Genomic DNA, 115,343 nt, shown 5'->3' with positions numbered 1-115,343 from the left:
TCCAGGCTGTCGTGCAGGATCACCTGTTGTAAGTACGTAAGCCCGCCTTCCATATTGTCGAGCCAGGTGCTGGTGCGCTGCAGACGATCGGCGGTGCGGATATAGAACATCAACACGCGATCGATGGTGCGGATCAGCGCTTCGCTGTCGAGATCGCTGGCGAACAAGTCCGCATGGCGCGGCTTCATGCCGCCATTGCCGCAGACATAGAGGTTCCAGCCTTTATCGGTGGCGATCACGCCAATATCTTTGCCCTGCGCTTCGGCGCATTCGCGGGTACAACCGGAAACGGCCATTTTGATTTTGTGCGGCGAGCGCAGCCCCTTGTAGCGGTTCTCCAGGGTGATCGCCATGCCGGTCGAGTCCTGCACACCGTAGCGGCACCAGGTAGAACCGACGCAGGATTTCACCGTGCGCAGGGATTTGCCGTAAGCATGGCCGGTTTCAAACCCGGCGGCGATCAGCCTCTCCCAGATCGCAGGCAGTTGCTCCAGCCGCGCGCCAAACAGATCCACCCGCTGGCCGCCGGTAATTTTGGTGTAGAGGTTGTAGCGCTGCGCCACTTCGCCAATGGCGATCAAGCCCTGCGGCGTGATTTCGCCAGCCGGAATGCGCGGCACCACCGAGTAAGTGCCATCTTTCTGGATATTGGCGAAGAAACGGTCGTTAGTATCCTGCAACGGCAGATGCTGCGGTTTGAGCAGGTAATCATTCCAGCAGGAAGCCAGCAAAGAGCCGACCAGTGGCTTGCACACTTCACAACCGTGGCCTTTGCCGAAGCGGCTAATCAGTTCATCGAAGCTGCGAATTTCATGCAGGCGGATCAGGTGATACAGCTCCTGGCGCGACCAGGCAAAATGCTCGCAGAGATCTTTTTTCACTTCCACGCCAAGCTGTTGCAGCTCATGCTCCATCACCTGCTTCAGCAACGGCACGCAGCCGCCGCAGCCAGTTCCGGCTTTGGTGCAGCTTTTTATCGCCCCCAGTTCGCTGCAGCCGCTGGCGACCGCTGCGGCAATGTCGCCTTTGCTGACATTGTGACAGGAGCAGATTTGCGCGCTGGCCGCCAGCGCCGCCACGCCGAGGCCTTTCGGCGCATCACCGGAACGGGCGGGTAAAATCAGCGTTTCCGGCTGCGCGGGCAGCGCCATGCCGTTGAGCATCATTTGCAGCAGCATGCTGTAATCAGCGCTGTCGCCAATCAATACTGCGCCGAGCAGTCGTTTGCCGTCGGCGGAGACAACGATTTTCTTGTAGATTTCACGCGGGCCATCGGTCCACTGATAGCTCTGGCAGCCTTCCGTTTTGCCGTGCGCATCGCCGAGCGACGCCACCTCAACGCCGAGCAGCTTCAGTTTGGTGCTCATATCCGCGCCGGTAAACGGCGTGTCGCGCGCCGCCAGTGTGTCCGCCACGCTGCGCGCCATCTGGTAACCAGGCGCCACAAGGCCAAAAATCTGCCCGTTCCACAATGCGCACTCGCCAATGGCGAAAATCGCCGCGTTGGAAGTGCGGCACTGGTCATCAATCACAATGCCGCCGCGCGACCCTTTTTGCAGTTGCGCGCTTTCCGCCAGCTCATCGCGCGGGCGAATACCGGCTGAAAAGAGCAGCAGATCGGTCTCCAGCCAGCTACCGTCGGCAAAGCAGAGGCGATGCAGTGCCTGCTCGCCATCAACGATTTCCCGCGTCTCTTTGCGGGTATGCACCTGCACGCCCAGGGCTTCAATTTTGCGTTGCAGCATCATCGCGCCGCCTTCATCAAGCTGTACCGCCATCAGACGCGGGGCAAACTCCACCACGTGGGTTTCCAGCCCTAACTGACGCAGCGCGTTGGCCGCTTCCAGCCCCAGCAACCCGCCGCCGATCACCACGCCGCGTTTGGCGTTTTTCGCCTGCGCGGCGATAGCGTCCAGATCGTCAAGCGTGCGGTAAACCAGGCACCCAGGGCGGTTATTGCCACTGATCGGCGGCACGAAGGCGTAAGAACCGGTGGCGAGCACCAGTATGTCGTAATGCGTTTCTGTGCCCTGTTCGTCGCGTAAACAGTGACGTTCGCGGTCGATCGCGACAATTTTGCAGCCGCTGCGCAGAGTGATGCCGCTGTCGGCAAAAAAACCATCGCTGACCAGCGAGAGCGATTCGGCGCTGCGCCCGGCGAAGTATTCCGAGAGGTGGACGCGGTCATAAGCGGGCAGACGCTCTTCGCCGAACACCACGATGTCGTAATGCTGGTGCAGCTCGCGTTCCACCAGCTGTTGCAAAAAATAGTGGCTGACCATGCCGTGCCCAATGACGGCTAAAACCGGCTTTTTCATCATCTGAATCCTTATCGAACAAGTGACAGAGACATCAGGCCGCTTTCGGCTGTTTCTCGTACAGAAATTGCAGAACCTGCTGGCGATAGCGCTGATACTGCGCGTCGTCGGCCAGCGCCACGCGCGAACGCGGACGCTCCAGCGACACGTCCATGATTTCGCCAACCGTTGCCGCCGGGCCGTTGGTCATCATCATCACCCGATCGGAGAGCAGTACCGCTTCGTCAACGTCATGGGTGATCAGCACAATGGTGGTGCGCAGGCGCTGCTGGATCTCCATTACTGCATCCTGCAAATGGGCGCGAGTTAAGGCGTCCAGCGCGCCAAAGGGTTCATCCATCAGCAATACGGCGGGTTTCATCGCCAGTGCGCGGGCAATGCCGACGCGCTGCTTCATACCACCGGAAATTTCGTGCGGGCGCTTGTTCCAGGCGTGGCTCATCTGCACCAGATCGAGGTTGTGCATAATCCACTCGTGCATTTCGGCTTTGCTCATTTCGCCGCGAAAAACCTGGCGAACGGCCAGCGCCACGTTGTCATAGGTGGTGAGCCACGGCAGCAGCGAGTGGTTCTGGAACACCACGCCGCGCTCCGGCCCTGGACCGTCGATTTCGCGGTTATTGCACAGCAGGCCGCCGCTGGTCGGCCGCGTCAGACCGGCAATCAGGTTTAACAGCGTTGATTTGCCGCAGCCGGAGTGGCCAATCAGGCTCAGGGTTTCACCGGCGTGGATATCAAAGCTGACGTTATCCAGCGCGAGAAACTCGCCGCTGCGGGTGTTGAAGCGCTGGCTGACCTGCTGAACCTGAATAATCGGATGGGTACGCATCGTGGCCTCCTTAGCGGCTGGTGTAGTTAAAACGGCTGGCAATCCACATCAGCCCCTGCTCCAGCAGCAGGCCGATCACGCCAATCACCACGATGGCGATAATGATGTTTTGCACATTGAGGTTGTTCCATTCATTCCAGATCCAGAAGCCGATACCGATGCCGCCGGTCAGCATTTCTGCCGCCACAATCACCAGCCAGGCAATGCCAATGGATAAGCGCATGCCGGTGAGAATGCCGGGCAGCGCGGCGGGCAGCAGGATTTTGCGCATGATGGCGAATTCCGAAAGCTTCAGCACCCGCGCCACGTTCAGGTAATCCTGCGGGATCTGCCGCACGCCTTCGGCGGTGTTGAGGATCATCGGCCAGATCGAGCAGATAAAAATCGTCCAGCTGGAGGCTGGTTCAGCGCGCTGAAACAGCAGCAAACCAATTGGCAGCCAGGCCAACGGGCTGACCGGGCGCAGCAGCGAGATCAGCGGGTTGAGCATATTGGCGACAAACCGGAAGCGGCCAATCAAAAAGCCCGCCGGAATGCCGACCAGCGCCGCGAGGCCAAAACCGACCGCCACGCGCTGCAACGAGGCCAGCACGTTCCAGCCAATGCCCTGATCGTTCGGCCCGGCGATATAAAACGGGTCGGCAAAGATCTCCAGCGCCGCCTGCCAGGTTTGCCACGGCGTGGGGAAGTTTTTACTGTTGAGCGCCGCTACCTGCCACAGGCAGATCAGCAGGCCAATTCCGAGCAACCCCGGCAGTACGCGCTCCATCAGCGGGCGTAACAGCGGTGAACGACGCGCTACGGGTTTGCTGGGCAGCGTCACAATTTCGGCGGCCATACGCGGCTGCGCCGTCTCTTCGCGAGGAAGGGGGATAATCTGCGCCTGGTTTTTCATAAGCGACCTCCTATTTCTTTACGCTAAAGCCGCTGGCATAGGCGGCAGGGTTGCTGCCATCCCAGCGAATGCCATCGATCAGGACACTGCTGCGCATGTCGCTGCCCGGCAGCGGGACGTTACTGACCGCCGCAGCAGCCTGTTTGTAGATGTCGATGCGGTTAACCTTGCGGGCGACGCCGAGGTAATCCGGATCGCTGGTAAGCAGCCCCCAGCGTTTATGCTGGGTGAGGAACCACATGCCGTCGGAGAGCCACGGATAGTTGACGGAGCCGTCGTGGAAGAAGCGCATCGCGTGCTCATCTTTCCAGCTTTTGCCCAGGCCGTTTTCGTACTGGCCGAGCATGCGCCCGAGAATGGTTTCCTCTTTGGTGTTGAGGTAAGCGCGCCCGGCGATGACCCGCGCCGTTTCGCGGCGGTTATCGTCGGAGGCGTCAATCCAGCGTGAAGCCTCAAGAATGGCGGCAGTCAGCGCACGGGCGCTGTTGGGATTTTTGGCTACCCAGTCTGCGCGGGTGCCGAGCACTTTTTCCGGATGATCCGGCCAGATATCCTGCGTGGTGGTGGCGGTAAAGCCGATGCCATCGCTGATGGCGCGTTGGTTCCACGGTTCGCCCACGCAGTAGCCGACCATGTTGCCGATCTTCATGTTCATCACCATTTGCGGCGGCGGCACCACCACGCTGCGAATGTCAGTGAGCGGGTTGATGCCTGCGCTTGCCAGCCAGTAGTTGAGCCACATGGCGTGCGTGCCGGTGGGAAAGGTCTGGGCAAAGGTATAAGTGCCTGCCGGGCTGGCGGCGATATGTTTTTGCAGCGAGGCTAAGTCATTAACGCCCGCCTCGTGCAACTGGTTCGCCAGCGTGATCCCCTGCCCGTTCTGGTTGATGGTCATCAGCGCCGCCATCTCGGTTTGCGGCCCGGAAAGCCCCATTTGCAGGCCGTAAAGCTGGCCGTAGAGAATGTGCGACGCGTTCAGTTCGCCGGAAACCAGCTTGTCGCGTACCGCGGCCCAACTGGCTTCTTTGCTCGGCACAATGGTGATGCCATATTTTTTGTCGAAGCCTTTAACAGCGGCCATCACCACCGAGGCACAATCCGTCAGCGGGATAAAACCGACGCGGATTTCGCTCAGTTCCGGCGCATCCGAGCCTGCGGCCCATGCGCGATTGATCACCCCAGGCAATAGCAGGCTGCTGCCCAGCGCCGCGCTGCCCAGTAAAAACTGCCGACGGGAAACCGTCATACCTTTGTTGCCATCGCTCATTGCCACCCTCTTGCTCACCGTTGCGGATGCAAAAAAAAACGGCGTCCATAAGCCTGTGCAAAGCTGCACGCTTATGGACGCCGTTGTCCGGTTGACGCGGCACCGACCGCCATTGGCCGATAGTGCGTCTTAATTAGTTTCTCAATGGATAAAGCAAGGACTGTGCCAGAATGCGTGATCACGCTGCAACAGGCGAAATTTCACGCGTTGCGCAAAATTCACCCGTTTGCCGGGCACGTTTTCGCACTGCCGGAGAGCACATTTCGCACCCCGGATGTGCAGCTACTCCTTAGGGGGTAGAGGAAAAACATCCGCGACCGCCAGCATCGCGCCGGCTATCTCCACCAGCTTTTTGTTCTGATTCATCGCCATGCTGCGCAGGGTTTTATAGGCCTCTTCTTCGCTAAGCTGGCGATGCTGCATCAGCAGACTTTTGGCGCGCTCAATCTGTTTGCGCTCGTTGAGCGTTTCCCGCAGCGCCGCCAGTTCGGTATCCAGCGCCTGTAAGCGGCGCGACTGCTGCTGCACCAGCGTTAACAGTGAACGCCCGAGCTGTGGGCGCACGCCGCCGCTCTCCAGCCAGCCGTGATTGTCGATAAACACCGAATAGCGGCTCTCCTCCTCTTCCGGCTGCGGCATCAGGCTTTCGATATCGGCCTGCTGCTGATGGCTGGCCTGTTCAGCGGCGGCAATGCGCGCGCGGCAGTGCGCCATCAGCGTTTGTGCCAGCGCATCTTCCTCGATTTTCATCGCATCAATGCGCTGCGTGGCGAGCGCGAACCAGCGCAAACCGCTGTCCGCCGCAAATCCTTCACGCCCGGTACAGGCAATACGCCGCAGTCGCTCAAACTGGCTGTCGGTCTGCATCTGCTGCCAGCGCAGCCGGTGCGGCTCATCAGCAAAATCGGCAAAGGTGGCGAAGCAGCGCTCCTGTCGCTCAATCAGATCGAGCAGCTTTTGCCGGGTTTCTTCGCTGAATTGCCCGGCGGCAAAGGCGGCAGCGGCAATGGCCCGCTCCTGCCCGGCAAACTCTTTCCCCTGCATAAAGCTGAACATGGCGATCAGCGCACGGGAGATGTCCGGTTCGGCGGCGGTATCGGTGAGTTCAAACACCAGCGACAACAAATGGCGAATGATGTCGTTAAAGAAGCTCATCGCCTGCGGCAGCGGCAGTTTGCGCTGGCGGATTTGCTGGCGCAGCGCGGGCAGCAGGCTGAGCGCGTAAATAACGCTGGCAACGTGGCTGAAGAGGCGGCTGGCCTGCGGGCTGGCGGCAATCTGGCTCTCCAGCGTGTCGAGTTGCGCCAGCAGCGGTGCCTGCGCCCCGGCAACGTCGCGCGCGCGTTGGGATAGCTCATCGGCAAACTGCCCTTCAGCCGCGCAAAGAAACATATTCGAGGTGCCGCGCTCGCGTTGCAGCATATGCACCAGTTGGCTGATTTTGCCTACCAGTTCACCGCGTTGCAGCAGATAACGCAGGCTGTTCAGCTCACACTGGCGTGATGCCAGTAAAAAACGGATGGTGGTTGATGAGTTGGCAATCATGCGCGTGCTCCCCGGAAGTCATGCCAGGTTAATGCAAGCAACGCGCCAGGACGAAAAATCCGCGTTATACGCTGGCCTGCACCATCGCCATAATCACCGCTTTCAGCTCCTCTTTGGCTTGCGCCTCGGTGATGGCGCCCTGCACCGCCGCCCATGACAGCCCTTCCGCCGCGCCGAGCATGGCCCACAAGGCAGCATCACGTAACGGTTTTACGCAAAATGGCGCAAACAATGCGCGGCACTTCTCAATGAAATCGGCGGCATACTCCTGGCGGATTTTTTCCAGCTCCGGCGTGCCCGCCAGCGCCGCCAGTACGCTGGGCATTTCACGCCCTTGCAGCAGTACGCATTCGATATAGGCGGTGGCGATCACCGTCGCCCGCGGCGCCAGTTCGGCTTTGGTAGTGCGCAGCGCATCATCCATTTTTTGGTTCTGCCGCTGATCGTATTCACGATACAGCGCAGCCAGCAGACCGGAGCGGCTGGTGAAATGGTCGTAAACCACGGGTTTGGTGACACCGGCGAGTTCAGCAAGATGGCTGAGCGTCAGCGCTTCCGTGCCTTCATCACGAATGATTTGCCAGGCCACCGCCACCAGTTGAGTAAAACGCGCTTCCCGCGTGAGTCGCTGCCGTGTACCTGTTGCGGTCATCCTCTTTCTCCGTTGACAAGGTTATATACCAAAGGTAACTTACTATTGGTAGGTTACCTTTGGTATATAAGATTACGTCCGTTCATCGCGGATGGCAACTGAGGAGGTTTCACATGCACGCTTTGATCGTAGTATCGCACCCGTTGGAGAGTTCATTAACGCACGCTCTGGTGCAGGCAGTTGCGGAAGGTATTCGCCAGCAGGGGCGGCAACACAGCGCGGAAATCGCCGACCTGGCGCGAGAAGGGTTTGACCCGCGCTTTTCAGCAGCGGATGTCGCCGCCTTCAATCAAACCGCGCCGCTGCCCGCCGATGTGCTCGCCGAACAGGCGCGTATTGCTAACGCCGATGCGCTGGTGCTGGTATTTCCTATTTACTGGTGGACAATGCCGGGGCTGTTAAAGGGCTGGATCGATCGCGTCTTTAGTAACGGCTGGGCCTATGCCGATAGTGGCGAAGGTAAAGTGATTAAAAAGCTCGGCCATTTGCCGGTCCATCTTGTGGCGCTGGGCGGGGCCGATCGCCGCACCTTCGAAAAGCATGGTTATGCGCAATCGTGGAACACACAAATCGCGCACGGGATTTTTGATTACTGCGGCGCGCCGGTGCTGACCAATGCCACGCTGATGCTGCCGGATCTCGGCAGCGCGGAAGCGGCGTTACAACAGGCCGTTGAAATTGGCCGCAACGTCTTTAACCGCTGAGTTTTAGCCGCCGCTCTCCGGCGGCTAAATATTTATTTGGGAGATTTAACAGATCGCTGCGCAATAAACGGGGCTGAATAACTATTTCCCCCGTCCCACCGCGAAACATTTCAGGCAAAAAAAACCGAACATGGCTGTTCGGTAAGATATTTCAAGCGCGTTAGTACTACCAGATCTCATTATTGTCCGCACGTTTTACTCTCTGTCAGCAACAAAACGCTTAACAATCCGTGCCTTTATTATGGGCACATATCATTATTAGCAAAACGAGCTTTTTTTCTTTAAAACGAGAAAAATTACCGCCAGACATGTATTCAGACAAATATAAAAAACAGAAACCAGACGTTACGTTTATATACACTTAAATAAATTAAGCGCACGAATCTCTAATTTTGGAAACAGAACTGTCATATTCGTAAATTACTATGCCCGCGCTAATAGTGAGTAGCATTCCCGAGGAAAAATAAATGAATACTAAATTAAAAATGCTGACAGCCTCGATCGGTGCAGCAGTGGCATTGATGTCTTTCGCAGCGCAGGCAGAAATTACTCTGCTGAAACAGGATCCACAGGCCGACGACCCGCTGAGCCGTCTGAACTTTACCGTCGGGGGGTCTATCCGCCCGCAGTTCGATAACGCGATGGGCAACAGCGACAAAGGCTCGTACAAACGTAACGGCTACGATGGCGGTACCCGTTTTCGTTTCTCCTCCGACTACTATCTGTTTGATGATATTAGCTGGATTAACTATTACGAACTCGGCGTGAACATTCCGGCACTTTTTGACTGGGATAATCACTATGCCGAAGGCACACGAAATACGACCCGCCGTATGCTCTACACCGGGCTGAAAAGTAAAACCTGGGGGACGCTCACCTACGGTCAGCAGAACAGTATTTATTACGATGTCGTGGGTGCGAAAACTGATATCTGGGATTACGACATGAAGGCCCAGGCGCCGGGCAACGGTATCAACGGCGACTACGACGGCTCTTATCGCTCACGTAATATGCTCAAATATAAGAAAACCGTTGGCGACGCGGATATTTATGTCTCTTACCTGTTCAATGATTCCGACTATCTGCCGGGCAACGGCACGCGTTACAAACGTAAAGGCGGCGGTTCACTGGGTGTCGATTATCACCTGACCGATACCCTGACATGGGGTACGGCGTGGAACTACACCCGTGCGGAAATGCGCCTGCCATCAACGGACGACAGCAAAAACTACGATCAGAACATCCTCGGTACCGCGCTGAGCTGGACGCCGGATAACTGGACCTTCTCCTTCGGCGGCGGCTGGTATCAGAACTTCCTGCTGACCAAAAAATCCGACGTGCAAAACTACTTCGCGGGCGATGCGTGGGGGATTGAATACTTTGCCGGTTATAAAATCCCGGTGGGCCAGTACGCGCTTAAATATGTTCAGCCGTACGTGATGGGCGACCGTCTGCAATACACCACTGGTCGCGATTATCAGCGTATTGATAACGGCGTCGGTGTGACTTTCCAGTTGGATTATGGTTTCCGTGTCGATTACGAACACGTGTTTACCTCCAGCAGCGACAACCTGAGCGACATGAATATCGTGCGCCTGCGCTACGACTTCTGATGCACGCCTGCCCCCGGCCTGGGGGCATTTCCTCTCCTGCCACCGCCCCTCTCATCACCAAAGCACAATTTTTAACGATCTATTTACGAAAATGTGAAGATGAACATAGCGCCAGGTCAACCACAGACAATTTTGGCAAGTTGAGAAATATCCTAAGCCGGAAGCGTGCCTTATACTTGTTTCGGACGCAGAAAAAAGTTCTCCCGCTTCGCGGGGCAGCCATTGCAGGAAGCCCTAACGCAGCCTGCATAGGATCTGGCCGACAGAAAATCGCATATTGAGGGACGCATAATGGAAAAAAAACGTATTTATCTGTTTTGTTCAGCGGGTATGTCAACGTCGCTGCTGGTGTCAAAGATGCGTGCGCAGGCGGAAAAATATGAAGTACCGGTCATTATTGAAGCATTTTCTGAGTCTCTGGCCGCAGAAAAGGGGCCGCAGGCGGATGTGGTATTGCTCGGCCCGCAAATTGCGTGGAAGTTAGCGGACATTCAACAATTGCTGCCGAATAAACCAGTCGAAGTGATTGACTCGCTGCTGTACGGCAAAGTTGATGGTCTGGGCGTGCTGAAAGCGGCCGTAGCTGCCATTAAACAGGCCGCCGCCAATAATTAACGTCTCTTATTACTGAGTTATTCCCTCACACTGCGCCGCAATAACCTGTTGCGGTATTTAAGGGTATTTTTCTATGAGTAATGCGATTGCTTCACTTGAAAAGATACTTCTTCCTTTTGCGGTTAAATTAGGAAAACAGCCTCACGTTAATGCGATTAAAAATGGCTTTATTCGTTTAATGCCATTAACGCTCGCGGGTGCGATGTTTGTTTTAATTAATAACGTATTTTTAAGTTTTGGCGAAGGATCGTTTTTCTATTCGTTAGGCATCCGCCTGGATGCCTCGACCATTGAAACGCTCAACGGTTTAAAAGGTATTGGCGGCAACGTCTATAACGGCACGCTGGGCATTATGTCGTTAATGGCGCCGTTCTTTATTGGTATGGCGCTGGCGGAAGAACGCAAAGTTGATGCGCTGGCCGCCGGATTATTATCCATTGCCGCTTTTATGACCGTCACACCTTATAGCGTCGGTGAAGCTTATGCCGTTGGCGCAAACTGGTTAGGCGGGGCGAATATTATTTCCGGGATGATTATTGGCCTGGTGGTCGCCGAATTGTTTACCTTTATCGTGCGGCGCAACTGGGTGATTACGTTGCCGGAGAGCGTGCCCGCTTCGGTGGCGCGTTCGTTTTCCGCGCTGATCCCCGGCTTTATTATTCTGTCGCTGATGGGCATTGTCGCCTGGGCGCTGACGCATTTCGGCACCAACTTCCACCAGCTGATTATGGATACCATCTCCACGCCGCTGGCCTCGCTCGGCAGTATTGTCGGCTGGGTGTACGTGCTGTTTGTGCCGCTGCTGTGGTTCTTTGGTATTCACGGTTCGCTGGCGCTGACCGCGCTGGACAGCGGCATTATGACGCCGTGGGCGCTGGAAAATATCGCCGTTTATCAGCAGTACGGCTCCGTTGATGCGGCGCTGACCGCTGGCAAAACGTTCCATGTCTGGGCCAAGCCGATGCTGGATTCGTACATTTTTCTGGGCGGCAGCGGCGCGACGCTCGGGCTGATTATCGCCATCTTCTTCGCCTCCCGGCGGGCGGATTATCGCCAGGTGGCGAAACTGGCGCTGCCTTCCGGCCTGTTCCAGATTAACGAACCGATTCTGTTCGGCCTGCCGATTATCATGAACCCGGTGATATTTATCCCGTTTATTCTGGTGCAACCGATCCTCGCCGCCATCACCCTGCTGGCCTATTACAGCGGCATTATTCCACCGATCACCAACATCGCACCGTGGACGATGCCAACCGGGCTGGGCGCTTTCTTTAATACCAATGGCAGTATCGCCGCGTTACTGCTCGCACTCTTCAACTTAGTGATTGCCACGCTGGTGTACCTGCCTTTTGTGGTGGTCGCCAACAAAGCGCAGAACGTGATTGATCAGGAAGAGAGCGAAGAAGATATCGCCGCGGCGCTGAAGTTCTGAAGCCAGGGCGGTGGCTTGAGGTAAGTGCGCTTATCCTTAAGCCACCGCCCGATGTAAAACGCGTAAGGAGTTAACCATGCAGCCACAGATCAACACGCAGGGAATTAAAACGGTTCGCGAGCAGCAGCTCTTCAACGGTAAAAATTTCCATGTGTTTATCTACAACAAAACCGAGAGCGCGAGCGGGCTGCATCAGCATGATTACTATGAATTTACACTGGTTCTCACCGGCCGTTACTACCAGGTGATCAACGGAAAACGTGTGCTGCTGGAGCGCGGCGATTTTGTGTTTATCCCGCTCGGCTCGCACCATCAAAGTTTTTACGCGTTCGGCGCGACGCGCATTCTGAATGTCGGCATCAGCAAGCCGTTCTTTGAACAGCACTATCTGGCGCTGCTGCCCTTCTGCTTTGTCGCTTCGCAGGCCTATCGCACCAGCAATGCCTTTATGGCCTATGTCGAAACGGTTATCGCCTCGCTGAATTTCCGCGAAAACGGGCTGGATGAGTTTATCGAAGCCGTCACGTTCTACGTGATTAACCGGCTGCGCCACTACCGTGAAGAGCCGGTTATGGATGACGTTCCGCAATGGCTGAAAATCACCGTCGAAACGATGCACGATAAAACGCAGTTTGGCGAAAATGCGCTGGAAAATATGATCCAGCTGGCGGGCAAATCCCAGGAGTATCTGACCCGCGCCACCCGCCGCTATTACCGCAAAACACCGATGCAGATTATTAATGAAATCCGCATCGATTTTGCGAAAAAGCAGCTGGAAATGACCAACTATTCGGTGACGGATATTGCCTGGGAGGCTGGCTACAGCAGCCCCAGCTTATTTATTAAAACTTTCAAAAAAATGACATCATTTACGCCCAATAACTATCGCAAGCGATTAACGGAAATCAATCAGTAACGGTGACGGGCGCGTTTCACTGCCCGCCGTCATTCATGACCGAATTCAAGGGAGAATTTATGAGCCAGAAATTAAAAGTCGTCACCATTGGCGGCGGGAGCAGCTACACCCCGGAATTACTGGAAGGTTTTATTAAGCGCTACCATGAATTACCGGTTTCTGAATTATGGCTGGTCGATGTCGAAGAGGGGCAAGAGAAGCTGGATATTATTTTTGCGCTCTGCCAGCGCATGGTGGAAAAAGCGGGTGTACCGCTGAAAGTCTATAAAACGCTGAACCGCAGGGAAGCATTGCAGGGCGCAGATTTTGTCACCACACAACTGCGCGTCGGTCAGTTGAAAGCGCGCGAACTCGATGAGCGGATTCCGCTCAGCCACGGTTATCTGGGGCAGGAGACCAACGGCGCGGGCGGTTTGTTTAAAGGGTTGCGCACTATTCCGGTGATTTTCGACATTATTAAAGATGTGGAAGCGATTTGCCCGAACGCGTGGGTTATCAATTTCACCAACCCGGCCGGAATGGTCACCGAAGCCGTTTATCGCCATACCGGTTTTAAGCGTTTTATTGGCGTCTGCAATATTCCCATCGGCATGAAAATGTTTATCCGCGATGTGCTGAACCTTGCCGACAGCGACGAACTGGCGATCGATCTGTTTGGCCTCAACCATATGGTGTTTATCAAAGATGTGCTGGTCAACGGCACGTCGCGCTTTGCCGAACTGCTCGACGGCGTCGCGTCCCGCAGGCTGAAAGCCTCGACGGTGAAAAACATTTTCGACCTGCCGTTTAGCGAAGGGTTAATCCGCGCGCTCAATCTGCTGCCCTGCTCTTACCTGCTCTATTACTTCAAGCAAAAAGAGATGCTGGCGATTGAGATGGGCGAATATTACAAAGGCGGCGCGCGGGCGCAGGTGGTGCAGCAGGTTGAGAAGCAACTGTTTGAGCTTTATAAAGATCCGGCGCTCAAAGAGAAGCCGAAGGAACTGGAGCAGCGCGGTGGCGCGTACTACTCCGATGCCGCCTGCGAAGTGATCAACGCCATCTATAACGATAAGCAGACCGAACACTATGTGAACATCCCGCATCACGGACACGTAGAAAATATCCCGGCGCACTGGGCGGTCGAGATGACCTGCATTCTCGGGCGCAACGGCGCGACGCCCCATCCGCGCGTGACGCAGTTTGACGAAAAAGTGCTTGGGCTGATTCACACCATTAAAGGTTTCGAAGTGGCCGCCAGCAAGGCGGCGCTGAGCGGTGAATTTAACGATGTGCTGCTGGCGCTCAATCTCAGCCCGCTGGTGCATTCGGATCATGATGCGGAACTGCTGGCGCGTGAAATGCTGCTGGCGCATGAAAAGTGGCTGCCCAACTTTGCTGAGTGCATCGGCAAACTGAAAGCGTCACCGCGTTAAGGAACGGCTATGGAACGCTTATTGATTGTTAACGCGGACGATTTTGGTCTCAGCAAAGGGCAAAACTACGGCATCGTCGAGAGCTTTCGTCACGGCGTGGTGACGTCCACGACCGCGCTGGTCAACGGCGCGGCGATTGAGCATGCGGCGCAGCTGAGCCGTGAACTGCCCGCTCTTGCGGTAGGTATGCACTTTGTACTGACGCTGGGCCAGCCTTTAACGCCTATGCCCGGCCTTGCCCGGCACGGCGAACTGGGAAAATGGATCTGGCAAATGGCCGAAGCCGATACATTACCGCACGCAGAAATCGCCGAAGAACTGGCGAGCCAGTACCAGCGCTTTGTTGCGCTTTTTGGCCGCGAACCGACGCATCTGGACAGCCATCATCATGTGCATATGATCCCGCAGATCTTGCCGATTGTGGCGCAGTTTGCCGCCGTGCGCGGGTTGCCGCTGCGCCTCGATCGCCCGGCAGGATTACCCGCCAGCGATTTGCCGGCTGGGCTTCGCAGTACCGAGGGTTTCAGCAGCGGCTTTTATGGCGAGGCGATTTCTGACGCGCTCTTTTTACAGGAGCTGGATGCCTCAGCCGCGCGCGGCGAGGATTCGCTGGAGATGATGTGTCACCCGGCGTTTGTCGATAACACCATCCGCCAGAGCAGCTATTGCTACCCGCGTTTAACCGAGCTGGAGGTGCTGACCTCGATGTCGCTGAAATACGCCATTGCTGAACGCGGCTACCGGCTCGGCAACTTCCGCGATCTGACATAGCGCCTTTTGCGGCGCGCGCTGCGCCGCATTTCCCCGCTGGCCGCGACCTTGGCTCAGCCTTTCATTCGAAATTTCACGCACTCTTTTCATGGATTTAGCACCTTAAACGTATCCGCCTGTAAGCAAATATCCTTTATATCTTCACTTTTCCTCGTATATTTTTTCGCCTTCATTTTGCTATCCTCCCGCATGAGAATGAACGTTCATTACTGAGGTTTGCAAATGGCATTGAAAAGAATAATGGTGGCCGTACTGGCATGTCTGATTGTCGCCTGCGACCAAAAACCGGAAACGAATGCAGGTGCGATGGCAATGCAAGTTGGCGTGGTCACGCTGAAGGCCGAACCGGTAACACTATTCAGTGACCTGACAGGACGTGTCACTGGCACCATGGTTTCTGATGTTCGCCCGCAAGTCGAAGGCATCATCAAGAAACGGTTATTTAAAGAAGGAGACGATGTTGTCGCGGGCCAGGTGCTATACGAAATTGACCCGGCAACGTATCAGGCAAGCTACGATGAAGCCGTCGCCCAGTTGCAGAATGCAGTGGCGATTGTTAACAGCAGCAAACTGAAAGCCGAGCGTTATGCCGCGCTGGTGAAAGAGAATGGCGTATCGCGTCAGGATGCGGACGACGCCATGGCCACCTACAAACAAAACGTGGCTTCCGTCGCGCAGTATCGCGCCGCCGTGGAGAGCGCCAAAATCAACCTCGGTTACACCAAAGTCAGAGCGCCGATTTCCGGTCGCATTGGTATTTCCTCCGTTACGCCTGGCGCGCTGGTCACCGCCAGCCAGACCACGGCGCTGGCAACCATCCGTACCCTTGATCCGATTTACGTCGATTTAACACAATCGAGCACGCAACTGCTGAAACTGAAAAAACAGCAGTTGCAGAACAGCGATAATACGGTTCCCGTTACCGTGACGCTGGATGACGGCAGCCAGTATCAGCATCCTGGTAAACTGGAGCTGACCGAAGTCTCTGTTGATGAGTCCACCGGCAGCGTGACGCTGCGCGCCGTCTTCCCGAACCCGGAACACGATTTGCTGCCGGGCATGTTTGTGCGCGCTACCGTCAGTAACGGCGTGCGCAGCGAAGCGATCCTTGCGCCGCAGCAAGGGATCACGCGCGATGCCAAAGGCAACGGCACTGCGCTGGTGGTGAATAAAGAGAATAAAGTGGAAAGTCGCGAGGTGGTTACCGACCGGGTGATCGGCAATAAATGGCTGATAACTCAAGGGTTACAGAGCGGTGACCGGTTAATTACCGAAGGCACCAGCAAAGTGCAGGCTGGCATGACAGTGAAAGCGGTGGAAGTCGGCGCTACCGAATCCAGTGATGGAAACGGAGGGAAGTAATTATGCTGGCTCAGTTTTTCATCCGTCGCCCGGTCTTTGCCTGGGTTATCTCGATCGTCATTATGCTGCTTGGCATTATCAGCATTAATAATCTGCCGATCGCGCAGTACCCCGATGTTGCACCGCCGCAGGTCAGGATCTCCGCCACCTATACCGGTGCGTCTGCGGAAACCCTGGAAAGCAGCGTAACGCAGGTGATTGAACAGCAGCTGACCGGCCTGGACGGCATGCTCTATTTTTCCTCCTCCAGTACCGCGTCCACGGGCCAGGTCAAAATCACCGTTACCTTCCAGCAGGGTACCGACCCGGATATTGCGCAGGTGCAGGTGCAGAACAAAGTCCAGCAGGCGGAAAGCCGCTTACCGGATGCGGTCACCTCGCAAGGCGTGACCGTGGAGAAAGCGCAAAGCGACTTCCTGCTGGTCATGGCGCTGTATGACAAGACCAACAAAAGTACCTCTTCGGATGTCTCTGACTACCTGGTCAGCAACATGGAAGATGTGCTGGCGCGCGTTAATGGCGTGGGCCGCGTGCAGGTGTTTGGTTCGGAATATGCGATGCGTATCTGGATGGACCCGAACAAGCTGGCCGCTTACTCGCTGATGCCTTCCGATGTGGAAAGCGCGCTGGAAAACCAGAACACCCAGGTCTCATCCGGGCAGTTAGGGGCACAACCGGCCAGCGGCGAGCAGCAACTGGTTGCCACCGTGCGTTCGCGTTCGCGTCTGCAAACGCCGGAACAGTTCCGCAATATTGTGCTGAAAACCAAAACCGATGGTTCCGTTGTCCGCTTAAGCGATGTCGCCCGGGTTGAAATGGGCAGCGAAGATTACAGCGCCAACGTACTGGCCAACGGCCACCCGGCAGCGGGTATCGCCATTCAGTTGGCCTCCGGCGCGAACGCCTTATCCACCGCAGAACGGGTTAAAAACACCGTCGATGAGTTCCGCAGTACCATGCCTGCCGGTTACGCCATTGACTATCCGCTCGACAGCACCGACTTCGTCAAAATTTCCATTGAGGAAGTGGTGAAAACCCTCGCCGAAGCGATCGCCCTTGTGGTGGTGGTGATGTTCCTGTTCCTGCAAAACCTGCGCACCACCTTGATCCCGACGATTGCCGTGCCGGTGGTGCTGCTGGGAACCTTCGGCGTGCTGGCGGCCTTCGGCTACTCCATCAACACCCTGACGATGTTCGGGATAGTGCTCGCCATCGGTTTGCTGGTCGATGACGCCATCGTGGTGGTGGAAAACGTCGAGCGTGTGATGCGGGAAGAAGGGCTGCCGCCACGGCAAGCGACAGAAAAATCGATGAAGGAGATCACCGCAGCGCTGATCGGTATCGCCATGGTGCTTTCCGCCGTGTTCCTGCCGATGACCTTCTTCAGCGGTTCCACGGGGGTGATTTACCGCCAGTTCTCCATCACCATCGTCTCGTCAATGGTGCTGTCGGTGATCATCGCGTTAACACTCACCCCTGCCCTGTGCGCCACGCTGCTGAAGCCGCACGATCATGAAAATGCCGGTAAAGGTTTCTTCGGCTGGTTCAACCGCAGCTACGAGAAAATACAGGAGCGTTACCACCAGCGCGTGGCGAAAGTCCTGCATGGTCCGGGCCGTTATCTGGCGCTGTACAGCGTGCTGTTAATCGGCTGTGCAGTGATGTATATGCGTCTGCCGACCGGCTTCCTGCCGACCGAAGACCAGGGTTACATCATGGTGCAGTACACGCTGGCGCCAGGTGCCACGGAAAACCGCACTCTCGAAGTGCGTAAACAGATCCAGAACTACTTCCAGACCAAAGAGAAAGATAACGTCAACGTCAGCATGCTGGTCGATGGCTTCAGCTTTGCGGGTAGCGGGCAGAACGCCGGGGTGGGATTTATCTCGCTGAAAAACTGGGATCTGCGTAAAGGCGCAGAGAACAGCGCCGATGCGATCGCGAAGCGGGCAATGATGAACCTCTCCTCGATCCGTGATGCGCAGATCTTCGTGCTGACGCCGCCGTCGGTCAGCGGCCTGGGCCAGTCGAACGGCTTCACCTTTGAGTTGCAGGCGCGCGGCGGCACCGACCGCGATACGCTGCTGAAACTGCGTAACCAGTTGTTGGCCGAAGCAGCGAAGGATCCGACGCTCTCCAGCGTGCGCCCGAACTCACTGCCGGACTTACCGCAAGTGCAGGTCGATGTGGATGACGTGAAAGCGCAGTCGCTGGGAGTCTCCGTCAGCGATGTCAACAGTACCCTCAGTTCGGCCATCGGCGGAACGTATGTGAATGACTTCTCGGATCGTGGACGGGTGAAAAAAGTCTACATCCAGGGGGATTCAGCCTTCCGCAGCAAGCCGGAGGATATCGATAGCTGGTTCGTTCGCGGTACCGACAGCGATGGCAACAGCACCATGGTGCCGTTCTCGTCGTTCGCTTCTGCGCACTGGATTTATGGCGCGGATGCGCTCTCCCGCTATAACGGCCTCTCTTCCTATGAGATTCAGGGGCAGTCCGCGCCCGGCAGCAGTTCCGGGGAAGCGATGAACACCATGGAGAAACTGGCAAAAGCCCTGCCTGGTGGAGCCACCACCTATGCGTGGAGCGACCTCTCCTACCAGGAACGCCTGGCCGGGAACCAGGCCATGTCGCTGTATGGTATTTCGCTGATTGTTGTCTTCCTCTGCCTGGCGGCGCTGTATGAAAGCTGGTCAGTGCCCTTCTCGGTCATGATGGTGGTTCCGCTCGGGGTATTTGGTTCCCTGTTAGCCATTACGCTGCGCGGGCTGGAGAACGATGTCTACTTCCAGGTGGCGCTGCTGACCATCATCGGCCTGTCGGCGAAGAACGCGATCCTGATTGTGGAATTCGCCGAGGAAAACTACCGGCGAGGCGAAAACCTGGTGGCGGCGGCGATTCACGCGGCCAGCACGCGTTTACGCCCGATCATCATGACATCGTTGGCGTTCACCGCCGGTGTACTGCCGCTGGCTATCTCAACCGGCGCGGGCGCTAACAGTCGAATCGCCATCGGGACGGGGATTATCGGGGGGACAATCGCCGCCACCTTGTTGGCCATTTTCCTTGTTCCTCTGTTCTTCGTGCTGGTCAGACGCGTATTCCCTTCCGTGCCGGAGGAGTACAAAGCAGTGCGCGAAACGACAGAAAAATCAGGAGAATAAGATGTCAGCAAGACTTTTAGCAGCATGCGTACCGTTTCTGTTAGCGGGCTGTATTTCGCTGGATCCCCACTATGACAGGCCAACCTCGCCGGTCAGTGGCCAGCTTCCTGCCGGGGAGGCCTATGCCTCCCTGAAAGGCACTCAGGGGAATAACTATCGCGATATCGACTGGCAGCAGTACATTCTCGATGACCGCCTGCGCCAGGTAGTGGCGATGGCGCTCGACAGCAGCCGCGACCTGCGGGAAGCAGTCGCCAGCGTGAAATCCGCGCGGGCGCAGTATGGCGAAGAGCGTTCGAACCTCTTCCCGACCATTAACGCGGAGCTGACCGGCACCCGTTCCCGCTCGCTCAACAACACCGGCAGCGGGACGTCTGTCAGTTCCAGCTATGAAGGCGATGCCAGCACCAGCTCGTTTGAGCTGGATCTGTTTGGCAAAAACCAGAGCCTGACGCGCGAGCAGTATGAAACCTGGCTGGGTACCGTCGAAGGGGCGCGCAGTACGCGTCTGACGGTGCTCTACAACACGGTGGATTACTGGCTGACGCTGGCGGCGGATAAAAGCAATCTGACCATTGCGAAAGAGACTGCCGAAAGCGCGCGGCAATCGATGGAAGTCACCCAGGCGCAGCTTCGTCACGGCACTGCGTCAATGGTAGATGTCTCTTCCGCCGCCACAACGTACCATTCGGCGCTCGCCGATGTGGCGAAATACCAGACCAGCGTGGCGCAGGATAAAAACGCCCTCGATCTGGTGGTTGGGCGGGCCGTGCCGGATAACCTGATCCCGGAAAACATTGATGCGGTGGCAAATGCGTTCAAAGAGATCCCGGCGGGCATCTCTTCCGACGTGCTGCTGAATCGTCCGGATGTGCTGGAAGCCGAGCATAATCTGAAATCGGCCAATGCCAGCATTGGGGCAGCGCGGGCGAATTTCTTCCCAAGCATCTCGCTGACCGCCAGCGGCGGCGCGGCAAGCAGCGACCTGTCGTCACTGTTTAAACACGGCGCCGGGGTGTGGTCCTTCTCGCCAAGTATTTCGCTGCCCATCTTCACTGGTGGCTATAACATTTCGCAGTTGAACTACACCAAGGCGCAGAAGGAGTACTACGTAGCGGCCTATGAGAAATCGGTGCAGACGGCCTTCCAGGAAGTGGCCGATGCGCTGGCGCGGCGCGGTACGATTAACGATCAACTCACCGCGCAGAAAAACTATACCAAAGCGGCCGAAGAGTATTACCGGCTGGCGTATCTGCGTTACCGCAATGGTGTGGATACCTGGTTGAACGCGCTTGATGCCCAGCGCACGTTATACACGGCCAGAACCTCGCTGGTCAGCGTGCAGCAGGAGTATTACACCAACCTGATAACGCTGTATAAAGTGATGGGCGGCGGTACAGGGCTGGAAGAGAAAACGGCAGCACTGCAGCAGCGTTAAGACACTGTGTAAGCACCCGGTAGAAGAATGCTCTGCCGGGTGTAAAGAGAGTCTGTTCGATACTTGTGACACACCGGGAAAGGCAACCATGAAAAAACACACCTGCACCTTATTCGTCTTACTGAGTCTTTCATTCAGTACAATAGCGGCACCTTTTGGCGATCCGCACCGCCCAGGCCCCGCGTTGCCGCGCGATAATGCGCCCCTGACCATCTTACCGCCTGCGGCGGAACTGATCGTGATTGGTGGATTAACCTACTACCTGCTGAATGGTCTCTATTATCAAAAACAGGATGGTCGTTATGTGGTGGTCGACAGACCTTCTGGCGGCGCGATGTCGGTGCTGGACTACAACGGCAAACGCTATTACGTAAAAGATGGCCACTATTACCAGCGCAATATCGATGATGAGTACATTGAAGTGCCACGGCCGGCTGGCCTTTAACCTTAATGCTCCTGTGGACAGGCAAAGCGGCCACAGGAGCAATATTTACCCGTCCGCAGGTAACTTATTTTGGCGACAAACAAACAAGAGCAACGCGTAAATGAACGCCGACAAATAATCATTGAAGCGGCAAAAGCCTGTTTCAGCGAGCACGGCTTTCACGGGTGCAGTATGGCCGAGTTATTCAGCCGGTCGGGTTATGGCGCGGGCCAGCTTTATCGTGATTTTCACAGTAAAGAGGCGCTGATTAATGAGGTGGTAAAAAGTGTCGCGGCCCAATGGCGAGCGTTTTTATTTCGCCAGCTACGATCTGATACGACGCTGAGCGATCTTCTGAATAGTGAATCCGCTTTCTGGTCCGGCTGGAGTCAGCGCGAACACGCGTTATTACTGGAAAGTTATTCGGAAGCCTCAAGAAATGAACAGGTGCGCAAAATATTAACTGATGAAGAAGAACGAACCATTAGTTATCTTGCCGGAAACGCCGAACTCCTGAATAGAGAAACGCAGCAACCGTTTAGCCGGGCACAAATTCGTCTGCTACTGACTATTATCGATGGCTTTATTTGTCGGGTGGTTTACGATCAGCAACTCAATGAAAATGAGCTGCTGCGTCTTAATACGTTGATTTTTAGCAACCCGAACGCCTGAAGGAGACTAAATTATTTCGCATGCACCAGATTATGCAAAATCGCATTAATCATCTGGCGTAATTCGTCGTCGATGACATAGCCTTTTCTGCCGCACTGCACAATGACGCCATCCAGCAGCATGGTGATGACATAATGGCGGGTACGAATAATCGACTCATCCATTGCCGGGTGTCGCTGTTTCTCGCGCCGAACGATATCATCCTGCAAGGCGTTGTGCGCCTCCGTCACCAGCTTTTTATAGCGCTCGTTGCGGATCGCAGCGGAGGCGATATCCATCAGCATAAAGATATTATCCTGCAAATCCGCCCAGAAAGCAGATTCCTGGAATATATCTAACGGCTGATTCTCATCATGCCGGGGTTTGTCATTTATGTGACTTCGCATATTATTAACAATGTCGGTCACCAGCGCTTCAATGATGCTGTCTTTATTTGCAAAATAGCGATAGATAAGCCCGGCGCTGACATTAGCGCAGGCCGCGATATTTTTAATGGAGGCATTATGAAAGCCTTTTTCTATCATGCAGGTTCTGGCGGCGCGGAGTATAAGTTCGTGACGATTCATTGTCTGGCTCCGAAAATAAACACCATCATATAATGAAATGTTAATATCACCAAGTCAGCTCAAAACAGAATAAAGAATTTACGACCGTCATCACGCAAATAATCGGAAGCGGGAAAATGTATTAACGAAGCGCAACGCGCTCCGTATCATTATTCAAAATCAGCGTGCCGTTTAAACATGCTGTTGCTGGATTCGCCAAGCTGCGCCATCAGTTCAAGAATAATCGCGTCACAGGTAATAAAACAGAGCTGCTCGAAAGCAGAACCCATCGGCTGGGAAAACGCACCTTCAATGCGCGCATTCTCTGTTTTTGCTGTGCCCGGCAAGACCAGTACGCAGTTTGCCATGCGGCCTATGGAAGAGTCGGCGTTCAGGGTAATCAGCGCCACATCCACCCCGCTTTCCACCGCTTTTTGCGCCAGGCTTTTCAGGCTGCCGGTTTCGCCGCTACCGGAACCGATAATCAATAAATCCCCCGGTTTACTGTGCGGCGAAGACATTTCCCCCACCACGCTGACGGAAAAACCAAGGTGCAAAAGCCGGTTGGCGAAACCACGGATAGCAATGCCGCTCCGCCCGGCGCCCTGCAAAAAGATATGGCCCGCTTTTCTGATATGCGCGATAAGCTGCCCGGCTTGCGCGTTATCAATGCTCTGCGCATTTTGCGCCAGTTCATTTAAAATACTGCGGATGTTTTGCTGCACGCCCATTTTCTTTCCTCCTGAAGCCGTTGCCATACCTCAACCAGACACAAGAGCATAGCGGGATCTGCGCAGAAGATAAGCGACAGAGCGTAAAATCTTCCGCTACCGTGATGCCGCTGCGGTTATCTTTTTGCCTCCGCCCAATGAAACAGAGAGGGAAATATCTTCATTAAAAATAGAAAATACGCTTAATCTTTAAAAAAACACGCATCCACAAATACAAAAAACCTCTTCAAAAAAAGTCACCACCTATATTCCAGTCACCAGACAAGAAAAACATATAATAATTTATCGTGATAACACAAAATTATTTATCAGCGATCCACGCCATTTTTAGGATTCTATCTTCTTAATTCAATCCGGAGATGGTGTAAATTCCAGAGCCGTTAGAAAAATAACCGGGAAATAGAGTACAAACTGGATGATTACTGCGCTTTTTACTACCGGGATGAATAATTATTTCTTAGGGACACCTGCCGCAAGGAATGGAGTCATTATTGATGGATATTAAAAAAACCACCTCGGGATTACTGATACTGACGCAGCTATTACCTGTCTGGCATCCGCTGGCACACGCTGCTCTGCCCACTCCCTCTTTAACCACCGACAGCCAAAACAACACGGAAAACCGTTTTTCTGTTGCCACGATGGCCACTGGCGCAGCACTGCAAGCAGATGACCAGTCCGGGGCATTGAAAAACCTGGCGCTGGGCCATTTTTCCGGCGCAGCTAACAGTGAAGTGCAGGCCTGGCTCTCACAGTTCGGCACCGCTCGCGTACAACTGAACGTTGATACCAAAGGGAACCTGGGCAATAGCGCGTTAGATTTCTTGCTGCCACTTTATGATGGCCCGAAGAATATCCTGTTTGCGCAGCTCGGATATCGTGCGCCAGAGGGGCGGCAGACCGGCAACCTGGGGCTCGGATGGCGAACGCTCTACGGCAGCTGGATGTACGGCGCTAATCTGTTCCTGGATAACGACTTCACCGGCAGCAACCGCCGCGCGGGTTTCGGGGCTGAAGCCTGGACCGACTACCTCAAACTCAGCGCGAACAGCTATTTCGGCCTCACGGGCTGGCATCAGTCCAGGGATTTCGCCAATTACGATGAACGCCCGGCGGACGGCTGGGACATTCGCGCCGAAGCCTGGCTGCCTGATTATCCGCAGTTGGGCGGCCGTCTGGTGTATGAGCAGTATCGGGGAAGTCACGTGGCGCTGGTTGATAAGAACAACCGGCAAAATAACCCGCGGGCGATTACAGCAGGGCTGAGCTGGACGCCCGTTCCACTGCTGACAACGGGGGTGGATTATCAGACTGGCAGCGGCATCAGCGATACCCGCTTCTCGCTGATGTTACGTTATCAGCCGGGCGTTTCGCTGCGCGAGCAGCTTAATCCGGATGCGGTTCGTATCATGCGTAGCCTGGCCGGAAGCCGTCACGATCTGGTCGAACGTAACAATGCGATTGTGCTTGATTACCGTAAGCAGGAGATGATTACGCTGGCGTTACCGGCCAGGCAAAGCGGCAATGCCGGCGAAACGATCGCGCTGGACGCCATCGTCACCGCAAAATACGGGGTGAAACGCGTCGAGTGGGATGCGCCAGAGCTGCTGGCCGCTGGCGGTAAAATTAATGTGACGGGCACGACCACGGCCACCGTTGTTCTCCCACCGTGGCAGAGCGGCAACAACACCTGGCCTATTCGCGCCGTGGCCTGGGATAACCAGGACAACAAATCAAACCGTGCCAGCACAGAGGTGACGGTGAACCCGCCGGTCGCCACCATCCAGGGCAGCGATCTTATCGTTACCCGTGATAATGCGCTGGCCGATGGCGCCGCCGCCAACGCCGTGAAGGCAAAAGTGACCGATGGTAACGGCAACCCGCTTGCCGGGCAGACCGTCAATTTTAGCGCCAGTAACGGGGCGAAAATCGTCACGCGCAGCGGAACAACTGACGCAGACGGGGTTGTAGAGACGACGCTGACCAGTACCCTGCCGGGAAGCGCCATCGTCACCGCTTCGCTGGCCAGTGGTGCAGCAACGTCAGTAAAAACTACCTTCACGTCGTCAACCAGCGCGATGATGAACAACATGATGGTCACGCGCAATAATGCGCTGGCCGATGGTAATTCTGCCAACGCCGTACAGGTGGAAGTGACCGACGGTAACGGCAATGCCCTTGCCGGAGAAAGCGTGACCTTCACCGCCAACAAGGGCGCGCAGGTTACGACGGTGACCGGAACGACGGGGGCAGACGGGCTGGCCTGGGCCACGCTGACCAATACCGCCGCAGGAACCACGACGGTAACGGCGGCGTTAAGCAATGGCACCACAACGTCGGTGGATACCCACTTTACGCCGGTTATCAGCTATATCGTGAGTAGCATGACCGTCACGCGCAATAATGCGCTGGCCGATGGCAGCGACAAAAACAGCGTGCGAATAGTGGTCACCGACAACAACGGTAAGCCACAGGCTGGACAGAACGTTACCATCACGGCGAATAATGGCGCAGTGGCTTCAGCATCAACCGTGACGACAGACAGCAATGGCGCTGTAACGGTCGACCTGACCAATATTCAGGACGGCCCCAGTACGGTAACGGCAACGCTGGACAACGGCACCCGCCGCCAGGTTGATGTGGAGTTCGAATCCCGTGTGGCGCGGGCGCAGGTTAACCTGATGACCACCAAAGACAATGCATTGAGAGACGGCGTGGATCAGGATGAAGTGGAAGCCACCGTGCTGGATATCAAAGGAAATCCAATCGCTGGCGTTAACATCACTTTTAAAACCCAGGATACGCTCAGCCAGGTGCTGGGCACCCAGGCGACGACCAATGCCAATGGTAAAGCCAGAACAGAAGTGGTATCGCTTGCAGCGATAAAAAATACGGTTATCGCTTCTCTGGATAATGGTAACGAAGCGACAAGTCCGGTGAATTTCCTCATGCTGCAAAGCATGTTCAGGATGATCACGGATTATTCTCCGGCTAACGGCGTGGATCAGAACGTCTTCGCGGTGAAGTTGATTCGCCCCGATAACGGGCAACCTGTCGCCGGTCAGACGCTAACCCTGAGCACAACGGATCCGATGACCTTGTCGACAACCCAGACCACGACGGATGCTAACGGAACGGCAACCATCAGCGCGACCAGTACGGTTGCTTCCGGTACAGCGGGCTTCAGCGTCCGGGTCAGCAATGTTGCCTGTTGCAGCATCACTTATGACGGTATTCACTTCAACTAACCGCAGCGCATCCGATAAGGGCGGAAATCGCCTTACCGGTTAACGCTCCTCCTGGTGACGGACAACATGGCGTTTGTCCGTCACTTTTTTGCGCCTGATACTGTCATTTTGACCGGATATGGACGCCAATTGACTGGATATGTTGCTGTCTGAAATCCGCCACGGGGTAACATATCGCTTTCCCGCGACGTGAGATAAGGATGCAGAGATGAAACTGTTCAGCCAGAACTTCAGTAATGGTGATGTTATTCCCGGAAAAAACGCCTTCGCCGTGCCCGCCAGCGAGGGGCATATTACGTTGTCGCAGAATGCCAGCCCGCATCTTGCCTGGGATCAGATCCCACCAGGGACGAAATCACTGGCATTGCTATGCCACGATCCGGATGTTCCTTCCCGCGGCGATGATGTTAATCAGGAGGGGCGCGTGGTTTCCAGCACGCTGCCACGCATCGATTTTTATCACTGGGTTTTGCTGGATATTCCCGTCACGCAGCAGGAACTGGCAGAATCGGCTTTCTCTTCCGGCGTGACGCCAAAAGGAAAAACGCTCGCCAGCTTGCCAACAGGTTATCGCCACGGCATAAACGACTATTCGCTGTGGTTTGCCAGCGATGCGCAGATGAGCGGCGACTATTATGGCTACGATGGCCCGTGCCCGCCGTGGAATGATGAAATCGTCCATCGTTACGTGTTTACGCTGTATGCGCTGGATGTGGCCAGCCTGCCGGTTGATGGCGCATTGACAGGACAAAATGTCCGTAAAGCCATAGAATCGGTGAATGTCCTGGCGCAAGCTGAATTGACCGGACTCTACTCGCTTAACCCGACGGTTCGTTAATCAAGGTTCCATTATGCTTCAGCCCCCGATGGTAGAAAAAGAATCACATGAGCTGCTGAATATCCAGCCAGCCGGGGGCAGCCTCTTTTCCGCACCGCGTTTAATCCATCGGGATAATCTCTGTTCACTCTCCCGACCGCTGCTGCGCAATAGCCAGAGCACAAAGGATTTTTATTTTCCGCAGGCCACCCTGATTATTATTTTGTCAGGTTCGCTGGTTCTGCATACAGGTCATTCAGCGCAAATTCTGACGCCATCAACGCGCGCATGTCTTATCGCACAAGATACCTGTATCGATATTGAAAAATATCCTGACGGTGATGGTCGGCCCTTCCAGTCATTATTTCTGACGATCTCAGCAAACGTTATTCGCGAGTTTGCCAAACGCTATACCGACGTTATTTCCCGCACCAGTTCTGTTACTGAAATCGCCGTTATTCCGTTGAAGAAAGCACTTATCGATTCGCTTTTTACTTTACAGGCGAGCCTAAACCGACCGGAACTTGATGATAACCGCCTGGTGTTACGGCTGCTGGATCTGCTGTTGGTGCTGGCGGAGCACGGTCACTGTTTTTTACCGCTGGCGAAACGCTCTGTCACCCTGCAACTCCGGGAATTATTGCAAAAAGCGCCGGAGCAACACTGGACGGTGAAAGAGGCGGGAAAACGGCTGGCGATGAGTGAATCAACATTAAGACGCCGACTGTCGGATGAACATTCCCGCTTCGAAACACTGCTGCTGGAAACACGTATGATGCATGCGATGTTCCTGCTGCAAACCACCTCCTTCACCCTGCAAGGGGTCGCAGAACAGTGTGGCTATCTCTCTTATGCACGATTTGCGGAGCAGTTTAAAAAACGCTTTTCGACGCCGCCTTCCCGGGTCCGCTAACGTTTTTTTTCACCCACGCGAATTATTTGTAAGAGATATACCGGGCAGAAAGGCGCTTTATTCCTCTTTTTTTTTGCCGCCGGGTTGAGGGTTATTTCGGCACAGCTTACGCAAAGTCATTCACTAAAAATAGCAAATGAAAATACTGTGAAGCTAATTTTGTGCTGACGATCATATTTTTTTGGCAAGATAATTTTACTCGCACAAATTTATAAAACTCAGAATCTGCAGTTATTACACTCAAAATTCCGAACAACTCCCCTTGCCTAAGAATAAACATTATGAAACATATAAAAACAGTGGTGAAACAACCTGTAATATCTGCTTTAGCCGGAGCCTTATTCCTTTGTCTGCAACCCAGCCTTGCCCATGCGGCGGACGCCTTCAGCGCCGATTCCCCGTGGATGTTTGGTGACTGGGGCGGAACCCGCACCGAGCTACAGAAAGAGGGTGTCGATTTCCAGGTGAATTACACCATGGAAGCCGCATCAAACCTGGCTGGCGGCTATAACACCTCAACGACGGCGCGCTACAGCGATCAGCAGGTGTTCGGCGTTAATCTCGATCTGCAAAAACTGCTCAACTGGCAGGATGCCGAGTTCCAGTTAACCATCACTAACCGTGACGGGCAGAATGTCGCCGATCAAGTGGCCGATCCGCGTACCGGCATGCTCTCTTCCCCGCAGGAGGTGTATGGCCGCGGGCAGACCTGGCGTCTGACACAGTTCTGGCTACGTAAAGGCTTCTTTGACGATGTGCTGGATGTGAAAGCCGGGCGTGTGACCGTTGGCGAAGATTTCGATAATTTCGACAGTAAGTTCCAGAACCTGGCGTTCGGCAGCGGCCAGGCGGGTAACTGGCGCGGCGATCACTGGTACAACTGGCCGGTTTCCCAGTGGGGCGGTCGCGTGCGTATTAACTTCACGCCGGAAGTCTTTATGCAGGTCGGTTTCTACAACCAGAACCCGTATAACTATGATCGCGGCGACGGTTTCCGTTTTGAATTTAACCCGACCGAAGGTAACCTGGTTCCGGTAGAACTGGGCTGGAAACCGCTGCTCGGCGCGGACAAACTGCCGGGGAACTACCGTCTTGGTTACTACTACTCCTCGACCAACGATAATGTTTACGGCTCATGGCGCGATGGCAGTTATCAGGATACCGCCCACTCTTACGGCGGCTATATCCTCGCCCAGCAACAACTGACCGCGCAGGGCGGCTCCAGCGATCGCGGTATTACGCTGACCGTTCAGGCGGTGATGAACGATCACAAAACGTCAAAAACCGACAACTATCAGTCGATTGCGCTGACGTGGAAAGGACCGTTTGACGCGCGTCCGCAGGATGAAATTGGTATCGGCGCAGGCCGTATCCATATCAACTCCTCCTACACCCGCCTGCTGGACGACGAGAACCGCTTCAACGGTGAGACAGACTACAACAGCCTGGCCTATCTGCCGATTCAGGACGGTTCCGAGTACAACTACGAAATCTATTACAACATTCAGGCGACGAAATGGCTGCAAATTCGCCCGAACCTGCAATACATTTCCGCACCGGGCGCAGTCAGCCAGGTTGATGACGCCTTTGTCGGCGGCGTGACGGCGAACATCAACTTCTGATCCCCATAAAAGCAAAAATCCACGCTACGGCGTGGATTTTTTTGCGCTTAAGGCAGAGAAGGCGTCTTGCCCAACTGCATAAACAGCCCGAGCCAGTCTTCCATATGCCAGGTTTTTATCACGCGCTCACCGTTAAGTTCGTGCATCTCATGCAAACGGATGCGCACAAATTTCCCCGTCGCTTCCATCCCCATAAACGTTCCCTGATGCGTCCCGGTAATCTCCGCGCGAACGGCAATCTTACCGGGAAGCTGCATCAAATCCTGAATGACAATCTGCACATCGGGAAAAGCCGCGATAAAGCTTCTGATGATGGGTTTTAGCCCTTGCGGCCCGGCTGCCTGGCCGGGAGCCAGCGGAATATCCTGCCAGTCTGGCGTCACCGCTTCATCGAGCAGATCCGGGTTTTGCAGGCTAAACGCCTGATAGATTTTTTCTACGGCCTCGCGCTCGCGCGCAAGACGATTCGCTATTTCATTATGGTCTGACATCACTACCTACCTCGCAGGCTGACGGTTTTGCATTGGTTTATTTGCCGTACGCCGCTAGTATCACATTCGCGATATCAATAAATAAAACAAATATAAGATATAGAGGAGTATCCGTTTTATGGATTTTAGAGGGCTTGATCTGAATCTTCTCGTCGCCTTTAACGCGCTGATGGAAGAGCAGAATGTCACCCGCGCTGCCGGTAAGGCGTCAGTCAGCCAGCCAGCAATGAGCGCCGCGCTTGCACGTCTGCGTAGCCATTTTGCCGATCCGCTGTTTATTCGCAGCGCCAGCGGATTACTGCCCACGGCGAGAGCGAAAGAGATCCATGTGCATGTCGGCCGCGCGCTGGACGAAATAACCCACCTGCTGGCACCGGAAGAGGCGTTCAGCCCGCAGAATCGAAGCATGGCCTTCACACTTGGCATGTCGGAATACCCGCTGATGGTGTTAATGCCGACGATTATGCGCGCGGTCAGCCAGCAGGCGCCGGACGTAACGATCCATGTGCGCACCTTTGTCGATCGCGATCAGTCCGTGGCGATGCTTGATAGCGGCGAGGTCGATCTGGTCATCGGTATCGTGCCAACCCAGGCGGAAAAACGCATCCTGTCGCAGCCTTTGATCCGCGATGAGTTTGTCACTCTCGTACGTCGCGACAGCGATGCCGCCCGTGACGGCATGACGCTGGAACGCTATCTCGCCATGAAGCACATTCTGGTCTCGCCCGAAGGCAATCACTACGGCCTGGTGGATGAGCAGCTCCGCAAGCAGGGGCTCAGCAGAATGGTGCGCCTGACGCTGCCCACGATGTCGGCCGTCTCGCGGATTATTGCGCGGACCAATTATGTCGCGACGGTACTTCGCCGCAGCGTGCTGGTGGATGAAGCCCATGACGATATTGTGCTGCTCAAGCCGCCGCTGGCACTGCCGGAGATTGCGTTTCACCTGCTGTGGCACCGCCGCTCGGATGGCGGTAACGCGCACCAATGGCTGCGGAAATTAATCCATGCGCAATTCAGCACGTACGCTGAATGAATTGCCGCCGGTCACAACATATCCCATAACGGCTGGCGCAGAAGAGATTCTCTGCGCTGCAACATCTACCACACGAGTTGAGCAACAGGAATAAAAACGCTCGCCCGAGAAAATCATCGTCTGTCACCATAAGACAAAACGCATTATTTATATTTCTTGTGATAACAACTGATATTTATTTTCGGGATTTTAATTTCTGATATTCAGCAAAGCAGTAACAGCAATGCTGGCAGGCAATAATATCAGATTTACTCTGATATATAATCAAAAGATATATAAAGGCAAAAATTATCATTTAAAAGCAGGCCAAAAAACTGTCATAAAAAATACACACTCACTTGCTCGCAACTCTGGCGCTGCTTCGCTCCACAGCATTAAGTATTGAAGGTCTTATCGCCGCTCCCGTGGCCTTATTTATCTACCGGGCGGTGGGGAATTTACTCTTCCGCCGGGCAAGCGCGCCGCTTTATAAATGTCTGCTGACAGGTTTTATTGCCATTTACGGTCTGCTGGTACTGACGAAAGGATACATTTGAGAAATGATGACGACGCTGTCTTCGCTTGCACCGGTGATGTTCCTGATTGTTATGGGATTTGTACTGCGGGCCAAAAACCTGCTTGATCATCAGTTCTGGTTGCCCTGCGAAAAGCTCAACTATTTCTGGCTGTTTCCGGCGCTGATGTTTTCTCAGGTGGCGACGGCGAGCCTGAATGATTTTCCGGTCAGGCCAATAGCATGGTCGATTCTGGGCGCCGTGGCGATTGGCGCAGTGTCACTCTGGTTGTGGCGAATATGGCGAAGCCAGCCGGGAACCGTCTTTTCTTCCGTTATTCAGGGCGCGCTGCGCCCTAACACCTATATTGGCGTTGCGGCGGCGGCGGCCACTTACGGCACTACCGGGTTGACGGTCACGTCTATCAGTATCGCGGTGGCAATTCCCATGCTGAATGTCGCGTCTATCATCATCCTGATGCATTACGGGCAGGGCAAAAGGCCTGGCGTATGGCAGATAGTCAGAGCACTGGTACGTAACCCGGTGATTATCTCAGTGGTCGCGGGGCTGGCGTTTAATGTCAGTACGCTCAAACTCCCGGATGTGGTCAGCAATATTCTGCATATTCTCGGCGGCGCATCGCTGCCGCTGGGCTTGCTGGCGGTTGGCGCAGGGCTCGATCTTAAAGCTGCGCGCTCGGCGCACGGGCCGGTATTACAGTCGTCGTTTGTGAAATTATTACTGGTACCGCTTATCACGCTGTTTATTGGCGTTGAATTGGGTATTTCCGGGCCGGTACTGGCCACCGTCGTCCTGTTTAATGCCCTGCCCTGTACGCCTTCCGCCTATATCATGACCAAACTTCTCGGCGGCGATCATCGGCTTTCTGCCGGGATTATCTCCGTGCAAACGGTGCTGGCGGCGGTGACCATTCCCTTTATTCTGATGCTGACCCAACTGTCACCGAACTGAGGGATAAATCCGCTTCATATCTGGCCCAGATCTCTTCCTGCCACCGGGTAGAATTAAAACGTGCACAGATTCCGCCGGTTTTACCCTCTGCGTCATTCCACAATAAATAGAATGAAATTAGCGGCTGAATAGCTATCAGCAAATAAAATCGCCCGTTAAAAAACCGGGATTGCTTATGCAAAACAAACATAACAACACGCTGTTTTCCCTGCCCGGTTTAGTGTGAATATAGCCATTAATAGCGCAGGAGGAAGAATGAGCGTGGATTCAGGTTCCATTGAGAAAGAAAATTCGCCGACCGTCGAGAAACCGCAGAGCCGCAAAGTGCTGGGTGCAACCGGCCTTGCTCACCTTTTCCATGATGGTGCGACGGATATGCACTATGTGCTTTTTGCCCTCTGGCAGCAGCAATTTGGGCTTTCAATGGCGCAGATCGGTTTACTGAAGATGCTGTTTTCTGGTGCGATGTCGGCGTTTCAGATCCCATCGGGAGAACTGGGCAGAAAATACGGCGAGCGGAAAGTGTTAATCGGCGGCACGCTGCTTTTAACCGTCGCGCTGCTGCTGTATGGAACGTCAGAAACGCTGATACAGCTCATGATATTGATTGTGATCGGCGGCCTTGGCGCCAGCGTTCAGCATCCGCTCTCCTCCAGCTTTATTACGCGGTTTTATCCCCCTCAGCGCGCCCGTATCGCACTCAGCACCTACAACTTTTTCGGCGATGTGGGTAAAGGGATCATCCCCAGTGCGCTTTCTGCCTGCCTGTTGGTTATCACGTGGGGAACCGCACTGCAGTTGATTGCGCTTTTGGGTTTCCTCGTTACTCTCGGTCTCTATGTGTTACTGCCTGCGGATGGCAAAAAAACGCCCCAGGTGGCTACGCTGGCGGGCAAAGAGGCGACGCAGCAGAAGCAACAGGCCTCCTCCTGCGTAAAACTCCCCGAACCGCTTCGTAAACGTGCTTTCACTGCGCTGTGCGTGATTGGCAGTATCGACAACGCCACGCGTACCGGCACGCTGACATTCCTTCCCTTTTTAATGGCCGCAAGGGGAGCGTCTGCAACGCAAATTGGCTTTGCGCTGACCTTAATTTTTATTGGCGGGGCATTTGGCAAACTGGTTTGCGGGGTGCTGGCAACAAAACTCGGCGTAATTAAAACCGTCGCAGCCAGTGAGATCATTACGTCGGCCATTGTACTGGGAATGACGGTTGCCCCTTTGCAGGTAAGCTGGCTGCTGTTGGTTCCGCTGGGTATCGCGCTGAACGGAACGTCGTCCATTCTGTATGGCAGCGTAGCCGAACTCGCCAGACCGCATCAGCAAACCCGCGCATTTGCTATTTTCTATACCGCATCGTTGGGATGTGGCGCGCTTATGCCGCTTATCTATGGCCTGGCGGGTGATGCGATTGGGGTGAAACAGACATTAATCGTTGTTGCACTGCTGGTACTTTGCATATTGCCTTTGCTCATTCCCGTCAGGAGCGCGACAAAAATGACCGGACATCCGCCGCGCTAATGAAAGCCATCGAGAGATACGCTGAGAGCAGGAAGAAAGCGCAATCGGGTATAGAAAAGGTGACTCAATACACCAATTGCATAGCAACCCGGCGCAGCGGTGCCAGCCCGGAGATCGTTTCTGCTGCCAGTAAGTCTTTTAGCCGTGGCGAGAGGGCCTCTTCTTGCACAATTTCGAACCCCAAAGAGGCATAAAAAGGGGCGTTAAAGGGAGCATAACGATCGGTCGTCAACGAAGCGCCGGTTAAACCGCGAGCCTTACCTTCAGCCAGAAGCGCATTTATCAGCCGTCGGCCAATTCCCTGCCGCTGCCAGTCTGGATGCACATCTGCTTCGGCGATATGCAGCCAGTTCGCCGTAATATAAGCCCCGGCGAAACCAACCGGGATCTCCTCTGCTGCGAATGCCGCGAAGAGAATTCCTTCCTTGCTCAACCTGCTGAAATCATCCAGGCTGCCCGCAACCGGCCCACCTGTCACCGCGCCGGTGACACGCAATGTTTCAAACGAGGCGAGTTCAATCGCCCTTAATGCCGCCAGATGCTCGCTCTGTGCCGGTTTGATAGTGATATCTGTCATCGGGTTATCCTTATGAACATGGCAGGTAATGTTGTCGTCTCCTTTCAGTGATGGAGACTTAAGCGTCGCCACGTAGAATCTTGCGACCTCTCCAGGCCGACCGGTTTCAACACGGTGCTTGCCCTTTCCTGACTTACCGGCAGACAGGCGATAAAAATAAGTCGCGCTGCCGGATACGCTGTGTCTTCGGATGCGGAGCCATTCGGATTTTATAGCAAATGGGTAACTGACCGGTGGCCCGCAAACAAGGTTAAAGCGGTGAAATGGCTTCCACGTCATGCTGGAAAACGTAAGGGTCGGAAAGCAGCTCAAATTCTTCATCATCCGGATAAGTTACCGCCACATGATAGTTTTCTCCGGCAAACTCCCGCACCGACTGCAGATCCTGCCAGTAAGTGGCCAGAAAGAAATGCGCCCACTCTCCCTGCACTTCCATGCGCACGAACGCGCCTCGATTACCCTCTATGCTCCTTGCGTGCTCGACTCCGGTTTTCTCAAGGTGTTTCGCGAAACCTTCTGCATGTTTAAGTGGAACACAGCCGTGCCAGGTTCTTACAATCATGAGCTTTCCTCTCTTTATGCTAAAAATATAACGCGAAGACCGGTTAGTTCCGAAGAACAGTTATTTAACGTGATCGCCAACAGGTCATTTTGGTAAGCGACATGAGTGTATATTGTTGGGGGAATCACTCTGGAAATACAAATGAGTTCAGGACATGATCCTGCCAGACACCGTTTATTTTCAAATAGGATTCGGCATATCCCTCTTTTACAAACCCCAAACGTCTTAATGTATTGCTACTGCGTTCGTTATCCGGGAGATGATTGGCCATTATCCTGTGCATGCCATAGTTTTCACGCACATAACGAAGAGACTTCTCAAGGGATTCATGCATTAAGCCTTTACCCTGACAATCATGATCCAGTGAAAAACCTAAGTAACATGCCTGAAAAACACCAAAGATGAAATTAGTGAAGTTAATACTGGCGATAATGCGATCTTCATTTTTTAACGTCACTACAAGGTTCAGACACTTTCTATTCTCGTAATCGTTTAGTGAGTTTATTATTCTTTGCGATATATTTTCGAGTGTAAAATAACCTTCATCACGTAATGGTTCGAACGGCGCTAAATGGGACCTGTTATTAAGCAGATAACGCTGAAAACTTTCTGCAAGATCGGTGACAAGCAAATGCACATCAGTTCGCTCGGTAGAAAATAACTTCATAATTTATCCATACACGAAAAGGTGGGGGGAATAGTATTAACAAAAATAACGGGATATTTACAGCGATTCGCAATGGGATATCTTCGATTATCGATCATGCACGCTTGCTGTGGCGATAAACAAAAAGGCCGCACTGGCGGCCAGGCGATAAGTTAGTTTGCCGGAAGATAAGTGGCGCTGAATGCATGAATATCAAAATTCACGGCTATGGGTTCAGAGCCACCGATGGACATAACTTTTTCCACAAAATTGTTGCGGTAAGTTTCGCCACCTTCCAGTTCAATAAAACGGCTGGCATAGCTTGTTGAGAGGAAAAACAGCGCCACTTCTTCTGCACTCAGAAACAGGATATTTGCAAAGGCTTCACGCCTTGCATCCTGCAAATGCGGGCAATCACGCATCAGCTCAAGCGTGTCATCGTATTGTATTAAACGGGGATCGCGATGGGCAGCCCAGTGTGTTACCAGCTCTTTTTCAATGTAGTCCCGTAACGGGCCATAGATTATCGGGACATCATATCGGTAAGCGCAAAAAAGCCCCTCCGGGCGCAACCAGTTTTTCAGGTTGGCCAACACCGCTTTACGATCCATCCAGTAAAAAGAGGTGGCGCTGGTAATCAGATCAAAGGCCCGTCCGGGAGAAAACGTTTCTGCCGGGGAAACGGTGAAGCTCAGTTCCGGATAGTTAACCCGCGCCCGTTCAATTAACGCCTCCCCTAAATCGCATCCTTCCACATAACTGAAATAGTCTTTAAGGCGAATGCTGGAGACCCCGTTACCACAGCCAATATCCAGTGCGGCACTGGTCGCGGGAGCCCGTTCGGCAAGATAACGATACAGGGCCGGTGGATAGGTAACCTTGCTTCTGATTTTATCGTAAGCATGTGCATTCTTGTTGAACTGTTTCACGAGATATTCTCCAGTTACCCTCTTCACACCGCCCTGCCAGTATATTCAGTGCAGGAGAGATAATGCCCCCATATTATAACACGTGCTATTGGCGATATAACGATTCCGACAGGCTACGCTTAACAGGCCCGCTTCATGCTTGAGGTGAATGTACGATACGGCTATTTTTTCAGTTTATTTCTGCGCACCCGAAAATCATTTTCGCATGACGATCAATATTAACGCGAAAAGTGCCAGTGAATATCATCAGCAAGCGGACTCATTAATTTTGTACATAAACGTTGTGCCGTGTAAGGTGTTTTCGATCGACCTTGCATAGCAAGGTATTACCCCGGCTATCTGCCACCCCAGGGAAAGATATAAGTCGCTGGCCACATCTCCGGTTCGTGTATCAAGTACGAGTAAAGAGATGCCTTTTTTCCAGGCCATATCTTCTGCCCGACTCATTAATTCTCTGGCAATCCCCTGACGACGAGCCTGCGGATGAACGAGGAGTTTGGATATTTCAGCACGATGGCGACCGTTAGGAATGCCGCAATAGTTAATGATGACGGTTGCAGCTAAAAAACCCTTATCGCGGGCGACTAATAACTCGCAATCGTGGCTGGCAAGACTATAAATTTTATCTTTCCAGAAACGGTCAATAGCCTGCCGATCATCGGGATCGGTAAAACCGACACTGGCTCCATCTCTTACACAAGACTGCAATACGTCACCTAATTCTGGTAAAAATTGATGCGCCTGTATAGCACTGAGAAGTTCATATTCAATCATGATTTACATACCACCAAAATATAATGTGCACCGAGGCTCTGATGAGCGCTGAATGATGAATAACCTGATAAATGGAAACGCAAACTGTCGCCTTCTTTCAAACTCCATTTTTCAGTGTTCATCGTAATAGTTAATTCACCTGCATATAACCATAGATATTGCTCAAGCCCCTGAACGGGAGGGCTTGAATATTCAATGAAAGCGCCAGGGCGCAATTTTCCCTCGATCATCTCGCATTTGAACTGACTGGAAGGCGGTAATAACATGCGTCGCTCAAATCCATTGAGTTCATCCTGCCACAGAGGTTGCTGCTCTGCTCTGAACAGATTATCTGCTGCCTGTTCAATCTCGCTTATCAGCCGGGACATCGTCATTCCGTATACAATACAGAGTTGGTTGAGAACCTCCGCTGTCGGGCTGACTTCACCCCGTTCAATCCGTGATAAGGATGCCCGGCTGATGCCCGACGCAGTGGAAAGCTCGTCAAGTGACCAATTGTGTTGTAAGCGCAGCGCAGCCAGACGGGCGGCTAACCTTGCTCGGTAATCCTGGTTATTCATGTCTTTTCTCTTATTTGAGATATTATTCCCATAAAAGAGAGATTACTGATTACTGAAACCCTGTCAAGCGCTATTGCAAAAGGGGCATGTCATGCTGCGGGTTGATGTTAACTGCGTTCATCAAAGGCAAATGTCCTGGTATTTCTGTTAATTCTTGACCCTATGGGGTGGGTCATTATGGCGATATATTGCAGCCTTAACACCGCCGGACAAATTGATGGCGCCCGGTTGAAGGCGATCAACACTCTGTGATTTCCGTCTGTAACGCTAGTTACGGCATTTCGTCATGAGGTTCCCGTGTTTACACAGCCTGATTCATCCTTCTCGCAGAGAAAGACACTTTTGCATTTCAGCCCTTTCAGGCGGCTTATCATCATCGCCGCTGCAGGTGCGGCATTGCTTTTCGCGGGTGATATTGCATTTGTATATCATTCGGGCGCTTCAGCGCCGGCCATGCATCATAATGACCAACACGCTTTGACGGGTTTACAGATGTCCGGTATGTCCGGTGCCATGGATACCGCGCGCCCTGAAACGAGTATCAGGCCCGTTTCCTGTGAAACTTTGCAGGACATTCCCGGCAAATCCATCACCGTAGCGGTGGTTGACTTTCCGCCAGACGCTTATACACCGCGGCATCGTCATCCGGGTTCGGTTTTGGCGTTTGTCCTGAAAGGCACGTTGCGCTCGCAAATGGAAGGAGGTGCGGCTGAAACTTATACAACAGGGCAAACCTGGTTCGAGCCGCCTGGCGCATTACACCTTTTTGCCGAAAACGTCAGTAAAACGGAACCTGCCGAATTACTGGCTACCTTCATTACCGACAGTGATTGTGGTGCGCTGGTGATACCTGACTGAATATTTCCTGAGTCAGAAACATCCCAGTCTGGAATATAAAAATAATCCCCGCTCACAGGTGGTTGTCAGCCGTGTATTCTGACCCATGTGTGAATACGTTATCCCGAATGCAGGAACGGTAAAATACAGGTGATATTATGACTGAGCATATAACAAATCAGCCGGGTGGAAATTATGTTCCCGTCATCATCCATGACGGGCTGGCTTATGTGAGCGGGCAACTCCCGCGCAAAGGTGAAACGCTACTTTATTCAGGAAAAGTGGGACAGGACATTGATCTTCCCGCCGCCCAACAGGCCGCTGCTTTTTGTGCAGACCTCTGTATTACGGCAGTGAGTGAGGCCGTAGGCGGCGAGGCTAATATTATCCAGGTGATTAAAGTCGTAGGGTATATTGCTTCTGCCCCCGGTTTTATCCAGCAAAGTCAGGTAATGAACGGAGCATCCGATCGGCTCGTCGCGAGGCTTGGAGCAAGGGGCACGCATGCCCGCACTTCGGTAGGCGTAGCTGAATTACCGCGCGGCGCGCCTGTTGAGCTGGAAATGATAGTCGCAGTGCGAAAGTGAGAAAGGCCTGCCGGAAAAGTCTCACCTGCAACTTTTATATCGCAGAGACATTTCTGATTGGGGGCAGATAATCGCGCTGCCCCGCTCTATTTCCGTCGTGACGGCATTTATTTAGAAGATGATGATGAAAGAAAAGTCCGTTTATATACCCGTCCTCGAATTTTTACAGCGCCAGTTGCAAGGCACACTGGACGATACGATGACAACATATATGAATTATCCCACAGCCATCTCAGGGCTGCTGGGTTTCAGCATTGTGGATATTGGCGAAGCAAAGGCGACGCTGATGCTTGATGCCGATTCGGCACGTCATGGAAATCAGCAGGGCACTGTCCATGGCGGCTTATTATGCGAACTGGCAGACGCTGCAATAGGAACCGCGCACTCCACTTTAATGCAGAAGAATGAAAGTTTTACAACGATAGACCTTAATGCCACTTTTCTTCGTCCTGTCTGGCGTTCGCGTTTATTAGCTACCGCACATGCTGAGCATCGTGGCAAAACGATCAGTCATTACCGATGTGAAATATCTCGCGAAGATGGTAAGGCCGTCGCCATTATAACCAGTACGGTATTAACGCTAACGGGTGAAAAAGCCCGGGGAAGATAAGTTCTCCGTTATGACAGATAAAATATGAGACGCTGTGTCGTTAATAATTAACGTACAGGTGTTTATATTTTGAAAAATTGGCGAAAAGTGGATACAGGGGTTATTAACAGCGATCTTCATGCGGTTGGGACATCTCCACCGCCGATATTTCTTGCAAAGGAGTACCACATGTATCCGATACCGTCGGCCAGACCCATTGCCGCTGTCCTGGCTGTGGTGGTGCGTGAAAAACACGTTCTGCTGGTAAAACGGAATAACCCGCCGGACGCCGGTATGTGGGGCTTTCCCGGTGGGAAAACGGAGATCGGCGAAACATCACTCGCCGCCGCTCAACGTGAGCTTTATGAAGAAACGGGTATCGTGGCAGACCCGGAGCGGATACTCACGGTGGTGGACGCGATTGCTAAAGATGATAACGGCGATGTGAGCACGCACTACGTTATGGTTGCAATACAATGCCGGTACGTGAGTGGCGAGCCAGTTGCAGCCGATGACGTAAGTGAAGCCCGCTGGGTGAATATTCAACATCTTCTGCAGGACAGCGACATAATGAGTGAAGGCGTGTCGGAGCTGGCCATACTCGCCTCCGGGGGAGCAGCCTGAATTCCTGCGAACAGGCGCGGGGCATAAGCAATATGCTGAATATTCACCGTTCCGGCGCATCCCTGAGCCGGACGTCATGATTACTGACGCATGCCGATCGCCAGACGGTTAAAGGCGCTCATCAGCGCGATCGCAAAGGTCAGGTCGGAAATTTCAGCTTCGCTGAAATGCGCCTGCAGAGGAATATAATCATCATCAGGCGCATGCGTTTTATCTACGTGCGTCAGAGACTCCGCCCACGCAAGGGCGACACGCTCACGTTCGCTGAATAATTCGCTGACGCGCCATCCCGCCAGGCTATCCAGTCGTGCAGCGCTTTCACCGTCGGCGCGCAGGGCTTTGGCGTGCATTTCAAGACAAAATGCGCAGCCGTTAATCTGCGAGATCCGCAGCCAGACCAACTCTATCAGCGCTTTCCCGAGACTGCTTTTACTCAGCGCTTTTTTGGTCGCAGCAAACCCGTTATAGGCCTCCGGGGAAAGGGTGAAATAGGGTAAACGTTGTGGGGTGCTCATCAGGTTATCTCCGGTTATTAAAAAACGTCATGCCAGGGTCTGACGAAAGTGCATGCCTGCCGCCAGCAATCCCTGTCGATAGTAAAAACGTTGTCCCAGCGCATTGCCTAAAGCGGTATCCAGCACCAGGTGAGTACAATTCTGATCGCGCGCCTCTGCGCGCAGGGCATCGATTAATTTCGCCCCCAGTCCGTGGCTGCGGGCACAGGGTGCAGTCACAAGGTCATCAACGTACAGAAAGCGCCCGTACAGCAGATTTTCCGCAACCCGATAGCCCGCCAGGGCCAGGAGCTGTTGATCCTGCCAGACGCCTTGCAAGCAATACCCTTGTTCAGCCTGACGATGGACGCGCGCGATAAAGCTCGCGGCATCGGTCAGGTGCGGTCGCAACTCGCGCATTAATGTGTACGCAGCATGGAGCGCCAGTTCGCTTTCAACCTTGTATAGTTCAAATGTCGCCATTCGTTCCCCCTGTCTGATGGCTGCAATATATCGCCGACATGACCCATGCTACAGTGACAAGAATTATCTAAATCACCAGGACAAATGACGTGAAAGCACAGATGCTGAAATCCAGTTGGCAGCCTGACACACCACTCTATTTGCAGCTTTATCAGCGCTATCGCGACGCGATCACGACCGGCCGGCTGAGCCCGGGGGAGCGTGTTCCATCAATACGCAATCTCGCCAGCGAGCTTCACGTCGCGCGGGGAACGGTGGAAATGGCTTATCAGATGCTGGTTAGCGAGGGCTACCTGGTGACGAAAGGCGCGGCGGGCACCCGGGTCTCGCCCCAACTGGCGAGGCTGCCGAACGCCGGAAACCCGCCGCAGCACAGAACCTCAGGTGAGCAGCCTTATCAGGTGCGCCAGACGGGGGATATTTTACCGTTTCAGCCAGGTGTACCGGCGCTTGATGCATTCCCGCGTAAAATATGGTCTCGCCTGTCGGGGCAAACGCTGCGGATGATTGAGGCTACGATGATGAATTATCCCGATCCTGCCGGATACGCACCGCTACGGGAAGCCATCGCTACCTATCTGGGCATTTCCCGTGGGATCGCCTGCGCGCCGGAACAGGTCTTTATTACCACCGGCTATCAGGGAGCGCTGGAACTGCTGTGTCGTACCGTTTTACGGACAGGCGACAGCGGTTGGTATGAAAATCCCGGTTATTTTCCTGGTCGATACGCTCTGCAACAAATGGGCATGACGCTGACCCCCGTTCCGGTGGATGAAGAGGGGCTACAGGTCGCTGCCGGGCAGCAGATGGCACCCAATGCACGGTTTGCGGTCGTCACACCTTCACACCAAAGCCCCACTGGCGTCGCACTGTCTCTCCCCCGACGTCTGGCGTTGCTGGCGTGGGCGAACCAAAAAGATGCCTGGATCATTGAGGATGACTACGACAGTGAATTCCGTTACCACGGGCATCCGCTACCGGCCCTGAAAAGTCTCGATCATGAGCAGCGTGTGCTTTATACCGGAACCTTCAGTAAGGTCCTGTTTCCCGGCTTGCGTCTGGCCTACCTGGTGGTGCCCCCCGCTTTGCAACAGACCTTTCACGAGGCGGTTAATCACTGGCCTGGACCGGGATCAATTCTGCCGCAAGCGATGGTGGCGGCGTTCATGCAACAGGGGCATTTTGTCCGCCATTTGCGCAAAATGCGCCAGTTGTACGCCGTCAGACGCGGTTATCTTGTGGAGGCACTTGAAAGCATTATCGGCTCCTCTCTGCGCATCCAGCCGCAGGCCGGGGGAATCCAGGTTCTGGCCTGGCTGAACGAGCATCAGTGCGATAAAACGCTGGCGACAGCGGCTCGGGCCGCAGGGCTTGGTGTCAGGGCGCTCAGTGAATGGGAGGCAGGCACCCGGCAGCAGAACGGGCTATTGATGGGATTTACCAGTTTTACCAGCGCGGAAGAAGCACAAGCTGCAGTGAAACGTTTGGCAGCATTATTAGCGCCATAAGGTCGCCTGCTGGCACGCCTGCACGTGCATAAATCACATTACGCATTAACCTTGCCGCCGATCATCCCCCTCTGCGCAGCCCTTGCAGTAATGCCTGCGTCGCGGCAGAAGATTTTCCTGATGGCGAACAAACCAGACCAAACTCGCGCTGAACAGTAGGTGTCACCGGCACCACGCACAAGCCGCGTAATTCAACCGACAGGGCAGATTCAGGGACCAGCGCGACACCCATCCCTTCCCGCACCAGCAGGCAGGCGCTGCTCCAGTCGCGCACTTTCACGCGTACGTCAGAGAGCTGCAAACCTGCCTGTTCCATCAGACTTTTTCCATTGACGACACATCCGCCTGTGGCGAGAACAAAGGGTTGGTCTGCCAGTTTTTCCAGCGTTATGCCGCTCGTACCGGCATGACGTCCCAGCGGATGACTGGCTGGCATTACTGCTACCCATACATCCTGCCCTAATATGACGTCGGCTCGTCCTGGTAACGGGTTCATTACCACGCCCAGCTCAACGGTGTCTGCGGCAAGCCACTCCTCGACTTCCTCGTCCGTACCTTCCAGCACCACCACTTCCATGCCCGGGTGCAGGCGCTTAAAGTCGCGCAGCAGTCCAGGCAACAATGTGGATGTCACGGAAGGAAAGCTGGCAAGGCGAATGCGGCCGCCCTTTAAACCCCGGCTCTCATCCGCCAATACGCGGATCGCGTTAAGCCGCGCCAGCATGCTCCTTGCATGCCCGACAACCTGCTCACCCAGCGCAGTGACACCGATATGCCGACGCTCACGCGTAAATACCGCGAATCCAAGTGAAGCTTCTAACTGGGCGATAGCCTGGCTGGCACCGGACTGAGTCATTCCAACCTCCTCAGCGGCACGCGAGATATTGCTGGCATCTGCCACTGCGACCAGTAAGCGCCAGTGCAAAAGATTCATCATAAGTATCAGTAGCTCAGCTAATAGCTAATTTATGAAACATTAATTTTACAGCGCGAGACGCTTTAATCACAGTGTATTGAGGATCGCGCTGAATGTTACGCGACAGCTTTTCAATTTACCGGAGAGAGAGCATGAAATTGTATTACGCCCCGAACACCTGTTCACTTTCACCACACATTGTGCTGCGTGAACTCGGGCTGGCGTTTGAGCTGGTCAAAGTGGACAACAGGAGCAAACTCACTGCGGACGGACGCGATTTCCGGACCATTAACCCTAAAGGCTATGTCGCTGCACTGGAACTGGATAACGGGCAGATACTCACCGAAGGCCCGGCCATTGTGCAGTACCTCGCCGACATGAAACCGGAAAGCGGGCTGGCGCCGCGAGCGGACAGCTGGGCGCGGGTGCGTCTGCAGGAGTGGCTGAACTTTATCACCAGTGAAATACACGCAGGCTCAGCACCGCTATTCAACACCACGCTGCCGGAAGAGGTCAGAACGGTTTTTCGTGAGAAGCTCTTCCGGCGCTTCGATTTCCTTGAAGATACACTCAACGATAAACCCTATCTGACCGGTTCGTCGTTCAGCGTCGCTGATGCCTACCTTTTCACCGTGCTGGGCTGGTGTAAATTCTTCTCCTTCGAACTGAATCGCTGGCCCGCCCTGTTAGCGTATAAGAGAAAGATCAATGCGCGTCCTGCTGTGCAGGCGGCATTACTTGCAGAAGCGTCGCAATAAGTTCGCAGAGGTTTCGGTGAGCGCGCGCGTTGCATTCTCAGCGAACCTTGATGATCAGTTTGCCGGTGACGTGCCCTTCTGCGCTCACCCGATGTGCTTCTGCCGTCTGCTCCAGAGGGTATACGCCCTGAACAGGAAGCTGAAAAAGGCCATGCGCGCAGAGATGGGCAACTTCTGCAAAGGCAATTTCCGGTTGCTCTGGCGGCCCATGGGAAAATTTCGCGCCATATTGTTCTGCTGAAAAATCCGCGACGGAAAGCACATGAGCAGGGTTTCCCACGATGGCAATCAACTCAGCGATAACCCCGGCTCCCGCAACGTCAATAGCGGCATCGACGCCCATGGGGGCTAACTGAGCTATTCGTGCCTTCAAGCCAGGAGCGTAAGTCGTAGGCACTGCGCCTAATGAAGCGAGATAAACATGGTTAGGAGAACTTGCGGTGCCAATAACGTTAATGCCGCGCAGACGTGCCAGCTGAACTATCGCTGTGCCTACGCCCCCTGCCGCCCCGCTAACCAGCAGAGTCTGCCCGGCTTCGATGTTCACTTCATCCAGTGCCCGGGTGGCAGTATCAACAATAACAGGCAAGCCGGCTGCCACTTCAAAAGAGACGGCAGCGGGTTTGACCGCCCAGTGGGTAAGAATGGCTTTCTCCGCGACGGTGCCATCGCCAAAGCCAAATACTGCATTGCCAATGGCAACGTCACAAACGCCATCGCCAATCTCATCCACAATGCCGCTGGCTTCCACACCGACCGTGAGCGGAAACGTGATCTCTTCGAATGCCCGATACTGGCCTTCTCTTCGTTTCCAGTCAGAGGGGTTCACACCCGCACAATGCACCGTAATGCGGATCTCTTCGGGTCCAGGATGTGGAACCGCTATTTCCTCGACTTTCAATTCGTCAGGCCCGCCGAAAGCGTGATAACGGATTGCCTTCATCTTGTGACTGTCGCCGGAGCGCAAAGGATGAGAAAAACCCGGAAGTGAACTGACAGATAAAGCGGGTTTAGAACTTGAGTTTGACATAGATGCGCTCCGTTTATCGTATCGCTACGCAAGGGTAACGATAAGTGCTCCCGCCATTTCATGGCAGTAAAGCCGTTGATTTCGAAGACGCTGGTCAAACTGTGAGGACACAGACTCGACGTATGCGCGATCACTCCAGAAACAAAAATGATCGTTTTTCGCGACGTTGTGTAAGCCTATTCAGGCCAAAGTTTGCTGTCAAGTGTACCTGCGCGGCGGCGCTTTTCTATCGTCAATCGGGGTTATTGTTGATAAGTCCTGACGTTTGTACTTCGCTGTGAGTTCAACAGTTCAATGCAACGCTATCCTTAATCAAGAGGGACGTTGATAACATTGTGATATGTTACTTTATGGGGAGCAGGCCAAATTAGCTATCAAGCGCTGTTATCTGAACATTTTTAGGATCAACAATCTTACCGCCTGCGGTGACAAAGGCGCTATACAGCACTTCTCCACTTTCTTTATCCGTTAAGGCGATATGCGGTGAGTCGTGCAGTATGTTTTTATGACCCCACTCCATCATGGAGAAAAGAATTGGCGCAAGGCTGCGACTTTTGGCTGTGAGAACATATTCATACCGTTCACGTACCCCTTCTTCTTGATAGGGGATTTTGCATAGTAGATCGAGTTCAGTCATTTTTTTTAATCGGTTTGCCAATGTCTGCTTCGTGATTTTTGTATGAGCACGTATAGTTTCAAAGCGGGTGACCCCATAAAATGCCTCCCTTAGAATCAACAAAACCCATTGATCTCCAAGTAGTTCTGCTGACGCAGCAAGCCCGCAAAGCTCAGGTAGCAGGTATGGTAATGATTTATCTTTTGACATGTATGCATTTGCCTCTTAACCTGGGTATGATTTTAATACCCAGCTATTTAAGGAGAATACAATGCCCTTCGTAAAAGTGCAAACCATTAAAGGAATTATGAATTCGGAGCAAAAAAATGAACTGCTACGTCGAATGACTGATCTTATTGTTGAAATTGAGGGGAAAGGCGATCCTGAATTCCGGCGATCGGTATGGATCCTGATTGACGAGCATGAACCGGAGCAGTGGAGTCTTGGGGGAATACAGCCCACATCTGAAATGATTGCTGCAAAATTCGCATCACCACAGCAGTCCTGACTTGTTTGTAGTAATTCACATTTAGTCATGAATAATCGGCGGACAGTATGAATATCCGCCCCTTGCTCTGAGCGGACATATCTCCCCACCAGGCCGACGCCTTCAAGCCAGCAGCGGATGTTACCTGCACCTGGGTGCGCTAATCACAGCACCACGGCTAAATACCTGAAGAACTCCAACAGTGAATAACGCTTTATGCAGGCTGTTTTCCCGAAAGAGATGAAGTGGCTTGAAAATGCTGTTCAAAACCAGCCACAGCAGCGTCCTGAAGTTGTGTCAAAGGACTTTCCCGGCAATGAAAACGATGGAGCTACTGGCCAGGGCATTACCGCCTGGGTTTACCGGAGAGTGGGTTGGCAGTTCATTGCAGGAAGCGGGATTATCAGCGGCACGTTATTCGCGGTTTTCTTTGTTCCTGTATTTTTTATTGTGGTAACAACTTTTTTGACAGGCGTTTAAGGTTGTTAAAGGGACGAAAAGAGTAACGCCAATCTGATAAGTGTTTGTTTAAAAGCCCCGCAAGGGGCTGAACAAACGTTAACTATGGTGCCGGGGGAACTGGCGGCGTGGGCACGGGTGCCAGTTCCCTCACTTCCAGCCGGACTTCATAACGCTTCCCATTTTCCAGCGCCGGAAGATTTTTAACCACATTGTTTAACGCCTCGACCGGGGTGGTGGTTTGCTGGACAACACCATACACGAGTGGCGCAGGGCCCTGCATGGGCGGGCTATCCCTTTGTAAAGGCGGCGGTTTTATATCGCCCTCTGTTGCAGCATTAACGGAAAAAGTGCAAACCATAAAGGCAGTGGCAAATAATGTCTTCGTTAATTCTCTCATGCTGTTCTCCACGTTTTGGTTAAAAAAGCTTCACCAGAGGGAAAATAGCCCGCCAACAAGAAGGGAATGTGAACGCGTTTCGCAAGAAAGGAAAATAGCCAGACAACATCGCGATGTCATTGCCAAAAGCGGCGTCGTGGCAGGCGTTTGTATCACCTGCGTCACGCTTTTGGCTTCCCAAACGGTGGTGAGCGTCGCATAGAGGCCGTAGTTGCTTGTATCCGATGCGTTAATCGGCGTGTACTAATCAACGGGGAGCATGTCACAAGCCTGAAAATTACCTTTTAGCCACAATTCGCATTTCCACAAGCGCATTTTCTGGAATGAATTCTGATACGCCAATGGCGGACCATGCCGGGTATGGCGCCTTTATATACTCATCTTTTACTTTAGAAAAAACGTCTATATGTTTTTTGAGATCAACGTGAAAAGTGGTCATCTCAAGTATATTTTCATAGCCCAAACCGGCCGCTTTCAAATAAACACCCAGCTTATAAAACGCATCATGGAATTGTTCTTCAGGATGCTTACTTATTGGTTTGTCCTTGCGTGCTGCGGTAACACCTGAAAGATATACTGTGCCATCTGCTTCGATGACGGGGGAGAAATGCCAGTCATTGAAATAATGCTGAAACTCTTCAGGAACTATCGATTTTTTCATGGTTTTCTCAAATGGATGACTGAATAAATGCCAGCATGTACCAAACCATTATGCCTGGCCAGGACCACAGACTTACCAGATAGTTTGACATAATAAAGTGCCTGATCTCACCTGTCAGCATATCGCACATGCCAGCCCTTAATGTTGGCCGCTTTGTACCGAAAATTTATGCTGTGCAGAATACAACAGGGCCAGGCTTATCGGCCCTCAGCACATTCCTGTTATCTGCGGCAGTAACTGCTTTATCACTTCCACAACGCTTCTTACCCGTTGAGGTATAAAACGGGCATCCGGGAAAACCGCGTAGAGGAATCGGTCTGGCAGTCGCCATTCAGGCAGAACGGGAACCAGCAGGCCTGACTGCACCGCTTCAGCAGCAAGGGGGAGCTGCATACCACCGACACCGATGCCTGCCTGGATCGCCTGCAGCAGCCCTTCGCTGGTATTGGCCCGAAACACGGTATTCACCATCAGATTTATTGTTTCATCACCTGAAGCTAACCGTAGCGGCGCATCAGGCGCGATACCACTAAACCGGATATGTGGCTTCTGAGCCAGCTCATCCACTGAATCGATGTGTTCAAATTCCGGGGCAGCGTAAAGCGCCGTCGCAATGCGGCCCAGTACGCGCACGGCATGTGACTCTGGCGGCTCGCTCGCCAGCCGCAGCGCAACGTCAACCCCTTCGCTGACCAGATCGGCAATGCGATCATCAAATGAAAGCTCAAGATGTAACTCTGGGTGCGCCTTTTGCAGGGCCAGAAGATGAGGAAGAAAAAGCCGACCTAAACCGCTCGGCAACTGCACATGGACGCGGCCCTGCCAGTGCTGGCCCGCAGGATTAAGGTTGATTTCTGCTTCCCGCATTGCGTCCAGCAAAGGCTTCATTTCCCGCCTGTACTTCTCTCCCTGCTCAGTAAGCGCCATTGCACGCGTCGTACGGCGCAGCAAAACCACACCAAGCTCTGCCTCCAGTGCGGCAATTTGCTGGCTTACGGCAGATTGCTTCACGCCAATCTGGCGCGCGGCGGCTGAAAATGAGCCAGCTTCTGCCACACGCAAAAAGGTGGCGATCGCATTGAGCTTGTCATTCATTTAATGATTTCACTTATAAGTGCCATCAGTTACAGGGGATATGAGCGGAAAAATTAATATATCACACTCTCTCCGTCACTTTATCTGGAGAAACCATGAATATGACTCACACAAACAACGTCGCGCTGGTCGCCGGTGCCAAAGGAATTGTCGGTAGCCAGCTCGTTAAAACACTGCTGCACCATGGCTGGGAAGTGATTGGCCTGAGCCGCAACGCATTACCGCATCCGCAGAATATCCCACTCGTCACCGCTGATTTGCTGGATGCAAAGCATACTGCGCAGGCACTGCAGCCCTTAAGCAAGGTCACTCATATCTTTTACAGCGCCTGGATAAACGCGGAAAACTGGACGGAAATGGTGGAGCCCAACGTCACCATGCTGCGTAATCTGGTCTGCCACACGGCGATGATTTCATCGTTAAAAACAGTGAGCCTGATACAAGGATATAAAGTCTATGGCGCCCATCTTGGGCCTTTTAAAACCCCTGCGCGTGAAAGCGATCCCGGCGTTGCGGGAGCGGAATTTAACGCGGCACAACTCGCCTGGCTCAGCGATTATCAGCGAGGACGAGCATGGCACTGGAATGCCATCAGACCGGGCGTGGTGGGTAGCGCCTTGCCGGGCAATACCATGAATCTTGCGTTAAGCATCGCTCTGTACGCTTCGCTTTGTAAGTCACTCAATCTACCGCTTCGTTTTCCGGGTTCGGAACAGACCTGGCGCAGTATTGTTGACTATACGGACGCCGAGTTGCTCGCCGATGCCACCCTGTGGGCCGCCACCTCATCATCCGCAGAAAATCAGGCTTTTAATGTGAATAACGGTGATGTCTGGAGGTGGAGCGAACTCTGGCCTCTCATTGCTCGCTGGTTCGGGCTTGAATGCGCGCCGCCCGTCAGACTTTCATTTCAGCAGATGTTCAAAGATTATCAGCCAGCCTGGCGCGAACTGGCCCGGCACCACCGTCTGGTAGAGACGGACATTTTGCAGGTGAACGACGGGCAGTTTGCCGACTTTGTTTTCAGTTGGGATTACGACATGTTTGGCGATGGCAGCAAGCTGCGCCGCGCAGGGTTCTGGCGCATGCAGGCTACGGATGAGATGTTCTTCAGTCTGTTCAGACAGTTCAGAGCCGCGCGCATTATCCCTTAACTCACCAGCATTTCCCGGACAGGGCCGGAGTTCAGATAGGTACATTCTCAGGCCCTGAACAACTCGCCTTCGTATAAGAAACAGCCCAGACCCGGAAGCATCAAGCTCAGGGAATTGGGACCAGCCCTTTTCGCGCCTTCAGGAACATTGCCACTTTCAATCATTCCGGGGTCGTTGTCGAAGAAAAGCATGGATCTTCCATCATTAAAGCGCCCTTAATGTTATTAGGGCGCTTTTCATTAGGTATGTCTGAACGCATCAAATTTATGGCATGGACGTAGCGTCGTCGGATTCATTACTCTCAGATAAAACATCCTTCAGGAAACGCATCGCGTTACGTAGCGCCTGGTCGGCTTCGGGCAGTGTGCCGGCCAGCAAATGCCAGACATGGAACATACCCGGCCAGACTTCGAGTGTCGTGCGTACACGCGCTTCCCCTAAGTTTGAAGCGAGTTTCATCGCACCACTCAGCATGACCTCATTCTCGCCGATCTGTATAAGCGTCGGGGAAAGCCCCTGCACATCTGCATAAACGGGTGAAGCATCAGGATGTGTTGGTAGCTCACCGGCAAGAAATTCCCTCGCTAATCTGGTGAGAAAATCGATGCTACAAAGGGGATCGATGCCATCACGGACGGTAGCAGACAGACCGCTATGGGTCAGATCTGCCCAGGGTGAAAAAGCCACTCCCGCAGCCGGGAGCGGAATACCCGCGTCACGGGCCTTACGCATCATTGTAATAACCATTGCACCACCCGCTGAATCACCAACGAGAACCAGATTTTTAGGGTTGATACCCCTGTCGAGTAGCGCACGATAAGCTGAAAAGACATCCTCTATCGGCGTCGGGAAAGGAAAATCAGGAGCCTGCCGGTAGTCCGGGACATAGACTGTGGCGTTTAACGCTGTGGCAATACGGCCCGTTAACCCCCGATACGCCTCCACACCACCATGCACATAGCCGCCGCCATGAATGTAAAGCACCACACTGCTTCCAGCATGTTCATGTCTCTCGCCGACCATTGCCGACATATTACCTAGTGTGAGTGTTTTCCAGGAGACGCCACTGACAGCAGGAAAGATTTTCTCCAGGCCCTGCATATATTGTTTACGCACATTCGGCCAGCAATCTTCAGACTGACCATAGAGCTTCTGAACTACCGGTCCAGCAGCCGTGATCCATCCATCCAGAACATTTTGCGCATTTTTCGACAACATTGTTGTGCCCTTATTTAATGGAAATTCTACAATAAAAATTTAACCAATTTATTGACGAAAAAGGTTCCCCAATGACGGGTAGAAAAATCGCTTCGACAAAGCTTGCTGGCTCTGCTCTGGATATTGGTGCACTGCGGGTCTTTGTTGCCGTTGCTGAGGCGGGAAGTTTTGTCGCCGGGGGTAAGGCCATGGGGTTAACGCGCTCTGCTGCAGGTAAAGCATTAGCGCGGTTAGAAGCCTATCTCGAGACAAGGCTTTTTCAGCGCACAACGCGTCGCTTATCTCTCACCACAGAGGGGCATGAATTCTTTAACCGTTGCTGCAGGCTACTGGAAGACTTAGAAGAAGCCGAAGCCAGTATCCGCCAGAATTCACCATTGCCAAAAGGCCTCCTCAGACTCACCGTGTCAGAGGGATATGGAAAAATGGTGATATTGCCTTTTATCCAGGCATTTATAGATAACTCACCGGGTATTAGCATTGAAGTCAGCTTCAGCGATCGGGTTGTCGATCTTATAGAGGAAGGCTTTGATCTTGCTATTCGGGTAGGCGATGGCGCTACGAGTCATCAATATATAACACAGGTTATCGACAGAACGCGGCCGCAATTGTTTGTATCACCTGACTATCTCAAACAAAGGGGTAAACCGGAATCACTTGCTGATCTTAAAGATCATCGCCGTCTTGTCTATGGTTTGGGAACGGCTTCTACTGGATGGAACTTAGTGGATAAGGAGCATGGGCGAATAACGCTGAACGGCAGTAACCATGTCAGGTTTGACAGCGGAGATGCAATACGCACAGCGGCCATAGCTGGATTGGGTATCGGGTATTTGCCCTCCTTCATGATTGACAGGGATATTGTGGAAGGCCGATTAATACAACTGCTGCCTGCAACACAAGGTGAAGAAATTGCTATCCATGCTATTTATCCCAGCCGTAGACATCTCTCTCTTCGCGTGCGGGCTTTCATTGATGGTCTTAAAATTTTCCTGAGTAACATTAAAAATTGACTGTTTTTGCCCTTAGAAAGCAATGCCCTGGCTGAGCGCTATGTCCTGACAAGACTGCCCGCAGATACAAAGGATTTACGCGTCAGGAAAGGACTGCGCCGTGCCACTTGAAATGCTCTTTGCGGATATCGGCCAGCGTGTCAGTCCGCTTTGTGCAAAGCGGACATGAATTAATGCGCAGGTTTATTTAAATCACTCAAAAATTCAGGCCCGGACGGAAGGAAGCAGACCCGCAAGCCTGTATCCCTCGATGAGTTCATCAAAGAGCTTAATATCGTTCCGGCTTCTGGCCATCAGCTGAGCGCCAGCGATAGCGGAAAAAATCGCACCTGCCCGGGTTTTGCTGCCTTCTGACTCTGTGATACCCGCCTCCAGCAGTTGCCCTGCCAGCCAGTCGATGTTGACGTCGGCAAACTTCTGAACTTCCACCTTCACCGCCTCAGGCAGGTCATCGTATTCGGCAGACATAAAACTGCCCATGCAGAGCCGGTTTCCACTCTCCAGCGATCGGCGGAATATATGCGGGTAGCGGTTCAGACTGCTTAACGCGTCGCCTGCTGATTCCCTGAGCATTTCAAGGTCACGCGCCGTGTCTTCCCAGTAGCGTTGAGCCACCGCCGCACCGAGCTCGGCCTTGCTGGGAAAGTGATAGTAGATGCTGGCCGCCTTGATCCCCACCTCATCCGCCAGTCCGCGAATGTTCAGACCGGTGTAACCATGAGCCTGGGCCGCCAGACGGGCTGCGTTAAGAATTTCATCCCGGGATGTTTTGCTCATCGTTTTATTCCTCGCAGAGTGTGATGCAGTAATTCTAACATTTGTTAGGTAGATATTGACAGTCTTGTTGTGAGGGGGTTACGCTCAAACTACCAACTGTTAGGTAGCTTTTTTACTGAGAGGATTTACCATGAGCAAAGACATTTTTTATTCAGATGCCACCCGCCTGGCGGACCTGATACGTAACCGCGACCTTTCCCCTGTCGAAGTTATGCAGGCGCATATCGACCGTATTGCCGCCACTAATCCGGACATCAACGCTGTCGTGTCGCTTGCAGAGGACGCCATGAAACAGGCTGCCGCTGCAGAATCAGCCGTCATGAAAGGTAAAGAACTTGGTCCCCTGCACGGAGTCCCTTTTACCGTCAAGGATTCCATTGATACCGCAGGTGTACTGACACAGCGCGGCTCACCCATTTTTAAAGGTCGACGTCCGGATAAGGATGCAACCAGCGTGGCGCGTCTTAAAAAGGCGGGCGCTATCCTGCTTGCAAAAACCAACCTGCCGGAGTTTTCGTACTGGATTGAAAGCGATAATCTTCTGTCCGGCCGCTCGAATAACCCCTGGGATCTGACCCGTACGCCCGGCGGTTCAAGTGGCGGCGAGTCCGCCGCTATCGCCGCTGGCATGTCCCCTCTGGGGCTGGGCACTGACCTGGCCATATCAGTACGTGGACCGGCTGCACAGACCGGCATAACCTCCATGAAAGCTACGCACGGTAGCGTGCCTATGACGGGCATCTGGCCGCGCGCACCTCGCCGGTTCTGGCACGTAGGCCCTATGGCCCGTTCAGTGCGCGATATTGCCCTGGCTTTTTCTCAGCTTGCAGGACCAGACGGCCATGACGCTTTCTCCAGCAATGCGCCAGCTTATTCTGATGGGCTGCCGCTGATGGCATCCCGTCCGCTGCGCATTGGCTGGATGACCGGTCCAGGCTTTGGTCCGGTTGATCCGGAAGTGGCAGCGGTGGTGAAGTCAGCAGCGGATTCACTGAAGGGACCGGGCGTGGTCGTAGAGCACGTCGGTATTCCTGCGCTGGAGCGGGATTTTGCGCTGGACGTGTTTAACCGAATCCACGTTATGGAGATGAAGCCTGCATTTGCTGCGGCAACGGCTGGTCGAAGCGCTGATGAACTTTACAAGATGGCAAAAACGATGCTGTCACTGCCTGATACATCCATGTCTGAATTTATTGATGCAGAGCAGGCTGCTGAAAGGTTGCGTGACGGGTTTGCGGAATACTTTTCACAGTATGATGCGCTTATCACGCATGTTCTCCCCATTCCGGCTCACAAACACGGCGTGGAGAAATTTATCATCGACGGTCAGAAAGTGGATGCCACTTATCTGCAGGGTGCCACGGTACCGCTGAACGTGACGGGCCTGCCTGGCGTGGCGCTGCCGTTCGGTAAAAGTCATGAAGGATTGCCCATCAACGTGCAAATTGTGGGTAAATGGCACGATGAGCGAACCATTCTTCACATTGCTTCCCTGCTGGAAGCCGTCAGCCCAGTAAAAGGCTCTCATCCGTCACTGTAGGAATGAAAAAGTCCCGCGGATACTGCGGGGCTTAGCTCTGAGGGCAGCCAAATTGCGCTCAGGACGAAGTGTCAAATCTTTCGCCGCGATGGTTGACTTTGGCAGTGCTGAGGCATTTTCTCGCACATTTTTGCGTAAATTCGGCTATTCGCCGGACAGTGCAAATTGCGCGGAGGCAATAACGAGGAAAGCGATCGTGCGGCAGATCTGGAGTGATGGCATGCTTAATGAAGCCGGGTCTGTTGTCACCTGCCATGCAAGCCGTTTTACATTGGCACGATACAATATGATTCAGCGATTATTCTCGCTGGCTTGTTGTAACCGAAGCTTCACCAATGCCTGATGGAATTCGCCGACTGTCAGGTCCCGGACCGTCGAATCCGGGATCCCTCGCAGCCTTGCAAAAAAACGGGAAATCCCGAAAAGATCTAAGCCCTCCGAGGAAAAGAGAAACTCATTATCTTTCATAGAAAAGAGAGTCCTTAAATTATGCTCATCCGTTTCAAAACAGACGCCAAAAACCTTCTCTGCTTCCTGTAAAAGCGCCACACCGTCATCACCAGTAATATGGAGATCGTTCTCAATGTACGAATTCTCATCGATAGGGTGTTTTCGCAATCCTGCATACTCACGGATAAAGCTGATAACGTCTGGAAGCGTTGGACTCATTGGTATGGCTCGTAATGAAAGATACCTTGAGAATAGCCGTAAGATAGGACGGGATTCAATCTGTGAATCGCCCAGAATCTACCGTGCCCCACTTCTGCTCCTGGCTCAAAGTTCCTGCACCTGAATGGCCGCTCTGTGCCAGGAGCGGACCGATGATGAGCCAATCAAAATGGAGCAAGCTAATCAAGTTACAATTGGGGTCAACCCATATTTATGTGTAAGTTCAGCCGTTAGAAAAGGCCGAACAACGTCATTCTGAAATTACTCTTCTTCAGATTCTTCTTCCTCAATTTCTTGCGGCAAAGGCGGAAGGTTGTATATATCCTCCGGTGTGAACCCTGCGATTTGCTCAAGCAGCCGCTCAGAGGAAAGGACGGGCTGTCTTTTACTCCTCTCAAATGCGTTGTAGGAATAACGCCCTTCATTTACCCAGTCGAAATGGCGATTTATGCTACCAATGAGAGTGTTGCAGGTGTGTTTATTACCATTTGTGCTACCGATAGAGTGCTGTCCAGCAGTAAAGCGAATCGATGATCTGGCAATATAGGCTAGATCCTTGCCACTGAGTGTCGATTCAGTTATTCGTTCTGTTGTCGCCTCATTCAGGGTAAACTCTCTCGCCCAGAGCTCATTAACATTGCCAAGATAGTACTCAAACGCATTGTAAAAATATCCTGTCGTGATGAGCCTGCGAATCTGCCAGGCCACGTCTATTTCATCATTGCGGCGATTTATCTCTTCTAGTAATACCGGTAACGCCATCAACCTGCTATCTGCAATGCCGATGATGTTTAAATGGAATTTCGCACCCCACAGTATTTCATCAAACTGGTCCAGTGCAGAATCCTCCAGCGCGTTGAAAGAAGCTGTGGACATTTTAATTAATCCGCCGATTGCCAGAGACTGGAAAAGCATCTTTGTCATTGTCTCTGAAGGGAATATGTATTTCCCTGAACGTTCTAACGTTTTGAATCCCCAATCATCACCGCAGCCATCAACAAAAGCGCACAGTATCATCAGCATTCTGGTAGGAATTTTTTCAAGTGAGGCGGGGACAATATGTTCAGGATTTAAGGGGTGATTAGCCCTTGCCCCTATTTTCTTTTCTAATTTAGCGATTGAACACCTGAGAGTTGCAACTTTGTCGTCATCATTAACGTAGTCTATCCAGTAATAAGCTTCCTCAATATCAGCCAAATGTATAGCGGCATGTGCCGTGTTGAACGCCAGTGAACTTAGATAGTTAGTGCGCCCTGTTGAAAGGTTGGGGGCGCTAAAGAACTGCCTAGCAATCCCGATACTGTGTTTAGGTGAATCGCCACGGGTTTAACAGACACCTCAGAGTCATTTAAGATGGCTTAAAGAGAGGTGCCCATGAGCGGTAAGCGTTATCCCGAAGAGTTTAAAACTGAAGCAGTCAAACAGGTTGTTGATCGCGGTTATTCTGTTGCCAGCGTTGCAACACGTCTCGATATCACCACCCACAGCCTTTATGCCTGGATAAAGAAGTACGGTCCGGATTCTTCCACTAATAAAGAACAGTCAGATGCTCAGGCCGAGATCCGCCGTCTCCAGAAAGAGCTGAAACGGGTTACCGACGAACGGGACATATTAAAAAAAGCCGCGGCGTACTTCGCAAAGCTGTCCGACTGAGGTACGCCTTTATCCGTGACAACTCCTGTTGCTGGCCTGTTCGCCTGCTCTGTCGGGTGCTGGATGTTCATCCCAGTGGTTTTTACGCCTGGCTTCAGCAGCCGCATTCACAACGCCATCAGGCAGACCTGAGACTGACAGGACAGATTAAACAGTTCTGGCTGGAGTCGGGATGCGTCTATGGTTATCGCAAAATCCATCTGGATCTGCGTGACAGCGGGCAACAGTGCGGAGTAAACAGAGTCTGGAGACTGATGAAACGTGTCGGAATAAAGGCTCAGGTCGGATACCGAAGCCCGCGGGCACGTAAAGGCGAGGCCAGTATCGTGTCACCCAACAGGCTCCAGCGACAGTTCAATCCGGATGCTCCTGATGAGCGTTGGGTAACGGACATAACCTACATCAGGACCCACGAAGGCTGGCTGTATCTTGCCGTTGTTGTTGATCTGTTCTCACGCAAAATTATCGGCTGGTCCATGCAATCCCGGATGACAAAGGACATTGTCCTGAACGCACTGCTGATGGCTGTATGGCGGCGTAATCCCGAAAAACAGGTGCTGGTTCATTCGGATCAGGGCAGTCAGTACACAAGCCATGAGTGGCAGTCGTTCCTGAAATCACACGGCCTGGAGGGTAGCATGAGCCGTCGCGGTAACTGCCATGATAATGCGGTTGCAGAAAGTTTTTTCCAGTTGTTGAAACGTGAACGGATAAAGAAAAAGATCTACGGAACGCGGGAAGAAGCCCGCAGTGATATTTTTGATTACATCGAAATGTTTTATAACAGTAAGCGTCGGCATGGTTCTAGCGAACAGATGTCACCGACAGAATATGAAAACCAGTATTATCAACGGCTCGGAAGTGTCTAGATTATCCGTGGCGATTCAAGGGTTCCTGTCGAGGCTAAAATAGGATTCAAAAAAGAGTAAGCTCTGGCAGGTATCTTCGCCTACTTGATGGGAGATAAATTGAGTTAGCTTTTCAAGGGTAGAGAGTTGGCGTGAATTATCCAGCAGTACACGATGTGTTGCTTCATAGAAGGTCATCAACTGAGCATTACTCAGATTATCGATATCAAAAAAGGGGGGCTCCTTGTTAAAGGATGCCGAAATGCCCATCAGACAGTTAAAGTATGTAACATACTGCTGCTTTGTACCCGAAAGAATAAACGCTCTGATGATTGCCATGTAGGGACTGAACGAGACATCGCTTTTCGCCAAGGAAAACACCGTACAAATCTCCTCACTAAACTCATACCGTTCGTCCTGATCTAGCGCTGATTGAATCAGTGGCGTCGCTGGAGTGCCAGAAAATGCTATAAGGTTCAGAACCGCCTGCCTTTCCGTCTGAAACGCTTTTTCCTCCCTTGCTATCACCGCTTTACAGAAATAATAGTCTACAGAGGTTTCGTTGGTTTCTTCAGCATGCAGAATTATCTTTTCACAAACTGAATAAAAAACCTCTTGTTTTTGAACTGGCATCTGTTTCTGAGGAAACTTAGCCTCACTAAGTTTACGAGTGGCACTGGCTTTAAATTGCTTCCTATTCCGCTTTTTCATCATTTAAATCCACTAGATAGCTTTGGGAAAGTGTACTGCGAAGGAATTAGGCGCTCAATGAAATGAACGATTTTTTAATCACTTGAGTTCATCTATTTTGATATTGTAATCGTTGTGTTAAAACGGACCGTTCACTTTTAGGAGTTTCAAGCAAACTGTTTAACTTCCCTTTCAGGCCAAAGTCCGCTCCTCGCTCAGGCTGTGTGAAAACTCCTGATCACTTTTTGGTCTAAGCGATGGTTTCATATGATCAACCATTCTTGATAAACCCATGCGACGGAATGACTTTTTCATTAAAATTATAAGCATACAAATGAATACTGCGGATACCGACATGGTCCATCACATTCAAGGACAAGACAGGCATCAGGTGACATTGCTCCCTGATACACTGGATGATTTTGTCACTGAAGATAACCCCGTCAGAGTGGTTGATATATTTGTAGATGGATTAAAGCTTGATTCTCTTGGTTTCAGCAGAGTTGATGCAAAGCGAACTGGACGGCCCGGATATCACCCTGCCACCCTACTGAAGTTGTACATTTACGGATATCTCAACCGAATTCAGTCCTCCCGTAGACTGGAAAAAGAGGCCCATCGGAACGTTGAACTGATGTGGTTACTTGAACGATTAACGCCTGACTTTAAAACCATTGCAGACTTCAGAAAAGATAACGGTGAAGGTATCAGGAATGCCTGTCGGGCCTTTATTGGCCTGTGCCGGCAAATGCAAATGTTCACTGATGTCGTTGTTGCCATTGACGGCAGCAAATTCAAAGCAGTAAACAGCAAACCCAACAACTTCACATCCCAGAAAGCCAATGACCATATTGAGCGCGTTGAGCAAAGTATTACTTATTATTTAAACAAGCTGGATGAAGCCGACAAGTATACTGAGCCCGATGCAAACACAAAGTTAACAGCCACTAAACTGGCTTGGCTAAAAAAGCGCTTACGTGAGCTTCAGGAAATTCAACAAGCAGTCGCACAACAGCCAGATAAACAACTCTCTTTAACCGACCCTGACTCCCGGTTGATGAAAACAAATAATATGAACCGGCAAGTTTGCTACAACGTTCAGACAGCTGTGGATACGAAAAACCATTTGATTGTTGCGCATGAAGTCACCAACACAACAGATAATGGACAACTTGGTTCAATGGCAACACTGGCTCAGAAAGCTGTTGGCCGGAAAGACATAACAGTACTGGCCGACAAAGGGTATTACAGTCGCAGCGATATTAAAACAGTTCTGGATAGCGGAGCAGTGGCTTTGGTGCCAAAGGGAGATACCTCTGGTGCTGAACGTAAGGGGCTCTATAACCGCTCAATGTTCAGATATAACAGGGAAAAAGATGTTTATGTATGCCCAATGGGCAATGAGCTTCAGAATCGATTTACCTCAACAGAGGACGGACTGGAGCAACAGTTGTACTTTAACAATATTGCCTGTCGCGATTGCAGCCAGCGCTCCAGATGCACTACATCAAAACGCGATCCAAGGCGTATACGGCGTTGGGTTCATGAAGCTGAAATGGAAGAAATGCATGCGAGGCTTGAGTCATTTCCTCAGGCGGTGGTCATGCGAAAGCAAACGGTAGAACATCCGTTTGGGACAATTAAAATGTGGATGGGTGCAACGCACTTCCTGATGCGGAAATTTAAAAACGTCAGTACGGAAATCAGTCTACATATATTGGCTTATAACCTGAAAAGGATGCTATCGATATGGGGTACTGCAGGATTGATAATTCAGCTGCAGGAACAATACGGCTAACGGTTCCAGCCGTTTTATCCTCCAGTAACAACAGATATCAGGTTCTTCCCCGCAATAAAAACTTCTGAGTCATCCGAATAAAATCACAGATTACCTCGTCAACTTAAACGACATTCTTAAAACACAGATGAGAAATATTGTTTGGCTAATTGAAGCTATGAGTTTTCACACAGCCTGCGCTCTAAGCGAGCTTTCAGACTGTCCGCTTCATGCCAGAAGTAGACCTTATCGCTTCTGGAAATTTCAGTGGATGTGCTTTGGCTCTTTAAAAGAAGCTCTAAAAACAGCGATACCGAAAGTGATGACACGACGTCGATGGCGGGCAGTTTGTTGTTGAGTGTCGCGGGCTGGCAGGAAGGGTGAGTATTGAGCCAGAAACCGTGTGGCACGTGTCTAAGTGCGCGATAAATCAACAAAATGGGAGGCCGCGAAGCCTCCCGGCGATTTAAAAGTCGTATTGCAGGCTTAAACGGTTCTGCCAGAAATGTGAATCATATAGCGGTGATGTCTGCACCCCAGCGAAATCGGTCAGGCTCAACCCTTTCAGCATGCCACTGAAACTCCAGGTGAAATACACCAGATATTCCGACTGATTAATGCTGGCCGAAGCCGGTGACGGTTTCAGATCCATAAACGAATACTGCGTCCCCAGAGACAGGTTTTCATTCATCACGTAATTCAGATTGGTCATATATGCATTGCCGCTTCCCAGATCCTGAGTACTGGTGAAGAACGGTTGCGCAAAGTAAGGACCCGACGAAGTGTTGTGCGCGTAAGGCGTCACCAGCGAACCGTTGTTCCAGCTATTGCCGCTGGCGGCGATGTGGTCATAGCCCAGCTTCCAGCTCAGGGCTGGAGTCAGGGTCAGCGCCAGTTGGGCACCGTAAGAGGTACTGTTCACTTCACCAGCCAGCGCTTTGCCCAGGCTGGTGCCGCGAATAAATTGCACGCCAAAATCCGGCTGGAACAGCGCATCCTGCCATTGTAAATGGCTCTCGCCATACACCAGGCGGGTATAATCGGCATACTCCTGATACCACAACTGGCCGGTGAGTTTTTTGCCGTCCCACTGCGTACCGCGACCACCACCCAACGCCCACATGCCGTTAGTGCGTTCATCCACATCGGTATAGGCCGTGGTATTCAGGAATTGATCGTCACCCCACGGTTTATAACGCCAGACTTTGGTGGCATGCAGATAATTGGTGCTGTCGCCGTAATTCGCATCTACACCACGGAACAAAATAGGCGTAATACGCCAGTCGTAATCACCGACAAAAGGAATATTGATTCGTTGATCACCGGCAGTAATTTTAAAATCATCCAGCTGCCAGCTTAAATAAGCCTCACCAACGTTAGTTTGATTATCACCAATATCGCTGATGGTATGAGCTTCATCCGGATGGTCAATCCCGCGCAGGAAAATACCGCTGACACCGGCACGGAAACCATAAAACGGCGCGGTTTCATATTTTATATCACCACCGTAGCTCAGGGTGTCCTGATTAAAACCTTTAGAAAAATACGCGTTGTGCGTTGAATAATACAACGTGCGCAAACTGCCGCTCACGGTACCGCAGGTGAAAATATCGGTGAAGCTATTTACACCACTCGCACCGTACTGACAATCGCTGATATTGCTCTGTGTCGCCGCCAGTGCAGCTGGAACAAGCGGGAAAAACAGCGCAGCAAGACACGCACCACTTAGTGTTTTTAATTGCATAATCCCAAGCCTCGTCACTTTTTGAAAAGAGCAAAGCAGTGCCACCCGCACAATAAATGTACGGTCGGTGGCATGCTTTGCCGTAAAAATTTTTTATTATTGATTAATTACTTATGCCGGCTATTTTCACATCCGGCAATGTATCGCGTACTTCCCAGCCACGTAATTTTCCAGGATTCAGTAAATTATACGGATCGCAGGCACGTTTCATTGCCACAACATCTGCCCGCACCATGCCTTGTTTACCATCTTCAATATGAATAACGTGCGGGTTATTAATTTTCACCCCGTTATCACGATAAATATCCATAATGGCGTTCAGACGTTCTTCATCGCTATATCGCACCAGCGGCAACCCGCTACAGGTCAGCGTGCCGTTCATATCGCGCAGAAACTCAATATGCGACATCACCTCATCTGATAATTGTGCTTCCATCGCCAGCGCCTGCTGATGATAATTTTCCGGCGCATAGGCAGTTTGCAAATAGGTCAGGGTCTTATCGACCTTCAGTGCCTGCAACGTGGTATGGTTCCAGCAATATTCAATCAACGAATGACCGTGATTCTCACCCTCAGCAAAATGCAGCGCGCTGCGGCCATCATGCTGCGTCAGCAATGATGGCATTAGTCGGTCGCTCTCCACCCCGACCACCGAAATCACGCCATGCTGCCCCGCTATGCCCGCATCGGCGAGATCGGTGAAGTAATCCAGCACCGGCGCCGCCATCACCGCCACCTGACGCTTCACCAGCCCTGGCGATTTCGCTAGCGCATCGGCAAAGGCCATCGCTGCCGGGAAGCTGGCAAAGGTGTCGAGACGTTCAATCCAGTCGTGACGCGGAGCCAGCGCCAGCTCAATCTCCAGCACAATGCCGTTGCTGCCGTAAGCATGATGCAGCAGTAAGGCGTCAGGCGCCTGCAGAGTCAGGATGCGTGGCGTCTTTTCCATCGTCATCAGCTTCACTGACAACACATTGCCGGGGGCCGCCAGCGGGCCATAGTTGATGGAACCCACGCCACCAAAACCACCGCCAAACAGACCGCCGAGCGTCGCCAGCTTCCAGGTGGAGGGCATACAACGCAGCTCCCAGCCGAGTGGTCGGGTATGGGCTTCCAGGTCACCGAGACGAATCCCGGCCTGCGCGCGCACCGTGCCTTGCCCCATGCTCACCACAGCGTTCAGTCTGGTCATATCGACCATCACCCCGCCCTCCAGCGGGATCAACTGACCATAGTTACCGGTGCCGCCCCCGCGCAGATTGAGCGGGATGCGACGGGCCGCACAGGCAGCCACCACTGACACCAGTTCCTGTTCATCACGCGGGCGCACTGCCAGCTCAGCAAATTTCTCTTCCAGTTGCGGTTTCAACACCGGGCTGAACCAGTGAAAATCGCGCGACAGGCGTTTGACCTTAGGCGCATCTTTAATCCAGTCCAGCTCAGGCAGCGCTGCGACCAGCGCCGCCAGTACAGACTGACGATCGGAATCAGACATCTTTCTTTCCTGTTGTTGAGGTATCAGGTCGGGGTAAGTTCGCTCTCGTGCCAGGCCGCCAATACGCGGCGCGTTAGCCACGACATCAGGGCAAACAGCAGGAACCCCGCCAGGGAAATCAGTAACAGCGCGGCAAACATCAGCGGAATATTGAGCTGATAACCGGCCTGTAAAATCTGGTAGGCCAGCCCGGTGTCGGTACCACCCGTACCGGCGACGAACTCCGCCACCACTGCGCCAATCAGCGACAAGCCGCTGGAGATACGCAGCGCACCGAAAAAGTACGGCAATGCCGAAGGAATGCGCAGGCGCAGTAAAATCTGCAACCGCGACGCATGGTTAAGTTTGAAGTAACTTAACAGGCCCGGCGAGACACTGCGCAGCCCCTGAGTGGTATTGGAGATGATGGGAAACACCGCCATCAGCGTGGCACACACCACCAGCGACATAGTGGTATCTTTCACCCAGATGATGATCAGCGGGGCAATCGCCACAATCGGCGTCACCTGCAAAAACACGATGTAGGGAAACAACGCACTTTCGATAAAGCGGTTCTGCACCAGCAAAAACGCCATGACCGAGCCAATCACAATCGCCACCAGAAAGGAGATCACAGTGATTTTCAGGGTGTAGAGCAGCGACATAAACAGCGTCGGGAAGTTCTGCACCAGGCTTTGTGCCACCACCTGCGGCGACGGCACCAGGAAGGCGGGCACCTTCAGCGCCGTCACCAGGAACTGCCACAGCAACAGCAGCACAATGGCAAACAGCGCCGGGAACAGACACTGCTGAAATTTACGCTGCGCGGCTAAGGGCTTTTTCATCATTTGCTCTCCTGACTGGCAGCAAACAGACCGCGCTGCAACTGCTGGGCATACTGGGTAAATTGCTGGCTGACGCGAAACTCATCATCACGCGGGAATGGCGCATCAATGCTGATGTCATCCACCACGCGGCCCGGCCGTGCCGCCATCATGATCACGCGCTGCGACAGGAATACCGCTTCCTGAATCGAATGGGTGACAAACACCACTGTCAGCTTCTGCTCCTGCCACAGCTGCAGCAGATCGCTATCCAGTTTGTTACGGGTGATCTCATCCAGTGCACCGAAGGGTTCATCCATCAGCAGCACTTTCGGGCGCGTCACCAGGCCACGGGCAATCGACACACGCATCTGCATTCCCCCGGACAGCTCACGTGGCAGCACATGACCAAACTGCCCCAGCCCCACCAGCTCAAGGATTTCGCGCACGCGGGTATCGGCTTCGGCCCGCGGCACACCGGACAAGTCGAGGGGCAGGCGCACATTTTTATGTACGTTGCTCCACGGCATCAGCGTCGCCTCCTGAAAAACGAACGATAACGGCAGATCACGCTGTTTTTCCCGACGATCGCGACGGAAAAGCATCAGTTTTCCATCGCTCGACTCTATCAGCCCGGCGATCATTTTTAACAAGGTACTTTTGCCACAGCCGGACGGACCGAGCAGCGAGACAAATTCGCCCTGGCGAATCGTCAGGTCCACCGGCAGCAACGCACGCGTACCATTCGGATAAATTTTCTCCGCAGAGAGCACTTCAATCGCCGGGGGTGCCGCATGCAGCGGCACCGCTTGCACATCATTGCTCATCAGGGTCAGTCGGCTGGCGACATTCATGGCATGACCTTCACGTCTTCAATGAATTTCAGGGTGTAGCTGCCGTCAAACGGTACTTTCACTGGATCGATCAGCTTGTTGTCCACCAGCAACTGCCAGGTCTGCTTCAGACGCGGTACGGTCATAATGCCGATACCGCCGGTCTGCGCATCGCCGCCTGTCAGCATCTGATACTTCTTCATCTGGGCGATGCCGAAGGCGATCTGTTCGTCGGTCATCTGCGGGTTTTCTTTCTTAATCAGCGTGTTGCCCGGTGCCGGATTCTCCAGGTAGTTTTTCCAGCCCTGCATCGAGGCTTTAACAAAAGCCGCGACCGCCTGCGGACGTTTCTCGATGGTCGATTTCATGCACACGATGCTGTTGCCGTATGGTGGGTAGCCCCAGTCGCTGATCGGGTAGACGTTGGCCTGCGCCCCGGCTTTCTGCACCGCAAAAGGTTCGGAGGTCACGTAGCCCTGCTGTACCAGGGTTTTATCCGCGAGGAACGGCTGCACGCTGAAGGTATACGGGCGCACGCGGGCGTTTTTCAGGTTGAGAACGCTCTGCGCCCACGGCCAGTAGGAGGTATAGGCTTCGGCGGCTAACAGGAAGGTTTTACCCTGCAAATCGGCCTGGCTTTTCACATCCGGGTGGGTGATAAACACAATCGCCGAATGCTGGAAGGTGGTGGCAACCGGTACAGCTTCCACGCCCTGCTGCCAGGATTCCAGCGCCTGCATGTTATCGCTGATGATGCAGTCGGCCTGGCCTGCCGCCATCAACTGCATGGTGTGCACCTGCGGACCTCCCATTTTGATGGTGACGTCCAGACCGGCATCACGGTACAGATTCTGTGCCTGGGCCTGATAAAAACCGCCATGCTCGGCCTGAGCATACCAGTTGGTCATAAATGTAAATTTCTCGGCAGCCATTCCCTGGGCCGACAGGGCCATGGAAAGCGCGGCGACAATGCTCAATGTTTGTTTCATAGCCGATCCCCGAATTAGCGCGGTGGTAATAATGATGCTGCGTCGTTTTGGTCTAATACTTTGCCCTGCCACTGCCCTGTGCCCCACGCCGGTTCAGCGCGTGTTACCCATGTCATCTGATGCACTTCGGTAATCACCTGCGCCCAGCTGGTCGCCAGTGAATCCAGAATCGCATCCCCCTGCTCTTTGGTTGACGGGCGCGGATCGCCGATCACACCGCTCGGGCCAAAGTCATATGACGCCCATGCCGCCATCGGACGGGTGCGGGAGAGCGTCGGGCACGGGAATGCCGGTGGATAGTTGGCGACTGCTTTGTCCATCTGCACAGTATCCGGTGCCAACGCCAGCATTAGCGCGGTTTCGGCATGACCGGCGTGCATCGCCATCTGACGTTCCTGCTCGTCCATAAAACTTTCGGCGCAGTTCGGCACTTTGAAGGTGTCCTGCATGATGATGATCATGTCGCCGTGACGCAGGCGCAGTTCGCGCGCTGCCATCTGCAACGGCTGCGGCTGACCACCATGGCCGTTGACCATCAGGAACTTACGGAAACCGGCGCGGTACAGCGATTCGCCAATCTCCAGAATGGTGTGCAGCAGCGTCTCACCAGTTAGCGTCAGAGTGCCGGGGAAATGCAGATGCTCGTCCGATTTGCCATATGTGATGGGCGGAATGGCGTAGGCCGGGATCGTTGCCGGTAAACGTGCCAGTGCATGGCCGACTACCCCGGAGGAGATCACGCTATCCACCGCACACGGCAGATGCGGGCCATGCTGCTCAATCGCCCCGGTCGGCAGCACAATCACTGTGTTGGTTTTGTCGTCCAACGTGGCGATATCGGTCCAGCTCAGATACGGCAAAAAGCGGTTTGCCGGAATATAACCATGTAACATCTTGCTTCCTCGTGTTATTGCGGCAACCACGCCGTCGCTTCAACTTCAATTAAGACATCCGGGCTGGGCAGCATTTCACTCACCTGAACCACGGTAGAAACCGGTGGCGTATCGGGGTAAAACAACTTGCGCACCCGGCTGTAGTGCGGAAAGTGATCCAGATTGCGGAAGTACTGCACCAGTTTGATCACGTCGCTCATCTGGCCGCCCGCGCTCTCAATGGTGGTGCGGATGCTCTCCAGCACATACCAGCTTTGCGCCAGGATCGGCCCTTCTTTGATATCGGTGGAGAACTCGCCGGTGCGCCCCAGCAGTTGCTGCGCCCCGGCGGGGATATCGTCGTAACCGCGCACAATCAGTGCGGTTTGTGGGTTCACCGGGATAATGCCGGAGAGAAAGATAAAATCGCCCGCGCGTCGCCACGCGGCATACTTCGCCAGCGGTTTACCCGCCCCAGCTTCAAGTGTCATTGCGGAATTCCCCATAACAGATCCCCTGTTTCAACCGATAGCGACTGCGGCTACGCAGTGGCCAGCTTGCCGCCTCGGCTGCAGGGAAAATGACAAAATCGTTAGCCAACACATTTGCACCATCATGCAACGCCGTACGCTGACAAATCAGTGCCGATGCTTCATCAAAGGCCATACCCAACTGCGCACTCAGCAGGCCGCTGAACAGCGTGTCGAGCGGGTCGTAGCTGCCGACCGGACAGAACGCGTCCTGCACGTTATCCGCCCCTAACAGCAAGGGGATGCCGCGCGCCTGCGCCTCTTTAATCAGCGTTAAACCGCGCTGACGTGGGGTACGTCCCGGCACTGCGTCCTGTAACAGCAGGTTGGTCAGCGGCAGCGCAATCAGGGTGACGCGATGTTGCGCCAGCACCTCAAGGATGGCCTCGCCGTCTTCCTGCTGCGCCAGGGCACAACCGTGGCTACAGGTAATGCGTCCGTTAAACGAATGCTGCCGCAAATAGCACGCCAGCCAGCGCAAGCCCTGCGCATCGTGGCTCAGTTCTTCGTCGATATGCAGATCGATATCCAGCTGCCAGCGTTCCGCCGCCTGCAATAAATGGGTAAACGCCTGGGCATCCCAGTTGCTGCTGTGAATAAAGCCCCCGAGCAGCGCACCACTGGCGGCCACCTGGGCGGCGATATGATCCGCCTGGGCGGCATCAGCAAAAAAGGTCACCGGGGCCAGCGCGACACGTTCAATGGTGCACAGCGGATGCTGCAACTCACCCACAACCTGCCATGCCAGCGGGGCATCGGCAGCAAACCAGTCGATATGGGTACGCAGCAGACCCACACCGGCCTCCACCGCCCAGCTCAGTGCCTGGCTGGCACGCTGCCGCAGGTCGTCCGCACTCCAGCGCACCCGGTCCTGATGCATGGCGGCGATGGCTGCCAGCAGGCCCGGCTGTTGGGGCGGACTGCGCTGCGCGGTGAAGGTTTTATCGAGATGCGCGTGGGGTTCAATCAGCGCTGGCAGCACCAGTGCACCATTGAGCGCCAGATAGCCACTAACATTCTGATCCGGCTCGATCCGGGTGCCCTCTTCGCGGAAATGCAAGGTTGCCAGCGCCGGTTGATCGCCATCCATCGGCCACTCTTGCGGCAGCAACCAGCGGGGTAAACGCGCACCTGTTGCGCCCGGATACGCGCTCACAGGTCGAGTACCAGGAGTGGGGAACGGGCACGCGAACAGCACAGCACGATGCAATCATTGGCTGTGCGCTCTGTCTGGCTCAACACTTCATCGCGATGATCTGGCTCACCATGCAGCACACCGGTAATGCAGGCTCCGCACATCCCCTGTTCGCAGGAGAGTTCAATGTCGATCCCGGCACGCTCCAGCACCTCCGCAATACTTTCATCAGCATTGATGGTGTAACGCGCCCCGCTCGAGGCGATTTCTACCGTGAACGTGTCGCCAGCAACCGATTGCGTGGCAGCACTGGCTTTGAATTTTTCACTGTACAATTGATCAGCGCGCCAGCCGTATTTCAGTGCTAACTGATGCAGATGGTCCATAAAACCCGCCGGGCCACAGCTCACCAACACGCTGTCGTGCGACTGTTTAAGATCGGCCGGGACATGCTGGCGCAGACTGTCACCTTCGCTGCTGTAATGCAGCACCACGCGCGCGCCAAGTTGCTCCAGCCGCGCGCTGAACGGCAGTTCATCATGGCGTTTGAGAAACAGATGCAGCGTGAAATCGGCACCCTGCACCGCCAGCTGTTCCGCCATTACCAGCAGCGGCGTCAGGCCAATACCGGCGGCAAACAGCAGCGTGCGCGGTGCCTGCGGCAAGGGAAAATGGTTGCGTGGAGCGGAGATGGTTAAGCTCGCCCCGGTCTGCACCTGATGGTGCAGCCAGCGAGAGCCGCCGCCCGATGCCTGATCGAGACGGACGCAAATTTGGTAGTGCCCCGCCCCGGCAACGGAGCAGAGCGAATACTGCCGCTTGCCGCAGTCGGGAATGGTCACATCAATATGAGCACCGGGAGTGAACGCCGGTAGTGGATGGCCACTGGCAGACGCCAGGGTCAGTAGTACATTGCCAGCACCGTTGAACTGCTTTGCGATGACGGTGACAGCCAGATTCTCTGCCTGCTTCATGATAATCCTGCATACCACGGACACGTCATCAGCCGGAAGGCCGCGCGTAGTCTCGTTTTTATCGTGATTGTGATTATTATGTTGCCCGCGTGTAAACGTCCATCCGTTTAATTCGCACGAAGTGTTGCAAAAAAGAGAACACCATTATGTTTGCCTTCTCCCGGTAGCTGATCTATTTCACCGAGGTGGCCCCCAGGGTTCACTGCGAAAGGCTTCCGGGACGCTGCATGTGTCGACATCCTCTATCGACCGACAGATTTTATGAGTGGAACAGCCGCTGGATATGCCGCTGTTTGAATGTCTTCCATAAAAATTACGTATGACGGCGGGCGGGAGAAATCCTGCAAAACGCGGAGAAGAACTGGCAGCGTAAGTTTGGTCGCGCCTGTACTCAGTTGGGTGATTTGAACTGCTCCCCGTTGATCAATATACCGTTCTGCCTGCATGCGATAATCAGAGCCGTTACGTTGTGTACGCTGCAAACCAACTTTCTGGCAAACCGGCGTATAGGTCTGATTCGGCCTTCATCAGTGCGCCGTCGTACCTTGACGGCGCAGAGAGGCTCACACAGGCACTGAGGCAATACAGGGTTGTGAATCCCTCGCCTGCCAGCGTCGAACAGGTGCTTTGGATTCCAGGGGATGTATGGCCGCATTGAGTCGGTGAAATTTACCGACCACTTTGACGGGATAACTGTCATCCATGGTTCCAAAGACAAAGTTACCAGAACGGTCGCTCCGGCCATCTCCGATACGGGTACCCGCTTCCCCTGGGGACGCTGCAACTGCGGTAAAAATACCAGTACTGAGTTCATAAAAGCCTAAGCCGGACGCCAGCCCCATCAGCAGGACATCCGTCTTTTCGGTAAAGGCAAACGATCCAAGGCGTTCAGGCAGAGACCATCGCATCACAACGTTACTGTCTTCTTGTAAGACGAGTAGTTCACTACCTTCAATGTCCGTCCAGAACAGCCGGCGTGTTCTTTCGCACCAGAGAGGACACTCTCCCAGCAAATTTCTGACATCAGTTGCCATGTTATTTCTCCAGGGAAAAGTACGCAGTAGCTTAAATAAATGCACACGGATGTCTGCAGCAGGGCAAACCCGTAATAAGCAGGGAGCAGTATTTCACTCTGTTAATGCAGAAAACGCTCAGAAAGCCGATCGCCGAACAGCATGATGGCAAGCCCTGCCAGCATGACCAGCATGCCACCCAGCTTTAGCACCGAAACCGGACGCCGGATGGCACCCAGCAAACCAAAATGGTCAATCACCTGCGACGAAAGCAGTTGCCCGACAATCGCCAGCCCGAGCAGGGCTGAAAAACCAATTTTCGGCGCGAGCACGACATAGCTGAACAGGGCACATGCACCGATCAGCCCGCCCGCCAGACTCCACAGTGGCTGAGATGGAATGGCGGCAAGCGAGGTGAATAATCCTCCCCGCAGCAACGAGTAAACCGCGAGGCTGAACGCCCCGGCCGCAAAGGAAAACAGCGCGGCAGTCACTGCATCTCCGCCTAACCCTCTTGCCAGTTGGCTGTTCAGGGTCGTCTGCAGGGTGATCCCGAGGCCTGCGGCAAACGCGATTACGTAATAAATCATGCTCATGCGTTTCATCTCTGTCAGTGTGTCTGCTCCAGCGGCAGGAAGGTTTCCGCAAAAATATCAGGCTTATATCCTGCAGCAGCAAACAGATGTTGACGCGATTCATCAATCGCTGCGTGAAGTCGCGAGCTGTCGACGCCCACGACTTTGCCGTTCTGCTTGACGATGCGTCCGCCGATCATGACGGTATCAATGTTGCTGCGCTCTGTCGCATGTACCACCGTGCCAAAGGCATTCCCGGAGGGATAAAGGTTGATGTCGCTGGCGTTAATCAGGATCAGATCGGCTTGTTTACCCGGTGTCAGGCTGCCGATTTTGTCCTGTAGCCCGGCACAGGCCGCGCCATCGACGGTCGCCGCTTTAAGGAGTTGTGCCGCCGGAAGTGTTGTCAGCGAATGTGCGGAATCGCAGCAGTGCTGCTTGTGCCTGCCCATCACCCGCTGCAGGTAAAAGGCCACGCGCATTTCCATAAACATATCGGTACTGTAGGACGTTTCGTTATCCACGCTCAGGCCCGGGTTGATACCGTGACGTTGCGCAGCCTCAATGGCAAACATACCGTCTTCAATGCCATAGTGCGCATCAGAACGCGGGCAGACGTTCACCCGGACACCCGCTTCGCGCAGGATTTTCCATCCTTCGTCAGGCAGCGATGTGCAATGATTGAAAATATTGTCCGGCCCGAGAAGGCCCCGCTGATGCAGCGATTCAAGCTCAGAGGCCATCTCAGCACCAAAGAATTCAGTGACGATCGGCACCCCCAGCCTGCGGGCCTCGGCCCACATCTCTGGCTCCAGTTGAGCCATAACCGCAAGAGAAACAAGGCCTTCAGGATTGTTCCTGAAATACTTTTCCTGCAGGCGTTGCCAGTTACCGGGCCAGTGCGCCTTGTCCCATTCACCCGATACCGGTGCGCCGGAAGCGTGTACAGCGCGGATGCCCGCATCAAGCAAAGCCTCAACGGCCGCGTCTGAATGCGCAGCGGTGCGGCTGTTATGGGAATTATCAATGATTGTCGTGATGCCTGCGTCAATCGCGCCCAGCGCTGTCAGCAGGTTACCCACATAGATATCGGAAGGGCGATAGTATTTGGCAAAAGAGAAGTGCGTGGCGTTGCTGTAATCGTCCAGACAGGTGGCATTAGGGTTAATGCGGCGCAGTTGTCCTTCCCAGGAGTGACGATGAGAATCCACCATCCCCGGCATGGCAATCATGTTTGCGGCGTCTATGACGCGGGCTTTCTCTGCGTTCAGGTTCTGACCCACGGCGGTAATGGTTGACCCGCTGATAAGAATATCACCGCGCTCAATATTCCCTACGTTATCATCCATACTCAGTATCGTTGCGCCACGGATCAACGTCGCAGGGGAAGTTGTATTCTGATTATTAACAATATTTCTCACGTAATCGGTCATTTAAAGAGCCTCTTTTCTGGTCAACAGAAAAACGATACGTCACTCAATTAACCTGAAAAAGATGCTTAACGCGTTTTCATTATTCATAATCTGCGAATAATGAAGTTAACTATCGGCAGAGTTATCGGCTCTGGAGAGAAGGACTATGGATCGTATTCAGGCGATGCAGATTTTTACGCGGGTTGCTGAAGCCGGAAGCTTCGTGCGCGCGGCTCAGACGCTTTCACTGCCGTCATCAACCGTCACCAGCGCCATTAAAAACCTTGAGAAATACCTGCAGGTACGCCTGCTTAACAGGACAACGCGGCGGGTGAGCCTCACTCCCGAAGGTTTACAGTATCTTGCACAGTGCCGGGAAATACTCTCGTTAATCGAGCATGCTGAATCCAGCCTGACGGACGCCGTCAAAAGGCCACAGGGACGTTTACGGGTGGATATGCCCGGAGGGATCGCCCATTTCATCGTCATGCCAAATCTGAAAGATTTTTACCGGCGTTATCCGGACATCTACCTGATGATAGGAGTAAGCGATCGGCAGGTCGATCTTGTCCAGGAGGGCGTGGACTGTGTGATCAGAACGGGGGAACTGAGCAACTCGACGCTGGTTGCCCGCCTGCTGGGCCGCTTTCGCTGGATAACCTGCGCCTCGCCGGACTATCTCAGGGAATACGGTATTCCGCAGTCGCCCGTAGAGTTGTCCCGGCATCGGGCAATCCACTACTTTTCCAGCCAGGCGAGGCGTGCGAACGAATTGCGCTTTGTCCGCGGAGCAGAAACACTTTCCGTTCCTGTAAGCGGAGAAACCGCCGTCAATGAAACAGGACTGTATATCAAAATGTGTCTTGACGGTTTCGGGCTGGCGCAGCTTGCCGAGCGTATTGTCTCGGAGCATCTGCAGGAAGGAAGGTTAATCGAGGTTCTGGCAGACTGGCAGCCGCCATCAGTGCCGGTCACATTGCTTTATCCGCATCAACGCTTTCTTTCTCCCGCCGTGCGCGCCTTTGCGGACTGGGTTGCCGCGCTCATAGAAAAACCAGCCCGTTAAACTTGCCGATACCAACCGATACGCGCAGATTCAGGCTTCACGACACTCAATACGACGCGTTTTTGGTCGTGCAATCAGACATGATCCCCGCTCTCATCCTTGAGGGGTGTGAAAAATCACATAAACCGCTCTGCTCCGCCTGAAGCTTCAATTGTCTGCCCGGTAACAAACTGATTTCTATCTGAAAGCAGAAAAGCAGTAATTGATGCAATGTCTTCGGGAAGCCCAAAGCGGCCTACCGGGGTCTTCTCTTTACCCAGTAAAGCCATAACCTCGTCGTCCGTTTTGTCAGCCAGTTCAGGACGCCGAGTGCGGACATTCGGTAGCATATTCTGCGCCCAGTTATCCGTCGCGACAGCGCCTACACCAATAGCATTAACCAGAATGCCATCCGCGGCCACGCTCAGCGCTATGCTACGGGTCAGGTTGTTGATGGCAGCGCTCAGTGCATGTGAGACGGTAAGTTGCGGGTTGGGATAGATGCCGCCAATAGATGAAATATTGACAATCCGTCCCCAGCCTCGTCTTTGCATTCCGGGTATTACAGCCTTGCAAAAGCGTCGCATGGCGGAGAATTTGGTCTCCGTCATTAACTGCCACTCCTCTTCCGAGGTGGTTAACAGCGTGCCCGCATGTGCTCTTCCGGCATTATTCACCAGCAAATCAATGTGCTGAAAAACCTTTTCTGCTTGTTCAACCACCCGAGAAGGTAGGTCGGGATCCGTTACATCCCCGGCGACAGGCAGCGCTGAAACACCATATTTATCGGTGATTTTTTTTGCCGCCAGGATCAGCTCAGGTTCTCGTCTGGAAACCATCACTAAATGCACACCATTGGCGGCCAGTTCTTCACAAATACTGAGACCAATCCCGCTTCGCGCTCCGGTTACCAGAGCCACTTTTCCTGTCAGTTTTAAATCCATGGGTTGCTCCTCAAATTAAGCACTGTTAACAACATAAGAAGGATTAGTAACCGATCTTAATTTCAGAATCTTGTGCAACAGAATTCAGACGTCTGAAAAAAACGGCCAAAGCGTTGAGAGCCGACTGTGCTTATTCTGCAAAAAAAGAGTGAGCTTAGAGCGAGGAGTGGCCAGTGCGTACGGACAACCACGAGCTTTCTTCTGCCAGGGTTCTGATGCTGGCGATGATTTGCTGCATTGTTGTGGCAAGTATTTATTTTAACCAATCTGTTCTTAATCTGATCGCGGGTGCCTTTCCCAATGAATGGGAAGCGGTTTCGTTAATCCCCATGGCCACCCAGTTAGGCTATGCGGCGGGTTTGTTATTTCTGATCCCTCTGGGCGATTATATTGAACGTCAATGGCTTATCCTGCGTCAGGCTCAGGTGCTTTTGCTGGCGCTGATCGGCATGATGCTATCCCCAACGGCAACAGTGCTGGTGTTCTTCTCGTTCCTTACGGGTATGGTTGCAACCGTCGCCCAACAAATAGTGCCGCTCGCGGCCTCTCTCTCCAGGCCGTCTTCACGGGGCAAAACAGTAGGTACCGTGATGAGCGGCGTCCTCGCAGGTATTCTTGCTGGCCGGGCTATCGGAGGCCTCATCGGTCAGTATTTCGGCTGGCGTGGCGTCTTTTTGTCCGGCGCTATCATGACATTGCTGGCGCTATTTTTCATCGCCCGCCTTTTGCCTTCTCAGACGTTGCCCACGCCAACGTTTCACTATCTGGCAGTATTACGTTCACTGGGTGATCTGTGGAAAAGCGAGCCGCAAGTACGTAATGCGACGCTGACACAAGCCATGCTGTTTGCCTCCTTCAGCGTGCTGTGGACCGTGCTCCCTTTCTGGTTAGCCCATCGCTACCATTACGGTGCAGGCATAACCGGAACCCTGGCGATTTTGGGACTCATCGGTATTCTGTGTGCGCCTCTGGCGGGAAGTTTCAGTGACCGCCAGGGATCATTTCGGATGGTTGTTTTTGGTGTGTTACTGATGCTGTTCGCCTGGATTGTTTTTTGGGGCTGGAACAGTATGGCGGGTATGGTGGCGGGCATTTTACTCCTGGATGCGGGTGAACAATGTGTACTGATAGCTAACCAGCACACGATTTATTCTTTGCGTCCGGATGCCAGAAACCGGCTTAATACTCTCTTTATGAGCGTTATGTTTATTGGCGGGGCATGCGGTTCATTGGTGGCTACCGGGTTATGGGAGGCAACGCATAGCTGGACACTGATCTCCTCAGCGGGAGCCGGGCTGGTGATGATGGGATTATTAACAGCCGTGAGACGTCAAACTTCAGGTCGCCATTCGGGCACATAGCGCCAGAGCGTGTCTGACATCCGTCGCGCTGTCTGAGCCATCGACATCATGTAAAACGTTTTCTATTAGCTGGTTAGCCGCCAATTGTTCTCCGGCTTCCACCAGCAACGTTGCCAGTGAATAAGCAATACGCAGGGACCAACCATGTGCCTGTTGCTGTCGTGCCTTGTTCAGCGCCAGCTCTAACAACGGGCGTTGCTGCTGCGGAGGTAACTGCGCGGCGGAAAGACGCATCAACTCAGGCGCGCACCAGTTTTCATGATCCAGCCTGGCGGTTTGCTGCGATATCCCGATATCAATTTCTGAGAGCAACGGGGAATATTGCCAGTCTAATCCCATCGCACGCAGCGAACTAAACAGTGTACTTTGACCCACGTCGGCATGGCTGAACCGTTTTGCCCAGACAAGAAACAACTCGCCATAGGTCTTCCAGAAATACAAATCATGCTTTTCTGCCAGAAAAATAAGCCAGTTTGCGGCCTTTACAACCCAACGCGGATGGCGATCAAGCGCGGCTGTCATACAGGCACCTTCAGCCAGCGCGCAGCAAAGCGAGCAGGCATGCTGTAAACGCGCGGCTTTTTTCACACCGCGCCATGCCATCTGTTTCGCGGCCTGATACTCCCCCTGTACCCAGAGCAAGCGAGACAGAAAAGCCATACCAGCACTCTGTTGATCAAGACCGAAACGAAAAGAGTGGCTTACGCTCTCCCGATCGTACCAGGCCAGCGATTGCAGCAGGTAATTGCGGCCGACAGCATGCTGCCCTAAAAAATGCAGTGAAACGCCGAGAAGACGTAGCCCGGTAGCCTGCGCCTCCGCGTCTTTGATGGCGAGCGCGAGATCATACAGCGACTGCGCATGCTGAAGCGATGTATTCAGCTCGCCCGTGCGCAAGCAATACAACCATAACCCGTAATGCGCCTGCAAACGTATCTCTTTGTCGTCGAGCTTTTCTGCCAGTGTCAGTGCGGTTTGCCAGGCTAAATGGGTTTCAGATGTCGGGCCTTTTGCCCAGGTTGATGCCTTACCCGCTGCGGCACAGAGATGCATTCTCTGGCGTAACGTTAAAACGACCCGCGAGCTATTTTCATATAACAGAGGAGAGATATGACGCTGACATTCATCATAGAGGGAATATTCAATCCAGAAAGGCGTCATCGCCTGTAAGATCGCCAGCCCTGTAGAGGAATCGCGCCCCTCGGTTAATGTTTGCTGTAAAACACTGCGCAAATCATTAAGGATGTGACGATAACGCTCCCGCCACTGTTCCGTCGGCAGCACCAGCCAGTCAGCCTGGGCCTGTTCCACCAGGGCCTTATAATAATCGGCGAAACGGAGAGAAAGTTCTTCATATTCATCATGTTGCCTGAGTTTATTGCAGGCGAACTGGCGCATGGTTTCCAGCAGGCGAAAACGGGTTACCGGCACCTGGCTACTGACCTGAATCAGTGAAAGTGCGAGCAACCGCTGCACATCGTCAATCACCTGCCAGTAATGCTTGTCCCTGGCCACCAGAAAATCAGTGACGGATTGCATACTGAACGTGTCGGTGAAGATGCCCAGCGTTCTGAATAATCGCTGTTCGCGCGCGTTGAGTAACTGATAAGTCCATTCCAGCGTGGTCACTATTTTCTGGTGTCTGGGAACCAGTGCGCTGTGCGTATTGCTCAATAGCTGGAAACGATCCTCCAGTCGGCTATAGATCTCGCTGACGCTCATTACTGGCAGACGGGAGGCTGCAAGTTCAATTGCCAACGGCAATCCATCAAGATGGCGGCATAATTTGCCAATCAGCGACAATTCACTGTCAGAGGGATGAAAATCATGTCGGTTGGCCTGTACACGCTCGATAAAGAGACGGACGCTGGCAAAAGAGAGTAGCGTTTGCTTATCGCTGTCTGTCTGTTCAGGAATTTGTAATGGCGGTAATAAATATTGTTGCTCGCCAGCAATCTGTAATGCTACCTGACTGGTCAACAACAGCCTGCTATGGGGAGCCACGTGCAACAGCGAGGTTATCACCGGTTCCAGTTCATTAATTAAATGTTCGCAGTTATCAACCAGCAGTAAACAGCGGCGTCGCGCAAGCTGTTGCCGTAAATCAGCATCATGATGCAGGCTAACTAATGGAAGATGTAGCGCCTGAGAAAACACAGATAACAAGCTGGAGGCTTCGGTGATATGCGCCAGTTCAACCACGCAAGTTTCCTCCGGAAAATGCGTGCGCATAAGATTGACGACTTCCCACGCCAGACGCGTTTTCCCCACGCCCCCGGAACCTGTAATCGTGACCAGAGGGTGGTGATTTAATAACGTACAGACGTCCTGCACAGCCTGGTCTCGCCCTAAAATCGACGTCAGAAAAGGGGTAACAACAGGCTCGGGTAGCTCTGGTTTCGCAGGCATTTGCAGCGGTGCACTATTGATATTTAAGCGGTAACCACAACCAAATTCGGTGACAAGTAGATGCCGATCGTGACCCAGAATGCGGCGTATAGCGGATATTTGCGCCTGAAGATTATTTTCTTCGACAATTTCATTTCCCCACACCTGAACAAGTAAAGCCTCTTTACTTACCGCTTTACCTCCAGCCCGCAGCAGCACAACCAGGACATCAAACGCTCTGGCAGAAATTCTTACAGGCTTATCCCGGTGCAACAAAATTCTCAGCTGGGGCCAGATTTGCCATTCGGCAAAGTGCATCTCATCGGTTGTTATCATGGTGTTGAGATCTTCTGTTTTTGACCATCCGGATGCACTGCGCGCAGAGAAAGCCATCTTTAACGGAAGTCATTATCAGCATCGGGTTATGCAGTGAGTGTGCTCTTCGGCCTGTATTTCACCGGCGCCATCCGGAACCGCGTATAAAAAGAACCACGGCCTCACTGTAACATAGCCTTCAATCGCTATGGGTCTAACAGGCACCTCAGAGACATTTTAGAGGGCGTATCTTCAGCAACACCCCGGAGAGTTTTATTGAGTATTACACTGGGATAATTGATAACAGTAAGCGCCGACACCACTCCGGTTACCTGATGCCACCGGCAGAATATGAACGCCGGGCTCCGGGGAAGTCCAGGTTTTCAAAAACTGAAACCGAGCAATTTAGGACGTGCTGTAATTACATCTTTCTGAAAGAGTGAGTCTATCTGTTTTAGTTTCGCGTACCTCGTTTTCGTTTCCCAAACAGAACTCATTCAAGAGCCTTAAGGAATATCTGAGGTGATAATTGTTTCAGTGATACTGCCACTGTAACGCCTGAAAGCGGCAGGTTGACGGCTATTCTCAAGAAAGTAAATTAAGCCCAATAATATTCAGCAGCAACTCATCTCCGGCACCTTTATTTGATGAAATTCAGGTGACCATCTTCAGAAAACACACCGATAAAGATCCAGTCTGCTATGTAATAAAATAGTCGATAATGTCACAACATTTCTGACACACCCATTGACTGAAACCCTGCAACACTCTATATAATTCTGGAACAGAACAAGAGCAATAAATATAAAACATAATTCTTTATTTTGTATGCTTACAACCTCACCCTAAAGAGTACAAATATGTTTTACATATCAGAACTTCCTCTTTCTGAAATTTGAGTACATCATGAAGTATCTTTTAAAATTTCGTACAGTCATTAACCTCATTAAAGTCTTAAGGGACATTTTTTTGTTTCTGATATAATACAAAGTAAATAATTGATATTTTACACTGGAAGTGTCAAATTTGGATTTGTGTTTCCTGTAGAAATTTAAATAACCGGAAAATTTTCTACCAGAACACGTTATACGAACCTCACCATGATTGACGTAAAGGATTTGTGTAATATTTTCCAATTTAAACGGAGAGCCATATACTTCTGCGAGGCGATAAAAAGCATCATAATCTTGAGCCGCAGTCAATTCTGTATCGAATAGCACTTCCTGCATACGACTCGTTACTGTAAATACCTGATTACCAATAACATTCTTCTTATCAAATAGATTTTTTTTGTAATTGGGTTTGGGGTAGATCTTTAGATCATCAATGCTGTCATAGCTGGCACTTTCACACAAATAGTCTCCTGCATATAAAAAACCGTGATAGTTAAGTTTATATCGGTATGAAAGAAAAGATGACAATCGCGATGAAAGCCACTCGTCATCGTCGTCAAGACCGGTTATAAAGTCCCCTTTAGCAAGACGGATTGCCTGGTTTCTTACAGCACATGCTCCCGAGTTGTATTCATTTCTAATATAAATAATACGTGGATCATTAAGGTCGGATATAAACTTTTGCAGCAACTTAAACGATGATGAGAAATCATCAACGATAATGAGTTCCCAGTGTTCATAGTCCTGCTTTAACACAGAGTAAATAGCTCTAATGGTCAGTTTTTCCCGGTTCCATGTCGGCATATAGATAGAGATCAGTGGTCGTGCTGAAAGAGTATCAGATGCAAGATCATCTCGCTCAGAGATGGCGCCAGTGAAACTTGCTTTATCAAAATCACTCCCGGAAAAATCCACGCATGTACAGTCTGAATAATTAAAGTTAGCGCCCTGCATTTTACAGTTACTCAGATTCACACCCCTTAGATTACTGTAAGAAAAGTCAGTATCACGAATATCACTAAAAGATAAATCACTACCTGATAAATTAATATCCCGCAAATTAAGCCTCCGTAAGTCCATAAACCGAAGATCTGCGCCTGGCAGATCTGATTTATTATGTAGTTTTTTAATTGCAGCATGCTGATGTTTAAGAAATTTTCTTTCGATATTCGTTTTACTGTTCATTCTAAATAGTGACTTCTAAGATAAACACGTCTTAAGTTAATCACCCTGTTATTCCCCCGGCAATCCCAAATTTTCACTTTCAGAAATATATCAATACATTTATTAACGATACGTAATTTTTGTTTATGTTTTCCTGAAAATCTGGCTACCTGACCCCACATATCCTTTAGCTTGAGAAGCGCAACGACTCTGTCAGTAGAGTACTGTCCAGAGCAGTGAGCTCGTCCTGATGTAAGTAGACCATTCTTAGTTCCATGCACTTTTTGAGATCCCGAACCTTTGATGTTCCAGGCGGTATTCCTCCAGTATCATGTTATTCAGTGATTCGTGCGGGCGTTCATTGTTGTATTCTGTCCCCCCATTCCGTCATCTCCCGCACTTCATTCAGGGTTCTGAACAGATAAAAATCGAGTATTTCTATACTGATACGTTCGGTTAAAGCGTTCTATAAAAGCATTCAGAGTGGATTTCTCCAGCCGAATAAATTCCAGCTTTACCGCATATGCATCTCTGCTCATTCAGCCAGCGTCGGAGAAATAAACTCCGGGTCATTATCCATACGAAGCGATGACGAAATATCCATGGTTGGCCGCGCTGCTGTCGAGTACTCGGACCACTGGTTTCAGATCCAGCGTCGACCGACAACGCCTCTCGATTAAGGTCAGCGATGATCTGATGCTCAGTAAAACGGGCTTTACGCATAGCGATCTCCTTCGCTGGCAAATTGAATATGTCGGAAGATCTCTAAAAGTGAATGGTTCGTTTTAGCGGGATACTTACAGTTACTCCGGGTGACAATCTGATTTGTTGTCACAGCATTTCGCGCGAAGAGCTGATGCGTCTTCTTGAAACAGGCCGAACTGGGTACGCCGGTAAGCCCTTGATAAAAGAAAAATGCCTCAGGTTTGCGGACGATTAACCCTGCACAGATATCATCTTCTGGAGCCCTGGGCCTCCCAGGCTGGCAGAAAAATAACCGTTCAGGTACCGGAGCCACACGATTATCACATCAGAGTGATAACGATTAGACTTCCGTTATTTCTATTGATGCATTATCGCTACGGGCGGTAAGGGGTTTTGATTGAAGAAGATATATTAATCTCGCTGTCCATCAATGTTGCAGTGCAACCTGGAAATATATGTATTACGTAGCGGCTCATTTGAGCCGCATTACAAATTAAAACCCTTTTAAAAGGCTTCTAGTTAATACTCCAGTAATCTACAACATCATTGCGGTTAAAGGTTATATAAAGGCGGTTTCCGTGTATCTCAGTATTTCCACTGCGTTTGTCTGAAAGCTTACCGGCTGTTGATGATGCTTCGCTGGCTGTGTTGGCCATGCCCAGTGCACTGCTAACAGCCCCCGCTCCCGGTATGTAGCCCGCCAGAGAAGATACACTGCTGTAGTCAGCATTTTTATGATAAACCCACGTAGTGCCATTTGAAGATTTTTCATTATCATCAGGAACGCCATAAAGTTGCTGTACCTGAGCTTTTGTCGTTTTACCCTCAACAATATGTGATTGAACATATGAAGCACTGAATTTATCTTCTCCTCCCCCCATAGATGAGCATGCGCTCAACAAAATAGCGGAAACAACAACAAGACATTTTAGGCTGCTATTCATTTGTAACCTCATTGTTAGTTTTGTGTAAAGTTTCTGCTTTCTATTACCATGAGTTTCAAAGACAGGCAACAAATTCTGTTGAATAACAATAGAAATGCAGGGGAAATAAATATCCCTGAAATCTTCCCTGGCAACTTAATTCTTTGTTTTATTTGGAAACCCATGCTCATTAAGTCTTAATTTCTGAATTAAGAATAGTTAAAGGTAACTAAACTATAAGCGATTAAAATTGTCAGGATTTGTTGAAAGACATTTGCAATAGCATCCCTCGGGTAGAGTGCTTGAGACTCAACGACAACCTGCAATCAGTAGTGCTGGAATTTCAGGAGCCGGGGGAGGGGCACTGGCGCACCTGTATGCGTGGTTATTGGTGCTTTTGTTGGCAGTCGCATGGGACATCAATGGGTTCCGGGACTAACCATGTTTAAGCTGCCGGACAACGTTACACTTCAACTCAGGGAAGAACCTATACCGACATCAATGGGAAAATATGAAGTCCTGATTGCTGGAAAAGGTGCGGACATTATGGTTCCTGTACAGGTGCCAGAAGCTGCTGTTCAGGTGGATGATAAACGGCTGCTGTTATTTCTTACTGATGACGTTCTCTATGAAGAAGCGCTTAAAATCGCACTGCTCGATCCGAAAGATGGAGCGAAAGAAATACTGACGCTGGGTAGCGCATACCTGACAGGATCGTTTACTGACCTGAACATATTGCGGTAACTGCTCCAGAATACCAGTTAGGCTGGTCGTTGTAAGAGCAACCTTGCCGTTGCGCTGAATACGGTTAAGCAATGCATTCCTGGCCTCTTTCGCGCGGATGGCTTTATCTACCGCTGCCGTGACGTGTATCTCCCGGTATTTACGCCCCTTTCCCTACCTGACTGTAAGAATGCCATTGTCATAGCCCCAGCGATCAAGGCTGGCCCCTTCCCCGGCCCGTAAGCCCGCACCGCAAAGGATCATTACAATGGCGGTATCACGATCATAGCGGAATATCAGCTTTATCTTTGTCACCCGGCTTTATCATTTCTACCGCTTTAAACGTCAGTGGCTTTGCCTGTTGTTTTCCTGCCATAAAGACTCCGTTATCATGCTTACTCCGCATTCCTGGGAAAACCTTCAGAATGCTTGTGAATGAGGCAAGGCGATACGCAACAAGAATGATAAAAATCGCCGGCTCGTTAAAATTTAAGCACATGGACATCATAAACTGATGAGTACACTAGAGAATTTCGACGCGCATACGCCAATGATGCAGCAGTACCTGAAGCTGAAAGCACAGCATCCGGACATTCTGCTGTTCTACCGGATGGGCGACTTTTACGAACTATTTTATGACGATGCGAAACGCGCTTCGCAGCTTATGGATATTTCACTGACCAAACGTGGCGCATCGGCAGGTGAGCCGATCCCGATGGCCGGGGTTCCGCATCATGCGGTGGAAAACTATCTGGCGAAGCTGGTGAGTCTTGGCGAATCCGTGGCGATTTGCGAGCAAATCGGCGATCCGGCAACCAGCAAGGGGCCGGTTGAGCGCAAAGTGGTGCGCATCGTAACGCCAGGCACCATCAGCGATGAAGCGCTGTTGCAGGAGCGTCAGGATAATCTGCTGGCCGCCATCTGGCAGGACAGCAAAGGTTTTGGCTACGCCACGCTGGATATCAGCTCCGGGCGTTTTCGCGTCAGCGAACCGGCCGATCGCGACACCATGGCCGCCGAGTTACAGCGCACCAATCCCGCCGAGTTGCTCTATGCCGAAGACTTTGCCGAAACGGCGCTGATTGAAGGCCGCCGCGGTCTGCGGCGCCGTCCGCTGTGGGAGTTCGAAATTGATACCGCCCGCCAGCAGCTAAACCTGCAATTTGGCACCCGCGATCTGGTCGGCTTTGGGGTGGAAAACGCACCTCGGGGCCTGTGCGCAGCCGGCTGTCTGCTGCAGTATGTCAAAGACACGCAGCGCACTGCCCTGCCGCATATTCGCTCCATCACCATGGAGCGCCAGCAGGACACCATCATTATGGATGCCGCGACGCGCCGGAATCTGGAGATCACGCAGAACCTGGCGGGCGGTGTCGAAAATACGCTGGCCTCGGTACTTGATTGTACCGTAACGCCAATGGGCAGCCGCATGCTGAAACGCTGGCTGCATATGCCGGTTCGCGATACAAAAGTGCTGACGGAACGCCAGCAAACCATTGGCGCATTGCAGGATCACTGCGGCGAGCTACAACCGGTGCTGCGTCAGGTGGGCGATCTGGAGCGTATTCTGGCACGTCTGGCGCTGCGCACTGCGCGTCCGCGCGACCTGGCGCGTATGCGTCACGCTTTCCAGCAACTGCCGGAACTGCGCGCGCAACTGGCGGAAGTGAAAAGCGCGCCGGTGCAGGCGCTGCGCGAAAAGATGGGCGAGTTCAGCGAACTGCGCGAACTGCTGGAGCGCGCAATTATCGATGCGCCGCCAGTGCTGGTGCGCGATGGCGGCGTGATTGCGCCGGGTTATAACGCCGAACTGGACGAATGGCGCGGTCTGGCGGATGGCGCGACTGACTATCTTGATCGGCTGGAGATCCGCGAGCGCGAACGCCTCGGGCTGGATACGCTGAAAGTGGGTTATAACGCGGTACACGGTTACTACATCCAGATTAGCCGCGGGCAAAGCCATCTGGCGCCGATCCATTACGTACGTCGCCAGACGTTGAAAAATGCCGAACGCTACATTATTCCGGAACTGAAAGAGTACGAAGACAAAGTTCTGACCTCGAAAGGCAAAGCGCTGGCGCTGGAAAAACAGCTTTATGAGGAGCTGTTCGATCTGCTGATGCCGCATCTGGGCGACCTGCAACAGAGCGCCTCTGCGCTGGCGGAACTGGATGTGCTGGTGAACCTGGCGGAACGCGCTTACACTCTGAATTACAGTTGCCCAACCTTCACTGATAAACCAGGCATCCGCATTACCGAAGGGCGTCATCCGGTGGTCGAGCAGGTGCTGAAAGAGCCGTTTATTGCTAACCCGCTGAATTTATCGCCGCAGCGCCGGATGTTAATCATCACCGGGCCGAACATGGGCGGTAAAAGTACCTATATGCGCCAGACTGCGCTGATTGCGCTGCTGGCCTATATCGGCAGCTATGTGCCCGCGCAAAAAGTCGAAATCGGCCCAATCGACCGCATCTTTACCCGCGTCGGCGCGGCAGACGATCTGGCCAGCGGCCGTTCGACCTTTATGGTGGAGATGACCGAAACCGCCAACATCCTGCATAACGCCACAGAAAACAGTCTGGTGCTGATGGATGAAATTGGTCGCGGAACATCGACCTATGATGGTCTGTCGCTGGCATGGGCGTGTGCGGAAAACCTGGCGAATAAAATCAAGGCATTGACGCTGTTCGCGACTCACTACTTTGAGCTGACGCAACTGCCGGAAAAAATGGAAGGCGTGGCAAACGTGCATCTCGACGCGCTGGAGCATGGCGATACCATCGCCTTTATGCACAGCGTGCAGGACGGCGCAGCCAGTAAGAGTTACGGTCTGGCGGTCGCTGCGCTGGCGGGCGTGCCGAAAGAGGTGATTAAACGCGCACGCAGCAAATTGCGCGAGCTGGAAAGCCTGTCGCCGAATGCGGCGGCCACGCAAATAGACGGCACGCAGATGTCGCTGTTGGCTCCGGCAGAAGAGACCAGCCCGGCGGTGGAAGCGCTGGAAAACCTCGAGCCGGACAGCTTAACGCCGCGTCAGGCACTGGAATGGATTTACCGCCTGAAGAGCCTGGTGTAAGGCGCTGATTGCCGGATGGCGCTTATCCAGCCTGGAAGTTTTCCGCGCAGTGATCAAATCCGGCCAGCAATTCTGTGCAGGCCGGGCTTCCATGCGGTTACCGTTGATTTTCTGCCAGCAGCGGCGGAATCGTCGGCACCTGCGGTGCGTCATCAATATCTTTCTGCGTTATACGAAACGCCTGTGGATAGTGCTCGCGGCTGGTACGACGCAGTGGTTCGGTATCACGCCAGGTGTATAAACAGTGCTGGCACTGGTACACCGTCCAGACCCCTTTTACCGGCGACGTCGCCATGATTTCAATGTGCTCATCGGCACAACGTGGACAGATCATTTTTCGCTCCTTATTTTTGGCGGCTCGCCAGCATGGCGGTCAGTTTTTCAGCCCATTCTTTGGTTTCCGGCAAATCACGTACCGGCTGGCTGTAGTGGCCACGGTTATCCGGCGCAACCGGCGTGGTGGCATCAATAATCAGTTTGTCGGTGATACCGGCCGGGCTTGAACCCGGATCGAGTTCCAGTACCGACATATTCGGCAACTGCACCAGATCGCCTGCCGGGTTTACTTTCGACGACAGCGCCCACATCACCTGCGGCAAATTAAACGGATCGACGTCTTCATCGACCATGATCACCATCTTCACGTAACCGAGGCCGTGCGGCGTGGTCATGGCGCGCAAACCCACCGCGCGGGCAAAGCCGCCGTAACGTTTTTTGGTGGAGATAATCGCCAACAGACCGTGGGTATACATGGCGTTTACCGCCTGCACTTCCGGGAACTCGGCTTTCAGTTGCTGGTACAGCGGCACACAGGTTGCTGGCCCTATCAGATAATCGATTTCCGTCCATGGCATGCCAAGGTAAAGGGATTCAAAAATCGGTTTCGTGCGATAAGAGACTTTATCGATGCGTACCACTGTCATGTTGCGCCCGCCGGAATAGTGGCCGGTGAACTCACCGAACGGCCCTTCGATCTCGCGCTTACGTCCTTCGATCACCCCTTCGAGGATCACTTCCGATCCCCATGGCACATCGAAACCGGTCAGCGGCGCGGTAGCAATCGGATACGGGCTTTCACGCAACGCGCCCGCCATCTCATATTCCGACTGATCGTATTTCAGCGGCGTGGCGCCCATCAGGGTAATAATCGGATCGTTGCCGAGCGTAATCGCGATGGGCAGATCCTCGCCGCGCTCTTCCGCTTTATGCAGATGCAGCGCAATATCGTGCATCGGTACCGGTTGCAGGCCGAGTTTGCGTTTGCCCTTCACTTCCATGCGGTAGATGCCAACGTTCTGCTTGCCAAAATGATCGGGATCGAGCGGATCGCGGGAAACAACGCAGGCTTTATCAAGGTAGAAACCGCCATCGCCATCGTTCAGGCGGAACAGCGGTAGAATATCGAACAGATTGATGTCATCCCCATCGACGCTATTCTCCGCCCACGGCGGATTGTCGCGACGTTCCGGGGCGACCGGGAACTTATCCCAGCGACGGATAAATTCGTCAATCTGCTGCTTAACCGGAGTGTTCGGCGGTAATCCCAGCGAAATCGCGTGGTTCTGCCACGAACCGATAGTGTTCATCGTGACGCGGGCATCAACAAAGCCGCGGATATTATCGAACCACAGTGCGGGAGCGCCTTCGCCAATGCGGCCGGTCGCGTTCGCGGCAGCGGCCAAATCCGGCTCGGCATTCACCTCTTCACTGATTTTCAGCAACTGTCCTTGCTCGTCCAGCGCCTGTAAAAAACTGCGTAAATCATCAAAAGCCATTATGCATTCTCCTGTGAATAATTCTGTGCCGCCTGCAAACCACCCCAGCGCTTCGCCTGCGGTAGCGAAAGACCGAACTGATCCAGCACGCGGGCGACAATATGCAGCGTGACGTCGTCAATCGTTTGTGGATGGTTGTACCAGGCGGGCATCGGCGGAACCATGGCGACGCCCAGGCGGGATAATGCGAGCATATTTTCCAGATGGATGGCGCTCAGCGGCATTTCGCGCGGCACCAGCACCAACTTGCGCCCCTCTTTCAGCACCACATCGGCGGCGCGTCCAACCAGCCCTTCGGCATAACCCGCGCGAATACCTGCAAGCGTTTTCATACTGCATGGAATGATGATCATGCCGTCGGTATGAAACGATCCGGAGGAGATTGTCGCCGCTTGATCCGCCGGGTTATGGCAATGATCCGCCAACGCAGCAACTTCACGCGGGCTAAAAGGGGTTTCCAGTTCAATGGTCGTTTTTGCCCATTTCGACATCACCAGATGCGTTTCTACCTGCGGCATCTGCTGCAATGCCTGCAACAGTGCAACCGCCAATGGCGCGCCCGTCGCACCGGTCATTCCGACAATTAGCTTCATTCTCCACCTCAATATTGTTCGTATACGAACGTTATGAAATACACTACGCCTGCAAAACGATCCTGACAAGGCATCCCAAAACGTTGCGGCACGAAAAGTGAAATTGAGGATCGTTATAAAGCAGCGCAGAAGCCGCTATGATAAGAAGAAGATCATGATGGAGAGCGCTAATGAAATTAAGGAATGAAGCATTTCACCTGTTGCGCCAGCTTTTTCAACAGCATACCTCACAGTGGCAGCAGGCGCTGCCCGAGTTGACTAAGCCACAATACGCGGTGATGCGCTCAATTGCAGAAAACCCGGGCATTGAGCAGGTTGCGTTAACGGAGGTGGCTGTCAGCACCAAGGCGACGCTGGCGGAGATGCTGAGCCGTATGGAGAGTCGGGGATTAGTGCGGCGGGAAAACGATCCGGCGGATAAGCGTCGGCGGTTTATCTATCTGACGCCGGAAGGAGAAAGGCTGCTGGCAAGCAGTATTCCCGTCGGCAACGGCGTGGATCAGGCGTTTCTTGGCCGTCTGAGCGCCGAAGAGCAAACCGCTTTTTCAGCGCTAATCAGAAAGATGATGGATAAAGCGTAACCGCAGAAAAGAAAAAGGCCGCGTCATCTGCGACCGGCCTTTTTGGCTTGAAAGGATGCTTATTCGCGGAACAGCGCTTCGATATTCAGCCCTTGCGTTTGCAGGATTTCACGCAAACGACGCAGACCTTCAACCTGAATCTGACGAACACGTTCACGGGTGAGACCAATTTCACGGCCCACATCTTCCAGTGTCGCAGCTTCATAGCCCAGCAGACCGAAACGACGCGCCAGCACTTCACGCTGTTTGGCGTTCAGTTCGAACAGCCATTTGACGATACTTTGTTTCATATCATCATCTTGCGTGGTGTCTTCCGGACCGTTGTCTTTTTCATCGGCCAGGATATCCAGCAGCGCTTTTTCAGAATCGCCGCCTAACGGCGTATCAACTGAGGTAATGCGCTCGTTGAGACGCAGCATACGGCTCACGTCATCAACCGGTTTGTCCAGCCGTTCAGCTATCTCTTCCGCACTCGGTTCGTGGTCCAGCTTATGGGACAACTCACGCGCGGTACGCAGATAGACGTTCAGCTCTTTAACAATGTGAATTGGCAGACGAATGGTGCGGGTTTGGTTCATAATCGCCCGCTCAATAGTCTGACGAATCCACCAGGTTGCATACGTTGAAAAACGGAACCCACGTTCAGGGTCAAATTTCTCAACGGCACGGATCAGCCCCAGGTTACCCTCTTCAATCAGATCCAGCAGCGCCAGACCACGATTACTGTAACGACGGGCAATCTTAACCACCAGACGCAGGTTGCTCTCGATCATGCGACGGCGGGAAGCGACGTCACCGCGTAGTGCGCGGCGTGCAAAATAGACCTCTTCTTCGGCCGTTAATAGTGGGGAGTACCCAATTTCCCCAAGGTACAGCTGAGTAGCATCTAATACACGCTGGGTTGCCCCCTGCGATAACAGCTCCTCTTCAGCCAGGTCATTATCACTGGGTTCCTCTTCTACTAAGGCTTTTTCGTCAAAAACCTCTGCTCCGTTTTCATCAAATTCCGCGTCTTCATTTAAATCATGAACTTTCAGCGTATTCTGATTCATAAGGTGGCTCCTACCCGTGATCCCTGGGCAACGCTCCTGAAAACGCCTCATTGCGCCCGTTGCAGCGGCATCTGCGCGCACTGCAACGGCTCAGATGGGGAGTCTTCAACAACCTTGCACCGATTTATCGCTGCGGCAAATAGCGCAGCGGGTTTACGGATTTCCCCTTGTAACGAATTTCAAAATGCAAGCGTGTAGAACTGGTTCCGGTGCTACCCATGGTAGCTATTTTTTGCCCCGCCTTAACTTCTTGTTGTTCCCGGACCAGCATTGTGTCGTTATGGGCGTAGGCACTCAGGTAATCATCGTTATGTTTTATGATGATCAGATTACCGTAACCGCGCAGCGCGTTACCGGCATATACAACGCGCCCATCTGCGGTCGCGACAATAGCCTGTCCTTTGCTGCCGGAGATATCGACGCCTTTATTGCCACCTTCGGTAGCAGAGAAGTTGTCGATAACTTTGCCCTCAGTCGGCCAGCGCCATGAAGCAATAGGCGCGCTGGTAGATGTACTGCTGGCAGTCGGTTCGGTTGAGCTTACAGAAGGTGCCGTAACAGGCGCTGTGATGGTTGTCGCAGGCTTGTTGTTTGGCAACATTTTGTTAGCACTTTGTTCACCTGAATCCTCAGAATACGTAATTGTCGGTTTCGAAGCAACCACTACGCTGGAATTTTGTGCAGGTTTTGAGACTATTCCTTGTGCTGAATCATCAGCCCGAGTAATGGCATTTCCACCCGTAATTGGTGTGCCGGATGCATTACCCACTTGCAACGTTTGCCCGACTTCAAGGTTATAAGGCGCGGCGACATTATTACGCTGCGCCAGATCACGGAAATCGTTCCCGGTAATCCACGCAATATAAAATAGTGTATCGCCACGCTTCACCGTATAGGTACTACCGCCGGTATAGCTGCCTTTGGGAATATTGCCGTACTGGCGGTTATAGACGATGCGCCCGTTAACAGTTTCAACAGGCGTCTGCGCCACCGGCTGAATCTGCGTTGGCTGCGCGGGCTGAATTTTCTGCTGCGATGATGTGCCTAGTTTTGGCGGCGGCGTGATCAACATTCCGGAGCTGCCGGAACTGGAATTTGAACTGGCGTTGCCGCCAACAGAACTGACCGGGGCTGGAGCATTAGTGGAATTTGAACACCCTGCCAGCCACAGCGAAACCAGTGACAATGCCGCAATACGGCTTACGGTGAATTTCGGGCTTCCCGCGCTCATTTATCCCCCAACAATATTTAGATAACCAATGACTTAAAGATAACCGCGACGCCTGGCGGCAAATGTGCCTACCATACGCTGTTACGGCCTGAAAATCCCAGGGAAAACTCTGTAACTCAGGCCAGTTCGCCTCTTATCAGCGGAACAAAGCGCACCGCTTCCACAGTATCAATAATAAATTCGCTTCCCCGCCGACGAACGCGCTTCAGCTGCTGCATTTCGTCGCCTACGGGTAAAACAAGAAGGCCGCCATCGTCCAGTTGCGACATCAATGCGGCAGGGATCTCCGGCGGTGCGGCGGTCACAATAATGGCGTCAAACGGAGCGCGGGCCTGCCACCCCTGCCAGCCATCACCGTGACGAGTAGAAACATTGTGTAGATCGAGCTGTTTCAGGCGGCGGCGCGCCTGCCATTGCAGGCTTTTAATGCGTTCAACAGAACAGACATGGTGTACCAGACGCGCCAGAATCGCCGTTTGATAGCCGGAGCCGGTGCCGATTTCCAGCACCCGCGAGGCAGGTGTCAGATCCAGCAGCTCGGTCATTCGCGCCACCATATACGGCTGCGAAATGGTTTGCCCCTGACCAATAGGTAACGCGACGTTATCCCACGCTTTGTGTTCAAACGCCTCATCGATAAATTTCTCGCGCGGCACTTGCGATAACGCCTCAAGCACCCGCTCATTTTTAATGCCCTGCGCGCGTAATTGATTGAGAAGATCCTGTACGCGTTTACTCACCATTGCGAATTCACCCCGACACGATCCAGCCAGCCCGACACCACATCATGCGCGCTGTATGCTGTTAAATCTACATGCAACGGCGTGACAGAGACGTAGCCTTCATCCACGGCTGCAAAATCCGTATCCGGCCCGGCATCGCATTTTTCCCCGGGCGGACCAATCCAGTACAGTGTGTTGCCGCGAGGATCCTGCTGCGGAATAACCTGATCGGCCGGGTGACGGCTACCGCAACGGGTAACGCGAATACCCTTGATCTGATCGAGCGGCAGATCCGGCACGTTGATATTGAGGATCCGCCCGGTACGCAGCGGCTCGCGGCTGAGCGCACGCAGAAGAGAGCAGGTGATGGCGGCAGCCGTTTCATAATGGGTATGCCCGTTGAGCGAGACGGCCAGCGCCGGAAAACCGAGATGACGCCCTTCCATCGCAGCGGCAACGGTGCCAGAGTAGATCACATCGTCGCCGAGATTCGGCCCGGCATTAATGCCGGAAACCACCACATCCGGGCGCGGACGCATCAGCGCGTTCACCCCAAGGAAAACGCAGTCGGTCGGCGTGCCCATCTGTACAGCGATATCACCGTTTTCAAAGGTAAAAGTACGGAGCGAAGATTCGAGCGTCAGTGAATTAGACGCACCGCTGCGGTTACGATCGGGCGCGACCACCTGAACATCGGCAAACTCGCGCAGCGCTTTTGCCAGCGTCTGGATTCCCGGCGCGTGGATCCCGTCATCGTTACTCAGCAATATTCGCATAATCACCCGATGTGTTAATAAGTTCCCTGACCACGCTGGTGGCAAAACTTCCCGCCGGGAGCCAGAAACGTAACTCGACGGTGACATCATCCCACCAGTTCCAGCAAAGCTTCTGCGGATAGAGCAGCATTGCGCGGCGCGCAGCTTCTACTTTTTCCCGCACCAGCAACGCCTGTAACTCCGGCGCATCGGCAACCGCCTGTTGCTCAAACGCCAGCGCTGCGCGCTGCGCGCCCCAATCGCCGCTACCCGGCAGCGCGGCGGTAATCATTAAGGTTTTCGCATCGACGCGCGCCTGCAATTCCGCGCGCTCTTCCTCGCTGGCGACAAACCAGCTACCACGCCCCGCTAATTGTAGCGCATCGCCGTCAACAACTTGATTAAAGTCTGTTTTTTTCAATCGTTCGTTGACGATTTGATTAAACAACGCGCTGCGCGCCGCCGACAGCCAGAAGCTGCGTTTATTACGATCGCGAACCGGCGCAGCGCTTTGCGCCCAGCGCAACGCGCCCTGCAAATTGCTGCCGCCAATACCAAAACGCTGCGCACCGAAATAATTCGGCACACCTTTTTCACTGATGGTCTGCAAACGGGCTTCCACATCCGCCCGATCGCTCACTTCACGCAGCACCAGCGTAAATGCGTTGCCCTGCAATGCACCCAGCCGCAGCTTGCGCTTATGGCGGGCATACTCCAGCACTTTACAGCCTTCAAGCTCAAACGTGCTGAGATCCGGCATCGTATTGCCAGGCACGCGGGCGCAGAGCCATTGCTCGGTCACCGCATGTTTATCTTTTTGCCCGGCGAAGCTCACTTCGCGTGCATGAATTTTTAGGAATTTTGCCAGCGCATCTGCCACAAAACGGGTGTTGCAGCCACTTTTCAGAATACGCACCAGAATATGTTCGCCTTCGCCATCCGGTTCAAAGCCGAGATCTTCCACAACGACGAAATCTTCCGGGTTGGCTTTGAGGATCCCGCTACCTGCTGGTTTGCCATGCAGCCAGGTCAGGTTTTCGAATTCTGTCATTTTGCCGCCTTCACCAGCAGCGCTACCGCTTCACAGGCAATGCCTTCGCCACGCCCGGTAAAACCAAGTTTCTCGGTGGTGGTGGCTTTGACGTTGACATCATCCATATGGCAGCCGAGATCTTCGGCGATGAAGACGCGCATCTGCGGAATGTGCGGCAGCATTTTCGGCGCCTGGGCAATGATGGTCACATCAACGTTACTCAGCGTATAGCCCTTCGCCTGAATGCGTCGCCAGGCCTCGCGCAGCAGCGCGCGGCTATCGGCGCCTTTAAATGCCGGATCGGTATCCGGGAACAGTTTGCCGATGTCGCCCAGCGCCGCCGCGCCCAGCAGAGCATCTGTCAGCGCATGCAGTGCCACATCGCCATCAGAGTGCGCCAGCAGCCCTTTCTCGTAAGGAATGCGTACGCCGCCGATAATAATCGGGCCTTCACCGCCAAAGGCGTGTACGTCAAAACCGTGTCCAATGCGCATTATGCTTTCTCCTGAAGGTCAGAAAGGGTCAGATAGAATTCTGCCAGCCGTAAATCTTCCGGTCGGGTCACTTTAATATTATCCGCGCGTCCGGCAACCAACTCCGGGTGGAATCCGCAATACTCCAGCGCCGACGCTTCGTCGGTGATCGTCGCGCCTTCATTCAGCGCGCGGGTCAGGCAATCGTGCAGCAGTTGCAGCGGGAAAAATTGCGGCGTTAGCGCATGCCATAAATCATTACGCTCGACGGTATGGGCAATCGCTGTTTTTCCCGGCTCCGCGCGTTTCATGGTGTCGCGCACCGGCGCGGCAAGAATACCGCCGACGCGGCTGGTTTCGCTGAGCTGTAACAGCCGGTTTAAATCATCCTGATGCAGACAAGGACGCGCGGCATCATGCACCAGCACCCACTGTGCGTCGCCAGCGGCTTTTAAGCCCGCCAGCACCGAATCAGCGCGTTCTGCGCCGCCGTTCACCACGGTAATCTGCGGATGTTGCGCCAGCGGCAGACGGGCAAAGCGCTCGTCGCCTGGACTGACGGCAATAATCACCCGGCTGACGCGCGGGTGGGCAAGCAGCGCGTCTACGGCGTGCTCAAGAATGGTTTTTTGGCCAATGGAGAGATACTGCTTAGGACATTCCGTTTGCATGCGGCGGCCGAATCCGGCGGCCGGCACCACGGCACAGACGTCCGGAATTAGTGCTGACATGTCGTAAACCCGGGACTGTTTATCGATTATTTTGTGTGTTTTGATTCTGATTCTGGTTTTGCGCTGACCCCGGCGTACGCTTTGACGAGTCCGGCACCAGACGATAAAACGTTTCGCCCGGCTTAGTCATGGTTAATTCATTGCGTGCGCGTTCCTCAATCGCTTCCTGACCGCCATTGAGGTCGTCAATTTCGGCGAAAAGCTGATCGTTACGCGATTTTAATTTGGCGTTCGTCGCCTGCTGTGTCGCCACATCTTCGCTGACGCGGCCGTAGTCATGCAGACCATTCTTGCCAAACCACAGCGAGTACTGTAGCCAGACCAGTAAAGCCAGCAATAGCAGCGTTAGTTTACCCATCCTGCCCCCTGAAAAACGGCACCATCATCCCATAACTTTTCGTCAGACTCCACTCCGGGGCCGGGCGATGCCGCGCAAGCGCCAGACTTTATCATAAATGTCTTCCGAACCGTAGCCGGACACATTGCCTTAATGAGGGTTACGCTTTGACGTAAGGCCGCTAGCCCAGCAACCACATAAACAGCACGCCAAACATGGCGGCGACCGTCAACAGCGTCGCCACGCTGCTGTAAAGCAACCGGCCACCGAGCAGCGAATGCAATGCAATGCCGACCACCACGGAGACGGGCATCAGCGCGAGGAAAAACGGCCAGGTATAGAGAAAGAAAAATAGCGTGTTGGAACCGTAAATCATAAACGGGATCGCCAGCGCCAGCAGCCATGCAACGAACCCCACCACGGCCCCGGGAAAAGACCATGTGGTTTCGTCGGGGGTCGCAGGGAGTGATGGCGACCGTGTGAGGGTGATGTTCTGACTGTTACGCATATCGGATCCTGTTGCCTGTACGACCGGTAAACAGGAGATACGCGCGCCAATTCAGGAAGCGTAATCTCAACGCCGTAATGCCTGAAGAAGGCGCGTATCGCCAGTACCGTCTCAGGATCTGATAATATCGCTCTCCCGGAGGAGGTCTAATAATTGGCTGACCAAATTTGTTACCAATTGTTCACCTTGCAGGTGAACTTCCGGCGATTTGGGCGCTTCGTAAACCGAATCAATCCCGGTGAAATTACGCAGTTCACCGGCGCGCGCTTTCTTGTACAACCCTTTAGGATCGCGCGCTTCACAAATCGCCAGCGGCGTATCGACAAACACTTCGATAAAACGCCCTTCCCCAAGGCGTTCACGCACCATCTGGCGCTCAGCGCGGTGCGGCGAAATAAATGCCGTCAGCACCACCAGCCCGGATTCCACCATCAGTTTGGCTACTTCGCCGACGCGGCGGATATTCTCTTTGCGATCGTCATCACTAAAGCCGAGATCGCTGCACAAACCGTGGCGCACATTGTCGCCATCCAGCAGATAAGTACTGACACCTGCCTTATGCAGCGCCTCTTCCAGCGCGCCAGCGACCGTCGATTTGCCGGAGCCGGAGAGCCCGGTAAACCACAGCACAACCCCACGGTGACCGTGGAGTTGTTCGCGCTGCTCAGGCGTTACCGGATGGGCATGCCAGACGACATTTTCGTCATGCAGAGCCATTATTTGCCTCCCAGCAGATCGCGCGCGCCCCAGTGCGGGAAGTGCTTACGGATAAGCTGGTTCAGCTCCAGTTCAAACGCGCTGAACTCCGAGGCGCTGGTCGTCTGTTCAATATGAACATCACGCACCATACCCGCGCCCACGGTCACGTTGCTCAGCCGATCGATAAAGATAATGCCGCCGGTGACCGGGTTTTGCTGATACGCGTCCAGCGTCAGCGGTTCATCAAAGGTCAAATCAACCAGACCAATGCCGTTCAGCGGCAGGCTCTCGACCTGGCGCTGCGTCAGATTGTTGATGTCCACCTGATACTGAATGGCATCGACGCGTGCGCGCGTCTTTTTGCCCGCCACTTTGATGTCAAAGCTCTGGCCCGGTTGCAACGGCTGTTCCGCCATCCACACCACGTCAAGCGACGCGCGCTGCACGGCTGGCAGGGTTTCCTGCGCATCAAGAATCAGGTCGCCGCGGCTGATGTCGATCTCATCTTTCAGCACCAGCGTAATGGCTTCGCCCGCTCCCGCTTCCTGTAAATCGCCATCAAACGTGACGATGCGGGTAATGGTCGATTCCACGCCTGATGGCAGCACTTTAATGCGTTGACCCACGCTCACCACGCCGGACGCCAGCGTACCGGAGAAACCACGGAAGTCGAGGTTCGGGCGGTTAACATACTGCACCGGGAAACGCATCGGCTGGGTATCGACTACGCGCTGGATCTCGACGATTTCCAGCACTTCCAGCAGCGTCGGGCCGCTGTACCACGGCATTTTTTCGCTCTGGCTGGCAACGTTATCGCCTTCCAGCGCCGACAGCGGCACGAAACGGATATCCAGGTTGCCCGGCAGTTGTTCAGCAAAGGTCAGGTAGTCCTGGCGGATGTTTTCGAAGATCTCTTCGCTAAATTCCACCAGATCCATTTTATTCACCGCCACCACCAGGTGCTTGATACCCAGCAGCGTGGAGATAAAGCTGTGGCGACGGGTTTGATCCAGCACGCCTTTACGCGCATCGATCAACAAAATCGCCAGATCGCAGGTGGACGCGCCGGTGGCCATATTGCGGGTGTACTGCTCGTGCCCTGGCGTATCGGCGATGATAAATTTGCGCTTCTCCGTGGAGAAATAGCGATAGGCCACATCAATGGTAATGCCCTGCTCACGCTCCGCTTGCAGGCCGTCCACCAGCAGCGCAAGGTCGAGTTTTTCGCCCTGCGTGCCGTGGCGTTTACTGTCGTTATGCAGCGTAGAGAGCTGATCTTCATAGATCTGGCGGGTATCGTGCAGCAGACGGCCGATCAGGGTGCTTTTCCCGTCATCGACGCTGCCGCAGGTCAGAAAGCGCAGCAGGCTTTTGTGCTGCTGAGCGTGCAGATACGCTTCAACGCCGCCTTCGTTGGCAATTTGTTGGGCAATAGTGGTATTCATGGCGGCTCCTTAGAAGTATCCCTGACGTTTTTTCAGCTCCATCGAGCCGGCCTGGTCGCGGTCAATCACGCGGCCCTGACGTTCACTGGTGGTGGAAACCAGCATCTCTTCAATGATCTCCGGCAGCGTCTGCGCGGAAGATTCCACCGCGCCGGTCAGCGGCCAGCAGCCGAGCGTACGGAAACGCACCATCCGCTGCTCGATCACTTCGCCAGGTTGCAGATCGATACGGTCGTCATCGATCATCATCAGCATACCGTCGCGCTCCAGTACCGGGCGCTCTGCCGCCAGGTACAGCGGAACGATTTCAATATTTTCCAGGAAGATGTACTGCCAGATATCCAGCTCGGTCCAGTTCGAGAGCGGGAAAACGCGAATGCTTTCACCCTTGTTGATCTGGCCGTTGTAGTTGTGCCACAGCTCCGGACGCTGGTTCTTCGGATCCCAGCGGTGGAAACGGTCGCGGAAAGAGTAAATACGCTCTTTGGCGCGTGATTTCTCTTCGTCGCGGCGCGCGCCGCCGAAAGCCGCGTCAAAACCGTATTTGTTCAGAGCCTGCTTCAGCCCTTCGGTTTTCATAATGTCGGTATGTTTCGCGCTGCCGTGCACGAACGGGTTAATCCCCATCGCCACCCCTTCCGGGTTTTTGTGCACCAGCAGTTCGCAGCCATATGCTTTGGCGGTACGGTCGCGGAATTCATACATCTCACGGAATTTCCAGCCGGTATCGACGTGCAGCAGCGGAAACGGCAGCGTGCCCGGATAGAAGGCTTTACGCGCCAGATGCAACATCACGCTGGAATCTTTGCCGATGGAGTACATCATCACCGGGTTGGAAAATTCGGCGGCCACTTCGCGGATGATATGGATGCTTTCCGCCTCCAGTTGTCGCAGGTGAGTGAGTCGTTTTTGATCCATAACCATTCCTTAAGCCAGTTTAATCACGGAGGCGTCAAAGGCGTCCGTTGCTGTCGTATGCCGGAACCAGGCGAGCTCGCGATGAAGCTGCACCACTTCGCCCACCACCAGCAGGGCGGGCATCGGCGCAGCATGCGCCAGTTCCTCGAGTTGTTCTAGTGTGCCGGTAGTAACCTGTTGCTCCGCGCGCGTACCGCGAGAGATCACCGCCACCGGCGTGGTTTTATCGCGCCCGTGAGCAATCAGTTGTTCGCTGATCTCTGCCGCTTTCATGGTGCCCATATAAATCGCCAGCGTCTGTCGGCTTTGCGCCAGTTGCGCCCAGTCGAACGGTACGCTGTCGGCTTTATAGTGGCCGGTGACAAATGTTACCGACTGGGCAAAATCCCGGTGCGTCAGGGGAATGCCTGCATAAGCCGTCGCGCCGGAGGCCGCCGTGACGCCCGGCACCACCTGAAAAGGAATGCCGGCTTCTGCCGCCGCCTGTAACTCTTCACCGCCGCGGCCAAAAATAAACGGGTCGCCGCCTTTCAGCCGCACCACCGTTTTACCTTCGCGCGCCGCATCCACCAGCATGCGGTTGGTCTCATGCTGCGCCACCGAATGGGAACCGGCGCGTTTACCGACGCAGATTTTCTCTGCATCGCGGCGGGTCAGCTCCAGCACTTCATCGCTGACCAGATGATCGTAAAACACCACGTCGGCCTGCTGGATCACCTGCAAACCGCGCAACGTCAGCAGCCCCGCGTCGCCCGGCCCGGCACCAACCAGGATAATTTCTCCGCTACCCGAACCCGGCTGTTTCAGTTCGGCTTCGAGCGCTTTTTCGGCGGCGGGTTCATCTCCGGCAGCCATCAGGCTGGCAAAACGCCCGCGAAAAGCGCTTTCCCAGAAGCGGCGACGTTCATCCGTGGTGCGGCGAAAGGCTTTAATCCGCGAACGCCAGCGCCCGGCCACTTCCGCCATACGGCCCAGATTGCCCGGCAGCAGCGCTTCTATCTTTTCACGCAGCAGACGCGCCAGCACCGGCGCGGTTCCGCCAGAGGAAATCGCCACCAGCAGCGGCGAGCGATCAACAATCGACGGGAAAATAAAGGAACACAGCGGCTGGTTATCCACGACGTTGACCAGCTTGTGACGCGCATTTGCTGCCGCAAAGACGCGCTGATTCAGCGCCGTGTCATCGGTTGCCGCAATCACCAGGAAAACGGCATCCAGCTGTGCTTCGTCAAATTCGGTCGCCAGCCAGTGAATCGCCTGGCTGTCGGCAAGCTGTTGCAGTTGCGGTTCCAGCCGTTGCGCGACAACCTGCACGCGTGCGCCAGCGCGACGCAAAAAGGTGATCTTGCGCGCGGCGATTTCGCCGCCGCCAATCACCAGTACGGGGCGGTCTTTTACTTCAGCAAATAATGGCAGGTAATCCACAAAGCAACTCACTTACAGCCAGCAATAGTGCGACTATAGGGGGCGGTTCCGGGCGAATGAAATTACGAATTGGAATGAGTAGTTCCGCAAAGGAATAACGCAGTGGCAATACAAATATCAAAAAGTGCTTAAGGCGAGCATTTTCGGCAGGTTAAGAACAAATGAAATTGTGTAAACCTGGTCACAGTTTCATACTAAGCGCGTCAAAAAAATTGCTGCATAAAGGACTCTCTATGTTTTCCGCATTGCGCCTCCGTACCGCTGCCCTGGCGCTCGGCGTATGCTTTATCCTTCCGGCTCATGCCCGTACGTCCCAACCCGGTGAATTTGCCAACGAGCAGGCTCGCCACATTGCCACCCTCTTTCCTGGACGCATGACCGGCACACCGGCTGAAATGCTCTCCGCAGACTATTTGCAGCAGCAGTTTGAACAGATGGGATACCAGAGCGATATCCGCAAGTTCAAAACCCGCTACCGCTACACCACCAAAGATAACCGGCAGAACTGGCAAAATGTCACCGGCAGTACGGTGATCGCCGCCCATGAAGGCACGCTGCCGCAGCAGATCATGATTATGGCGCATCTTGATACGTATGCGCCGCATAGCGATGCCGATGTCGATAACAATCTGGGCGGCCTGACGCTTCAGGGCCTGGATGACAACGCGGCCGCGCTGGGCGTGATGCTGGAACTGGCGCAGGTGCTGAAATCCGTGCCAACGCAGTACAGCATCCGCTTTGTCGCCACCAGCGGTGAGGAAGAGGGCCATCTTGGCGCGGCAAACGTGCTCGCGCGGATGAGCGAGCAAGAGAAGAAAAATACCCTGCTGGTGATCAACCTTAATAACCTGATTGTCGGCGACAAGCTCTACTTTAATAGTGGCAAAAATACGCCAGCATCGGTCCGTAAACTGACGCGGGATCGTGCGCTGGCTATCGCCCGCGCCCACGGTATCAGCGCGATGATAAATCCCGGCCTTAACCCTGATTACCCGAAAGGCACCAGTTGCTGCAACGATGCCGAGGTGTTTGATAAAGCGGGGATCCCGGTTCTGTCGGTGGAAGCCACCAACTGGTCGCTCGGCAAGAAAGACGGCATGCAACAGCGGGCGAAATCAAAAAGTTTCCCTGATGGCATCAGCTACCACAACGCGCGCATCGATAACCAGCAGTTTCTCGATCAAGCCCTGCCCGGCCGTATTGCGCACCGTAGCCGCGACGTGATGCGGATTATGTTGCCGTTAACCAAAGAGCTGGCCAAAGCCAGTAACCCGTAAGCGCTCAGGCGTCCTGAAATCAGGGCGCCTTTTCTTCTGTGGCAACATCTCACCCGTTTCTTTCGCAAAAAACCTTTGCGATCGGTATCACAGGAGAGCGCGCGAAGTAACGGAATGTTCTTTTAAAGAAAGGGGTAACGCCGTAATCTTTTTGCCCGTAGCGCCCGCATGATGCAGGCCTTCATCGGATGACGGAAGAAGAGCAAATGAAAGCGGCACGCCAACAAACCATCATCGATCTGTTGAGGCATCACCAGAGCCTGACAACCGAAGCATTGTCAGTGCAGCTCAACGTCAGCAAAGAGACGATTCGCCGCGATCTCAGTGAATTGCAGGCGCAGGGAAAAGTGCTGCGCAATCACGGGCGCGCCAGGACGCTCCACCAGGCAAATCAGGACAGCGGCGATCCCTTTCATATCCGCCTGAAAAGCCATTATGCCCACAAGGCGGATATCGCCCGCAAAGCGCTTGGCTGGATAGAAGAAGGCATGGTGATCGCGCTGGACGCCAGCTCCACCTGCTGGTATCTCGCTCGCCAGTTGCCGGACTGCAATCTCCATGTCTTTACCAACAGCCACCCAATTTGCCAGGAGCTGGCCAAGCGTGAACATCTGCAACTGATCAGTTCCGGCGGCACGCTGGAGCGCAAATATGGCTGCTACGTCAATCCGTCGCTCATCTCCCAGCTCAAATCGCTCGATATCGACCTGTTTATTTTTTCCTGCGAAGGGATCGACAGCAGCGGCGCGCTCTGGGATTCAAACACCTACAATGCCGGGTTCAAATCCATTCTGCTGAAACGCACGGCGCAGTCGTTACTGCTGATCGATAAGAGTAAATTCAACCGTTCGGGAGAGGCGCGGATTGGGCACCTGGATGATGTGACGCATATTGTCTCTGACAGCGAACTCGCCTGAGCCGGACATTGCCCGGCTCAGTTGGTTTTAACGCTCGTCGCGACGACCGCCGACGGCCGCCCACATACGACGTACATGTACCGTGACTTCTTCGCGATCGTGGTACAACTGGCGCGCCTGAATTTGCGCCGCGATATTATGTTCATCCAGTTGCTGCTGGATAAAGGCGAGGTTATTTGACACCTCTTCATAGCGCTTTTTCATCGGCAGCTTCAGGTTGAAAATGGTTTCGCGGCACCAGCCCTGCACCAGCCATTGCGCCATCAGCGCGGCGACTTTCGCCGGTTTCTCCACCATATCGCACACCATCCATGAGATGTTATTGCGGTTCGGCCGGTAACGGAAACCATCTTCCCGCAGCCAGGTGACCTGCCCGGTATCCATCAGGCTTTGCGCCATCGGGCCGTTATCCACAGAAGACACCCACATATTGCGTTTCACCAGTTGATAGGTCCAGCCGCCCGGACAGGCGCCGAGATCTACCGCGTACATGCCGTTGGCCAGGCGCTCATCCCACTCGTCCGCCGGAATAAAGACGTGGAACGCCTCTTCCAGTTTGAGGGTTGAACGGCTCGGCGCATCCGACGGGAACTTCAGGCGCGGGATGCCCATATAGAACGGCGAATTGTTATACGAATACGAATAACCGGTATAACAGCAGCCAGGAGCAATAAAGAAGATATGCACCACCGGACGTTTCGGCGAATCATTGCGGGCCAGCACACCCGCTTCACGCAGCGCGCCGCGCAGCGGCACGGTGAACTTGCGGCAGAACTTCATTAGCTCTTTGCTTTCGTTGGTATCGGCCACCTCGACGCGCAAATCCCCGGCTTTCTCCACCACGCCCTGCAACATACCGACGATCGGCGTAATACGATCTTCTGGCGGCAGATCGCGCAGCAGTTCGCCCACGACAAACATCTGACGGGCGAAAATCAGCGAACTGAACGGCAGCTCGCGCGCCACTTTGTCCGCGTCGTTTTCCTGATAGCACTCGAACACGACATAGCCCGAATTCTCTTTCACCCGGGCAAAACCGAACACCTCAAGGCGGCCAGCTTTATCGGTAATTTCGGCTGCGCACTCTTTCTCAAAACCCGGGCGGCACAGCAATACCACTTTATTCATGAACAACGCCCCTACGTTTCAGACGAATTGCGCCAATCAACATCAATGCCCAGCCGATTAAGAAACAAACCCCACCGACTGGCGTAACAAACGCCCACAAGCGTAAATGCGAAAGTGCCAGGCAATAGAGGCTGCCGCTAAACAGCACGGTGCCCAGCGCAAGAAAAACACTACTCCAGTAAAACCAGATGCTGATGCGACGCTGCATCGCCACCGCCAGGCCCAGCACGGCCAGCGTGTGGAATGCCTGATATTCGAGGCCGGTCTGGATCCAGCTCATCTCCGGCACACCCAAAGTTTTACGTAAAACATGCGCGCCGAATGCGCCGAGCGCGACAAATACAAAACCGCTCACCGCGGCGAAAATCAACATAAAACGGCTGGTCATGTGAGTACCCTAAAAAGTCATACGCGCCACGCGCGCGCATTAATGTTCATAACGGAAACGGAATTTTTCCTGTTCGCTTGCCGCTTTGGCCAGGATCCACTGACGAAAGGCGGCTATTTTACCCAGTTCTGCCTGACTGTCATGACAAACCAGATAAAACGCATTCTTACTGACCAGAACATCATTAAACGGGCAGACCAGGCGACCTGCCTCGATTTCGGACTGTGCCATTACATTGTTGGCCAGTGCGATCCCCTGTCCGTGGATGGCCGCCTGAAGCACCATAGAGCTGTGGCTGAAGATGGGTCCCTGCTGAACGTTGAGGTTAAGACCTAATTGCCGCGTATAAGTTTGCCAGTCGCGACGCGATGCGTCGTGCAATAAAGTGTGGTGCGCTAAATCTTCCGGCGTTTTCAGCGCTTTATCGCCCGTCAGCAACAGCGGCGAACAGACCGGCAGCAAATATTCGGCGTACAATTTTTCGACGCGCATTCCCGGCCAGTTACCGCGCCCGTAAAAAATCGCCACGTCGACATCGTCCGCCAGTTTATCTTCCTGACGGTCAACGGCCTGGATACGAACGTCAATTCCCGGATAAGTTGAGTTAAAGTCGGAGAGCCTTGGCACCATCCACTGGATGGCAAAACTGGGGAGCAAACTGACGGTTAGCGCGCCTTTTGCACTGCGCGCCTGCAACTTACGGGTGGCTTCCGTCAGTTGGGAAAATATTTCTTTAATATCCTGAAAATAGCTCTGCCCCTCTTCGGTCAGCAGCAGTGAACGGTTGCGTCGGCGAAAGAGTTTGAGCCCGAGGAAATCCTCAAGAGACTTGATTTGGTGGCTTACTGCGGCCTGCGTCACAAAAAGCTCATCAGCTGCGCGCGTGAAACTTAAATGGCGTGCGGCAGCATCAAAAACGCGTAATGCATTCAGTGGTGGTAATCGCTTGGACATGGTTTTCAGGCTTAGATGTAAAGGCAATTTAACGAACAGGAAACAGTGATTAACCTATTAGTTTTTTTTATCTGAGCCATTATAAATTGTCCGTTGAGCTTCTACCAGCAAATACCTATAGTGGCGGCACTTCCTGAGCCGGAACGAAGAGCTTTTTTCGGAATGCGTGTTCTGAAGGGCTTTTGGCTTACGGTTGTGATGTTGTGTTGTTGTGTTTGCAATTGGTCTGCGATTCAGACCACGGTAGCGACGCTACCCCTTTTTCACTTCCTGTACATTTACCCTGTCTGTCCATAGTGATTAATGTAGCACCGCAAGATTGCGGTGCTTTTTTTTACCTCACGTTCAGCGCTTACTTATCCAGCGCGACCATCTCTTTCACGTCGCTACGGTTGATCTGCTGTTCGTTGCCGTTAGCGTCTTTATACGAAATTAGGCCGGTCTGATCGTCAGTTTTCGGTTTCCCTTCCGAGACGATCGTGCGTCCATCATTGGTATGTAACGCGTAATTCGGACCGGAACAGGCGCTCAGGGCAAAAGTAAACATACATGCAGAAATAATTGCGGCAGTCTTCTTCATCTTCTTCTCCTTCTGGCAATTAATGCTGTGAAATACTCTTAGTGGAAGAGTCTTAAACATTTACCTAACACTATTTAGCATAACCTGCTTACATCTCCCTGCCAGGACAAACAGACAATTCCGATGGAGTGCAACGTTCTTGCTCCGACAGAAAAATTGCGCGACGATCGCGCTATTGATACGAGGAATCGCATGAACGCATTTAACCCATCGCAATTTCGCGCGCAGTTCCCGGCGCTGGCCGACGCGGGTGTCTATCTGGATAGCGCCGCCACCGCCCTGAAACCGCAGGCGGTAATTGATGCCACACAACAGTTTTACAGCCTCAGCGCAGGTAATGTGCACCGCAGCCAGTTTGCTCAGGCGCAGCAGTTAACCGCACGCTACGAAGCCGCGCGTGACCAGGTCGCCGCGCTGCTCAATGCGCCCTCCGGCAAAAATATCGTCTGGACGCGCGGTACCACCGAAGCCATCAACATGGTCGCCCAATGCTATGCACGCCCGCGCCTGCAAGCGGGCGATGAAATCATTGTCAGCGAGGCGGAACATCATGCCAACCTGGTGCCGTGGCTGATGGTGGCGCAACAAACCAGCGCGCGGGTGGTGAAACTGCCGCTCAGCGCCGATCACCTGCCGGATATCAACCAACTATCGTCGCTTATCACCTCGCGTAGCCGCATCCTGGCGCTGGGGCAGATGTCCAATGTCACCGGCGGTTGCCCGGATCTGGCGCAGGCGATTACGCTGGCGCATGCGGCAGGCATGGTGGTGATGGTCGATGGTGCGCAGGGCGTCGTGCATTTCCCGGCCAACGTGCAGCGGCTGGATATCGATTTCTATGCATTTTCCGGCCATAAACTCTACGGTCCTAACGGCATCGGCGCGCTGTATGGGAAAGCGGAATTGCTGGATGAGATGACGCCGTGGCTGGGCGGCGGCAAGATGATCAGCGAAGTGACATTTGACGGCTTCACCACTCAGCCTGTGCCGTACAAGCTGGAGGCTGGTACGCCAAACGTGGCGGGCGTGATTGGCCTCAGCGCGGCGCTGGAGTGGCTGAAAACGCTGGATACCGCCCAGGCGGAGAGCTACAGCCGCGGGCTGGCGACGCTGGCAGAAGATCAACTGGCTAAACGTCCGGGTTTCCGCTCCTTTCGCTGCCAGGACTCAAGCCTGCTGGCCTTCGATTTTGACGGCGTACATCACGGCGATATGGTGACACTGCTTGCAGGTTACGGTATTGCGCTGCGCGCCGGTCAGCACTGCGCCCAGCCGCTGCTGGCCGCGCTTGGCGTCAGCGGCACCCTGCGCGCCTCATTTGCACCCTATAATACACAACAGGATGTAGATGCGCTGGTACAGGCTGTGGACCGCGCCCTAGAAATATTGGTGGATTAATGACAAGCCCGACTTTCGCCGGACACCCGTTCGGCACAACCGTTACCGAAGAGACTCTGCGCCAGACGTTTGGCGCACTGAACCAATGGGAAGATAAATACCGTCAGTTGATTATGCTTGGTAAGCAACTGCCTGCAGCATCGGAAGCGCTGAAGGCGCAGGCGCGGGAAATTCCCGGCTGCGAAAATCGCGTCTGGCTCGGTTCAACGCTGAGCGCGGAGGGAACGATGCATTTCTTCGGCGAGAGCGAAGGGCGAATTGTTCGCGGATTGCTGGCCGTGCTGTTGACGGCAGTAGAAGGCAAGCGCCCGGAGGATCTCATTCAGCACGATCCGATGTCGCTGTTCGATGAACTGGGGTTACGCGCCCAGTTGAGCGCGTCGCGTAGCCAGGGGCTGGCGGCGCTAGCCGCCGCCGTGCAGGATGCGGCCCGTCAGGCGCTGACCTGACGCTCTGCTTTCGCCATCAGTTTTTTCAGCGCATGGGAAACCGCGATAAAACCAAAGGTTGCGGTTACCATCGTTGCAGCACCAAAACCGGCTGCGCAATCCATACGTTTCGGCCCTTCCGCCGTACTTTTCATCGCACAGACTGAACCGTCCGCCTGCGGGTAAACCAGCGCTTCGGTAGAGAATACGCAGTCGACGCCGAGCTTCCCTTTGCTGTTCTTCACCACGCCAAAATCACTTTTCAATCGCTCGCGCAATTTTGCCGCCAGCGGATCCTGAATGGTTTTCGCCAGATCGCTGACCTGGATCTGCGTTGGATCGATCTGCCCACCGGCACCACCCGTGGTCACCAGCGGGATCTTATTGCGACGGCAATATGCAATGAGCGCGGCTTTTGGGCGTACGCTGTCGATCGCATCGATCACATAGCTGTAGCCCTGGCTCATCAGTTGCGCAACGTTGTCGGCAGTCACAAAGTCATCCACCACCGTCACCCGGCACTCCGGGTTGATCTGGCGAATGCGATCCGCCATCACCTCAGCTTTTGCCAGGCCAACGTTATCGCGCAGGGCGTGGATCTGCCGGTTGGTGTTGGTCACGCACACGTCGTCCATATCAATCAGCGTGATCGCGCCGATGCCCGTTCGCGCCAGCGCTTCAGCCGCCCAGGAACCCACGCCGCCGATACCGACCACGCAGATATGCGCATCGGCAAACCACTGCAACGCTTTCTCGCCATATAAACGCGCCGTGCCGCCAAAACGCTGACGCCAGGCATCGCTGATTACTGCTGACATAAAACAGACCTCAAAGAAAACAGAAAACCCTCTTCCGCAGGCGAAAGAGGGTTGCAGAGTGTATCACACTCAGCCGCTGAACACGCCGCCGCTGGTGCCCGCGCCCGGAGCGTTTTTCAGCACCCAGACCCGGCCATAATGGTTATACCAGCCTGCGCGGTGACCGGCATCCGGGCCAATGCCCTGATAGATATCGAAGTGCTGGCCTTTGATAGCGCCGCCAACATCCAGCGCCACCATCAGGCGCAGCTCATACTGACCGTTGAATTTGCCTTTATTGTCCAGTTGCGGTACTTCCGCCAGCAGCGTGGTGCCCGGCGGAATAATGCTGCGATCGGAAGCAACAGAAGCGCGTCCAATCAGTGGCACTGCGCTGGCACCTTTCACTGGCGCCCAGGATTGCGGTTTAAAGAAGACAAACGACGCATTCTCTTCCAGCAGCGCGCGCACTTCCGCTTCACTGTGTTTTTCACCCCATTCGCGGATGGCCTGCATCGACATATCTTCTTTCTTCACTTCGCCGCGATCGATCAGCACTTTGCCGATACTGCGGTAAGCATGGCCATTTTTTCCGGCGTAACTGAAGAAGTTAAGCGGGCTGCCATCGCCAAAATCAATATAGCCACTGCCCTGCACATCCATAATAAAGTTGTCCATCAGCGAGTTGCTGTACGCCAGCACATAGTTGTCGCTGAGCGCGCCGGCATAGATTTCCGCGCGCGTTGGCAAGCGGCCGCGTTTGGGCGGCATGCGATAAATCGGGTACTGGAACTCACCCTGGCGCGTGTGGCGTGCCTGTACTACCGGCGTATAGTACCCGGTAAATTGCACGTTTCCGTAATTATCCGTTCCTTCCATCTGCCACGCATCAAGACCGTACTGGCGCAGGGTGCGCGTATCGCCGCCCGACATCAGCCATGACTGAATCGCATTGTAAAGGCCGCTCTGGCTGCTATAGAGGCGCGGAGAAGCGGAACGAATTTGATTAACCTGCTCGGAGAAGTCTCCGGCGTTGATTGGCGCACCGACGGCGTCAGGTTGATTGACCAGGGAAAAAGGCTGGGAAAACTTTCCGTCTTTATACTGTTGACCGCGATCGGTCGGTTTGGAGGAACAGGCGGCAAGGATTGCGACCATGGCGCCTGTGAGTACGAACTTAGCCCAACGTCCTTTCATTATATCTCGTCTTCTGATTAACCTGCAGCGGGGTGAAGATAACAAACCCTATTCACTAAAGAAATGCGTCAGCACAACCCATCGCCAATTTCGCATAAAAAATAAGCTAATTGTATTGTTTTTACACATAATCCCGGCAATTCGTCGAATTAGTCAAAAAAAAGGTTGCATCGCTAAGTTTGCAGAGTATAGTGCGCATCCACAGACGCGGGGTGGAGCAGCCTGGTAGCTCGTCGGGCTCATAACCCGAAGGTCGTCGGTTCAAATCCGGCCCCCGCAACCAATTAAAATGTGAAGAAAAAGTTTACATGATGGAAGTGTAAACAGACGGACGCGGGGTGGAGCAGCCTGGTAGCTCGTCGGGCTCATAACCCGAAGGTCGTCGGTTCAAATCCGGCCCCCGCAACCAATCACAATAAACACCTTAACGGGTGTTTTTTTGTTTCTGCGGTCCGTAAAAAATGGCGCCTTTCAGCGCCACTCTATTATCCCCTTCTCGCCAGCGTCGCGCCATCCGAGAAATAAGCTTTAATCCCCGCCAGAATCGACTCCGCCACTTCCTGCTGGAATTTGGCCGTCTTCAGCTTACGTTCCTCTTCCACATTACTGATAAACGCGGTCTCGACCAGAATCGACGGAATATCCGGCGCTTTCAGCACCGCAAAACCGGCCTGTTCAACCTGATTTTTATGCAGATTGTTAACGTTGCTAAGCTTGTTGAGTACGGCTTTACCGAACTTCAGGCTGTCATTGATGGTCAGCGACTGCACCATATCGAACATGGTGTGATCGAGATAACGGTCGCCGCTTTTACTGACGCCACCAATAAGGTCAGAAGCGTTCTGCGTCTCCGCCAGATACTTCGCCGCCGTGCTGGTCGCCCCTTTGGTCGAAAGGGCAAATACTGAAGAACCGCTCGGCTGACGGCTGGTGAAAGCATCGGCGTGAATCGACACAAACAGATCCGCACGCTGTTTTTGCGCTTTGGCAACGCGCACTTTCAACGGGATAAAAACATCCTCGTTACGCGTCATATAGGCTTTCATATTGCCTTCTTTCTCGATCAGCGCGTACAGACGGCGGGCGATTTGCAGCACCACGTCTTTCTCGCGGGTACGGTATTTCCCCATCGCCCCCGGATCTTCGCCGCCGTGACCAGGATCCAGCATAATAACGATTGGCCGATCGCGCCCCGCTTTCCCCGGCTGTGGGCCGCTATCCTGCTTCGGTACCTGCTGTTCAAGATCGCCTCTGTTGTACTCTTCCAGCAGCGCCAGCAGCGGATCCTGCACATCTTTCGCATTCACCGGATAGAGATCCATCACCAGCCGCTCTTTGAAGCCAGCTACCGGCGCCAGCGCGAACAGTTGCGGCGCAACATCCTGTTTCAGCTCAAACACCATGCGCACGGTTTGCGGATCAAACTGACCAACGCGCGCAGACTTGATAAAGGGATCGTCGCCACGAATCTGCGTCCCCATACCTTTCAGCACGGAGTTAAGGTGTACACCTTCGAGATCCACCACCAGCCGGTCAGGGTTACTCAACGTGAACTGCTTGTATTTAATGACCTGGTTAGATTCCACCGTCACGCGCGTATAGGTAGACGCTGGCCAGACGCGAACCGCCACTACGTGGCTTACCGCTGCCAGGCCCATTTGGCTTACGCTTAATAACCACATGGCCCCCGCCCCTTTTAATAACCTGCGGCGGCTCACCGATGATTGACTTCCCGACATGCCTCTCCCGAGCAATTTTTCGCTAAATAATGCTATTCGTCAGAATTGACCGAAAACTTTAACGAATGATGCATAAACTGTCATCCATTAAAGGGTAAACATATGTCTGCCCAATGGCTTCGCCGGGGCAACTTTATTGAATGACGACAAAATTTGCACTTGCGCCGGACGGCAGAAAAGAATAAAAATACAGAATTTACGAATAATCATGCATTGAGGGCAGGCCGTGGTAAGAGAGCGCAGAACCGAACTGGTACAAGGATTCCGCCATTCTGTTCCCTATATTAACGCCCATCGGGGAAAGACATTTGTCATTATGCTCGGCGGCGAAGCCATTGAACACGAGAATTTTTCCAGTATTGTCAATGATATCGGCCTGTTACACAGCCTCGGCATCCGGCTGGTGGTGGTGTACGGCGCGCGTCCGCAAATCGACGCCAACCTTGCCGAACATCATCATGAACCGATTTACCACAAACACACCCGCGTGACCGATGCAAAAACCCTTGAACTGGTTAAGCAGGCGGCAGGCCTGTTGCAGCTCGACATCACGGCGCGGCTGTCGATGAGCCTCAACAATACGCCATTGCAGGGCGCGCATATTAACGTGGTCAGCGGCAACTTTATTATTTCCCAGCCGCTGGGCGTCGATGACGGCGTGGATTATTGCCACAGCGGACGTATTCGCCGTATTGATGAAGAAGCGATCCACCGCCAGCTCGACAGCGGTGCGATTGTGCTGATGGGGCCGGTCGCGGTGTCTGTCACTGGAGAAAGCTTTAACCTCACCTCCGAAGAGATCGCCACACAACTTGCCATCAAGTTGAAAGCCGAAAAAATGATCGGTTTTTGCTCGTCGCAAGGGGTAATGAACGACGAGGGCGATATTGTTTCCGAACTGTTCCCGAACGAAGCGCAGGCGCGCGTCGAGGCGCTGGAAGCAAAAGGAGATTACCACTCCGGTACGGTGCGTTTCCTGCGTGGCGCGGTCAAAGCCTGTCGCAGCGGCGTGCGTCGCAGCCACTTGATCAGCTATCAGGAAGACGGCGCGCTGTTGCAGGAGCTGTTCTCCCGCGACGGTATTGGTACGCAGATTGTGATGGAGAGCGCCGAGCAGATCCGCCGTGCCACCATCAACGATATTGGCGGCATTCTCGAACTTATCCGCCCGCTTGAACAACAGGGCATTCTGGTGCGCCGCTCCCGCGAGCAACTGGAGATGGAGATCGACAAATTCACCATTATCGAACGCGATAATCTGACCATTGCCTGTGCGGCGCTTTATCCCTTCCCGGAAGAGAAAATCGGCGAGATGGCCTGCGTGGCGGTACACCCGGACTATCGCAGCTCATCGCGCGGTGAAGTCCTGCTGGAGCGTATTGCCGCGCAAGCGAGACAGATTGGCCTGAGCAAACTGTTTGTGCTGACCACGCGTAGCATTCACTGGTTCCAGGAACGCGGCTTTACCCCGGTGGATATTGATTCGCTGCCGGAAACCAAAAAGCAGATGTACAACTATCAGCGCCGTTCCAAAGTGCTGATGGCCGACCTTACCTGAAAGCTTGCCCCCGCGCGCTGCGGGGGCGTTACTCTGCTTCGCTGAAAAACGCATCCAGCCCGCTGCGCCGCTCGGTGCGGGTGGCAATGGCCTGCGCCAGAATACGCTCGTCGGCATAGAGTGACAGCCGCCTGCGTGCACGGGTGATGGCGGTATAAACCAGCTCACGCGTGACTACCGGTACAAACTGCCCCGGCAGGATCAGCGCCGTATGATCGAACTCCGAACCCTGCGATTTATGCACGGTCATGGCCCACGCCGTTTCATGCTCCGGCAGGCGACTGGGCTGCACGGATTTGATGCTGCCGTCCGGCAGCGGAAACCAGACGCGGATCCCCTGCCCCTGCTCCAGCGCGATACCAATATCGCCGTTAAATAAACCCAGCGCCGAATCATTACGAGAGATCATGATCGGACGGCCGTGATACCAGCGCGAATGCGCCGGGCGTGAGATCTGCCGTTTACGCAGCAGAGCCAGCTCCAGACGCTCATTCAGCCCGCTCACCCCAAACGGCCCCTCGCGTAATGCGCACAGCAACTGGTACTCGCTAAACGCCGCGATAATCTCCTCCGGCGCGGCGTTGTCATGCACCCGCGACAGATAATGGCCATAGCCGGCGAGCGCGTCGTCGATCATCGCCTGATACTCTTCTGCGCTCTGCAGCGGTTTACGCTCGATATCGCCAAAGCCCTGACTAAACACTGCTCTGGTGGCATTTTTATCACCCCGGTTGACCGCCGCCGCCAGTTGGCCAATCCCGGAATCACTGCCAAAACGATAGCTTTTTTGCAGCAAACACAGGCTGTCGCGCAGCGTGCTGGCGCAGTGCCCTTCCCCGGCGGGAACCGTTGAGCCGGTTAAACGTGAGAGCTGTGCCGCGCGCTCCGGGGTATAACCAGCGTTCACCCACGCACAGATATCGCCCAGCACCGCCCCGGCCTCCACCGAAGCTAACTGATCGCGATCGCCAAGAAAGATCACCCGGGCCTGCGGCGGCAGCGCATCGATCAGACGCGACATCATCGGCAAATCAATCATTGAGGCTTCATCGACCACCAGCACATCAAGATGCAGCGGGTTATCGGCATGATGCCGCAGGCGCTGGCTGCCCGGCTGCGCGCCAAGCAGACGGTGCAGCGTGCTGGCTTCGTCCGGCAGCATCGCTTTCTGTTGTTCCGTCAGATCCAGCTGACGCAGCGCATTGCCCAGCGACTCGGTCAACCGCGCGGCAGCTTTGCCGGTCGGCGCGGCCAGACAAATGCGGCATTTGCCGCCGTCCACCATCTGTACCAGTGCCGCAAGCAGTTTTGCTACGGTAGTGGTTTTGCCGGTTCCCGGTCCGCCGGAAATCACCGAAATACGCCGGGTGAGCGCCACGGCTGCCGCCACTTTCTGCCAGTTTATTTCGCCCGTGGTCGGAAAAAATGTCTCCAGT

At 53.6% G+C, this 115,343-nt stretch carries 109 protein-coding genes, 2 tRNA genes and 5 pseudogenes (2 of these 116 cut by a window edge); 45 read left to right on the top strand and 71 right to left on the bottom strand.

The genetic code is table 11. From position 1 onward, the window contains the following. From nirB to Y71_RS05405, 6 genes are all read right to left on the bottom strand, one after another. Positions 1-2,318 carry the 5' portion of a nitrite reductase large subunit NirB gene (nirB, locus tag Y71_RS05430; protein ID WP_081120709.1) on the bottom strand. Its footprint begins 595 nt before the window's first position, so the window shows 2,318 of its 2,913 coding nt (coding positions 1-2,318); the start codon lies at positions 2,316-2,318; its stop codon lies beyond the left edge, outside the window. Positions 2,319-2,352: 34 nt separating this feature from the next. Further along, positions 2,353-3,147, bottom strand: a complete 795-nt coding sequence (locus tag Y71_RS05425) for an ABC transporter ATP-binding protein (RefSeq protein ID WP_007370489.1) — start codon at positions 3,145-3,147, stop codon at positions 2,353-2,355. A 10-nt stretch (positions 3,148-3,157) separates the two neighbouring features. Next, entirely contained in the window at positions 3,158-4,042 is an 885-nt protein-coding gene (gene ntrB / locus Y71_RS05420) for a nitrate ABC transporter permease (RefSeq protein WP_007370488.1), read from the bottom strand. Positions 4,043-4,052: 10 nt separating this feature from the next. Further along, entirely contained in the window at positions 4,053-5,309 is a 1,257-nt protein-coding gene (locus tag Y71_RS05415) for a CmpA/NrtA family ABC transporter substrate-binding protein (protein WP_035890193.1), read from the bottom strand. Positions 5,310-5,591: 282 nt separating this feature from the next. Further along, positions 5,592-6,854: a nitrate regulatory protein gene (locus Y71_RS05410; protein ID WP_007370485.1), complete on the bottom strand. Its 1,263-nt coding sequence runs from the start codon at positions 6,852-6,854 to the stop codon at positions 5,592-5,594. Positions 6,855-6,918: 64 nt separating this feature from the next. After that, a complete protein-coding gene (locus Y71_RS05405; protein WP_007370484.1) occupies positions 6,919-7,506 on the bottom strand; it encodes a TetR/AcrR family transcriptional regulator in 588 nt (195 codons plus the stop codon). A 113-nt stretch (positions 7,507-7,619) separates the two neighbouring features. Here Y71_RS05405 and Y71_RS05400 point away from each other — a divergent pair, with 113 nt between their 5' ends. From Y71_RS05400 to Y71_RS05345, 12 genes are all read left to right on the top strand, one after another. After that, the gene (locus Y71_RS05400; RefSeq protein WP_007370483.1) at positions 7,620-8,210 is read left to right on the top strand and encodes an NAD(P)H-dependent oxidoreductase; all 591 of its coding nucleotides are present in this window, start codon (positions 7,620-7,622) and stop codon (positions 8,208-8,210) included. A 467-nt stretch (positions 8,211-8,677) separates the two neighbouring features. Further along, a complete protein-coding gene (locus tag Y71_RS05395) occupies positions 8,678-9,823 on the top strand; it encodes a porin (RefSeq protein WP_007370481.1) in 1,146 nt (381 codons plus the stop codon). A gap of 291 nt (positions 9,824-10,114) precedes the next feature. Further along, entirely contained in the window at positions 10,115-10,438 is a 324-nt protein-coding gene (locus Y71_RS05390) for a PTS sugar transporter subunit IIB (protein ID WP_007370480.1), read from the top strand. Positions 10,439-10,511: 73 nt separating this feature from the next. Further along, positions 10,512-11,870, top strand: a complete 1,359-nt coding sequence (chbC, locus tag Y71_RS05385) for a PTS N,N'-diacetylchitobiose transporter subunit IIC (RefSeq protein ID WP_007370479.1) — start codon at positions 10,512-10,514, stop codon at positions 11,868-11,870. Between the two features lie 76 nt (positions 11,871-11,946). Then, positions 11,947-12,786, top strand: coding sequence for a transcriptional regulator ChbR (chbR, locus tag Y71_RS05380; protein ID WP_007370478.1), 840 nt, complete (start codon positions 11,947-11,949; stop codon positions 12,784-12,786). A gap of 59 nt (positions 12,787-12,845) precedes the next feature. Continuing rightward, positions 12,846-14,201 (top strand): 6-phospho-beta-glucosidase, encoded by a 1,356-nt coding sequence (locus Y71_RS05375; RefSeq protein ID WP_007370477.1) that lies wholly within the window; start codon positions 12,846-12,848, stop codon positions 14,199-14,201. 9 nt (positions 14,202-14,210) lie between these two features. After that, positions 14,211-14,972, top strand: coding sequence for a chitin disaccharide deacetylase (gene chbG / locus Y71_RS05370; RefSeq protein WP_007370476.1), 762 nt, complete (start codon positions 14,211-14,213; stop codon positions 14,970-14,972). A gap of 222 nt (positions 14,973-15,194) precedes the next feature. Continuing rightward, on the top strand, positions 15,195-16,334 hold the full coding sequence (locus tag Y71_RS05365; RefSeq protein WP_035887759.1) for an efflux RND transporter periplasmic adaptor subunit: 1,140 nt from the start codon (positions 15,195-15,197) through the stop codon (positions 16,332-16,334). 2 nt (positions 16,335-16,336) lie between these two features. Continuing rightward, positions 16,337-19,501, top strand: coding sequence for an efflux RND transporter permease subunit (locus tag Y71_RS05360; RefSeq protein ID WP_007370474.1), 3,165 nt, complete (start codon positions 16,337-16,339; stop codon positions 19,499-19,501). 1 nt (position 19,502) lies between these two features. Continuing rightward, entirely contained in the window at positions 19,503-20,939 is a 1,437-nt protein-coding gene (locus tag Y71_RS05355) for an efflux transporter outer membrane subunit (protein ID WP_007370473.1), read from the top strand. 88 nt (positions 20,940-21,027) lie between these two features. Beyond that, a complete protein-coding gene (locus Y71_RS05350) occupies positions 21,028-21,384 on the top strand; it encodes a DUF6515 family protein (RefSeq protein ID WP_007370472.1) in 357 nt (118 codons plus the stop codon). Positions 21,385-21,453: 69 nt separating this feature from the next. Further along, positions 21,454-22,035, top strand: a complete 582-nt coding sequence (locus Y71_RS05345; RefSeq protein ID WP_007370471.1) for a TetR/AcrR family transcriptional regulator — start codon at positions 21,454-21,456, stop codon at positions 22,033-22,035. Positions 22,036-22,046: 11 nt separating this feature from the next. Here Y71_RS05345 and Y71_RS05340 read toward each other — a convergent pair whose 3' ends face one another. Together Y71_RS05340 and hxlB are read right to left on the bottom strand one after the other, a co-directional pair. Next, positions 22,047-22,601, bottom strand: coding sequence for a TetR/AcrR family transcriptional regulator (locus tag Y71_RS05340; protein WP_035887750.1), 555 nt, complete (start codon positions 22,599-22,601; stop codon positions 22,047-22,049). Positions 22,602-22,750: 149 nt separating this feature from the next. After that, positions 22,751-23,311 (bottom strand): 6-phospho-3-hexuloisomerase, encoded by a 561-nt coding sequence (hxlB, locus tag Y71_RS05335; RefSeq protein ID WP_007370469.1) that lies wholly within the window; start codon positions 23,309-23,311, stop codon positions 22,751-22,753. Between the two features lie 494 nt (positions 23,312-23,805). On the opposite strand from hxlB, the gene Y71_RS05330 reads away from it, so the two are divergent. From Y71_RS05330 to Y71_RS05315, 4 genes are all read left to right on the top strand, one after another. Continuing rightward, positions 23,806-26,559 (top strand): inverse autotransporter beta domain-containing protein, encoded by a 2,754-nt coding sequence (locus tag Y71_RS05330; RefSeq protein ID WP_035887749.1) that lies wholly within the window; start codon positions 23,806-23,808, stop codon positions 26,557-26,559. Between the two features lie 208 nt (positions 26,560-26,767). Then, positions 26,768-27,397, top strand: coding sequence for a YbhB/YbcL family Raf kinase inhibitor-like protein (locus Y71_RS05325; RefSeq protein WP_007370466.1), 630 nt, complete (start codon positions 26,768-26,770; stop codon positions 27,395-27,397). 13 nt (positions 27,398-27,410) lie between these two features. Further along, positions 27,411-28,289, top strand: coding sequence for a helix-turn-helix transcriptional regulator (locus Y71_RS05320; protein ID WP_007370465.1), 879 nt, complete (start codon positions 27,411-27,413; stop codon positions 28,287-28,289). A 281-nt stretch (positions 28,290-28,570) separates the two neighbouring features. Further along, positions 28,571-29,911, top strand: a complete 1,341-nt coding sequence (locus Y71_RS05315) for a carbohydrate porin (protein ID WP_007370464.1) — start codon at positions 28,571-28,573, stop codon at positions 29,909-29,911. A 47-nt stretch (positions 29,912-29,958) separates the two neighbouring features. On the opposite strand, the gene Y71_RS05310 is transcribed toward Y71_RS05315, so the two are convergent. Then, positions 29,959-30,402: an ester cyclase gene (locus Y71_RS05310; protein ID WP_007370463.1), complete on the bottom strand. Its 444-nt coding sequence runs from the start codon at positions 30,400-30,402 to the stop codon at positions 29,959-29,961. A gap of 118 nt (positions 30,403-30,520) precedes the next feature. On the opposite strand from Y71_RS05310, the gene Y71_RS05305 reads away from it, so the two are divergent. From Y71_RS05305 to Y71_RS05290, 3 genes are all read left to right on the top strand, one after another. Next, positions 30,521-31,438 (top strand): LysR family transcriptional regulator, encoded by a 918-nt coding sequence (locus Y71_RS05305; RefSeq protein WP_007370462.1) that lies wholly within the window; start codon positions 30,521-30,523, stop codon positions 31,436-31,438. A 539-nt stretch (positions 31,439-31,977) separates the two neighbouring features. Then, a complete protein-coding gene (locus Y71_RS05295; RefSeq protein ID WP_007370458.1) occupies positions 31,978-32,904 on the top strand; it encodes an AEC family transporter in 927 nt (308 codons plus the stop codon). 255 nt (positions 32,905-33,159) lie between these two features. Then, positions 33,160-34,425, top strand: coding sequence for an MFS transporter (locus tag Y71_RS05290; protein WP_007370456.1), 1,266 nt, complete (start codon positions 33,160-33,162; stop codon positions 34,423-34,425). Positions 34,426-34,489: 64 nt separating this feature from the next. On the opposite strand, the gene Y71_RS05285 is transcribed toward Y71_RS05290, so the two are convergent. The 6 genes from Y71_RS05285 to Y71_RS05260 all read right to left on the bottom strand — a co-directional run bounded on the left by Y71_RS05285 (position 34,490) and on the right by Y71_RS05260 (position 38,473). After that, positions 34,490-35,002 (bottom strand): GNAT family N-acetyltransferase, encoded by a 513-nt coding sequence (locus Y71_RS05285; protein WP_007370455.1) that lies wholly within the window; start codon positions 35,000-35,002, stop codon positions 34,490-34,492. A gap of 250 nt (positions 35,003-35,252) precedes the next feature. After that, positions 35,253-35,564: a hypothetical protein gene (locus Y71_RS05280; protein ID WP_035887746.1), complete on the bottom strand. Its 312-nt coding sequence runs from the start codon at positions 35,562-35,564 to the stop codon at positions 35,253-35,255. Between the two features lie 124 nt (positions 35,565-35,688). Next, entirely contained in the window at positions 35,689-36,231 is a 543-nt protein-coding gene (locus Y71_RS05275) for a GNAT family N-acetyltransferase (protein ID WP_007370453.1), read from the bottom strand. Positions 36,232-36,383: 152 nt separating this feature from the next. Then, on the bottom strand, positions 36,384-37,139 hold the full coding sequence (locus tag Y71_RS05270) for a class I SAM-dependent methyltransferase (RefSeq protein WP_007370452.1): 756 nt from the start codon (positions 37,137-37,139) through the stop codon (positions 36,384-36,386). Positions 37,140-37,385: 246 nt separating this feature from the next. After that, on the bottom strand, positions 37,386-37,913 hold the full coding sequence (locus tag Y71_RS05265) for a GNAT family N-acetyltransferase (RefSeq protein WP_007370451.1): 528 nt from the start codon (positions 37,911-37,913) through the stop codon (positions 37,386-37,388). Further along, entirely contained in the window at positions 37,910-38,473 is a 564-nt protein-coding gene (locus Y71_RS05260; protein WP_035887745.1) for a helix-turn-helix domain-containing protein, read from the bottom strand. The genes Y71_RS05265 and Y71_RS05260 overlap by 4 nt, the downstream gene beginning before the upstream one ends. Before the next feature lie 297 nt (positions 38,474-38,770). On the opposite strand from Y71_RS05260, the gene Y71_RS05255 reads away from it, so the two are divergent. From Y71_RS05255 to Y71_RS05240, 4 genes are all read left to right on the top strand, one after another. Then, a complete protein-coding gene (locus Y71_RS05255) occupies positions 38,771-39,331 on the top strand; it encodes a cupin domain-containing protein (RefSeq protein ID WP_199200060.1) in 561 nt (186 codons plus the stop codon). 137 nt (positions 39,332-39,468) lie between these two features. Continuing rightward, positions 39,469-39,897 carry a RidA family protein gene (locus tag Y71_RS05250; RefSeq protein ID WP_007370448.1) on the top strand — a complete coding sequence of 143 codons (429 nt, stop codon included), beginning with the start codon at positions 39,469-39,471 and terminating at the stop codon, positions 39,895-39,897. 118 nt (positions 39,898-40,015) lie between these two features. Continuing rightward, on the top strand, positions 40,016-40,507 hold the full coding sequence (locus Y71_RS05245; protein ID WP_197685249.1) for a PaaI family thioesterase: 492 nt from the start codon (positions 40,016-40,018) through the stop codon (positions 40,505-40,507). Between the two features lie 168 nt (positions 40,508-40,675). Next, positions 40,676-41,110 carry an NUDIX hydrolase gene (locus Y71_RS05240; RefSeq protein ID WP_007370446.1) on the top strand — a complete coding sequence of 145 codons (435 nt, stop codon included), beginning with the start codon at positions 40,676-40,678 and terminating at the stop codon, positions 41,108-41,110. Between the two features lie 80 nt (positions 41,111-41,190). Here the strand turns inward: Y71_RS05240 and Y71_RS05235 are convergent, their stop codons facing one another. Both Y71_RS05235 and Y71_RS05230 read right to left on the bottom strand, forming a co-directional pair. Then, positions 41,191-41,625, bottom strand: a complete 435-nt coding sequence (locus Y71_RS05235) for a carboxymuconolactone decarboxylase family protein (RefSeq protein WP_007370445.1) — start codon at positions 41,623-41,625, stop codon at positions 41,191-41,193. A 27-nt stretch (positions 41,626-41,652) separates the two neighbouring features. Then, on the bottom strand, positions 41,653-42,087 hold the full coding sequence (locus Y71_RS05230) for a GNAT family N-acetyltransferase (protein ID WP_007370444.1): 435 nt from the start codon (positions 42,085-42,087) through the stop codon (positions 41,653-41,655). A gap of 89 nt (positions 42,088-42,176) precedes the next feature. Between Y71_RS05230 and pdxR the strand changes: the two genes are divergently transcribed. After that, positions 42,177-43,595, top strand: coding sequence for a MocR-like pyridoxine biosynthesis transcription factor PdxR (gene pdxR / locus Y71_RS05225; RefSeq protein WP_007370443.1), 1,419 nt, complete (start codon positions 42,177-42,179; stop codon positions 43,593-43,595). Between the two features lie 61 nt (positions 43,596-43,656). On the opposite strand, the gene Y71_RS05220 is transcribed toward pdxR, so the two are convergent. After that, positions 43,657-44,532: a LysR family transcriptional regulator gene (locus tag Y71_RS05220; protein ID WP_007370442.1), complete on the bottom strand. Its 876-nt coding sequence runs from the start codon at positions 44,530-44,532 to the stop codon at positions 43,657-43,659. A gap of 131 nt (positions 44,533-44,663) precedes the next feature. Between Y71_RS05220 and gstA the strand changes: the two genes are divergently transcribed. Further along, the gene (gene gstA, locus Y71_RS05215) at positions 44,664-45,269 is read left to right on the top strand and encodes a glutathione transferase GstA (RefSeq protein ID WP_007370441.1); all 606 of its coding nucleotides are present in this window, start codon (positions 44,664-44,666) and stop codon (positions 45,267-45,269) included. 37 nt (positions 45,270-45,306) lie between these two features. Here gstA and Y71_RS05210 read toward each other — a convergent pair whose 3' ends face one another. Both Y71_RS05210 and Y71_RS05205 read right to left on the bottom strand, forming a co-directional pair. Then, positions 45,307-46,212, bottom strand: coding sequence for an NADP-dependent oxidoreductase (locus tag Y71_RS05210; protein WP_007370440.1), 906 nt, complete (start codon positions 46,210-46,212; stop codon positions 45,307-45,309). A gap of 454 nt (positions 46,213-46,666) precedes the next feature. Continuing rightward, positions 46,667-47,125, bottom strand: coding sequence for a winged helix-turn-helix transcriptional regulator (locus Y71_RS05205; protein WP_035887737.1), 459 nt, complete (start codon positions 47,123-47,125; stop codon positions 46,667-46,669). A 61-nt stretch (positions 47,126-47,186) separates the two neighbouring features. Here Y71_RS05205 and Y71_RS05200 point away from each other — a divergent pair, with 61 nt between their 5' ends. Continuing rightward, the gene (locus tag Y71_RS05200; RefSeq protein WP_007370438.1) at positions 47,187-47,423 is read left to right on the top strand and encodes a tautomerase family protein; all 237 of its coding nucleotides are present in this window, start codon (positions 47,187-47,189) and stop codon (positions 47,421-47,423) included. Positions 47,424-47,618: 195 nt separating this feature from the next. Then, complete coding sequence (locus Y71_RS05195) at positions 47,619-47,882, top strand: hypothetical protein (RefSeq protein WP_007370437.1); 264 nt, start codon at positions 47,619-47,621, stop codon at positions 47,880-47,882. A gap of 82 nt (positions 47,883-47,964) precedes the next feature. Here Y71_RS05195 and Y71_RS29895 read toward each other — a convergent pair whose 3' ends face one another. The 3 genes from Y71_RS29895 to Y71_RS05175 form a co-directional block, all read right to left on the bottom strand. After that, a complete protein-coding gene (locus tag Y71_RS29895; protein WP_071531978.1) occupies positions 47,965-48,261 on the bottom strand; it encodes a hypothetical protein in 297 nt (98 codons plus the stop codon). A gap of 277 nt (positions 48,262-48,538) precedes the next feature. Continuing rightward, positions 48,539-48,922: a RidA family protein gene (locus Y71_RS05180; protein WP_007370434.1), complete on the bottom strand. Its 384-nt coding sequence runs from the start codon at positions 48,920-48,922 to the stop codon at positions 48,539-48,541. A 207-nt stretch (positions 48,923-49,129) separates the two neighbouring features. Then, on the bottom strand, positions 49,130-50,017 hold the full coding sequence (locus Y71_RS05175) for a LysR family transcriptional regulator (protein ID WP_007370432.1): 888 nt from the start codon (positions 50,015-50,017) through the stop codon (positions 49,130-49,132). Positions 50,018-50,112: 95 nt separating this feature from the next. Between Y71_RS05175 and Y71_RS05170 the strand changes: the two genes are divergently transcribed. Further along, the gene (locus Y71_RS05170) at positions 50,113-51,171 is read left to right on the top strand and encodes an SDR family oxidoreductase (RefSeq protein ID WP_007370431.1); all 1,059 of its coding nucleotides are present in this window, start codon (positions 50,113-50,115) and stop codon (positions 51,169-51,171) included. 264 nt (positions 51,172-51,435) lie between these two features. On the opposite strand, the gene Y71_RS05165 is transcribed toward Y71_RS05170, so the two are convergent. Next, positions 51,436-52,389: an alpha/beta hydrolase gene (locus Y71_RS05165; RefSeq protein ID WP_007370430.1), complete on the bottom strand. Its 954-nt coding sequence runs from the start codon at positions 52,387-52,389 to the stop codon at positions 51,436-51,438. Between the two features lie 71 nt (positions 52,390-52,460). Between Y71_RS05165 and Y71_RS05160 the strand changes: the two genes are divergently transcribed. Then, on the top strand, positions 52,461-53,402 hold the full coding sequence (locus tag Y71_RS05160) for a LysR family transcriptional regulator (protein ID WP_007370429.1): 942 nt from the start codon (positions 52,461-52,463) through the stop codon (positions 53,400-53,402). Between the two features lie 204 nt (positions 53,403-53,606). Here the strand turns inward: Y71_RS05160 and Y71_RS05155 are convergent, their stop codons facing one another. Then, a complete protein-coding gene (locus Y71_RS05155; protein WP_007370428.1) occupies positions 53,607-54,179 on the bottom strand; it encodes a TetR/AcrR family transcriptional regulator in 573 nt (190 codons plus the stop codon). A 130-nt stretch (positions 54,180-54,309) separates the two neighbouring features. Here Y71_RS05155 and Y71_RS05150 point away from each other — a divergent pair, with 130 nt between their 5' ends. Next, entirely contained in the window at positions 54,310-55,719 is a 1,410-nt protein-coding gene (locus Y71_RS05150) for an amidase (protein ID WP_007370427.1), read from the top strand. A 291-nt stretch (positions 55,720-56,010) separates the two neighbouring features. Here the strand turns inward: Y71_RS05150 and Y71_RS05140 are convergent, their stop codons facing one another. Both Y71_RS05140 and Y71_RS05135 read right to left on the bottom strand, forming a co-directional pair. Then, positions 56,011-56,388 (bottom strand): hypothetical protein, encoded by a 378-nt coding sequence (locus tag Y71_RS05140; protein WP_035887723.1) that lies wholly within the window; start codon positions 56,386-56,388, stop codon positions 56,011-56,013. A gap of 261 nt (positions 56,389-56,649) precedes the next feature. Next, positions 56,650-57,585: a hypothetical protein gene (locus Y71_RS05135; RefSeq protein WP_007370425.1), complete on the bottom strand. Its 936-nt coding sequence runs from the start codon at positions 57,583-57,585 to the stop codon at positions 56,650-56,652. Positions 57,586-57,762: 177 nt separating this feature from the next. On the opposite strand from Y71_RS05135, the gene Y71_RS05130 reads away from it, so the two are divergent. Then, a protein-coding gene (locus tag Y71_RS05130) for an IS3 family transposase (RefSeq protein WP_085949497.1) occupies positions 57,763-58,910 on the top strand; the annotation gives its coding sequence in 2 pieces (ribosomal slippage) (positions 57,763-58,000 and positions 58,000-58,910; 1,149 coding nt in all). Between the two features lie 15 nt (positions 58,911-58,925). Here the strand turns inward: Y71_RS05130 and Y71_RS05125 are convergent. Beyond that, the gene (locus tag Y71_RS05125) at positions 58,926-59,603 is read right to left on the bottom strand and encodes a hypothetical protein (protein ID WP_145954124.1); all 678 of its coding nucleotides are present in this window, start codon (positions 59,601-59,603) and stop codon (positions 58,926-58,928) included. Between the two features lie 331 nt (positions 59,604-59,934). On the opposite strand from Y71_RS05125, the gene Y71_RS05115 reads away from it, so the two are divergent. Then, on the top strand, positions 59,935-61,377 hold the full coding sequence (locus Y71_RS05115; RefSeq protein ID WP_072439066.1) for an IS1182 family transposase: 1,443 nt from the start codon (positions 59,935-59,937) through the stop codon (positions 61,375-61,377). Between the two features lie 445 nt (positions 61,378-61,822). On the opposite strand, the gene Y71_RS05110 is transcribed toward Y71_RS05115, so the two are convergent. From Y71_RS05110 to Y71_RS05070, 9 genes are all read right to left on the bottom strand, one after another. Continuing rightward, positions 61,823-63,100 carry a TonB-dependent receptor gene (locus Y71_RS05110; protein WP_035887713.1) on the bottom strand — a complete coding sequence of 426 codons (1,278 nt, stop codon included), beginning with the start codon at positions 63,098-63,100 and terminating at the stop codon, positions 61,823-61,825. Positions 63,101-63,203: 103 nt separating this feature from the next. After that, positions 63,204-64,595 carry an FAD-binding oxidoreductase gene (locus Y71_RS05105; RefSeq protein ID WP_007370417.1) on the bottom strand — a complete coding sequence of 464 codons (1,392 nt, stop codon included), beginning with the start codon at positions 64,593-64,595 and terminating at the stop codon, positions 63,204-63,206. Positions 64,596-64,618: 23 nt separating this feature from the next. After that, positions 64,619-65,422, bottom strand: coding sequence for an ABC transporter permease (locus tag Y71_RS05100; RefSeq protein ID WP_007370416.1), 804 nt, complete (start codon positions 65,420-65,422; stop codon positions 64,619-64,621). Continuing rightward, positions 65,419-66,252 (bottom strand): ABC transporter ATP-binding protein, encoded by an 834-nt coding sequence (locus Y71_RS05095; protein WP_007370415.1) that lies wholly within the window; start codon positions 66,250-66,252, stop codon positions 65,419-65,421. The genes Y71_RS05100 and Y71_RS05095 overlap by 4 nt, the downstream gene beginning before the upstream one ends. Next, positions 66,249-67,220: an ABC transporter substrate-binding protein gene (locus Y71_RS05090; RefSeq protein ID WP_007370414.1), complete on the bottom strand. Its 972-nt coding sequence runs from the start codon at positions 67,218-67,220 to the stop codon at positions 66,249-66,251. Before Y71_RS05090 ends, Y71_RS05095 begins: the two co-directional genes overlap by 4 nt. A 14-nt stretch (positions 67,221-67,234) precedes the next feature. Further along, positions 67,235-68,113, bottom strand: a complete 879-nt coding sequence (locus Y71_RS05085) for a creatininase family protein (protein WP_007370413.1) — start codon at positions 68,111-68,113, stop codon at positions 67,235-67,237. 14 nt (positions 68,114-68,127) lie between these two features. Beyond that, complete coding sequence (locus tag Y71_RS05080; RefSeq protein WP_007370412.1) at positions 68,128-68,583, bottom strand: RidA family protein; 456 nt, start codon at positions 68,581-68,583, stop codon at positions 68,128-68,130. Next, a complete protein-coding gene (locus Y71_RS05075; RefSeq protein ID WP_007370411.1) occupies positions 68,573-69,778 on the bottom strand; it encodes an amidohydrolase family protein in 1,206 nt (401 codons plus the stop codon). The genes Y71_RS05080 and Y71_RS05075 overlap by 11 nt, the downstream gene beginning before the upstream one ends. Then, a complete protein-coding gene (locus Y71_RS05070) occupies positions 69,775-70,731 on the bottom strand; it encodes a PDR/VanB family oxidoreductase (protein WP_007370410.1) in 957 nt (318 codons plus the stop codon). Before Y71_RS05070 ends, Y71_RS05075 begins: the two co-directional genes overlap by 4 nt. 167 nt (positions 70,732-70,898) lie before the next feature. Here Y71_RS05070 and Y71_RS30640 point away from each other — a divergent pair. After that, positions 70,899-71,138, top strand: a pseudogene (locus Y71_RS30640) (helix-turn-helix domain-containing protein); the annotation flags it as partial. 55 nt (positions 71,139-71,193) lie between these two features. Here the strand turns inward: Y71_RS30640 and Y71_RS05060 are convergent. The 3 genes and pseudogenes from Y71_RS05060 to Y71_RS05050 all read right to left on the bottom strand — a co-directional run bounded on the left by Y71_RS05060 (position 71,194) and on the right by Y71_RS05050 (position 73,752). Continuing rightward, positions 71,194-71,765 (bottom strand): annotated as a pseudogene (locus Y71_RS05060) (SMP-30/gluconolactonase/LRE family protein). A 101-nt stretch (positions 71,766-71,866) separates the two neighbouring features. Then, positions 71,867-72,340 carry a DMT family transporter gene (locus Y71_RS05055; RefSeq protein ID WP_007370408.1) on the bottom strand — a complete coding sequence of 158 codons (474 nt, stop codon included), beginning with the start codon at positions 72,338-72,340 and terminating at the stop codon, positions 71,867-71,869. Between the two features lie 14 nt (positions 72,341-72,354). After that, positions 72,355-73,752 (bottom strand): amidohydrolase family protein, encoded by a 1,398-nt coding sequence (locus Y71_RS05050; protein ID WP_007370407.1) that lies wholly within the window; start codon positions 73,750-73,752, stop codon positions 72,355-72,357. 145 nt (positions 73,753-73,897) lie between these two features. Between Y71_RS05050 and Y71_RS05045 the strand changes: the two genes are divergently transcribed. Then, on the top strand, positions 73,898-74,797 hold the full coding sequence (locus tag Y71_RS05045) for a LysR family transcriptional regulator (protein WP_007370406.1): 900 nt from the start codon (positions 73,898-73,900) through the stop codon (positions 74,795-74,797). Positions 74,798-74,913: 116 nt separating this feature from the next. On the opposite strand, the gene Y71_RS05040 is transcribed toward Y71_RS05045, so the two are convergent. Then, complete coding sequence (locus tag Y71_RS05040; RefSeq protein ID WP_007370405.1) at positions 74,914-75,720, bottom strand: SDR family NAD(P)-dependent oxidoreductase; 807 nt, start codon at positions 75,718-75,720, stop codon at positions 74,914-74,916. Positions 75,721-75,893: 173 nt separating this feature from the next. Here Y71_RS05040 and Y71_RS05035 point away from each other — a divergent pair, with 173 nt between their 5' ends. After that, entirely contained in the window at positions 75,894-77,081 is a 1,188-nt protein-coding gene (locus Y71_RS05035) for an MFS transporter (RefSeq protein ID WP_007370404.1), read from the top strand. On the opposite strand, the gene Y71_RS05030 is transcribed toward Y71_RS05035, so the two are convergent. The 5 genes and pseudogenes from Y71_RS05030 to Y71_RS05010 all read right to left on the bottom strand — a co-directional run bounded on the left by Y71_RS05030 (position 77,058) and on the right by Y71_RS05010 (position 83,490). Next, the gene (locus Y71_RS05030; RefSeq protein ID WP_035942081.1) at positions 77,058-79,805 is read right to left on the bottom strand and encodes an ATP-binding protein; all 2,748 of its coding nucleotides are present in this window, start codon (positions 79,803-79,805) and stop codon (positions 77,058-77,060) included. The genes Y71_RS05035 and Y71_RS05030 overlap by 24 nt on opposite strands. Positions 79,806-80,656: 851 nt before the next feature. Beyond that, complete coding sequence (wcaA, locus tag Y71_RS05025; RefSeq protein WP_257789076.1) at positions 80,657-81,544, bottom strand: colanic acid biosynthesis glycosyltransferase WcaA; 888 nt, start codon at positions 81,542-81,544, stop codon at positions 80,657-80,659. A 12-nt stretch (positions 81,545-81,556) separates the two neighbouring features. Beyond that, positions 81,557-81,862: pseudogene (locus Y71_RS30910) on the bottom strand (pentapeptide repeat-containing protein); the annotation flags it as partial. Positions 81,863-82,108: 246 nt separating this feature from the next. Then, positions 82,109-82,552 (bottom strand): annotated as a pseudogene (locus tag Y71_RS30630) (integrase core domain-containing protein); the annotation flags it as partial. A 509-nt stretch (positions 82,553-83,061) separates the two neighbouring features. Further along, positions 83,062-83,490: a hypothetical protein gene (locus Y71_RS05010; RefSeq protein WP_107147135.1), complete on the bottom strand. Its 429-nt coding sequence runs from the start codon at positions 83,488-83,490 to the stop codon at positions 83,062-83,064. A 420-nt stretch (positions 83,491-83,910) separates the two neighbouring features. Between Y71_RS05010 and Y71_RS30345 the strand changes: the two genes are divergently transcribed. Further along, entirely contained in the window at positions 83,911-84,213 is a 303-nt protein-coding gene (locus Y71_RS30345; protein WP_007370400.1) for a hypothetical protein, read from the top strand. Here Y71_RS30345 and Y71_RS30625 read toward each other — a convergent pair. Next, positions 84,205-84,474: pseudogene (locus Y71_RS30625) on the bottom strand (tyrosine-type recombinase/integrase); the annotation flags it as partial. The gene Y71_RS30345 and the pseudogene Y71_RS30625 overlap by 9 nt on opposite strands. Positions 84,475-84,706: 232 nt before the next feature. On the opposite strand from Y71_RS30625, the gene mutS reads away from it, so the two are divergent. Further along, a complete protein-coding gene (gene mutS / locus Y71_RS04995; protein ID WP_007370398.1) occupies positions 84,707-87,268 on the top strand; it encodes a DNA mismatch repair protein MutS in 2,562 nt (853 codons plus the stop codon). Positions 87,269-87,365: 97 nt separating this feature from the next. Here mutS and Y71_RS04990 read toward each other — a convergent pair whose 3' ends face one another. The 3 genes from Y71_RS04990 to Y71_RS04980 are packed head-to-tail and all read right to left on the bottom strand — an operon-like array spanning position 87,366 to position 89,636. Next, the gene (locus tag Y71_RS04990; RefSeq protein WP_007370397.1) at positions 87,366-87,602 is read right to left on the bottom strand and encodes a non-oxidative hydroxyarylic acid decarboxylases subunit D; all 237 of its coding nucleotides are present in this window, start codon (positions 87,600-87,602) and stop codon (positions 87,366-87,368) included. A gap of 10 nt (positions 87,603-87,612) precedes the next feature. Then, positions 87,613-89,043 carry a non-oxidative hydroxyarylic acid decarboxylases subunit C gene (locus Y71_RS04985; protein WP_007370396.1) on the bottom strand — a complete coding sequence of 477 codons (1,431 nt, stop codon included), beginning with the start codon at positions 89,041-89,043 and terminating at the stop codon, positions 87,613-87,615. Next, positions 89,043-89,636, bottom strand: coding sequence for a non-oxidative hydroxyarylic acid decarboxylases subunit B (locus Y71_RS04980; RefSeq protein ID WP_035887683.1), 594 nt, complete (start codon positions 89,634-89,636; stop codon positions 89,043-89,045). Before Y71_RS04980 ends, Y71_RS04985 begins: the two co-directional genes overlap by 1 nt. A gap of 170 nt (positions 89,637-89,806) precedes the next feature. Here Y71_RS04980 and Y71_RS04975 point away from each other — a divergent pair, with 170 nt between their 5' ends. Then, on the top strand, positions 89,807-90,217 hold the full coding sequence (locus tag Y71_RS04975; RefSeq protein WP_007370394.1) for a MarR family winged helix-turn-helix transcriptional regulator: 411 nt from the start codon (positions 89,807-89,809) through the stop codon (positions 90,215-90,217). A 59-nt stretch (positions 90,218-90,276) separates the two neighbouring features. Here Y71_RS04975 and rpoS read toward each other — a convergent pair whose 3' ends face one another. From rpoS to cysG, 13 genes are all read right to left on the bottom strand, one after another. Continuing rightward, positions 90,277-91,269 (bottom strand): RNA polymerase sigma factor RpoS, encoded by a 993-nt coding sequence (gene rpoS, locus Y71_RS04970; protein ID WP_007370393.1) that lies wholly within the window; start codon positions 91,267-91,269, stop codon positions 90,277-90,279. A gap of 124 nt (positions 91,270-91,393) precedes the next feature. After that, a complete protein-coding gene (gene nlpD, locus Y71_RS04965; protein WP_233218409.1) occupies positions 91,394-92,440 on the bottom strand; it encodes a murein hydrolase activator NlpD in 1,047 nt (348 codons plus the stop codon). Positions 92,441-92,616: 176 nt separating this feature from the next. After that, complete coding sequence (locus tag Y71_RS04960; protein WP_007370391.1) at positions 92,617-93,243, bottom strand: protein-L-isoaspartate(D-aspartate) O-methyltransferase; 627 nt, start codon at positions 93,241-93,243, stop codon at positions 92,617-92,619. Next, positions 93,237-93,998: a 5'/3'-nucleotidase SurE gene (surE, locus tag Y71_RS04955; protein ID WP_007370390.1), complete on the bottom strand. Its 762-nt coding sequence runs from the start codon at positions 93,996-93,998 to the stop codon at positions 93,237-93,239. The genes Y71_RS04960 and surE overlap by 7 nt, the downstream gene beginning before the upstream one ends. Then, entirely contained in the window at positions 93,979-95,028 is a 1,050-nt protein-coding gene (gene truD, locus Y71_RS04950; RefSeq protein ID WP_007370389.1) for a tRNA pseudouridine(13) synthase TruD, read from the bottom strand. Before truD ends, surE begins: the two co-directional genes overlap by 20 nt. After that, positions 95,025-95,504, bottom strand: coding sequence for a 2-C-methyl-D-erythritol 2,4-cyclodiphosphate synthase (ispF, locus tag Y71_RS04945; RefSeq protein WP_007370388.1), 480 nt, complete (start codon positions 95,502-95,504; stop codon positions 95,025-95,027). The genes truD and ispF overlap by 4 nt, the downstream gene beginning before the upstream one ends. Next, a complete protein-coding gene (ispD, locus tag Y71_RS04940) occupies positions 95,504-96,214 on the bottom strand; it encodes a 2-C-methyl-D-erythritol 4-phosphate cytidylyltransferase (protein ID WP_035887675.1) in 711 nt (236 codons plus the stop codon). The genes ispF and ispD overlap by 1 nt, the downstream gene beginning before the upstream one ends. 19 nt (positions 96,215-96,233) lie before the next feature. Next, positions 96,234-96,572, bottom strand: coding sequence for a cell division protein FtsB (gene ftsB, locus Y71_RS04935; RefSeq protein WP_007370386.1), 339 nt, complete (start codon positions 96,570-96,572; stop codon positions 96,234-96,236). A gap of 160 nt (positions 96,573-96,732) precedes the next feature. Then, on the bottom strand, positions 96,733-97,059 hold the full coding sequence (locus Y71_RS04930; protein ID WP_035887671.1) for a DUF3561 family protein: 327 nt from the start codon (positions 97,057-97,059) through the stop codon (positions 96,733-96,735). Positions 97,060-97,170: 111 nt separating this feature from the next. Beyond that, on the bottom strand, positions 97,171-97,776 hold the full coding sequence (gene cysC / locus Y71_RS04925; protein WP_007370384.1) for an adenylyl-sulfate kinase: 606 nt from the start codon (positions 97,774-97,776) through the stop codon (positions 97,171-97,173). Continuing rightward, positions 97,776-99,203: a sulfate adenylyltransferase subunit CysN gene (gene cysN / locus Y71_RS04920; RefSeq protein ID WP_007370383.1), complete on the bottom strand. Its 1,428-nt coding sequence runs from the start codon at positions 99,201-99,203 to the stop codon at positions 97,776-97,778. The genes cysC and cysN overlap by 1 nt, the downstream gene beginning before the upstream one ends. A gap of 9 nt (positions 99,204-99,212) precedes the next feature. Further along, on the bottom strand, positions 99,213-100,121 hold the full coding sequence (gene cysD, locus Y71_RS04915; protein WP_007370382.1) for a sulfate adenylyltransferase subunit CysD: 909 nt from the start codon (positions 100,119-100,121) through the stop codon (positions 99,213-99,215). Between the two features lie 9 nt (positions 100,122-100,130). Then, a complete protein-coding gene (gene cysG / locus Y71_RS04910; RefSeq protein ID WP_167287364.1) occupies positions 100,131-101,537 on the bottom strand; it encodes a siroheme synthase CysG in 1,407 nt (468 codons plus the stop codon). A gap of 242 nt (positions 101,538-101,779) precedes the next feature. Here cysG and Y71_RS04905 point away from each other — a divergent pair, with 242 nt between their 5' ends. After that, the gene (locus tag Y71_RS04905) at positions 101,780-102,823 is read left to right on the top strand and encodes an aminopeptidase (RefSeq protein ID WP_007370380.1); all 1,044 of its coding nucleotides are present in this window, start codon (positions 101,780-101,782) and stop codon (positions 102,821-102,823) included. 206 nt (positions 102,824-103,029) lie between these two features. Beyond that, positions 103,030-103,740 carry an L-fucose operon activator gene (fucR, locus tag Y71_RS04900; RefSeq protein WP_007370379.1) on the top strand — a complete coding sequence of 237 codons (711 nt, stop codon included), beginning with the start codon at positions 103,030-103,032 and terminating at the stop codon, positions 103,738-103,740. Between the two features lie 27 nt (positions 103,741-103,767). Here the strand turns inward: fucR and rlmM are convergent, their stop codons facing one another. The 4 genes from rlmM to Y71_RS04880 form a co-directional block, all read right to left on the bottom strand. Continuing rightward, a complete protein-coding gene (gene rlmM, locus Y71_RS04895) occupies positions 103,768-104,868 on the bottom strand; it encodes a 23S rRNA (cytidine(2498)-2'-O)-methyltransferase RlmM (RefSeq protein ID WP_007370378.1) in 1,101 nt (366 codons plus the stop codon). Further along, complete coding sequence (locus Y71_RS04890) at positions 104,861-105,256, bottom strand: DUF423 domain-containing protein (RefSeq protein ID WP_007370377.1); 396 nt, start codon at positions 105,254-105,256, stop codon at positions 104,861-104,863. The genes rlmM and Y71_RS04890 overlap by 8 nt, the downstream gene beginning before the upstream one ends. Before the next feature lie 39 nt (positions 105,257-105,295). Beyond that, the gene (gene gcvA / locus Y71_RS04885; protein WP_007370376.1) at positions 105,296-106,210 is read right to left on the bottom strand and encodes a glycine cleavage system transcriptional regulator GcvA; all 915 of its coding nucleotides are present in this window, start codon (positions 106,208-106,210) and stop codon (positions 105,296-105,298) included. A 352-nt stretch (positions 106,211-106,562) separates the two neighbouring features. Continuing rightward, on the bottom strand, positions 106,563-106,790 hold the full coding sequence (locus Y71_RS04880) for a YgdI/YgdR family lipoprotein (RefSeq protein WP_007370375.1): 228 nt from the start codon (positions 106,788-106,790) through the stop codon (positions 106,563-106,565). A 192-nt stretch (positions 106,791-106,982) separates the two neighbouring features. Between Y71_RS04880 and csdA the strand changes: the two genes are divergently transcribed. Next, on the top strand, positions 106,983-108,188 hold the full coding sequence (csdA, locus tag Y71_RS04875) for a cysteine desulfurase CsdA (RefSeq protein WP_007370374.1): 1,206 nt from the start codon (positions 106,983-106,985) through the stop codon (positions 108,186-108,188). Beyond that, entirely contained in the window at positions 108,188-108,637 is a 450-nt protein-coding gene (gene csdE, locus Y71_RS04870) for a cysteine desulfurase sulfur acceptor subunit CsdE (protein WP_007370373.1), read from the top strand. Before csdA ends, csdE begins: the two co-directional genes overlap by 1 nt. Here the strand turns inward: csdE and tcdA are convergent. Then, positions 108,622-109,434, bottom strand: a complete 813-nt coding sequence (gene tcdA / locus Y71_RS04865) for a tRNA cyclic N6-threonylcarbamoyladenosine(37) synthase TcdA (protein WP_007370372.1) — start codon at positions 109,432-109,434, stop codon at positions 108,622-108,624. The two genes, csdE and tcdA, sit on opposite strands and share 16 nt — an antisense overlap. 69 nt (positions 109,435-109,503) lie before the next feature. Beyond that, positions 109,504-110,610, bottom strand: coding sequence for a murein transglycosylase A (gene mltA, locus Y71_RS04860; protein ID WP_035887659.1), 1,107 nt, complete (start codon positions 110,608-110,610; stop codon positions 109,504-109,506). 206 nt (positions 110,611-110,816) lie between these two features. On the opposite strand from mltA, the gene Y71_RS04855 reads away from it, so the two are divergent. Further along, positions 110,817-110,893, top strand: a tRNA-Met gene (locus Y71_RS04855). 49 nt (positions 110,894-110,942) lie between these two features. Next, positions 110,943-111,019: transfer RNA gene (locus Y71_RS04850), tRNA-Met, on the top strand. A gap of 76 nt (positions 111,020-111,095) precedes the next feature. On the opposite strand, the gene amiC is transcribed toward Y71_RS04850, so the two are convergent. Further along, complete coding sequence (gene amiC / locus Y71_RS04845; RefSeq protein WP_035942079.1) at positions 111,096-112,349, bottom strand: N-acetylmuramoyl-L-alanine amidase AmiC; 1,254 nt, start codon at positions 112,347-112,349, stop codon at positions 111,096-111,098. A gap of 226 nt (positions 112,350-112,575) precedes the next feature. On the opposite strand from amiC, the gene argA reads away from it, so the two are divergent. Further along, positions 112,576-113,907 (top strand): amino-acid N-acetyltransferase, encoded by a 1,332-nt coding sequence (gene argA, locus Y71_RS04840; RefSeq protein WP_007370368.1) that lies wholly within the window; start codon positions 112,576-112,578, stop codon positions 113,905-113,907. 28 nt (positions 113,908-113,935) lie between these two features. Here argA and recD read toward each other — a convergent pair whose 3' ends face one another. Next, on the bottom strand, positions 113,936-115,343 hold the 3' portion of the coding sequence (gene recD / locus Y71_RS04835; RefSeq protein ID WP_007370367.1) for an exodeoxyribonuclease V subunit alpha. 425 nt of this gene lie beyond the right edge of the window; only the last 1,408 of its 1,833 coding nucleotides appear in the window; the start codon falls outside the window, past its right edge; the stop codon is at positions 113,936-113,938.

The sequence above is a fragment of the Kosakonia radicincitans DSM 16656 genome, from assembly GCF_000280495.2.
In the GTDB taxonomy this organism is placed as follows: domain Bacteria; phylum Pseudomonadota; class Gammaproteobacteria; order Enterobacterales; family Enterobacteriaceae; genus Kosakonia; species Kosakonia radicincitans.
Note: the sequence above shows the minus strand (reverse complement) of the source record. Positions and strands in the feature narration are given on the sequence as shown.

Coding starts and splice junctions, on each gene's coding strand:
- Y71_RS04960 (WP_007370391.1), bottom strand. CDS start 93,243: ATGGTGAGTAAACGCGTACAGGATCTTCTCAATCAATTACGCGCGCAG.
- ftsB (WP_007370386.1), bottom strand. CDS start 96,572: ATGGGTAAACTAACGCTGCTATTGCTGGCTTTACTGGTCTGGCTACAG.
- Y71_RS05205 (WP_035887737.1), bottom strand. CDS start 47,125: ATGTCAAAAGATAAATCATTACCATACCTGCTACCTGAGCTTTGCGGG.
- Y71_RS05425 (WP_007370489.1), bottom strand. CDS start 3,147: ATGCGTACCCATCCGATTATTCAGGTTCAGCAGGTCAGCCAGCGCTTC.
- Y71_RS05305 (WP_007370462.1), top strand. CDS start 30,521: ATGGATTTTAGAGGGCTTGATCTGAATCTTCTCGTCGCCTTTAACGCG.
- cysD (WP_007370382.1), bottom strand. CDS start 100,121: ATGGATCAAAAACGACTCACTCACCTGCGACAACTGGAGGCGGAAAGC.
- Y71_RS04990 (WP_007370397.1), bottom strand. CDS start 87,602: ATGATCTGTCCACGTTGTGCCGATGAGCACATTGAAATCATGGCGACG.
- ispF (WP_007370388.1), bottom strand. CDS start 95,504: ATGCGCATTGGACACGGTTTTGACGTACACGCCTTTGGCGGTGAAGGC.
- Y71_RS05115 (WP_072439066.1), top strand. CDS start 59,935: ATGGTCCATCACATTCAAGGACAAGACAGGCATCAGGTGACATTGCTC.
- Y71_RS05240 (WP_007370446.1), top strand. CDS start 40,676: ATGTATCCGATACCGTCGGCCAGACCCATTGCCGCTGTCCTGGCTGTG.
- Y71_RS05280 (WP_035887746.1), bottom strand. CDS start 35,564: ATGATTGTAAGAACCTGGCACGGCTGTGTTCCACTTAAACATGCAGAA.
- Y71_RS05095 (WP_007370415.1), bottom strand. CDS start 66,252: ATGAATGTCGCCAGCCGACTGACCCTGATGAGCAATGATGTGCAAGCG.
- Y71_RS05210 (WP_007370440.1), bottom strand. CDS start 46,212: ATGAAGGCAATCCGTTATCACGCTTTCGGCGGGCCTGACGAATTGAAA.
- Y71_RS05260 (WP_035887745.1), bottom strand. CDS start 38,473: ATGAATAACCAGGATTACCGAGCAAGGTTAGCCGCCCGTCTGGCTGCG.
- Y71_RS05400 (WP_007370483.1), top strand. CDS start 7,620: ATGCACGCTTTGATCGTAGTATCGCACCCGTTGGAGAGTTCATTAACG.
- Y71_RS04905 (WP_007370380.1), top strand. CDS start 101,780: ATGTTTTCCGCATTGCGCCTCCGTACCGCTGCCCTGGCGCTCGGCGTA.
- Y71_RS05360 (WP_007370474.1), top strand. CDS start 16,337: ATGCTGGCTCAGTTTTTCATCCGTCGCCCGGTCTTTGCCTGGGTTATC.
- Y71_RS05330 (WP_035887749.1), top strand. CDS start 23,806: ATGGATATTAAAAAAACCACCTCGGGATTACTGATACTGACGCAGCTA.
- Y71_RS30345 (WP_007370400.1), top strand. CDS start 83,911: ATGTTTAAGCTGCCGGACAACGTTACACTTCAACTCAGGGAAGAACCT.
- csdA (WP_007370374.1), top strand. CDS start 106,983: ATGAACGCATTTAACCCATCGCAATTTCGCGCGCAGTTCCCGGCGCTG.
- ntrB (WP_007370488.1), bottom strand. CDS start 4,042: ATGAAAAACCAGGCGCAGATTATCCCCCTTCCTCGCGAAGAGACGGCG.
- Y71_RS05315 (WP_007370464.1), top strand. CDS start 28,571: ATGAAACATATAAAAACAGTGGTGAAACAACCTGTAATATCTGCTTTA.
- gcvA (WP_007370376.1), bottom strand. CDS start 106,210: ATGTCCAAGCGATTACCACCACTGAATGCATTACGCGTTTTTGATGCT.
- Y71_RS05140 (WP_035887723.1), bottom strand. CDS start 56,388: ATGAGTCCAACGCTTCCAGACGTTATCAGCTTTATCCGTGAGTATGCA.
- Y71_RS05295 (WP_007370458.1), top strand. CDS start 31,978: ATGATGACGACGCTGTCTTCGCTTGCACCGGTGATGTTCCTGATTGTT.
- Y71_RS05050 (WP_007370407.1), bottom strand. CDS start 73,752: ATGACCGATTACGTGAGAAATATTGTTAATAATCAGAATACAACTTCC.
- mutS (WP_007370398.1), top strand. CDS start 84,707: ATGAGTACACTAGAGAATTTCGACGCGCATACGCCAATGATGCAGCAG.
- Y71_RS05395 (WP_007370481.1), top strand. CDS start 8,678: ATGAATACTAAATTAAAAATGCTGACAGCCTCGATCGGTGCAGCAGTG.
- Y71_RS05355 (WP_007370473.1), top strand. CDS start 19,503: ATGTCAGCAAGACTTTTAGCAGCATGCGTACCGTTTCTGTTAGCGGGC.
- Y71_RS05290 (WP_007370456.1), top strand. CDS start 33,160: ATGAGCGTGGATTCAGGTTCCATTGAGAAAGAAAATTCGCCGACCGTC.
- amiC (WP_035942079.1), bottom strand. CDS start 112,349: ATGTCGGGAAGTCAATCATCGGTGAGCCGCCGCAGGTTATTAAAAGGG.
- Y71_RS05180 (WP_007370434.1), bottom strand. CDS start 48,922: ATGAAAAAATCGATAGTTCCTGAAGAGTTTCAGCATTATTTCAATGAC.
- Y71_RS05250 (WP_007370448.1), top strand. CDS start 39,469: ATGACTGAGCATATAACAAATCAGCCGGGTGGAAATTATGTTCCCGTC.
- rlmM (WP_007370378.1), bottom strand. CDS start 104,868: ATGAATAAAGTGGTATTGCTGTGCCGCCCGGGTTTTGAGAAAGAGTGC.
- Y71_RS05105 (WP_007370417.1), bottom strand. CDS start 64,595: ATGTCTGATTCCGATCGTCAGTCTGTACTGGCGGCGCTGGTCGCAGCG.
- Y71_RS04880 (WP_007370375.1), bottom strand. CDS start 106,790: ATGAAGAAGACTGCCGCAATTATTTCTGCATGTATGTTTACTTTTGCC.
- Y71_RS05170 (WP_007370431.1), top strand. CDS start 50,113: ATGAATATGACTCACACAAACAACGTCGCGCTGGTCGCCGGTGCCAAA.
- Y71_RS05085 (WP_007370413.1), bottom strand. CDS start 68,113: ATGTTACATGGTTATATTCCGGCAAACCGCTTTTTGCCGTATCTGAGC.
- Y71_RS05010 (WP_107147135.1), bottom strand. CDS start 83,490: ATGAATAGCAGCCTAAAATGTCTTGTTGTTGTTTCCGCTATTTTGTTG.
- Y71_RS05125 (WP_145954124.1), bottom strand. CDS start 59,603: ATGATGAAAAAGCGGAATAGGAAGCAATTTAAAGCCAGTGCCACTCGT.
- Y71_RS05325 (WP_007370466.1), top strand. CDS start 26,768: ATGAAACTGTTCAGCCAGAACTTCAGTAATGGTGATGTTATTCCCGGA.
- chbR (WP_007370478.1), top strand. CDS start 11,947: ATGCAGCCACAGATCAACACGCAGGGAATTAAAACGGTTCGCGAGCAG.
- Y71_RS05155 (WP_007370428.1), bottom strand. CDS start 54,179: ATGAGCAAAACATCCCGGGATGAAATTCTTAACGCAGCCCGTCTGGCG.
- Y71_RS04980 (WP_035887683.1), bottom strand. CDS start 89,636: ATGAAGCTAATTGTCGGAATGACCGGTGCGACGGGCGCGCCATTGGCG.
- Y71_RS04985 (WP_007370396.1), bottom strand. CDS start 89,043: ATGGCTTTTGATGATTTACGCAGTTTTTTACAGGCGCTGGACGAGCAA.
- Y71_RS05275 (WP_007370453.1), bottom strand. CDS start 36,231: ATGAAGTTATTTTCTACCGAGCGAACTGATGTGCATTTGCTTGTCACC.
- Y71_RS29895 (WP_071531978.1), bottom strand. CDS start 48,261: ATGAGAGAATTAACGAAGACATTATTTGCCACTGCCTTTATGGTTTGC.
- Y71_RS05405 (WP_007370484.1), bottom strand. CDS start 7,506: ATGACCGCAACAGGTACACGGCAGCGACTCACGCGGGAAGCGCGTTTT.
- Y71_RS05390 (WP_007370480.1), top strand. CDS start 10,115: ATGGAAAAAAAACGTATTTATCTGTTTTGTTCAGCGGGTATGTCAACG.
- Y71_RS05340 (WP_035887750.1), bottom strand. CDS start 22,601: ATGAATCGTCACGAACTTATACTCCGCGCCGCCAGAACCTGCATGATA.
- Y71_RS05350 (WP_007370472.1), top strand. CDS start 21,028: ATGAAAAAACACACCTGCACCTTATTCGTCTTACTGAGTCTTTCATTC.
- Y71_RS05230 (WP_007370444.1), bottom strand. CDS start 42,087: ATGGCGACATTTGAACTATACAAGGTTGAAAGCGAACTGGCGCTCCAT.
- Y71_RS05045 (WP_007370406.1), top strand. CDS start 73,898: ATGGATCGTATTCAGGCGATGCAGATTTTTACGCGGGTTGCTGAAGCC.
- Y71_RS05100 (WP_007370416.1), bottom strand. CDS start 65,422: ATGATGAAAAAGCCCTTAGCCGCGCAGCGTAAATTTCAGCAGTGTCTG.
- Y71_RS05285 (WP_007370455.1), bottom strand. CDS start 35,002: ATGACAGATATCACTATCAAACCGGCACAGAGCGAGCATCTGGCGGCA.
- fucR (WP_007370379.1), top strand. CDS start 103,030: ATGAAAGCGGCACGCCAACAAACCATCATCGATCTGTTGAGGCATCAC.
- Y71_RS05310 (WP_007370463.1), bottom strand. CDS start 30,402: ATGTCAGACCATAATGAAATAGCGAATCGTCTTGCGCGCGAGCGCGAG.
- Y71_RS05040 (WP_007370405.1), bottom strand. CDS start 75,720: ATGGATTTAAAACTGACAGGAAAAGTGGCTCTGGTAACCGGAGCGCGA.
- Y71_RS05055 (WP_007370408.1), bottom strand. CDS start 72,340: ATGAGCATGATTTATTACGTAATCGCGTTTGCCGCAGGCCTCGGGATC.
- surE (WP_007370390.1), bottom strand. CDS start 93,998: ATGCGAATATTGCTGAGTAACGATGACGGGATCCACGCGCCGGGAATC.
- mltA (WP_035887659.1), bottom strand. CDS start 110,610: ATGAAAGGACGTTGGGCTAAGTTCGTACTCACAGGCGCCATGGTCGCA.
- Y71_RS05030 (WP_035942081.1), bottom strand. CDS start 79,805: ATGATAACAACCGATGAGATGCACTTTGCCGAATGGCAAATCTGGCCC.
- Y71_RS05320 (WP_007370465.1), top strand. CDS start 27,411: ATGCTTCAGCCCCCGATGGTAGAAAAAGAATCACATGAGCTGCTGAAT.
- Y71_RS04930 (WP_035887671.1), bottom strand. CDS start 97,059: ATGCGTAACAGTCAGAACATCACCCTCACACGGTCGCCATCACTCCCT.
- Y71_RS05160 (WP_007370429.1), top strand. CDS start 52,461: ATGACGGGTAGAAAAATCGCTTCGACAAAGCTTGCTGGCTCTGCTCTG.
- Y71_RS05245 (WP_197685249.1), top strand. CDS start 40,016: ATGATGATGAAAGAAAAGTCCGTTTATATACCCGTCCTCGAATTTTTA.
- Y71_RS05375 (WP_007370477.1), top strand. CDS start 12,846: ATGAGCCAGAAATTAAAAGTCGTCACCATTGGCGGCGGGAGCAGCTAC.
- Y71_RS05080 (WP_007370412.1), bottom strand. CDS start 68,583: ATGACACTTGAAGCTGGGGCGGGTAAACCGCTGGCGAAGTATGCCGCG.
- Y71_RS04975 (WP_007370394.1), top strand. CDS start 89,807: ATGAAATTAAGGAATGAAGCATTTCACCTGTTGCGCCAGCTTTTTCAA.
- cysC (WP_007370384.1), bottom strand. CDS start 97,776: ATGGCTCTGCATGACGAAAATGTCGTCTGGCATGCCCATCCGGTAACG.
- Y71_RS05235 (WP_007370445.1), bottom strand. CDS start 41,625: ATGAGCACCCCACAACGTTTACCCTATTTCACCCTTTCCCCGGAGGCC.
- csdE (WP_007370373.1), top strand. CDS start 108,188: ATGACAAGCCCGACTTTCGCCGGACACCCGTTCGGCACAACCGTTACC.
- Y71_RS05365 (WP_035887759.1), top strand. CDS start 15,195: ATGGCATTGAAAAGAATAATGGTGGCCGTACTGGCATGTCTGATTGTC.
- tcdA (WP_007370372.1), bottom strand. CDS start 109,434: ATGTCAGCAGTAATCAGCGATGCCTGGCGTCAGCGTTTTGGCGGCACG.
- truD (WP_007370389.1), bottom strand. CDS start 95,028: ATGACAGAATTCGAAAACCTGACCTGGCTGCATGGCAAACCAGCAGGT.
- Y71_RS05165 (WP_007370430.1), bottom strand. CDS start 52,389: ATGTTGTCGAAAAATGCGCAAAATGTTCTGGATGGATGGATCACGGCT.
- hxlB (WP_007370469.1), bottom strand. CDS start 23,311: ATGGGCGTGCAGCAAAACATCCGCAGTATTTTAAATGAACTGGCGCAA.
- Y71_RS05110 (WP_035887713.1), bottom strand. CDS start 63,100: ATGCAATTAAAAACACTAAGTGGTGCGTGTCTTGCTGCGCTGTTTTTC.
- Y71_RS05195 (WP_007370437.1), top strand. CDS start 47,619: ATGCAGGCTGTTTTCCCGAAAGAGATGAAGTGGCTTGAAAATGCTGTT.
- Y71_RS05150 (WP_007370427.1), top strand. CDS start 54,310: ATGAGCAAAGACATTTTTTATTCAGATGCCACCCGCCTGGCGGACCTG.
- ispD (WP_035887675.1), bottom strand. CDS start 96,214: ATGTCAGCACTAATTCCGGACGTCTGTGCCGTGGTGCCGGCCGCCGGA.
- Y71_RS05415 (WP_035890193.1), bottom strand. CDS start 5,309: ATGAGCGATGGCAACAAAGGTATGACGGTTTCCCGTCGGCAGTTTTTA.
- Y71_RS05200 (WP_007370438.1), top strand. CDS start 47,187: ATGCCCTTCGTAAAAGTGCAAACCATTAAAGGAATTATGAATTCGGAG.
- chbG (WP_007370476.1), top strand. CDS start 14,211: ATGGAACGCTTATTGATTGTTAACGCGGACGATTTTGGTCTCAGCAAA.
- gstA (WP_007370441.1), top strand. CDS start 44,664: ATGAAATTGTATTACGCCCCGAACACCTGTTCACTTTCACCACACATT.
- chbC (WP_007370479.1), top strand. CDS start 10,512: ATGAGTAATGCGATTGCTTCACTTGAAAAGATACTTCTTCCTTTTGCG.
- Y71_RS05070 (WP_007370410.1), bottom strand. CDS start 70,731: ATGAAGCAGGCAGAGAATCTGGCTGTCACCGTCATCGCAAAGCAGTTC.
- Y71_RS05410 (WP_007370485.1), bottom strand. CDS start 6,854: ATGATTGCCAACTCATCAACCACCATCCGTTTTTTACTGGCATCACGC.
- rpoS (WP_007370393.1), bottom strand. CDS start 91,269: ATGAATCAGAATACGCTGAAAGTTCATGATTTAAATGAAGACGCGGAA.
- Y71_RS05090 (WP_007370414.1), bottom strand. CDS start 67,220: ATGAAACAAACATTGAGCATTGTCGCCGCGCTTTCCATGGCCCTGTCG.
- Y71_RS05265 (WP_007370451.1), bottom strand. CDS start 37,913: ATGATTGAATATGAACTTCTCAGTGCTATACAGGCGCATCAATTTTTA.
- Y71_RS05220 (WP_007370442.1), bottom strand. CDS start 44,532: ATGATGAATCTTTTGCACTGGCGCTTACTGGTCGCAGTGGCAGATGCC.
- Y71_RS04890 (WP_007370377.1), bottom strand. CDS start 105,256: ATGACCAGCCGTTTTATGTTGATTTTCGCCGCGGTGAGCGGTTTTGTA.
- cysN (WP_007370383.1), bottom strand. CDS start 99,203: ATGAATACCACTATTGCCCAACAAATTGCCAACGAAGGCGGCGTTGAA.
- Y71_RS05175 (WP_007370432.1), bottom strand. CDS start 50,017: ATGAATGACAAGCTCAATGCGATCGCCACCTTTTTGCGTGTGGCAGAA.